This is a genomic window from Nocardia vermiculata NBRC 100427 (genome assembly GCF_001613265.1).
GTDB lineage: Bacteria > Actinomycetota > Actinomycetes > Mycobacteriales > Mycobacteriaceae > Nocardia > Nocardia vermiculata.
Genome location: NZ_BDCA01000011.1, coordinates 1 through 115,343 on the forward strand (window position 1 = coordinate 1; position 115,343 = coordinate 115,343).

At 65.3% G+C, this 115,343-nt stretch carries 62 protein-coding genes, 1 tRNA gene and 1 pseudogene (1 of these 64 running past the window's edge); 38 read left to right on the forward strand and 26 right to left on the reverse strand.

Features of this window, described 5'->3' with window-relative positions:
• Window positions 1-5,386: fatty acid synthase subunit beta domain-containing protein (locus tag NV2_RS13930; protein WP_157102898.1), on the reverse strand; the 5,386-nt coding region annotated here is incomplete at its 3' end.
• 388 nt (window positions 5,387-5,774) lie between these two features.
• Between NV2_RS13930 and NV2_RS13935 the strand changes: the two genes are divergently transcribed.
• Window positions 5,775-5,859 (forward strand) — tRNA-Leu (locus NV2_RS13935).
• A 441-nt stretch (window positions 5,860-6,300) separates the two neighbouring features.
• Window positions 6,301-7,128 (forward strand): FadR/GntR family transcriptional regulator, encoded by an 828-nt coding sequence (locus NV2_RS13940; RefSeq protein WP_245662595.1) that lies wholly within the window; start codon window positions 6,301-6,303, stop codon window positions 7,126-7,128.
• 37 nt (window positions 7,129-7,165) lie between these two features.
• Here NV2_RS13940 and NV2_RS13945 read toward each other — a convergent pair whose 3' ends face one another.
• The gene (locus NV2_RS13945; protein ID WP_067873143.1) at window positions 7,166-8,416 is read right to left on the reverse strand and encodes an amidohydrolase family protein; all 1,251 of its coding nucleotides are present in this window, start codon (window positions 8,414-8,416) and stop codon (window positions 7,166-7,168) included.
• 65 nt (window positions 8,417-8,481) lie between these two features.
• Window positions 8,482-9,267 (reverse strand): class II aldolase/adducin family protein, encoded by a 786-nt coding sequence (locus NV2_RS13950; protein ID WP_210749614.1) that lies wholly within the window; start codon window positions 9,265-9,267, stop codon window positions 8,482-8,484.
• 328 nt (window positions 9,268-9,595) lie between these two features.
• Between NV2_RS13950 and NV2_RS13955 the strand changes: the two genes are divergently transcribed.
• From NV2_RS13955 to NV2_RS13970, 4 genes are all read left to right on the forward strand, one after another.
• Window positions 9,596-10,981, forward strand: a complete 1,386-nt coding sequence (locus NV2_RS13955; protein WP_245662596.1) for an MFS transporter — start codon at window positions 9,596-9,598, stop codon at window positions 10,979-10,981.
• Between the two features lie 56 nt (window positions 10,982-11,037).
• Entirely contained in the window at window positions 11,038-11,640 is a 603-nt protein-coding gene (locus NV2_RS13960; protein ID WP_067873145.1) for an HD domain-containing protein, read from the forward strand.
• 78 nt (window positions 11,641-11,718) lie between these two features.
• On the forward strand, window positions 11,719-13,371 hold the full coding sequence (locus NV2_RS13965; RefSeq protein WP_067873148.1) for a class I adenylate-forming enzyme family protein: 1,653 nt from the start codon (window positions 11,719-11,721) through the stop codon (window positions 13,369-13,371).
• Window positions 13,372-13,405: 34 nt separating this feature from the next.
• The gene (locus tag NV2_RS13970; protein ID WP_067873151.1) at window positions 13,406-14,206 is read left to right on the forward strand and encodes a TetR/AcrR family transcriptional regulator; all 801 of its coding nucleotides are present in this window, start codon (window positions 13,406-13,408) and stop codon (window positions 14,204-14,206) included.
• Window positions 14,207-14,265: 59 nt separating this feature from the next.
• On the opposite strand, the gene NV2_RS13975 is transcribed toward NV2_RS13970, so the two are convergent.
• The 4 genes from NV2_RS13975 to NV2_RS13990 all read right to left on the reverse strand — a co-directional run bounded on the left by NV2_RS13975 (window position 14,266) and on the right by NV2_RS13990 (window position 18,674).
• Entirely contained in the window at window positions 14,266-15,657 is a 1,392-nt protein-coding gene (locus NV2_RS13975) for an MFS transporter (protein ID WP_067873154.1), read from the reverse strand.
• Window positions 15,658-15,743: 86 nt separating this feature from the next.
• The gene (locus NV2_RS13980; protein WP_067873157.1) at window positions 15,744-16,625 is read right to left on the reverse strand and encodes a VOC family protein; all 882 of its coding nucleotides are present in this window, start codon (window positions 16,623-16,625) and stop codon (window positions 15,744-15,746) included.
• Between the two features lie 15 nt (window positions 16,626-16,640).
• Window positions 16,641-17,753, reverse strand: coding sequence for an acyl-CoA dehydrogenase family protein (locus NV2_RS13985; protein ID WP_245662597.1), 1,113 nt, complete (start codon window positions 17,751-17,753; stop codon window positions 16,641-16,643).
• 81 nt (window positions 17,754-17,834) lie between these two features.
• Window positions 17,835-18,674: an alpha/beta fold hydrolase gene (locus NV2_RS13990; RefSeq protein ID WP_067873163.1), complete on the reverse strand. Its 840-nt coding sequence runs from the start codon at window positions 18,672-18,674 to the stop codon at window positions 17,835-17,837.
• A gap of 418 nt (window positions 18,675-19,092) precedes the next feature.
• Here NV2_RS13990 and NV2_RS13995 point away from each other — a divergent pair, with 418 nt between their 5' ends.
• Both NV2_RS13995 and NV2_RS30810 read left to right on the forward strand, forming a co-directional pair.
• On the forward strand, window positions 19,093-19,872 hold the full coding sequence (locus NV2_RS13995) for a TetR/AcrR family transcriptional regulator (protein ID WP_067873166.1): 780 nt from the start codon (window positions 19,093-19,095) through the stop codon (window positions 19,870-19,872).
• Between the two features lie 128 nt (window positions 19,873-20,000).
• On the forward strand, window positions 20,001-20,204 hold the full coding sequence (locus tag NV2_RS30810; protein WP_084474628.1) for a cold-shock protein: 204 nt from the start codon (window positions 20,001-20,003) through the stop codon (window positions 20,202-20,204).
• Here the strand turns inward: NV2_RS30810 and NV2_RS14000 are convergent.
• Complete coding sequence (locus NV2_RS14000) at window positions 20,116-21,438, reverse strand: PucR family transcriptional regulator (protein ID WP_084474631.1); 1,323 nt, start codon at window positions 21,436-21,438, stop codon at window positions 20,116-20,118. The two genes, NV2_RS30810 and NV2_RS14000, sit on opposite strands and share 89 nt — an antisense overlap.
• 166 nt (window positions 21,439-21,604) lie before the next feature.
• Here NV2_RS14000 and NV2_RS14005 point away from each other — a divergent pair, with 166 nt between their 5' ends.
• The 7 genes from NV2_RS14005 (at window position 21,605) to NV2_RS14035 (ending at window position 83,974) form a co-directional block, all read left to right on the forward strand.
• Window positions 21,605-23,320, forward strand: coding sequence for an aldehyde dehydrogenase family protein (locus NV2_RS14005; protein WP_067873169.1), 1,716 nt, complete (start codon window positions 21,605-21,607; stop codon window positions 23,318-23,320).
• 17 nt (window positions 23,321-23,337) lie between these two features.
• On the forward strand, window positions 23,338-24,936 hold the full coding sequence (locus NV2_RS14010; RefSeq protein ID WP_067873172.1) for a GMC family oxidoreductase: 1,599 nt from the start codon (window positions 23,338-23,340) through the stop codon (window positions 24,934-24,936).
• A gap of 210 nt (window positions 24,937-25,146) precedes the next feature.
• On the forward strand, window positions 25,147-26,844 hold the full coding sequence (locus tag NV2_RS14015; protein ID WP_067873175.1) for a WXG100 family type VII secretion target: 1,698 nt from the start codon (window positions 25,147-25,149) through the stop codon (window positions 26,842-26,844).
• A 22-nt stretch (window positions 26,845-26,866) separates the two neighbouring features.
• Window positions 26,867-27,298: a YbaB/EbfC family nucleoid-associated protein gene (locus NV2_RS14020; RefSeq protein ID WP_067873178.1), complete on the forward strand. Its 432-nt coding sequence runs from the start codon at window positions 26,867-26,869 to the stop codon at window positions 27,296-27,298.
• 145 nt (window positions 27,299-27,443) lie between these two features.
• Window positions 27,444-82,346, forward strand: a complete 54,903-nt coding sequence (add, locus tag NV2_RS14025; protein ID WP_067873181.1) for an adenosine deaminase — start codon at window positions 27,444-27,446, stop codon at window positions 82,344-82,346.
• 116 nt (window positions 82,347-82,462) lie between these two features.
• Complete coding sequence (locus tag NV2_RS14030) at window positions 82,463-82,999, forward strand: hypothetical protein (RefSeq protein ID WP_067873184.1); 537 nt, start codon at window positions 82,463-82,465, stop codon at window positions 82,997-82,999.
• Between the two features lie 183 nt (window positions 83,000-83,182).
• Window positions 83,183-83,974, forward strand: coding sequence for a thioesterase family protein (locus NV2_RS14035; RefSeq protein WP_067873187.1), 792 nt, complete (start codon window positions 83,183-83,185; stop codon window positions 83,972-83,974).
• A 37-nt stretch (window positions 83,975-84,011) separates the two neighbouring features.
• Here the strand turns inward: NV2_RS14035 and fabG are convergent, their stop codons facing one another.
• Window positions 84,012-84,740 carry a 3-oxoacyl-ACP reductase FabG gene (fabG, locus tag NV2_RS14040; RefSeq protein WP_067873190.1) on the reverse strand — a complete coding sequence of 243 codons (729 nt, stop codon included), beginning with the start codon at window positions 84,738-84,740 and terminating at the stop codon, window positions 84,012-84,014.
• Between the two features lie 27 nt (window positions 84,741-84,767).
• Entirely contained in the window at window positions 84,768-85,946 is a 1,179-nt protein-coding gene (locus NV2_RS14045) for an acyl-CoA dehydrogenase family protein (RefSeq protein WP_067873193.1), read from the reverse strand.
• An 87-nt stretch (window positions 85,947-86,033) separates the two neighbouring features.
• Between NV2_RS14045 and NV2_RS14050 the strand changes: the two genes are divergently transcribed.
• Window positions 86,034-86,933: a LysR substrate-binding domain-containing protein gene (locus NV2_RS14050; RefSeq protein WP_067873196.1), complete on the forward strand. Its 900-nt coding sequence runs from the start codon at window positions 86,034-86,036 to the stop codon at window positions 86,931-86,933.
• A gap of 165 nt (window positions 86,934-87,098) precedes the next feature.
• Complete coding sequence (locus tag NV2_RS32955; protein WP_369801531.1) at window positions 87,099-87,173, forward strand: 50S ribosomal protein bL37; 75 nt, start codon at window positions 87,099-87,101, stop codon at window positions 87,171-87,173.
• Between the two features lie 108 nt (window positions 87,174-87,281).
• Here NV2_RS32955 and rsrA read toward each other — a convergent pair whose 3' ends face one another.
• On the reverse strand, window positions 87,282-87,596 hold the full coding sequence (gene rsrA, locus NV2_RS14055; RefSeq protein WP_067873200.1) for a mycothiol system anti-sigma-R factor: 315 nt from the start codon (window positions 87,594-87,596) through the stop codon (window positions 87,282-87,284).
• Window positions 87,593-88,213: a sigma-70 family RNA polymerase sigma factor gene (locus NV2_RS14060; RefSeq protein WP_218018981.1), complete on the reverse strand. Its 621-nt coding sequence runs from the start codon at window positions 88,211-88,213 to the stop codon at window positions 87,593-87,595. The genes rsrA and NV2_RS14060 overlap by 4 nt, the downstream gene beginning before the upstream one ends.
• A gap of 430 nt (window positions 88,214-88,643) precedes the next feature.
• Here NV2_RS14060 and ybaK point away from each other — a divergent pair, with 430 nt between their 5' ends.
• From ybaK to NV2_RS14075, 3 genes are all read left to right on the forward strand, one after another.
• Complete coding sequence (gene ybaK, locus NV2_RS14065; protein ID WP_067873203.1) at window positions 88,644-89,132, forward strand: Cys-tRNA(Pro) deacylase; 489 nt, start codon at window positions 88,644-88,646, stop codon at window positions 89,130-89,132.
• Between the two features lie 121 nt (window positions 89,133-89,253).
• Window positions 89,254-89,760, forward strand: coding sequence for a MarR family winged helix-turn-helix transcriptional regulator (locus NV2_RS14070; RefSeq protein ID WP_067873205.1), 507 nt, complete (start codon window positions 89,254-89,256; stop codon window positions 89,758-89,760).
• Window positions 89,761-89,856: 96 nt separating this feature from the next.
• Window positions 89,857-90,192 (forward strand): hypothetical protein, encoded by a 336-nt coding sequence (locus NV2_RS14075; RefSeq protein ID WP_067873207.1) that lies wholly within the window; start codon window positions 89,857-89,859, stop codon window positions 90,190-90,192.
• A 21-nt stretch (window positions 90,193-90,213) separates the two neighbouring features.
• On the opposite strand, the gene NV2_RS14080 is transcribed toward NV2_RS14075, so the two are convergent.
• Window positions 90,214-91,038 (reverse strand): SOS response-associated peptidase, encoded by an 825-nt coding sequence (locus NV2_RS14080; RefSeq protein ID WP_067873210.1) that lies wholly within the window; start codon window positions 91,036-91,038, stop codon window positions 90,214-90,216.
• A 180-nt stretch (window positions 91,039-91,218) separates the two neighbouring features.
• On the opposite strand from NV2_RS14080, the gene NV2_RS14085 reads away from it, so the two are divergent.
• From NV2_RS14085 to NV2_RS14100, 4 genes are all read left to right on the forward strand, one after another.
• A complete protein-coding gene (locus NV2_RS14085) occupies window positions 91,219-92,751 on the forward strand; it encodes an aldehyde dehydrogenase family protein (RefSeq protein ID WP_067873213.1) in 1,533 nt (510 codons plus the stop codon).
• 290 nt (window positions 92,752-93,041) lie between these two features.
• On the forward strand, window positions 93,042-94,361 hold the full coding sequence (gene aroA / locus NV2_RS14090) for a 3-phosphoshikimate 1-carboxyvinyltransferase (protein WP_067873215.1): 1,320 nt from the start codon (window positions 93,042-93,044) through the stop codon (window positions 94,359-94,361).
• Window positions 94,358-95,359 carry a ribosome small subunit-dependent GTPase A gene (gene rsgA, locus NV2_RS14095; RefSeq protein WP_067873218.1) on the forward strand — a complete coding sequence of 334 codons (1,002 nt, stop codon included), beginning with the start codon at window positions 94,358-94,360 and terminating at the stop codon, window positions 95,357-95,359. Before aroA ends, rsgA begins: the two co-directional genes overlap by 4 nt.
• Window positions 95,360-95,423: 64 nt before the next feature.
• Window positions 95,424-96,002, forward strand: coding sequence for a Uma2 family endonuclease (locus tag NV2_RS14100; protein WP_067873221.1), 579 nt, complete (start codon window positions 95,424-95,426; stop codon window positions 96,000-96,002).
• 6 nt (window positions 96,003-96,008) lie between these two features.
• Here the strand turns inward: NV2_RS14100 and NV2_RS14105 are convergent, their stop codons facing one another.
• Window positions 96,009-96,581: a TetR/AcrR family transcriptional regulator gene (locus tag NV2_RS14105; RefSeq protein WP_067873224.1), complete on the reverse strand. Its 573-nt coding sequence runs from the start codon at window positions 96,579-96,581 to the stop codon at window positions 96,009-96,011.
• A gap of 84 nt (window positions 96,582-96,665) precedes the next feature.
• Between NV2_RS14105 and NV2_RS14110 the strand changes: the two genes are divergently transcribed.
• The 6 genes from NV2_RS14110 (at window position 96,666) to NV2_RS14135 (ending at window position 100,943) form a co-directional block, all read left to right on the forward strand.
• Complete coding sequence (locus tag NV2_RS14110) at window positions 96,666-97,547, forward strand: SDR family oxidoreductase (protein ID WP_067873227.1); 882 nt, start codon at window positions 96,666-96,668, stop codon at window positions 97,545-97,547.
• 106 nt (window positions 97,548-97,653) lie between these two features.
• A complete protein-coding gene (locus NV2_RS14115; protein ID WP_168436166.1) occupies window positions 97,654-98,406 on the forward strand; it encodes an ATP-binding protein in 753 nt (250 codons plus the stop codon).
• Window positions 98,407-98,488: 82 nt separating this feature from the next.
• A complete protein-coding gene (locus NV2_RS14120; protein WP_084474638.1) occupies window positions 98,489-99,391 on the forward strand; it encodes an alpha/beta fold hydrolase in 903 nt (300 codons plus the stop codon).
• A gap of 139 nt (window positions 99,392-99,530) precedes the next feature.
• Window positions 99,531-99,854: an ArsR/SmtB family transcription factor gene (locus tag NV2_RS14125; RefSeq protein ID WP_210749610.1), complete on the forward strand. Its 324-nt coding sequence runs from the start codon at window positions 99,531-99,533 to the stop codon at window positions 99,852-99,854.
• Window positions 99,844-100,320, forward strand: a complete 477-nt coding sequence (locus NV2_RS14130) for an SRPBCC domain-containing protein (protein ID WP_067873239.1) — start codon at window positions 99,844-99,846, stop codon at window positions 100,318-100,320. The genes NV2_RS14125 and NV2_RS14130 overlap by 11 nt, the downstream gene beginning before the upstream one ends.
• Window positions 100,317-100,943: a dihydrofolate reductase family protein gene (locus tag NV2_RS14135; RefSeq protein WP_067873242.1), complete on the forward strand. Its 627-nt coding sequence runs from the start codon at window positions 100,317-100,319 to the stop codon at window positions 100,941-100,943. The genes NV2_RS14130 and NV2_RS14135 overlap by 4 nt, the downstream gene beginning before the upstream one ends.
• A 9-nt stretch (window positions 100,944-100,952) precedes the next feature.
• On the opposite strand, the gene NV2_RS30815 is transcribed toward NV2_RS14135, so the two are convergent.
• Complete coding sequence (locus tag NV2_RS30815) at window positions 100,953-101,156, reverse strand: DUF4254 domain-containing protein (protein ID WP_281198540.1); 204 nt, start codon at window positions 101,154-101,156, stop codon at window positions 100,953-100,955.
• 119 nt (window positions 101,157-101,275) lie between these two features.
• Here NV2_RS30815 and NV2_RS14140 point away from each other — a divergent pair, with 119 nt between their 5' ends.
• Window positions 101,276-101,914 (forward strand): maleylpyruvate isomerase family mycothiol-dependent enzyme, encoded by a 639-nt coding sequence (locus NV2_RS14140; RefSeq protein ID WP_067873349.1) that lies wholly within the window; start codon window positions 101,276-101,278, stop codon window positions 101,912-101,914.
• A 31-nt stretch (window positions 101,915-101,945) separates the two neighbouring features.
• On the opposite strand, the gene NV2_RS14145 is transcribed toward NV2_RS14140, so the two are convergent.
• From NV2_RS14145 to NV2_RS14175, 7 genes are all read right to left on the reverse strand, one after another.
• Window positions 101,946-102,698: an ESX secretion-associated protein EspG gene (locus NV2_RS14145; protein WP_067873246.1), complete on the reverse strand. Its 753-nt coding sequence runs from the start codon at window positions 102,696-102,698 to the stop codon at window positions 101,946-101,948.
• 18 nt (window positions 102,699-102,716) lie between these two features.
• Entirely contained in the window at window positions 102,717-103,901 is a 1,185-nt protein-coding gene (locus NV2_RS14150) for a hypothetical protein (protein ID WP_067873248.1), read from the reverse strand.
• Window positions 103,898-104,404 carry a hypothetical protein gene (locus NV2_RS14155; protein WP_067873251.1) on the reverse strand — a complete coding sequence of 169 codons (507 nt, stop codon included), beginning with the start codon at window positions 104,402-104,404 and terminating at the stop codon, window positions 103,898-103,900. The genes NV2_RS14150 and NV2_RS14155 overlap by 4 nt, the downstream gene beginning before the upstream one ends.
• 53 nt (window positions 104,405-104,457) lie before the next feature.
• Window positions 104,458-105,042: a DUF3558 domain-containing protein gene (locus NV2_RS14160; protein ID WP_307613562.1), complete on the reverse strand. Its 585-nt coding sequence runs from the start codon at window positions 105,040-105,042 to the stop codon at window positions 104,458-104,460.
• A gap of 268 nt (window positions 105,043-105,310) precedes the next feature.
• Window positions 105,311-105,670: a DUF397 domain-containing protein gene (locus tag NV2_RS14165; protein ID WP_067873257.1), complete on the reverse strand. Its 360-nt coding sequence runs from the start codon at window positions 105,668-105,670 to the stop codon at window positions 105,311-105,313.
• Between the two features lie 40 nt (window positions 105,671-105,710).
• Window positions 105,711-106,046, reverse strand: a complete 336-nt coding sequence (locus NV2_RS14170; RefSeq protein WP_067873260.1) for a DUF397 domain-containing protein — start codon at window positions 106,044-106,046, stop codon at window positions 105,711-105,713.
• A gap of 4 nt (window positions 106,047-106,050) precedes the next feature.
• Complete coding sequence (locus NV2_RS14175) at window positions 106,051-106,917, reverse strand: DUF5753 domain-containing protein (protein ID WP_067873263.1); 867 nt, start codon at window positions 106,915-106,917, stop codon at window positions 106,051-106,053.
• Window positions 106,918-107,495: 578 nt separating this feature from the next.
• Here NV2_RS14175 and NV2_RS14180 point away from each other — a divergent pair.
• The 4 genes from NV2_RS14180 (at window position 107,496) to NV2_RS14195 (ending at window position 109,171) form a co-directional block, all read left to right on the forward strand.
• Entirely contained in the window at window positions 107,496-107,798 is a 303-nt protein-coding gene (locus NV2_RS14180; RefSeq protein ID WP_067873266.1) for a hypothetical protein, read from the forward strand.
• A 74-nt stretch (window positions 107,799-107,872) separates the two neighbouring features.
• Window positions 107,873-108,325 carry a DNA-directed RNA polymerase subunit beta gene (locus NV2_RS14185; RefSeq protein WP_157102900.1) on the forward strand — a complete coding sequence of 151 codons (453 nt, stop codon included), beginning with the start codon at window positions 107,873-107,875 and terminating at the stop codon, window positions 108,323-108,325.
• Between the two features lie 2 nt (window positions 108,326-108,327).
• Window positions 108,328-108,600 carry a hypothetical protein gene (locus NV2_RS14190; RefSeq protein WP_067873274.1) on the forward strand — a complete coding sequence of 91 codons (273 nt, stop codon included), beginning with the start codon at window positions 108,328-108,330 and terminating at the stop codon, window positions 108,598-108,600.
• Complete coding sequence (locus tag NV2_RS14195) at window positions 108,584-109,171, forward strand: RBBP9/YdeN family alpha/beta hydrolase (protein ID WP_067873277.1); 588 nt, start codon at window positions 108,584-108,586, stop codon at window positions 109,169-109,171. Before NV2_RS14190 ends, NV2_RS14195 begins: the two co-directional genes overlap by 17 nt.
• A 120-nt stretch (window positions 109,172-109,291) precedes the next feature.
• Here NV2_RS14195 and NV2_RS14200 read toward each other — a convergent pair whose 3' ends face one another.
• Complete coding sequence (locus NV2_RS14200) at window positions 109,292-109,582, reverse strand: barstar family protein (protein WP_067873280.1); 291 nt, start codon at window positions 109,580-109,582, stop codon at window positions 109,292-109,294.
• A gap of 156 nt (window positions 109,583-109,738) precedes the next feature.
• Between NV2_RS14200 and NV2_RS33030 the strand changes: the two are divergent.
• Window positions 109,739-109,879, forward strand: a pseudogene (locus NV2_RS33030) (IS982 family transposase); the annotation flags it as partial.
• 66 nt (window positions 109,880-109,945) lie between these two features.
• Here the strand turns inward: NV2_RS33030 and NV2_RS14205 are convergent.
• Window positions 109,946-110,842: a TIGR03621 family F420-dependent LLM class oxidoreductase gene (locus NV2_RS14205; RefSeq protein WP_245662598.1), complete on the reverse strand. Its 897-nt coding sequence runs from the start codon at window positions 110,840-110,842 to the stop codon at window positions 109,946-109,948.
• A gap of 334 nt (window positions 110,843-111,176) precedes the next feature.
• On the opposite strand from NV2_RS14205, the gene NV2_RS14210 reads away from it, so the two are divergent.
• The gene (locus NV2_RS14210; RefSeq protein WP_067873286.1) at window positions 111,177-111,797 is read left to right on the forward strand and encodes a DUF8020 domain-containing protein; all 621 of its coding nucleotides are present in this window, start codon (window positions 111,177-111,179) and stop codon (window positions 111,795-111,797) included.
• Between the two features lie 91 nt (window positions 111,798-111,888).
• On the opposite strand, the gene NV2_RS14215 is transcribed toward NV2_RS14210, so the two are convergent.
• Window positions 111,889-113,001: a cytochrome P450 family protein gene (locus NV2_RS14215; protein ID WP_373863565.1), complete on the reverse strand. Its 1,113-nt coding sequence runs from the start codon at window positions 112,999-113,001 to the stop codon at window positions 111,889-111,891.
• A 290-nt stretch (window positions 113,002-113,291) separates the two neighbouring features.
• Here NV2_RS14215 and NV2_RS14220 point away from each other — a divergent pair, with 290 nt between their 5' ends.
• The gene (locus NV2_RS14220; RefSeq protein ID WP_067873293.1) at window positions 113,292-113,930 is read left to right on the forward strand and encodes a TetR/AcrR family transcriptional regulator; all 639 of its coding nucleotides are present in this window, start codon (window positions 113,292-113,294) and stop codon (window positions 113,928-113,930) included.
• A 68-nt stretch (window positions 113,931-113,998) separates the two neighbouring features.
• Here NV2_RS14220 and NV2_RS14225 read toward each other — a convergent pair whose 3' ends face one another.
• Window positions 113,999-115,343, reverse strand: the 3' portion of a protein-coding gene (locus tag NV2_RS14225) for a PEP-utilizing enzyme (RefSeq protein ID WP_067873296.1). Its footprint extends 266 nt past the window's final position; the window shows 1,345 of its 1,611 coding nt (coding positions 267-1,611); its start codon lies off the right edge, out of view — the gene reads right to left on this strand; its stop codon occupies window positions 113,999-114,001.

Genomic DNA, 115,343 nt, shown 5'->3' on the forward strand with positions numbered 1-115,343 from the left:
GCTCGGCGGCCGGGGCCGCCTCTGCGACAGTCTCTTCCGGCTCGTCGATCGGCGCCGGATCGGTGTCGGTGGAGTACACCACGCCGGACTCGCGCTCGATATTGAGCACCTCGACCTTGGTGGTGGAGAACTGCGGCAGCTTGAGGGTGTTACCGGCCAGGTTCGCCACGGTCGGCGTTGCCGCCAGGCCGATCTCCACGAACCGCTCGACACCCAGGCCGCCCTGCGCGGCATCGGTGAACAGCAGATCCTGGGTTTCGATCCAGCGCACCGGACTGGCGAACTGCCAGGCCAGCAGCTCGATCAGGACGACCCGGCACAGTTCGGAGGGACGTGCGGACCAGGACTCGAAGTCGGCGAGAACCGCGTCCAGCGGCTCCGACGGCACGTAACCCGCGATCTCGGCGATGAAGTCACGCTCCAGCGAGAACGGCCGCGGCACCAGGTTCGGAATGTAGCGTCCGGCCAGAACTTCCGGACGCACATCCTCGGGCAGCAACTCCTCGAGCTTGTGCCGGAACTCCGGCACGCCCTTGCGCAGCACCGTCGAGTGGAACGGCACGTCGATACCGGGCACCAGGACGAATGCCGGCTTGCCGCCGAACTCGGCACGACGCCGGTCGATTTCGCGTTCCAGCTGCTCGAGACCGGCCACCGTGCCCGCGATGGCGTACTGCGACCCGCGCAGGTTGAGGTTGACCACCTCGAGAAATTCGCCGGCACGAGCACCGACCTCGGCGACGAAGTCGATCACCTCGGCATCGGGCAGCCCGATCTGCGAGGGCCGGATGGCGGCCATCCGGTAGTCGCTGCGGCCCTGCGCATCCCGGGGCACCAGCTCGTGCATTGCCGAGCCGCGCTGGAACACGACCTCCAGCACCGCTTCCAGCGGCAGCACACCGGCCACGGCGGCCAGGGCATTGTATTCACCGACGGAATGGCCCGCCAGCATCGCGCCCTCGACGAAGGCGCCGGCTTCACGCAACTCCGCGACCTGTGCGACACCGAGGGTCGCCATCGCGACCTGGGTGAACTGGGTCAGATGCAGGACGCCCTGCGGGTGGCGGTACTCCACACCGCGCGCCTTCAGGTAGGTCGGGTTGTCGCGCACCACGGCGAGAATCGAGAAACCCAATGCTTCGCGGGTGTGCTTGTCGGCACGGTCCCACACCTGTTTGGCCGCCTTCGACCGCGACCGGGCGTCCAGGCCCATCCCCTTGGCCTGGATACCTTGACCGGGGAAGGCGTACACGGTTTTCGGTGCCGCGAGCCGTGCGGTCGCGGTCATCACCAGGTCGCCACCGGTCCGGCAGGACACCTCCACGATCTCGCAGCCACGGTCGACGGCGATCCGCTCGACCCGCACATCGATCTGCGCACCGGGCCGGACCATGCCGAGGAATCGGGTGGTCCAGGCGGTGAGAGTGCGTGCGGGCAGCGGAGATTCGGGATCCACGGCCGAGACCGCGTGCTGCGCCGCGGCCGACAGCCACATGCCGTGCACGATCGGGCTGCCCAGTCCGGCCAGTTTCGCGGCGGCGGTGCTGGTGTGGATCGGGTTGTGGTCGCCGGAGACCTCGGCGAACGCCGCCATCGCCTGCGGTGCGGTGAGGGTGACGTCGCGCCGGCGGCGACGCGGGGTTTCCGGCGCGTCCTCGGCAACGGTTCCGGCCGCACGCGGCGGATCGGTGAGTTCCCCACTACCGGTGCGGCCGCGAATCGCGAAGCGCTCCACCAGGGTTGCCACGGTCGGGGTCTCGAGGCCGTGATCGCGCATGGCGCCCACGGTGACCCGCACCTCGACGACGCGGCCCAGATCGGTGTCGATCACCTCGCCGGATTCGGCGCGCACGCTGAGCACCGCGGGATCGGTGGGCAGTTCACGAACCAGATCCACCTGGTGATCCAGATGGACCAGGTCGAGCATGCCTTCGATCACGCTGCGGGAGCTGCCGTCCCGTCCCTGGGCCCGGGCCGCGCCCAGCACCGCGAAGACAGCGGGCCAGCACGCGCCGACCAGCACATCGGGTACCTGGCGTCCGATGGTGCTGAGGCCGGCAGGCAGACCGGAACCGGTGACACCGGCGTGATCGGCGATCATGTCCGGCGTCCAGGCGAGGTTCACGTGCGCCACCTGCGCGCGGTGGTCGATGCCGCCCGAGCTGTCGGCGGCCTTGACCTCCGGCAGCGCCTGACCGGCGGCCACACCGAGCAGTGCCGACATGGCCGCATCGGCGTCGGCCTCGGTGACCACGGGCGCGCCGCCGTTGTAGACCGAGGACGGCACGGTGATGCGGATCCGTACCTCGTTGGCCGGCGACAGCGGAACGGTCAGTTCCACATAGGCGTGGTCGGCGTCGGGGCCGTCGGCCGGTGCCAGGGTGGCGCCGGTCGCGCCGTGCACGGCGCCCTGGTTGTCGACGGTCCACTCGTGCCGGTCGCCGAGCCGGTGTACCGGGTTGGCGGTGGTCCGCCCGGCCCACTGCACATCCGGAGCCGCCAGTACGACATCCAATGCACCGGAGCCGATGTCGGCACGGCGACGGCCGTCGACGGCCGCGGGAGTGACTCCGCCGCGGATCAGCGTGTAGGCGGTGTCCTGCTCGAAGCGATCCAGCAGCTCACCCACCGGCTCGTCGACCCGGGTGATGCCCGCGACCGAAACGGTGCCCGGGATTACGCACACCTGGTCGGCGGTGTAACGCTCGTCGTGGGCCTGCCACAGCGAATCCGAACGCCACCACCGGCGCACGTCGCCGTCGACGACGGGCACGAAGTTCACCGGCTTGCCGGGGGTCTTGCACAGCGAGATGAAGAACGGCACATCGGCCGGATGCAGCACGGTCTGCGCCGACGCCGGGTAGTGCTCCTTCAGTGTGCAGATCACCTGGACCGGGTGTTCGAAGGCGCTGTCGTCCTCGAACAGGGTGGGGATGCGGCCGCGATCGACCGGGTTCAGCCGGGCCTCGGCGCGGCGCACCATCTCGGCGAACCGGTCGCGCCAAGTGATGTCGGCCCAGACCGAGCGGGTGGCGTCGGCGAGGACGTCGCCGAGGTCGCTGCCGCAGTCGAATCCGTCCCGCCCGGCACGCTGATTCTCCGGCAGCAGGGCCGCCAGTTCGACGTAGCGTTCCAGCCAGCGCAGGTAGGTCATGGTCTCGACATCGCCGAAGTACGGCTTGGCGGTGGCGTCGAGGGCTGTGATGATCTCGTCACGACGGGCGGCGACGGCGTCGGCGTCACCGGCGACGTCGTCCAGTAGCCGGCCGGTGCGCGATGCCGAGTTGTCGATCTCGTGGATGTCGGCGCCCAGTTGGCTTCGGCCCGAGGCCATTCCGCCGGTGGCGGTACCGGCGGCCACCCAGTCCGGGGTTCCCGGGGTGTCGACCAGCAGCTGCTTGACCTCGGGTGCGGTGGTCGCCTCCAGGGCAGCCATCGCGGCGGTGCCGACCAGGACGCCGTCCAGTGGCATCGTCGGGTAGCCGTGCGCGACGGACCATTCACCGGTCAGATATTCGGTGGCGCGCTCGGGGGTACCGATTCCGCCGCCGACACAGATCACCACATTGCCGCGGTTGCGCAGTTCGGCGTAGGTCTCCAGCAGCAGATCGTCGAGGTCTTCCCAGGAGTGGTGCCCGCCCGCGCGGCCGCCCTCGATATGCATGATCACCGGGTAGTCGGGCACCTCGTCGGCGATGCGCAGCACGGCGCGGATCTGCGCGACGGTACCGGGCTTGAAGGCCACATGGCTGATGCCGGCTTCGGTCAGCTCCTCGATGAGCGCCACGGCTTCTTCGAGTTCCGGGATACCCGCGGTGACGATCACACCGTCGAACGGTGCGCCCGCGGCGCGGGAGCGCTGCACCAGACGCCTACCTCCCAGCTGCAGCTTCCACAGATAGGGGTCCAGGAACAGCGAGTTGAACTGCACCGCCCGGCCGGGCTGCAGCAGGGTCTGCAACTCCGCGACGCGATCGGTGAAGATCTGCTCGGTGACCTGACCGCCACCGGCGAGTTCGGCCCAGTGGCCGGCATTCGCGGCGGCGGCGACGATCTTGGCATCGACGGTCGTAGGAGTCATACCCGCGAGCAGGATCGGCGAGCGACCGGTCAGGCGGGTGAAGCTGGTTTCCACCACGATCCGGCCGTTGGGCAGCCGAATCGGCTGCGGCGCAAAGGTGTCCCAGGCGGGGGCGACGCGCGGTGCGGCGCCGGGGGTGAACAGGCTGCGCTGGCCGGGGCGGGTCGCGGCGGCGACGATGCCGACACCGGTGCCCTTCAGCGAGCCCTGGGTCAGCCGGCTCAGCAGATCGCCGGGGCCGACGTCCAGAATCCAGTGTGCCCCTGCGGATACCGCGGTCTCGACCTCGTGCACCCAGTCGACGGGCTCGACCAGGATCAGGCGCGCGAGCCGTTCGGCGAGTTCGGTGTCGATCCCACACTGGCCGGCCCACGCGGTCACCAGGTCGACGGTGTCGGCCAGCGCCGGATGGTGGAATGCCACCTCGACGTCGACATCCTCGAAGACCGGGGCGAAGACCGAGCCGCCGCGCTTCTTGGCATCGCGGTCGCGGCTCTGTTCGGTGTTGATCTCGGCACAGCGTTGCTGCACTCGTTCCAATTGCGCGACGGTGCCCGAGAGCACCGCCCGGCGCCGACCGTTGCGGATCGACACCACCGCTGCCACAGCCGGATCCACATTCGCGGACACCTCGGCCACCACGGCCCGCAGTTCGTCGGGGTCGACATTGGATACCGCGACCATCGGCGATTTGCTGCCGATCGGAATCAGCCCGCGGCGGCGCGCCACCAGGGTGGCCGCCGCACCGATCAGCTGCGCGAGAGCGAGCAGTTCGCCGTCACGCTCACCGCGCGCGGCCGCGGCCTCGGCGGCCAGCAGTCCCTGCGAATGACCGACGATGGCGGCAGGTGCGTGTGCTGCCGGGTCGAGCCCCTGCAGGCGCAGCGCCCGCAACGCCGCGACCTGGGCGAGGAAGACACCCGGCATGGAGACGGCCGCGGCCCGCAGCGCCTGCGGCGCCGGCGCCGCCGACTCCTGCTCGTCCTCCTCGTCGGCGAGGTCGTCCTCCAGCATCCAGGCGATCGGGTCGAAGCCGACCGGCCGCACCACCAGCAGCTGCGCGGCGACGGGCTCCAGCCGGGCCGCGGCCTCGCGCACGAGCGCGGTCAGTTCCGGCTCCAGCGCGCTGTCGCGCCCGATCTCTTCCAGTTCGCGCAGCCACTGTGCGCCCTGACCACCGAAGGCCAGCGCGTAGGTCTCTCCATCGAGCAGGCGATCCAGCAGCGACGACTTGATCCCCGTATCCGAAGCTTCCCCGACGACCTTCGGGTTCGATCCGGTCCCGGTGTGTTCGTTGATCGTCAAGACGTATCGACTTCCTTCTCGTGGCGGCTCACCCCGGACAGGGCCCCGCTCCTGGCGTGCACAGGCGTCCCTCACCCCTGAAGGACCTGACGAATTCCCAGGTTCGCACAGAATCATGAGGAAAGCCTCACGTTTGCCGGGGCCCCCGACGCCTACCCTCGAGTATTTTCGTACGTCCGTACCAAAGTCACACTAAACATGACTCGCCCTCATGTTTGAACCGCCAGGTGACAGCGCTGTACGCCGTCACAAAACCCGAGGACCCCTCACATTGACCGTGACACAATCGTTATAATCCCAGGTCGTGTTACTCGTGGGTACGCCACACCACTACCGAGCTTCGCGATCCGGGCTCAGGCCGGTACAGTTTGGACGGTCGTACCATCACGCGCGAGTGGCGGAATTGGCAGACGCGCTGGATTTAGGTTCCAGTGTCCTCGGACGTGGGGGTTCAAGTCCCCCCTCGCGCACCAGGAACGTTGAGCGAACCGGCGAGTGATTCGGTCACCGTCGTCGCACCTCTTCATCGCGAACAACGCCGCCGCTACGACCAACACGAAGACCGCCACCGCGCCGGCGACCCGTGCGAAGAGGAAGCTTTCCCAGCGCGACAGGGTGTCGGCGTATCCGGCCGGCGGTCGCTCTCGCTGACCTCTCAGGTCATGCCCATCCGCGGCGCACGGCGTCACGTACCCGAACGCCGGCGCCCCTGCGACGCGAACACACACTGTCCGCGCAACCTACGAGCGCGACGGGTGAGCGCCGGCGACACGTGCGGAGCGGTGGTGGCGCGAGGGTGCGCGCGGCGCGAGGGCGAACAGTCGAGGCAGTGGCACGACCCGCAGCCCTCGCCCGAAATCAATCTTTACTAAGTTTGGTAATTTAACGCGGTTGACGATTCAGATCGAGAGGATGTGACCGCGGTGCCCTCACCGGGACACGACCGCAAGCCTTCGGTTCCCGACCCGGGCAATCTGCGCTGGCGACGGTTGGCCGAGATGGTGGCGGACCAGATCCGGGAACGGATCCTTCGGGGCGATCTCGCCGAGGGCGATGTCCTGCCGAAGGAAGCCGAGATGCGGGAGCAGTACCCGGTCAACGTCCAGTCCCTGCGTGAGGCGATGCGGATCCTCGAAGCCGAGGGGCTGCTGCGGGTCCGTCGGGGCAACCGTGGTGGGGCGGTGGTACACCGCCCCACTCCCGGCAATGTGGCCTACAGCTTGTCGATGGTGCTCGCGATGTCCGATACCGATATCACCGATGTGGGTCGTGCGCTCCACGAAGTCGAACCGATGTGTGCGGCCCTGTGCGCCGAACGTGACGACCGCGCCGAGACGGTTGTGCCCGTCTTGCGTGCCTTGCACGACCAATCGCTGCGCGAGCTGGACGATCTGGTGGCCGCCACCTCGCTGTCGCGACGGTTCCACGAATCCGTCGTACAGCTGTGTGGCAACCGCTCGTTGATAGTGCTGGCGGGTGCGCTCGAATCGCTGTGGTCGAGTCATGTCACGGATTGGGCCAGCGAACGAGCCGATCCCGCGAGTATTCCGCTCACCGAACGGGCGCAGGCGCTCGCCGTCCATGGACAGATCCTGCAGTGCATCGAGGACGGCGACGCCGCATCGGCGCGGGTAATCGCGGCTCGTCACCTGCGGGACGTGCAAACCTATCCGCAGGACCCGCAGCGTGCCCGCATTCCCCTGGATCCGGCAGTGGCCCGCGATCGTCTGTTCTTCGGCTGACCGGGCCCGTTCCGAAAGCCGGGCCCGGCGCGCTCGCTCAGAAGCTGTTCGGATCGTCGATCACGCTCTGCGGCACCGGATGCCGGTAGAGCCGCGACGCATTCTCCCAGGTGATCTTGCGCAGTTCGTCGGCGGAAAGTCCCTTCATGGACTCGTTGACTACCTCCATGGTGCGCGGCCACAGGCTGTCGCTGTGCGGGTAGTCCTCTTCGAGCAGGATGTGCTCGATACCGATCCGATCGCGCAGCACCATCGTGCTGGGATCCTCCACGGCACAGAACCAGAAGTTGCGCTGCAGCACATCCGCCGGCGAAATATCGATTCCGTCCCACGTGCCGTACATCGACGAGTACGTGGTCATATGGTCGAGTCGGTCGAGAAGTGCTGGGACCCAGCCGATTCCGCCCTCGGACATCACGATCTTGATATCCGGGAAGCGCACGGGAATCTTCGAGAACAGCCAGTCCACCGTGGCGAACATGGCGTAACCGAAGAACAGGGTGCCCGACACGTCCGGGGGCGCGTCGGCCGACGTACTCGGCGATGTACTCGACGAGCCGATATGCAGGTTGATCACGGTTCCGGTCTCCGCACACGCGCGCATGATGGGATCCCAGTGTCCCGAGTGCACGGACGGCAGCCCCAAAGCATGCGGGCCCTCCGAGAAGGTGACGGCCTTGAACCCGCGCTCCGCGTTGCGGTAGATCTCCTGGGCGCCGATCTCCGGATCGAGGAAATACGGGATCTGACAAGGGATTATGCGATCGGGGTAGGGGCCCGCCCACTCCTCGATGTGCCAGTCGTTGTAGGCCCGCGTCGCGGCCAGGGCCAGCTCCGAATCGTCGGTACTCAGCTGGAGGCGCTGGCCTGCGAAGCCCGGAAGGAACGACGGAAAGTTCAGGGACGCATACACACCCGAGAGGTTCATATCCTCGACCCGATGGTGGATATCCCAGGATCCACGACGCATGTCCTCGAAACGCTGGGGGTCGAAACCCCACTCGTCGACCGGGCGCCCGACCACCGCATTGAAACCGACGTTCGGGATTTCCTTACCGTCGTATACCCACAGGTCGGCGCCGTCCCGGTTGATCACATGCGGCGCCCTGTCGGCGAACTTCGCGGGCAGGCGCCCTTCGAAGGTGTTCTTCGGCTCGACGATGTGGTCGTCGACCGAAATGAACGGGAAGGGCCGGTGCGCCTTCTCCGGCTCGGGCAGGAAGGTCACCTTCCCCTTGACGTTCTGGGTGAAGTCGGTGTTGCGCATCAATTCGTCGAGATCGGCCATCGTTGAAATCCTTGGAGGTTCGGCGAACCCGGCCGCGCAGGACAGCCGGGACGGGTGGGGGTGTTTCAGTGGAGAACGTCGGGATCGGTCCGCAGCAGTTTGCGCACCGCACCGGCCCAGTAGACGCCGGCGGCGCGCTCGACGAGCGCTTTCTGCATCGCGACGCGGATGCTCTTCTCGATCGGCAACGGATCCTTGCCGAGCACGAGGATGTCGTAGGCGAGCCGGCAGAACCGGTCGATCGAGGCCGCACGGTAGACCGCGAGTTCGATGGTGTCGGCGGTGGTGATGATGCCGTGGCTGGCGAGGATCACGTTGTTGCACTCACCGATACGCTCGGCGAGATCACGTCCGAGTTCGGCGTCGCCGACCTCGCCGTCGTATTCGCTGACCAGGGACAGGTCGTCGTCGTACAGGCTGCCGGTCTGGTGGGCGATCATCGGCAGGACACCCACGGCGGCGAGCAAGGTCACGTAGTACGGGTGGTTGTGGATGACCACGCGAGCGTCCGGCCGCCGGCGGTGCAGCTCGGTGTGGATGTGGTACGCGGGCGTCACATCCCATTTGCCCTCGATCACCACGCCGTCGGCATCGACGCGGCAGACGTCCGAGGCCGAGACCTCCTCCCACCACAGCCCCCACGGGTTGATGAGGAGACTGCCGTCGTCACGATCCGACCACGTGATGTGACCGGCCATGTTCTCGCTGAATCCGTCGTGCGCCAGGGTGCGAAAAGCACAGGCGAGCGCCTGCTCGTTGGTGAGGTCGACACCGATCGGTGGTGTGGCTCGCGGCGTCCAGCCGCCCACGGAATCGCTCTCACCTCCGGCGACGGCCGGTTGGTCGTACATGGTCACGATGCCTCCACACATTGAGATCGGGATCACAGAACTGCCAGAGGACTCGAACTCTAACTTACAAAAGATAGCGATGTAAGCCTTTTCGAAGAAGAGCCACTCAAACGATTGATTGACTTCCTCGGCGACTCGGCCTACATTGTGATTCACGCCATATATACGTGCGACCCCTCTCTCTGCACCTCGTGTCGAACGGTGACCAACTCCCCTACCTCTCGAGCCGAAACCGTTGCACGCCGGTCGAATAGAGATTCCGCGCCGACAGCAGACCGATACGCCTCACCGACCGGCCCATCGACGCTGTCGCCCCAAGGAGAACGCGATGACCTCGTCACCACCCCGCAACGACACTCCGCACAACGATGGAGCAGCGTCCTCGGCCACACCGGGCACGGTCCGCGCGAAGACCCGGATGATTCTGGCCGTCAACATGGGCAATGCCCTGGAGTGGTTCGACTGGACCACCTTCGCGATCTTCGCGGTCTACTTCTCCAATCAGTTCTTCCACTCGGCCGACGCCGTATCGAATCTGCTGTCGACGATGGCTGTTTTCGCGGTCGGGTTCGTCATGCGCCCGATCGGCGGTTTGGTCTTCGGCCTGGTCGCCGACCGCCGGGGCCGGAAATTCGTCATGGCCGTGACCATGACACTCGTCGCCGCCTCGAGTGTCCTGATCGCGGTCGCACCCACCTACGAACAGATCGGTGCGTTCGCGTCGCTGTGGCTGCTGCTCGTACGTTGCCTGCAAGGCGTGGCGCACGGCGGTGAACAGGGCGGTTCGTACACCTACATCGCCGAGGTGGCGCGCCCGGGCAATCGTGCGTTGTGGGGCAGCACAGTCATCATGTCCACCGTCGCCGGAACCGTGCTCGCCACACTTCTCGGCGCCGTCATGCGTACCTGGATCGACGCCACCGCGATGGCCGACTGGGGTTGGCGCATACCGTTCCTGATCGGCGGTGCTCTCGGTTTCTTCGCGCTCTACCTACGCCGCGGGCTGCGCGAATCGACGACGTTCACCGAGCACGCGACCGCAACCACGAATCCTGCCCCACTGGCGGCGATGCGGACGGCGATCGGGGACATCTGGGCCCAACGCAATTCGATCCTGCGGGTCGTCATGCTGGTCGGCGGCACCTCGGTCTTCTCCTACACCTGGTCGGTGAGCGCCCCGGCGTACGCCATCAGCTTCCATGACGTGAACGACAAACTCGCGATGTGGGCCGGCGTCGTCGCCAACCTCGTCTTCATCGCGGCCCTGCCGCTCGCGGCTCTGCTCGCCGACCGGTTCGGACGCCGATGGAACAACATCGGGTGGGGAGTCGGGGTCGCGATCCTGGCCTTCCCGTTGTCGGGCATGCTCGACTCCTCGGCTGCGACGCTGACCCTGGCAATCTCTATCGCGCTCGTCGTCCAGGCCTTGGCCGCGAGTACCCAGGTTGCCTGGTTCGCCGAACTGTTCTCGACCGCGTCGCGCGCGGCCGGAACGGGTATCGCCGTCTCCCTCGCGGCCGCGATCTTCGGCGGCACCGCGCCGTATCTCAACTCGTGGCTGACCTCGCGCGGTACGCCCGACATATTCACCGGGTACGTCGTCGTGCTCGCGCTGGCCGTCGCCGTCGCCGCCTTCTTCACCCGGGAAACCAAGGGCATCGCCCTCACCCGAGAGCCCGCGGTCACACCCGAAAACGCAACGCACGTGCCATGACCTCGCGCTACGAATCATCCGCACAGCCGAAAAATCAGAGAACACAAGGAGTCGGCATGCCCGAAGAAACACGCACCGTTGATTTCACCAGGATGGACGACGCGACGGTCGCCGAAATGGAGCTGATCAAGTCCGAGGCCACGCAACACCGGCGGGACCACTGGCTCACCACGGTCCTGGGGCTGCTGGAATCGATGAAAGGTCACACCTTCGGCTACCGCGTCGATCGCTACGAACACTCTTTGCAGTCCGCGACCCGCGCCCATCGAGAAGGAGCTCGAACCGATCTGGTGATGGCCGCCCTGCTGCACGATATCGGTGACGATCTGTGCCCCGACAACCACAGCGAAGTCGCCGCCGCGATTCTGCAGCCGGTCCTCGACGACGAAGCCGTGTGGATCGTCAAGCACCACGGCGTTTTTCAGACCTATCACTACGGGGAGAAGCTGGGGATGCCGACCGACAGTCGTGAACGGTACCGGGACTCACCGTATTTCGATTCGTGTGCGCATTTCTGCGCGGCCTGGGATCAGGAATCGTTCGACCCGGATTACGACACCGAACCTCTCGAGTTCTTCCTGCCGATGCTCGAAGAAGTCTTCGCACGTCCGGCACGCCCCCGAGGTGACCAGGACCTGGCGTGGAACCGCGAGGCCTAGCTCGATCCGGAGCCCGGAGTCGGCGGACTGCACAGCTGCCACAGCGACACATCCCACCCGTACCGGAGGAGTAATCACATGAGCCTGATCGATGCCGCGACTGCACGACAGTATGTCGAGTCCGGCTGGTGGGGTACCGAACCGCTGCACGGGATCGTCCGCGCGCAGGCGGCCGCCACACCTGATCGGCCCGCGTTCATCCAACCGTCCGGACCCACCTCGTGGCACACCTACGACAGCGTGGCTGACGATCTCGCCGCCGCCCTGGTGGCATTGGGCGTACCCCCCGGAGCCCGAGTCGCCGTCCGCCTACCGGATTCGTTCCTGGTACACGCGGCCCTGGTCGCGGCGGCCCGCGCCGGTGTCGTCGCGGTCGGCATCGGCGCGCGATCGGGTCCTCAGGAGATCGCGCACCTCGTCGGGAAGACCGGGGCACGCGTATTCGTCAGCGTCGATGCACTCGGCGGCCGGTCGTCGGTGGAGCTGGTTCAGGAGCTGCGCGGCCGCGGCGCATCGATCGATTTCGCTGTCGTCGTGTCGGATCGAGGCGTGGACCGCATCGTGGATGTCCGCGGCGCTGTCCCGGCCCCGACAGCACCGGGACGAGCGAGCCGGGCGGAGGTGGCGGCACGCAGTATCGGTCCGAACGATCTGGCCATGCTCAACTCGACGTCCGGCACGACAGGCCTCCCGAAATGTGTGACACAGTTCGACAATCGGTGGGTCGCGTTCAGCCGCCTGGCAATCGAAGCGGGCGAGCTGGGCCCGGACGAGGTCTTCTTCGGTGCTGTTCCGGCACCGTTCGGGTTCGGCTTGTGGACCTCGCACTACGCGCCGGCCATCCTCGGCGCACCCACCGTGGTCCTGCCCAGATTCGATGCGGAAACCATGATCAGGATGATCGACCGGGAAAAGGTGACCGTCCTGTGCTGCGTGAGCACCCAGTTCCGGATGCTGCTGAACTCACCGGTGGCCGACCGGTTCGACTTGTCGTCGCTGCGGGTGATGTTCACCGGCGGCGAGGCCGTCCCACCGGAGCGGGCGGCGGAGTTCGAGAACCGCACCGGTGCCACAGTTCTCCAGTTCTTCGGATCGAACGAGAGCGGGGCGTTCAGCGTCACCCGGGTATCGGACACTCCCGACCGCCGACTCAACACCTCGGGGCGGCTCATTCCCGATATGAACGTGCGGTTGTTCGACGACTCGGGAACCGATGTCACCGCAGGCGGCGGTCCCGGCCGGCCGGGTGGACGCGGCCCGCTGACCTGCGCCGGTTACTACGAGGACGAGGAGGCCAACACGCAGCTGTACACCACGGACGGCTGGCTGCTGATGGGCGACATCGTCACCGTCGAAGACGGTTACCTCACGCCCGTGGGCCGCACCTCCGACATCATCATCCGCGGCGGCAAGAATATTTCCGCACCCCAGGTCGAGCAGGAGGTGGAAACCCACCCCGCAGTCGATTTGGCCAGTGTGGTCGCCGTACCGGACCCGGTATTCGGCGAACGGGTCTGCGCAGTCGTCAGCCTCCGGCCCGGCCGGGACCTCACCCTGCCCCAACTCGTCGGGCATCTCGCCGATCGTGGCGTATCGAAGGAACTCTTCCCCGAGCATCTGCTGGTCCTCGACCGCATGCCCCGCTCGTCCGGAGGAAAGATCGCGAAGGGCGAGATACGTGCGCTTGCAACAGAATCCGTTGCCGCGGCGTCGAATGTTCCCACACCATGAGCGGGGACGTGTACATACCTATGAGAGGTGAACAATGGCCGCCGGCCGGCGTCAGATGATCCTGGCAGAATCCGCTCGGCTGTTTGCCGAATGCGGTCTGTCCGCTACGACGATCCGTGAGATCGCGGACGCGGTCGACCTGAACTCCGGGACGCTGTACCACTACTTCAGCTCGAAGGACGCGATCTTCTCCGAGATCCTGACGTGCTTCTTGACGGATCTGGTGCAGCGCTACGACGACGTCACGACCGGGGCCGGAACGGCCCGTCACCGGTTGTCGCTGATGATCCGGGTTTCGCTCGAGGTCGCCGACCAGCACCCTTACGCCACCGAGATCTACCAGAACGAATACGAGAACCTGAGCGTGCTCCCCGGCTACGCCGAGATCGCGAAGGCGGTGGAATCTTCGCATCGCGCCTGGCTCGGCGTCACCGAGGAAGGCGTTCGCCGTGGCGAATTCAATTCGCGGATAGACCCGTTCGAGTTCCAGAGGATGGTGCGTGAATGCGTGTTCCAGTCCGTCAGATGGCACCGCGACACGCTCACCTCCGATATCGAAGCCATTACCGGCACCGTCACCTCGGTGTTCCTCGACGGGTTCGCACCGGCGCGCACCGTGCGAACCGAGCCGACTCCACCGCCGATCCCGACCCGTACACGAACTCCTGCCCCGCATCCCGCCTCCGAGCCAACCGGCGATCCGGTGGGCGAACTTCGTTGCGAGCTCGACGAACTGCGCTCCGGGGTGGATGCCATTCGGGAGCTCGTCCGGTCGCTGTCCGACCGGCCGCAGGCAGTCGACGACTCGGCAGCGTCCGCCGCCACCCCACGATGATCGGTCCGTAGCGACAGGACCGCCACTCAGCGGTCCTGTCGCAGCAAACGAAACCCGGGTTATGCAGTGCGCCCCTCTTTTTCGGCCGTCGGCGTTTCCGCCCCCAGCCGGCTGGGAAGCAGTGCCGCGCAGATACCTCCGACGAAGGCACACGCGGCGATTACGCCGAACGCCCACATGAACCCTGCGCCCGCATATACCGGCGCTCCCGCCACCAACGCCCGGACATTGGCGTTGAGCAGGACGAACACCACCGTCGTTCCGACGCCGGCCAGGAGAGTGCGGCTGACCTCGGCGATGCTCGAACTGACCACCTGCGAGTCGGCCGGCACGGCCGCGATGACGAGGTTCGGGATCGCAGCGCCGGCCAAACCCACACCGAGGTGCACCACTGCGGTGGCGACCAGCACGATCAGCTCTTCTCCCCTCCCCGCACCCATTGCCAGGACTCCGATCCCGATGATGACGGCGGCGACGACCATATGCAGCTTGGCGCCCGTCCGGCGGGCGGTCAGCCCGACGATCAATCCGCCCGCGACGATGCCGAGGCCGTTGATCACACCGAAGATCGCGTACTCACTGGCCGTCATCCCGAACCCGTAGTCGCCGCCCGCCTCGCGCGGCGTCATCGCCATCACCGCCAGAATCGAACTGGTGGTGGTCCCTACTCCGTATACGAAGCCCGAGGAGAGCACGGTGAACAATAGTGCCGGCCGACGGAGTTCTCGCACGTCGATGAGTGGCTCGGGGGTACGACCGGCCTGCACGAGCCAGGCGGCGAACATGAGGCACCCGAGTAGCAACAGCACCAGTGTTGCTGCGCCGGACCAGCCCCACTCCGGCGCCTTGCTCACCGCGAGCAGAACCGCCGCCACCGAGCCACCCAGCAGGACCGCACCCGCCAGGTCGGGGCGGGAGTCCGTGGAGCGTACCGGCGATTCCGGAACGACCAGGAACGCCGCCACGGCCAGTACCGCGGTGAGCACCGCCACGAACCAGAAAGCGCCCGTGACACCATGATTGTCGATCAGCCAGCCTGCGAGGAACGGCTGCAGGACAACCACGATGCCGGTGCCGGTGATGGTGACGCTGACCGCGAACGGAACGATCTTCGGCGGGAAGACATCGCGCACCAGCGAATAGCACAGGAATGCGACCGAGAAGATCGCGCCCTGCAACGCACGTCCGATCAAGAACACGGCGAAGTTCGGCGCCAGCGCCGACAACACCGCCCCGGCGACCGTCACCGTCAGCACGATCATGAGCAATCGCTTCTTGCCGTACATATCGGCGAGCTTGCCCACCAGCGGCATCCCGATACTGGCGGTCAGGAACGCGATCGTCATGGTCCACCCGGCCTGGGTGGTCGCGAACTCCGCGGTGATGGCCGGCAGGGCGGTACCCGCGAGCACCGACGAGACGGGAATGATCTCGGATATCAAGATCAGCACAACCAGTATGACGACCAGTCTCGGTGTCCACCAGTGTGTTTCGCTACCCGCGACTGTTTCCGGTCTTCGCCCCCCGAGTGTGCCGGTCATCGCGGAAGCCCCTTCGCACCGTCGGGCGCCGGCGTGAATCGGTGGCCCCACACGGCACCCTCGGTAATCCGGTAGGTCGGTTCCGGTCCCTCGATACGTTCTCCACCCCAGCCGATTTCGGTGGCGTGGCCTTCGGGAGAGTAGACATAGAACGACAGCATCCGGTCGTTGGTGTGCTTGCCGAGCGATTGCATCATCGGGATGCCGAGATCGACGGCACGATCGAGCGCCCTGCCGACATCGTCGATATCCGCTGTCTCCAGCATGAAGTGCATCAGGGCGGGCCCCTGCGCGGGACTGAGCCCGAACGTGTGCTGCCGTGGGTTGCAGCCCAGAAAGTAGCTGACACCGTCGGGCAGAGCCAGCGAGTTGCGTTCGACGAATCCCAGGACGCCCACGTAGAACTCGTACGCTTCCTCGGTGTCGAGCACGTTCACGATGACGTGCCCCATGCCCTGGTCGCCGGTGACGAAACCGGACACGCCGTTCAGTTCCACCGCACGGTGGCTGAGCACGGGGCCGTAGAACAACTCGATCCGGTTTCCGGAAGGATCGTCGAAGCCGGCGAACCCCGAAACCTGGCGTAGTTCACACTCCGCCGGGGTACCGATATGGGTCCGGACACCCGCGGCCTCGACTCGCTCGACCAACTCGTGCAGATCCGTCCGGTGCAGGACCTCGAGACCGATGGCCTCCAGCCCCGGGGTGGTGGACTCCGAGATCACCAGACGCGGCGGGTAATCGTCCATTCGGTAGTGCAGAGCCTCGGGCAGCGGGCCGTCGACTCGCATCATGCCCAGGAAGTCGCCGGCGAAAGTCCGCCACGACTCGGTGGACTCGACGCGCAGACGCAGATACCCCAGTGAGAGGACGGGCATAAGGAGCTCCTTGAATCAGTAGAGACCGTTGAGCGCACCGGTGAGCAGGTACTCGCCGTACTCGTGATCGACCTTGTCCGGCAGGTTGATCGCATGGTGTTGACCGGCGTGGACGTCACGCCAGACCGCCTGCAGTGCGCACGACGACGCGATGGAGCGTGGTCCGCCGACCTGGTATGCCTTGTCGGCCGCCGAGACGACCAGCCGCACGGCAGCGATGTGATCACGCTTACTGCGCTGCCGCATCGCCATCGTCACCTCGTCCCCCCGAGCCGCCGCCGTGTAGGCGTCGCCCAGGTTGGATTGCAGAATCCGGTAGGCGGCGTCGACCTCGAAATCCGCTTCGGTCAGGCGCGCCAGCGTCGCCGGATGCGGTAGCTTGGCCGGGTCGACCGCCAGCCGGGACCGGTGAATGCCGGCCGCCTCGTCGACAACACGCCTGGACATCCCGACCAACGGCACCACGACCGCGTTGATGAACACCGTGTACCAGGGCAGGCGGAACAGAGGCCCGGTGTTGACGGCATTGCCGGGATAGCGGCCGCCGTACAGATCCGCGACATCGTGGACGCGATACTCGGGCACGAACGCGGCGTCGACGACGATATCGTTACTGCCGGTTCCCGCCAGACCCGCAGTGAACCAGACATCGTCGATCGTGTAATCCGTTCGGGGCAGCAGGAGATGGACCTGCTGCCCGGTGCGGCGGCCGTCCCGGTCGGTCACCATCGCACCGACGAACACCCAGCCGCAGTGGTCGCTGCCGGACGAGAAGCCCCATCGGCCGGTCAACTCGTAACCGCCCGGCACAATTCTGGCGGTACCCGCCGGGCTGTAGGACGAACTGATCCACGTATCCGGATCCTCGCCCCAGACATCCTGTTGCGCCTGATCGGGGAAGAGCCCGAGATGCCACGAGTGCACACCGACGACGCCGGTCACCCACCCTGCCGAACTCGACAAGCGGGCGATCTCGTACATCGCAGCGTTGAACACGCAGGGATCGGCCTCGAACCCGCCGTAACGTTTCGGCTGGATGAGCCGCATGATGCCCGCGTCCCGAAGGATCTTGGCTGTGTCGTCGGTCAGCTTGCGCTGCTGGACGCATTCGGCTTCGAGCTCGGTCACACGATCGCGCTCTGCAAGGACCGCGTCGACGGCTTCGTGCTGACATTGCATGTTCTGGTTCCTTCGATCGTCGGGATCGCGCTAGCGGGTGAGGAATGCCGTTGCGAGCGTTTCGAAGTCGTGCTTGCGCTCGACCTGGGCCCAATGCCCGCACTCGCCGAGGATGTGCAGGTCGGCCTTCGGCATCCGCCGCAGTGCGAAGAACGCGCCGTCCGGCGGCAGCATCCGGTCATCGCGCCCCCAGGTGACCAGAGTTTCGTGCGGGATCTCGGCGGTGCGGGTCCACAGTGGTGCCTTACCGGGCAGACCCAGCGATGCCATCACCGCACGCATACGTTCGATGGCGCGGGGTGCGGTGGCGTTCTGCCAGCGCTCGTCGAGCAGTTGCGGTGTGATCGTCGCCCGGTCGTAGACCATCGAATCGACCCACGCTTCCAGGGCCTGACGACTCGGTTCGGCCAGGAACTCCTGCAGCCGGCGTGCCCCCTCGCTCGCCATCGGTCCGAACAGCGGTGCGTACAGGCCGCCCGGCCCCATCAGCACCATGCGGTCGACCCGTTCGGGAGCGAGGGCGGCCGTTTCGAGCGAGACCCATCCGCCCATCGAATTACCGAGCAGGTGAGCCTTTTCGATGCCGAGGTCGTCGAGCAGGGTGACGATCGCGCCCGCCGCTATCTCGGGGTAGGGCCGGTCGTACGTCCTATCGGGGCTCGCCCCGAAACCTGGCATATCGACCACGATCGTGCGGAAGGTGCGCGCGAAGACCGGCAGGTTCTTCGCGAAGTTCGACCAGCCGGATACGCCCGGGCCGGACCCGTGCAGCAGCACGAGGGGAGGCCCTTCTCCGGCCTCGTGGTAGTGCAGTCCGTCCGTGATGGACGGGCCACGAGTGGTGTTTGTGTAGTCGTCCGAGAGAGTCACAGGTCTCCGATGCTCGATGAAAGGCCCGCGAGTCGACCGGGCCCTTGCTGGGCAGCGCCGGGCTGGTGGTCGGGCCACTGGTGTCCCTGATCTGGACCGAGGATCGGCAGCGGGTCACGGGCTCAATGGTGACCCCGGTCACTCGCTTTGTCAACCATTCGATTGGGTTTCTCGATCAATTGATTGATTGGTATTGATCCGTTGCTCTATGGTGGGAGAAGCATTGCGACAGGAACACCGACCGCGCCCGCGACACCACACATCTCGGCGCTCGCGAAGTACTGCAGTAGTTCATCGCCGGGGGCCTGCCGAAGCCGCCTTGTCCGGCGGGCGTAGGCTCGATCAACCGGCCTTGACCTGCCGCTAGCCTCGGTACGGCATAGGCAGACACCGTCAGTCCGGACACGAGAGGTGCACAGTGGCAGCGAGTCGGCGGCAACTGATTCTGACCGAATCGGCTCGGCTATTTTCTGAGCGGGGACTGTCCGCAACGACGATCCGGGAGATCGCCGATGCGGTGGGCCTGAACTCCGGAACGCTGTACCACTACTTCAACTCCAAGGATGCGATCTTCTCCGAGATCCTGACGAGTTTCCTCACAGATTTGGTGCGGCGCTACGAGGCCGTCCTGGCCGGAACCGGTACGGCCCGGCACCGACTCACACTGCTGGTCCGTGTTTCGCTCGAAGTCGCAGACCAGCACCCCTATGCCACCGAGATCTATCAGAACGAACTGGAGAGTCTGAGCGCACTGCCCGGCTACACGCAGATCGCCGAGGCCGTCGAGTTCTCCCATCATGCGTGGCACGGAATCACCGAAGAAGGTGTGCGAAACAGCGAATTCAACTCCGGCATAGATACCTTCGAGTTCCAGCGGATGATGCGCGAGTGCGTGTTCCAGTCGGTCAGGTGGCATCGGAAAACGCTCACCGCCGATATCGAAACGATCACCGCCACGGTGACATCGCTCTTCCTGGACGGGTTCGCACCGGCCCGGGCCGACCAACCCGATGCAGTGCCGGATCCGGTGCGCGAACGGCGCCCGCAGCTGCCCTCCGAGCGCAGTGACGAACAGGCCGGTGACGCCGTGGATGCGCTACGTTCCGAGCTCGATGCGCTGCGTTCCGATATGCGCGCCATGCACAACCTGGTCGAATCGTTGTCCAAACCACCCGCGCGTGACACCGGCGGCGCTTGACCGAACCGGGGCGACCGAGCGTCGACGAGGGCGGGCGCGGCTGCTCAGCGCACACATGAGATGCTGTTACCCGAGCACGGGTCGTTGAAGTGATCACCCGGCTCGCAACAGGAAGTAAAACAAACAGTATGTCGCAAGGCAGTGTGAAGTGGTTCAACGGCGAAAAGGGCTTCGGCTTCATCGCCCAGGACGAGGGCGGCCCTGACGTCTTCGTGCACTACTCCGAGATTTCCGGCTCCGGCTTCAAGTCCCTGGATGAAGGGCAGCGTGTCGAGTTCGAGATCGGCCAGGGCCAGAAGGGCCCGCAGGCGCAGAACGTTCGCGCCATCTAGGAGCTGAAAAGCCTGCGAAACCCGCGCCATCGGCGCGGGTTTCGTGCTTTCCGGCACCGTCGCCCAGCAAAGCGAAAGCTTCCAGGGCCAGATACAGCTCGGCCGATTGCCGAGGGTCGGTGGTGTCGCGGCCCGTGAGGTCTCGCACCTTACGCAGCCGGTAGCGCACCGTATTGCGGTGGCAGTGCATCGTTTCGGCGACCGCGGCGGCCGAACCCCCGCAGCGGAACCAGACCTCGAGCACCTCGACGAGATCGTCACGTTCGGCCGCGGGAAGGCGCAATACCGGCCCGAGTATGTGGGCGGCGGCCGCACGCCCGGCCTCGGGTACGGCGACGAGCAGGTGCGCAACGGGTTCTTCGCCGAATCGAACCGTAGCCGCCGAGCCCGGCCGCGCGGAACGACACGACAGGCGCGCCTCGGCCATGGCGGCACTGATGCCGTGCGGGGCAGCGAAGGTCGTGCTCACGCCGACCCGGTCGCAGAGGTACGCCCCGAGCATCGCCGGGACGCGATCGATAGCCGCTGTCGTTGCCGCAGCAAGCAGACCGACATGGGCATCTATCTGCGCATCCCAGACCGATCGGATCCCGGCGTCCCGCAAGGCAGTGCTCAACTCGGCCGGGAGGGGCGCGGGTAGTTCGCTGTCGATCACGACGACGGTGAATGCGCCGCCCTCCGAAATTCCCAGGGTACGAAGGATATCCAGCACTCGGGCCGGGTTGGTGTGGTCGTCGAAGAGGGTCCGCACGAGTCTGCTCTGCGTTTGGGCGTCGGAGTGTGCGAGCAGCACCTCGGTCTCGCGGTAGGACTCGACCGCAGCATCGGAGAACAGGTCGACGAGTTCCCAGAGCCCGGTCGCCAGATCGTGCAGACGCGGGTCCCCGGGCCCGCCGGACCGGGACGTCAATTCCTCCCAGACGAGCCTGCCGCCGAGCCGATAAGCATGCAGCAGACTGGACACCGGTATGCCCTGTTCGGCTTTGAGCCGGCCCGCTTCGCGCGCCGACCGAAGCCGCAACGGCCCGTTACCGGACAACGCCTCGACCATGGCGGTGAGATTTTCCAGGCAGGTGTGGTGCAGCTGGTCCTCGGTGAGCAGGCCGGTCTGCGCGTAGGACGGGTCGGCGGTCGCGATGCGGTCGACCAGCTCGGCGGTCATGGCCTCGACAGAGTCCGTGAGGGAGGCCGCCAACGGTGACATCGGCCGGGTGGACAGCACGGGCGAACTCATAACGGCAGTCTAACCCCGCCGATGTGACCGAGACCACCACCCATTAGTGCCTGAGCACAAATCCAGCTCGCGAACACGCAACGAGAACACATTCCCTCTAGTCGTGAGCACAGTCACACTGAGGATAATCGGATTCAGCGCGATTCTCGTCCTTGGAGCGTGTCACGTGCAGACAGATCAGGCCGCCGCGGCCGAAACCGCTATCGACCTCGCCCTCACCGAACTCGCCGAGGGCGAGCGGAAATGGTCACGTCTGCCGTTGTCCGGCAGACGTGCACTGCTCGAACGGATGCGCACGCTCACCGGGCAGCACGCCCGGGAATGGGTCGACGCCGCGATCGAGATCAAGCAGCTCGCTCCGTCCTCCCCACTCGTGGGTGAGGAGTGGATGTCGGGTCCCTATGTCTTCGCTGCCGCACTGAGCGCGGTATCGCACACTCTCGAGTCGCTGGAACGAGGACAGAGTCCGCTCGCGAACGCCAAGTTCGGCACGGCCGGCGGACGGACGACCGTTCAGGCGCTGCCGACGAATCTGTACGACGAACTGCTGCTCAGCGGGTATCGCGCCGAGGTGTGGTTACAGCCGGGCGTCGATGCGGACGCAGCGAAGGCCCGAGCCGGGCTCGCGCAACGCGACCCGGGCCGCACCCACGGCATCGGCGCGGTGCTCGGCGCGGGCAACATCACCTCGATCGCGCCGTTGGACACGCTCTACGAACTCGTCGCGCACAACAGGGTGGTGGCACTGAAACTGAATCCGGTCACCGATCCGCTGCTCCCGGTGCTGGAGAAGATTTTCGCCCCGCTGATCGACCTCGGGGTGGTGCGAATGTTCACCGGCGGGGCCGAAACCGGCGGATATCTGGTCGCGCACGAACAGGTCGCACACGTGCACATGACCGGCAGTGCCGCAACACACGACGCCATCGTGTGGGGCACCGGCGCCCTCGCCGCGGAACGGAAACGGGCCGGAACCCCGTTGCTGGACAAACCCATCAGCAGCGAACTCGGCGGCGTCTCGCCGACGATTGTGCTTCCCGGCGAGTGGAGCACGGCCGACCTGAAATTCCACGCCGAGCACATCGCCACGCAGCGACTGCACAACGGCGGCTACAACTGCGTGGCGTCGCAGGCGGTGCTGGTGTCCGCGGACTGGCCCCAGAAGGACGCATTTCTGGCCGAACTCACCGCTGCCGTCGACCGTGCGCCGGCGCGCCCGGCCTACTATCCCGGCAGCGACGACCGGGTCGCGGGCGCCCGAGCCGTCTACCCCGGTGCCCGGCGGCTCGGCAGCGGAGGCGAACGACTGCTGGTGAGCGAACTGGATCCCGACACCGACGAAACGTTGTTCTCCACGGAATACTTCGCTCCGGTGCTCGGCGTCGCCGAACTACCCGGAAACGCCGCCGATTTCGCGCGCGCCGCGGTCGATACGGCCAACGAGAAGTTCACCGGCACACTGGGAGTGAACATCGTGGCCCATCCCGACACCATCGACGGGCTGGGTGAGCAATTCGAGACGATGATCGAGCGCTTGCGGTACGGCACGATAGCGGTGAACGCGTGGACCGCGGTCGGCTATTTGACCCCGACCGCGAGCTGGGGAGCCTATCCCGGGCATACGATCGACGATGTGCAGAGCGGAATCGGTGTCGTGCACAACGCCTGGATGATCGATCGGATCGAACGCACCGTGGTGCGCGGGCCGTTCCGGCCGGCACCACGATCGATCCTGCACGGTGAATGGTCACTCAGCCCCAAACCCCCGTGGTTCGTCGGTAACCGGACCGCGGCACGGACCGGGCGACTACTCACCACCTTCGCCGCCGATCCGCGCTGGTCCCGTCTTCCCGCCATCTTCGCGTCCGCCCTGCGCGGCTGAAACCCAGGGAGCACCCCATGAGCACCGATACCAGCAGCCCCTCGGTCGTCGACTACATCGTCGTCGGTACCGGATCGGCCGGCGCGGTCGTCGCCGCCCGGTTGAGTGAGAAGCCGGCGAACCATGTCGTCGCCCTGGAGGCCGGGCCCGAGGACAAGAACCGCTTCGCGCACATTCCAGCCGCCTTCTCGAAACTCTTTCAGGGCGAGTGTGATTGGGCGTATTACACCACCCCACAGCCGGCACTGGGCGACCGCCGGATCTTCTACCCGCGCGGCAAGATGCTCGGCGGTTCGTCGTCGATGAACGCGATGATGTGGGTGCGTGGATTCGCCGCTGATTACGACGCCTGGGCCCGATCGGCCGGCGACTCGTGGTCGTTCGACAGCGTCCTCCCCTACTTCAGGAGAATCGAAGCCGTGGAGGGGGCCCACGACCCCGACGAGGGCCGCGACGGCCCGCTGCGCATCTCCCGGCAGCGCAGCGCCAGCACCTGGACCCGCGACTTCCTGTCTGCCGCCGAGCTTGCCGGGTTCAAACAGGAACGTGCCAATTCCGCGCGACCCGAGGGCTTCTGCGAGACGATGGTCACCCAGCAGCGCGGCGCCCGGTGGAGTACCGCCGACGGCTATCTGAAGCCCGCGCGCCGGCGTTCGAATCTGACCGTGCTCACCGGCGCGCAGGCGACCCGCGTTCTTTTCGAGGGTAGCCGTGCGGTGGGTGTCGAATACCGCAGGGACAACCAGCTTCTCACTGTCCGTGCCCGTAAGGAGGTCGTCCTGTCGGGGGGCGCGATCAATACGCCGCAGCTACTCATGCTCTCCGGAATCGGCGATGAACAGCATTTGCGCGCCCACGACATCCCGGTGCGCCACCACCTGCCGGAGGTGGGCCGCAACCTCACCGACCATCTGGTATCGCTCATCGGATTCGCGGTCGACTCGGGCACTTTGTTCGACGCCGAGAAACCCCGCCAACTGCTCGACTACCTGATCCGGCGTCGCGGCATGCTCACCTCCAATGTCGGTGAGGCCTACGGATTCGTCCGCAGCAACGCCGATCTGGAGCTGCCCGACCTGGAAGTCATCTTCGGTCCCGCACCGTTCTTCGACGAGGGAATCGGTGTCGCCACCGAACATGCGGTGGCGATCGGCCCGATCCTGCTCACCCCGCGCAGCCGCGGCACGGTCACCCTCGACTCCGCCGATCCGGTCTCCGCCCCGCTCGTGGATCCGAACTACCTGTCCGACAGCGACGGTGCGGACCGAGCGGCGATGCTGGAGGGCTTGCGGATCGCACACCGCATCGCGGGCATGCGGCCTCTCGCCCCCGCCCTCGGCCGACTACTGCAGCCCAAGCGGGAACTGCCCACCCTGGAGGAAACCCTCGACGAGGCGCTGACCCAGTATTCGCACACGCTCTATCACCCGGTCAGCACCTGCCGGATGGGCACCGACGCCGGCAGTGTCGTCACACCGGAGCTGAAGGTCCGCGGCGTCGACGGGCTACGAGTGGCCGATGCCTCGGTGATGCCGAATATCATTCGCGGGCACACCCACGCACCGTCGGTGGTGATCGGTGAGAAGGCGGCCGATGTGATCGCCGCCGGCGCCTGACCTCGTTCGGGGCACATCCGGGCCCGATGGCGGGGCGCCGACTGGTCAGCGTCGGCGCCCCGGGAAGAATGTTCCCACCGGCGGGAATCTCCTGCGTGCACAGCGGCGGCGCAGCGAGCACAATCACCTTCCGAACAGCACCCGACTCTGCGGACAGTCATCGGCGCACAGGATAGCGCCGGTGCGGGCACAACGGGGTGAGGAGGTCGCGTGAATCAGTCGTTGTACGTCGATCCGGACGGGATGCGCGGCAGCGCCGGCGAGCTCGACAGCCTGGCTTCGGAGACCGCGCAACTGCTGGCGCAGCTGAAGGCCGACCTCGCCGAGGAGGGCGAGTGCTGGGGCGACGACAAACCAGGAAAGGTGTTCGCCGAATCGTATGTGCCGTCCATGGAACGGAGCATGCAGGGATTCGAGAACCTCGTCCAGAATGTCTCGACGTTGGGTACCAATCTCCGCACCACGGCCGAGAACTTCGAGAGTCGGGATCGAGAAGCGGCCGGCCAAGTGCAGAATACGTTCCCGGACTCGCCCTTTCCCGATCTCACGACACCGGAGATCGCTGATCCGTCCAGTGCGGTTCTGGGTAGCACCCCCTATCGCGACCAGCTATCCGCCTATCCGTCGGCGGCGGACCAACCGGGCAGCTCCGGTGAACCGGACCGGAGCTCGCCGACCGCACAGCAGCGCCCGGAAAGCTCGGATCCATCCGTCCCCGATTCGCCCCTAGCGGGCGAGGCCGGTTCACCGCCGACCGGCGAGCAGCGTTCCTCGGACGCTCCCGCAACAACAGCTCCGCCCGGCACGAGTCCCGCCACCACACTGGACGGCAACCAGCCGAACGACTCGAGCTCGCCGGAGCAGCAGGACATCGAACAACCGTCTCCCCAGGCCTCGCCCTCCAGCTCGGCCGCCTCCCCTGCCGCGGCACCATCTCGTTCCGCCGTTTCCTCATCGCCATCACAGGCGTCGCCTGCGGCTCGCCGCTCGGTCGAGCCCCGCGCAGACACTCCGAGTACCCGGGCCCCGTCCGGCCCTCGGGTTTCGGCTCCCGCGCAGCCCGGCGCACCGGGAAATCCCGCATCTCCGTGGTCGAAGCCCAGCAGTGCGACCGCACCGGAAGAGCAACATGCGCCGCCCCGGCCCGCATCACCGCGGCGGCCCGACCCGGCCAAAGCTCCCGAACCCGAGCAGCGCAAGAAACCGAAGCCGAAGCCGCCGCGACAGCCGGTCACGAGCGACGAGGCGATGCAGATCGTGATGGCGATGGCGGCCCGGCACAACCTGCAGATCGCCGGATTCGAGTCATCGGGGCTCGACATAGCCGCTGCCCGGGATATCGCCGACGCTGTCGACGCCGTGTTGCACAAATACCCACTACTGCCCCTGCACGGAATCGAGGTCGGAAGCGCCGGGGACGAGAAGTCGACCGTGGCGAACAGGCGGACGCCGGAAGCACCGGAGGCATGGATCGTGCTCGACCGCAGTGTCGTCGCGAAACCGCACGACCCACCCGGCCGGGTGCGGCCCTGGACGCAGCAGGCCGACACCGCGGATAGCGCTGTCCGTATTCGGATGCTGCAAGCCTTCGGCCAGGTGGTCGACCTCACCGGCGGGTTCCGCGCGAGACAGACCGTGCAGCGCGCCCTGATCACCGAGTACCTGCGTATCACCGGCACCGAGAACCGATCCATGTCCCATGTGGTCGACGGCTATCGACGCTGGCGAGATCAACTGGACGAGAACTGCTTCCGAGACGGCGGTGTGAATCCGGGCCGCGCCTTGGCGTGGGGGTTCGCCGAGGTCGAACACAGCGGTGCCCGGGCGTCCGATCCCGCCAAGGTGCTGCATCGCCTGCTGCTGGTGATGGCTCGGCTGGATATGCGGCAACGTGCGAGAACAACCTAGGTAATCCTGGAGGGACGCGGGAATGGACCAAGCGAAACGCGAGAGCCTGCTGTCGGCGAACCACGGAATGCGCAAGCAGATGGAGCGGCTGCTGGACTCCGTCGAAGGGCAGCACGGCCGCATGTCCGACATCCTCCGGGAGCTGGAAAACCTTCGCCCGCAGGCCGGTTCCTCCGACGGGGCGGTGACCGCAACCGTCGACGGATCCGGTGTTCTCACGAATCTGTCCCTGACCCCTGCCGCAATGCGGAGGCCGGCGGACGAACTCGCTCGACTGATCGTGCAGGCAACTCAGCAGGCCGCACGCCAAGCCCGGGAACACAGCGAGCAGGCAATGGCGCCGGTTGCCGAGGCCCTCGACGACGTACCGGAGGTGTTCGATGCTGCGGCAGAGGGGCCGAGTCTGCGCGATATTCGCGAATTCTTCAGGGACACCGACAATTTCACACGGTGAGCCGCAGGACCAATGGCGTACCCGAACCTTCCCACCGGCTGGAAATCGGGCGCCGCGCGGAAGAATCACACTGTGTTGGTTGAGCTGACGATGGCGGGGCCACGAACGCACCCGCAGATCGCAAGGTGAGCGGGCCGGCTCCAATATGCCGCTGTACCTTCCCTCCTGGATCCCACCGCAAGTCGTGGAGATCGTGGCCGGCCACATACCGGTCGGCAACGAAGACAAGATGCGCCGCTGCGGCGACCACTATTCGGCGTGCGCGAACGAGCTTCGTAAGAAGGCGGACGATTGCACGGCAGCCGCTGCCCGACACCGGACGACGATCCGCGGGCAGACCGCTGACGGAAGCGAGAAGCAGCTCGAGGAAACGGCGGACAGCTATCGCAGCCAGGCCGACGACCTCGACAAGCTCGCGGAACAGCAGTACGCGGGCGCCAACAGCCTCGAGTTGCAACGGTGGACCGTATACGGCTTCGCGATCATCCTGACCTGGACACTCCTGCATGCCGCCGTCACCTTCGCATGGGGTGGCGTGCTGGCGCAGTACATCCTCCGAAAGCAAGCCCAAGCCAGACTGAACTGGCTGACGCTACGATTCCTGCAGTACCTCTCCGGGGAAAGCATGCGGCTCGCCGCCGAACACGGTGCAATCCGGCTGGCGGGCAAGATGGCGCTGATCGGCGCCCTCCAAGGTGGCGGGATCAACGCCGGAGTACAACTGCATCAGCTGTCCGAAGGCCACCGCGACAAGATGGCGTGGAAGGAAGCCGCCGTCGCCGGCGGCGCGGGGGCCGCGGGCGGCGCGGTCGGCCTACTGGTCGGCCGGTCGCTCGGCAATCGTCTGGTGATCCCGGCGACGACCAGACTTGCCGGACGCACCACCCGCCCGGGCGTGCGCATTCTGGTTCAGGTGACCGGCACCGCTGTAATCGGCGGTGGCGGTGGCATCGGCGGTGGCCTGACCGGTGCCGGGGTCGCGTTGCTCGCGAACGACGAAGACATCACCTTCGACACACTGACAGAAGGGTTGCTGCCCGCTATCACCGGCGGGTTCATCGGTGCGGCTGCCTATGGGGCGGCGGGGATTCGAGGGGCATCGGCGGGCGGGGACGTCGATGCCGCGGGCACTCGGGAGCCGGTCTCTCTCAATCCCGATGCGGGCGCGCCGGTGGCGGGGGCGGAAGGCCCGCCCGCCCGCTCTCTTTCCGACGGCATCGACGCCCATATCGCAAGACCCGCCGAGACAGATCCGAGTGGCACGCCGACCGGCCCGAGGAAGCTGGGATTCGACGAGTTGCTGGCATTGGCAGGACTGAACGAGGGCGCAGATCGGTCCACACCGCCACCGGTTGCCGTCAACAGTAAGGACTGGAAGCCATCCGGTTTCGGGCGCCTGCGTCCCGGCACGGTCGATCCGTTCGAAAAGGACGGTTTCGCCGCGCTTGCCCGGCCCGATCGTGAGCAGGCAGCGCCGGAGCCACCCCGGCCGACCCCGCTCCAGGACGGCCTTGCCACCCATCTCGCCTCGAGGAGCCGGAATGAGGCCGAACCAGCGGTCGACAACACGGCGAATACGTCCGAGCCCCCCACAGCCGGTGGTACGGGAGAAATCCGGCCCCCGCAACAGGACCAGTCGCACGCGCAGCGTGAGGCCCGGGCAGCGGATCCTGCCGAGGCTCCAGCTCGTGTCGACGGTTCCGAACCTGTCCCCGCCACGGGCCGACCGCACGAGCAGGGCGAATCCAGCGGCGAGCGAAGCGTTGCCGACCCCGGCAGCACGCCGAAGGCCGGCGCCAGCCCAGCTCGGGCCGTGGACTCCGACAGTGATGTCCCCGCAGCTGCGCGGGGTCGCGATACGGCCGAAGGGACCGTTGCGAACGAACCTGAGCGATCGGCCAGGAACACCGAGAACGCCCGGACGGAAACCGAAACAACTCACGCCCGCGACTCCATTCAAACCGTGGCCCGAGAAGCCGACGGGGAAAGCCCCGTCGCGAAAACAGGGGAGGCGGAGGCGCCCGCGCCTGGGACGGTGGCAACGCAACCGGGCGCAGCGGCTGAACAGCCCGCTGCCGGTGCACGTGGTCGCCCCGCACCTACCGCCTCCGCACGACAACAAGACAGCGGGAAGGTCGCGGCCGGAGAAGGAGCCTCCGCTACACCGAATGAAGCGGGTACGGCCGCAGGCAAGCGGCCGCCAAGGGTATCGGCACCGAACCATGCCGCCGAAGAGAAGCCGCCGGCGGTCGATACGAGTGGGAAGCAGAGCGAAGCTACCGCTGTCGCGGGTAAGGCGGAGCCCGAATCCGCCAAAGGCGATCCTGAAACCACCATCGCCGAAACCGAATCCTCTTCCCCCAGTAGGAGGTTGGATCAGACAAGCCCGGATGAGGAAGGCGGCCCCCGACCGGCCGAGAGCGATTCCGATTCCGCCAAATCCCCGGACGAGGCCGAGCCGCAACAGGTGAGTTCGGACGAGGACACGCCGGGACGGGGCACGGCCGGTGACGAAGTAGATCCGGACAAGGCGCTGGCACTCGCATACAAGGCCGAAGCCGAGGACATCCTCTCCGAGTACACATCCACGGACTGGAACAAGGTATCGGAAGCGGACCTGCGGCTGATGCTGTTCGGCGCCGACGATCGCAAATCCGTTCTCGCGGTGATGAGAATCATCGAAGTGGAAGAGGGAAAGGTCCTGCGCGTCGAACAGTTGATGGGCGTGCAGGCCGTGCGCGACGGGCATATCGGCAAGATGCAGGCGGGGGAAGGCAAGACGCTGGTGTTCCAGGCGGCGGCAGCACTGAAAGCCATTCGCGGTGAGCCGGTACGAGTGCTGACCGTCCGCGACACTCTCGCGCTGGAAGCATTCGATATCAGCCGAAGACTGTTCGGCAAGTATGGATTCGACCTTCGCCTGATGAATCCTGACCATCCTTACGCGCCCGCGTCCGAGGGCCGTCCCACCGTGCTCTTCGGCACTATGAACTCCGACGGCTTCGGTGAACTACGTGGCAACAGCGCGCCGGGGAGAATCAAGATGGGTGATGAGATCGATGAGGCGATCGAAGGCCAGTTCGTTTTGTCCGAGGGGACGGGCGAGACGGCCGGCCCGGAAGTCACCGCCCGGGTCGAGGACGCGAAGCACTTCATCGACAAGGCGATCGAAGCAAATGCGCTGAGCGAAGCGGATTTCGTTCGTGCGGCTGGAACCAGTGAAGATCACACGAAGCTGACCGGAAGCGACCGCGCGGCAGTCGAACGCATCCTCGGCGCCGAGCTGACCGGCAAGATCGAGACGATTCTCGGCCACACTCCGAGCGAGGCCGAAGCTCATCGGATCTCCATGGCCGCCGCCGCCCGGTGGCGGTCCCGTGAAAACGACGACTACATCGTCTGGCATCACCCCGAACTAGGGTCGAAGTATCTGAACGATGAGCACGGGAACCCCGTCATCGTCGATGGCAAGAGGGCCCTCAACCCGAAATCCCACAAGATCTACATCATCGACCCGATCGGTCACAAGGTGATGTACGACCCGGAAACCGGGACCGAGAGCCGGTGGAACGGCGGGCTGGCACAAGCTATCGAAGCCAAGCACGGTATCCAGGTCCGCGCCGACCCTGCCGGAACCAAAACCATCACCGCGCGGGAGTTGTTCGCCCCGGAGCGGTGCGACGAGGCCAGTGGCCTGACCGCAACCCCCGACAACGCCGATACCAACCTGCGGCGCCTCGGCAGGGATCCCAACACCACCGACGAGGCCGGTCAGCCCGAGCGGCGGATCATCGATATACCCCGGCACAAACCGTCGCAATTGAAGGGAGCGGAGCCGGAGAACGACATCCACCTCGCGAACCAGGAGCAGAAGCACGAGGCGATGGCCGACGGTGTCGCCGAGGTACACGCCACCGGTCGGCCGATCGAAGTGATCTGTGACCGCAACAGCGAAGTCCGGGCAGTGTCGGAAAAGCTCACCGCGCGGGGTATCGAACACGAGGCCATCGACGCGAAATGGTTCCTGGAGCAGGGATCCGAAGCCGAGACGAAGCTGCTCCAAATATTCAAGAGGGCAGGCGAAGAAGGCGCGGTTATCGTCATCAACCGGCAAGGCGGTCGCGGCGTCGACATTCCACTCAGCAAGGTACTCGACGAACACGGCCGCACGATCGACGAGCGCGGCGGACTGCACGTCATCAAGTCCAGCCGTTCGGCCGAACACCGCGATGTCGACATTCAGGCGGAGAACCGTGCCGCCCGCAGTGGCAATCAGGGGAGCGTGCAGTACTACGTCGCCGCGGACGACGCACTCTTCTCCAACAGCCCTCGGGCACAGATCAGTTTCATCAAATACATTGCAGCCGAGAGCCAGTACAAATCGGCGGCCGCGGACCATCAAGCCGCCGCTGCCGAATACAACGCAGACCCCTCCGCGCGCAATCAGGCGAAACTCGCTGATGCCAAGAACGTGCTCGATACCAGTCTGAAGGATCTTCACACGGCTCAGGCCGATGTCAAGGGTCTCGTATCGAAACTTCAGCCGTCCGGAACAGCTCACCCCACCAGTGATGTGGGCTCGACGAAACTGCCCAACGCACCTCCTGCCGGCAACAACTCAGCCGAGACACCGACTTCGATACGGCCCGGCCATGAGCCGCCCGAGCCTCCCCCGGAGACCACTACCGGCCATAGTGCTGCGACGGGGGCAGCTTCCTCGAATACTTCGGTCGGTAAATCGGTTTCGACCGTCGCTGATACCGCGGATCCAGCAGTGCCCAGTACACCCGCGCCTGTCCGTGGCCGGGTCGATGCGCCGGCCGGTGCGCAGTCCGCAGCTGCGGCGGCGCGGACCGCACTCCCGGACTACACCGCGCCCGGCACGTCGGGAAACGACAGTGCTCATCACCTCGCGCCCGCAAGGGACGATAGTTACGAAGCGAGGACGTCCCCTGCCGAAAACACCGGCCCACAAGGTGTCTCCCGATCCGGGACCGGCGTCGCGCCGGCGGACGAACAGCAGGGTGCCCCGCCGGAACTCGGCACCGACTCCGAATCTTCGGTCGCCCGAACGACGAACGCATCGGATGATCAGCGCGAACGGCCATCGCCGAGAGCTGAGATGTCGAAGCCTCCGGACGATGCCGGTCTCCCGGGAAAGGTCGATCAGCGTCCCGACCGAGATGCTGCCGACTCCGCGGCGCCCCCGGACTCCACCACCGCCGCGGCTGCGCCCATGTCGGCCGAGAGCAACCGGCGAAACTTCCCGACCGATGCCGGCGTAAGGCGAGAGGGCAACGTCTTCCGGGACATCCTCATCGCTCTGCAAGACCAGGATAGGGCCGCCGCCCTGGCACCTCTGGCTCGGGCGATCGAGTCGGCTACGCAGACACAGCCGGAAGCTCGACTCGTCACCGAAGACGGCATCTCCGAACCGGCACGAACCGCGTTGCAGACCGGATGGGATCAGCTCACGCCCGGACAGCAACAGCTCGTCGGCGACGCCGTCCACCGGGAGTCGGACCAGGAACTCACCCCCGCCCATGCCGATGCCCTCACGCAACTGGGCGAACAGGTGCGAGCGAACAGCGAGCACGCCCGGCAGGCGATGCCGAATCCGACCGACATCGAAGCCGAGATCCTGACCCTGATCGCAAACGGCCTCGCGCACGTCGAGATCGGCGCCACCCTGGGGATGGCACCGCGCACCGTGCGCCGCCACATCGCCAGAGCGGGACTGAAGCTCGGTACCAGAGGTGACGTCGCCACCATGGCGACTGCACTCACCCTTGGACACCTCGATATCGGCATGCCCGACCGCAGCCGTCCACTGTCGAATGTGGTCGAGCACGGAACTCTGACTCCGCGTGAGATCGAGGTCTTGGAACTGGCGACCGTCGGCCTGTCCCCCGCCGCGATCGCCGAACAACTCGGGATCACCGAGAAGACCACGTCCGCTCATCTCGCTCGGGCGGGACGCAAACTCGGTGCGGCCGGATTGATTCCGACCGTGGTGCAGGCGGTGCTGCAGCGCGTTGTCGCCGGCACGCAGCCGCAGGTGTTCGCGCCACTGACGCAGCCGCGGGTCGCCGAGGACCGCGTACCCGCCGTGGCGAATCCGGTGCCGGCCACGGACTCTCGACAACTCGGCAAGCAGGCAATCGCAGCCGAGTTGTACGACACCTACGGCGTGGAGGTCCTCGGCCTGGACAAGGCGAGCATCTCGGTGGACACGGCGTTGTCGGTCCGGAACGCGATCGTTGACGCGTTCGAGGACAATCCGTCCATCCGTCTCGACCTCGTGATGATGGCGGATTTGACTGACACCGAGCAGGAGGATCAGGGAGCCTTCATCTGGGATGCCGACCAGACCACCAACCGTCCGGTGATAATGGTTCTCAACGAGAGATTCTTCGGTAATCCGGAGCAATTCGAGACTGCCATGCGGAAGGCGTCGCGGGGACCCCGACGCCACCGCAGATCCGGCGGCAGAAGCCGCGTGATGTCCCCCACTGGGAATCGGGGCTACGACATCGTCAGCCATGAGATGTCACACCTGATCGACACGGCTGCCCGAGCCGGGGAGTACACGACCTCCCTGGAAGCAAGGGCATTCGGATTCCTGTACACGCATTTCATGGGATTACGCGCAGCAGGCGCACTCCCCCGCGAGACCAGGTTCCGCAATTGGCTGAACAAGCTGGACAAGTACAGCAGCGGCAGAAAGACCGCACAACCCGAAGACCGCCTGTTTGCCGCGTTCGATGCGTGGGTCAGCGAATTCGACGGCCCAGAGGCGATCGCGTCCTGGGCCGAACAGGCCGGGCTGCCGACCCGGAACGGCATGGTGAGCCTCGAGCCGTTCTATCAGGCCTGGCTCGAACAACTCGACGACGAGGCCGTCGGCGAAATACTCGGCTCCGACACGGCGTCGACGTCGGATCTCGGCGCGGTGCCGGTCTTCGATCCGGCCGAGGCACTGGCCGAGGCGAACAACGCGTTCGGACGAAGCGCACCGAAGGATTTCACTCACCCGGTCTACGCATTGCAGGCTTTGCTGCGCGGTGTGCCCGTCGCGAAGATTTGGCAGGACGCGGAGCGGCGCAACGCTCTCGCCGCAACTCGGGCCGCGAGTCCCGGCCTCGCACCGGTGGCCACCGAATACCGTCCGAGTATTGCCGCGAACGGCACCGCGGCAACGTTCGCCGCGGCGTGGCGTGCCCTGTCGGCAGAAGACCGCGCCGCTATGGCCGACGATCCAGCAAACGGTGCGAATTCCTCTGTGCCACGCGGGCTTGTATACGCAGAGCTCGAGCGACTTACGAATGCCCAGCACGCGGCGACCGACCCCCGTCGCCGCGGCGGTACCGGCGGGCCCTTCGGCCGAGCTGCGGAGCAGACAGTACAGCTCCTCCCCCCTGAGATGGTGCCTCGAGTAGGCACATCTTCGAATCGGGGTAGCAACGTTGCCGCGATCGACCTCGGCGACCCCGACGATCGCGAACGGTCCGTCCCCGGCTTACCACCGCGCAGGCGCGGTATCGGTAAACCACTCACCCCCGCGGACCGGCTGTACGACGAAGCGCTGCGGCAACACCACCCGGTGGACTGGAACGAGCTGACCGGACGCGCTCAGATCCTGATGATCGGCGAGGACCATGGGCACGAGTCCGGACGCGCCTATCTCGCAACTCAGGCAGCGGCACTGCGCGCAGCCGGCGTGACCCATTACTGCATCGAAGCGCCGCCGAATCCCGCCTTCGACGCATTGAACGCCGGCCGCACCGCCGACTTGTCCGATGTCCGAGCGGGCCCCGGTTACCGGAACGGCTGGGCCGACGTGGTCGTTGCCATGGCCGCCGAAGGAATCACGATCGTCCCCATCGACGTGCTGCATCCCTCGTCGCAACACGGTTCGCCACTGCGCGACATTCGTGAAGCACACATGACGAAGAGCATCGCCGGAGTTATGCGCGATACTCCCGCAGCGAAGGTCGCCGTGCTGATCGGAGCCTGGCACCTCATCACTGATGAAGAGGCATGGAAGCGACAGACCGGATGCTTCGCCCCGTCGGTCAATGCGCGTCTCAGGGAGGCCGGCTACACGACAACCTCGGTCGAGCTGGAGGACTTCAACGAAGGCCACGACGGGGGAGTCGTGGGCAGTGCACGGCGGCTAGGGATTCGGGAAACCACTTTCTCCGCCGATATCGGACGCAGCGGTGCTTCGGCGGGCTTCTGGCAACCGGACACCGTGCTACATGTGGGGCCACGCCATTCCTGGCAGGCAGGGTCGGTTCCCGCCGATTCCCGCGACGGTCCCCAGCACGATCGCCACACGGCGCCGATGCAGGTACCGGAGCAGTCGTCGCCAGGAACCGTGGCCGAGCTGACACTGACGATGACACATCGCACCGAGCCCGGCGCCGACAACGCCCAGATCGCCGCTCTGCAGGAACGGCTGACCGCCCTGATGCAGAACTGGGCGAACCCCGAACAGTCACGAACCATCGTGCGCTCCGGCAGCGCGCTGGCGTCGATGTGCCTGCACCTCTGGCACGGTGCCGAATTCGCGCTGACCACAGAGGGCCCCGTAGGCGATCGCAAGCTGCGCGTCACGGTCTCCGACACCGGGCTCCCCCCACAACTCGCACTCGCCGATTCGCTCAGAGAGCAGGAACTGGAAAAACTCCATCTGCTGACGCACCGATCCGGGGTCGACGACACCCATGCATCGCCCACGATCTGGTTCGAATTCGACGAATCCGGACCAGATTTCGCACCAGCCGGGCTGGAAGCCGTTCATGGTACCGATTCGGCTGCGGTCGCAACGGAGCATCCCGACATCGCGCGACTGCAGTCCACGATCGACGCGGTCGCCGCGCGCAGGGCCGGCTCAGCCGATGATGCGGAGTTGGACCACGTCATCGGCCTGCTCGAAGAATTGCAGGCCGTTCGTCGCGGGACGACCGATCCGGTCGCCGAAGAACGAATGCGCTTGCTGGAACAGCTCGCGCACCAGGCGGCCCATTGGTCGGAAGCCTCGGACATCGCCGAAGCCGCGACCGCTGCATACGAGGAAGGCCTCCAGCAGGGAACGGCAACGGGTCTGCGCACTCGGCAGGCGGAAGCGGAGACCCGCCTGCAGACGGCACTCGCCGCGTTCTCAGCGGCCCGGGACAGCATTCACGCAGAGCCCGAGGACATCCCGGTCCAACCCGCCGAACACCTGGTTACCGGGGAGCTCGAACGGTTGCAGGATGTATCCGAAGCCGTGTTGGCATACATGGCGCGTGCGGCAGATGAAGCCGACGAGGTCGATCCGACGCGCGGTGAGGAGCTGGCTGCCGCCACCGCGCGATACGACATGTTGCGGGACATGTCGGAATACCTGGAGCAGCTGCTGGCCTTCGCGGAGCAGCCGGATCGGACGAAACTGAGCAGGGCTCGCCGGATTCTGCTGCTCGATCACTTCCGTGCCGTATCGGATCTGCTGGAAGCCAACGCGATTCGGAATGCAGCCGCAGCATCGGCCGCTGCGGCGTTCGAACGAGAACAGCATCTTGCACAGGCTGAAGAGAACCTCGGCATGGCCGAACGCTCGATTCGCAATATCGCTGCGATGTTGGATGAGCCCCATCCCCCGGTGCCGCGTGCAGACACCGACCCGGCCACCGCCCCTGTCGTATGGCCGGGTGCTGATGGACAACCTGCATACGTTTCAGCCCCCAGCTCGACCCAGCCGGAGGTAGCCGGAAAGCCTCCGATGCCGGAGGCAATCACGCCGTGGCAGCAGGCCGCCGATGTGGTCCGAGAGGTCTCACAGTCGGAACCGGATCCCGCCACGCCCACCTCCCCGTGGAAGCAGAACAGGACGCCCGGCCCCTGGTACGAACGTGTCGAGCGCGCGCCATCGGTAGCCGAGAACAATCCTTATCTGGATGCACACGCCTCCACACTCGCCACCGATGCCGGCGCAGAGGCGAGCGATATCAGGGGCACCGAGACCAGCCGTGCCTCAGGCCCGGACACGCCCACAGTTTCGGTGGACAACGGGCAACCAGGGGCGACGCCGGTGGAGAAATCGCGCGCTTCACTCGATCGTTTCGTCTCTCACATCTGGGCCGATCGGGACAACATCGAGACTCGCGACGACGTCTACGACAAGTTCACCACCTCGCCGAACTCTCGCCCCGCCACCGATCAATCCAGCTATGTCCGTGCCCTTTCCGATATCGCGAGCAACAGGCGCGGCGGTCGATCGATCGGCCGATCCGTACTGGGGCGCTTCGACTTCAACTCCGAGGATGCACGATCGCTGATCCGAGCTCCCCAGGCGCTCACAGAAGTTCGCTTCGCCAGGCACGCCCGCTCCGCCTCCATCGGCTATCGCGTCTATGTGAACCCGCCGGTTGACACCGGCCCGGAGCTGATGCGCGCCATCGTCGACGAGATCGTCGACCAACCGGAAGCATTCCCCGGAGTCGACAGCGCGAAGATCTTCGGGTCCAATCTTGCTCGTGACGACCGGATCCTGGTCTATGTCGATCGACTGTCGGATGCGGAGCGCGTGGTCGAGTGGCTGCGCGAGTATCAGCAGCGCCATCCCGATGCCGTCGGCACCACGACCCCGCCGATGACTCGGTCTGTCCTGCCCGGTGTCGCAATCGGTGCCGAGCCGACGGGCCGGCAGAGTTTCGGTGGCCTTCGGTCGACGATCATCTTCGATGCGTTGACTGCGACTCGTGCCGCAGGTGGCGAATACGACGAATTTGTCACCCGGGTTCGCGACGGACTGCGGGCCGCCGGGATAGATCCGGACCAGCCGTGGCGGATGATCGACAAAGCCTCCCGGAGCGACCCTCCGACGGTTGTCGTACCGGCACTTTCCGATCCCACGGAGCAACGCTCGACGCCATGGTGGCGCCGCAACCGGCGGGGACGGGGTTCCGACCCGGTAGCCATCGATCTGGGGGACGAGGGCAACCGCCATCAGCGCCGCCGCGGTACCAGGATGCCTTCCGGTCAGCAGCCGGCGCAGGATCAGGCGGCGTCGGCAGTGCTGCTACGCGCCCAGCGCAACGATTCCGGCGCTTTCGAGGAACTGCGCGAGCAGTACGGCCGCGAACTGTTCACGAAAGTACGCGCCGAACTGGGCATTCCGACGTCGGCTGTCCCGCAGGAGTTGCGACCACTGGTGCGTGTCGCTCAGGGGATCAACCTCCTCGCATTCCAGATCGCAGAGCAGCACCGTTGGCGCATCGATGATGCAGCTCCCTTCGAATGGCTGACCGACATCGCTCGCAATGTGGTGCGCGGCTGGTTCGAGATGAATGCGACTCAGCGTCGTCACGCCGCCGAGGCGATCACAGCAACGCAGCGCGCCGAGCAGGTGACCGTTGTGCAACGCGGAGCTCTCGACCGACTGCTCCAAGCGGGACGGCACGACCTGGAGACCGAGGGCAAGCATCCCAGCGGGGTCGTTGTGGAGGCGCCACCCGACAGTGGTCTGACCAACCGCCAGTTCATGGTTCTGCAACTGATCGCTGCTGATCTGAGCACCAGTGAAATAGCCGCAGAGCTGGGGATATCGCCCGGAACGGCCGGGGTGTACGCGACCCAGCTCCGTCATCTGTTCGGTGTGCGCAACCGGACCGAGCTGGTATACCTCGCCCTCAGCACGGGGGTTCTCGAGGCTTCCGACTCGACCGGTCGGTCACGAGCCACCGAGAGACCCGAGCCGACCAGCCACGAGCTCCAACTACTTACCCGGATGGCGAACGGCGACACCAGCAACGACATTGCCCAAGACCTCGAGATCGCCCCGGCCACCATCGATGACCAGATCACCCGGATCGGCCGGAAACTCGACGCCCGCAACCGCGCCGGGATGGTATACGCCGCCGTCCGCGCCGGCCACCTCGAACTCGCTGCGCCCGAGACCCTTTCCGGTACGGCCGCCCTCCATCTGGCCGACTACGAAATCGACGTGCTCACCCGAGTCGCCAACGGTGAGACCAGTAACGAGATCGGCGAGGCGCGACGCCTTTCTCCCGTGGTGGTGGACGACTATCTGGCGCGCATCGGCCGTAAGCTACGAGTACACAACCGGGCAGCGATGGTGGCCGTCGCGCTGCGCAACGGCCTACTTCCATCGATATCCGCTGCGGCCACGCCGGTTTCGGACCCGACAGCTGCCGAGCTCGATCTCCTCGAACGCGTTGCCGACGGTCAGACGAACTCCGAGATCGCGGATGACCTCGCAACGTCATACGGCAGTGTGGACGCGCACCTAGCCGGTCTGCGGCGCAAGCTCGGCGCGCGCAATCGTCCCGAGCTCGTCGCTATCGCCATCCGAACCGGCATCCTGCCGGGACTGCCGGAGGACACCTCGTCACCGGCGCGCGCCGCGGATCTTCAGGAGCAGTACGGGCTGGCTGTTTTTCGAGCGGTCCTGTCGCTGCTGGGCATGCCAGGAGGTGGACGCCGGAGTGCCCGGGCCGCACGCACTGTACGGCGCGCCGGCGAGATCACCGATGAGGTTTTTCGCTCGGCCGACCTGGGCCGTGACGGTGACGACGCCGGCCGGTTGCTCGAGATCGCGCGGACGATCACGGAGGAGCGGTGGCTGCTTCCGCTGCGCAACGAGATTCTGACGCTCCTGCGCGCAGCAGGGGTCTCCGAATCGGATCCCCGCTATTCACGCGTGACCGACCTGACGATCAGCACGCTCAGCGGCTACCTCGACCAGCTGGCACCCACCAGTCGAAAGGTCTTCCTCGATGCGGCTGACCAGCTGCATTCCGGGCAGAAGGCCGGAATGCTGTCGCGCCCGGCGAAAAACGCGCTGCTACGAGTTGCGGAAGCGCCACCTGCACCGGCCGAGTCGACGGTGCCCGCACCGCTACCGAGCACAAGCTCGGCCAGGGCGACGCATGACGAACTGTCCAGCCGCGAGATCGCAGTACTCGCACGGGTCGCCGACGGGCTCACCAACCACGAAATCGGTGCGGTGTTGTCGATACCGAGAAGCGAGGTCGAAACCGTCATCCGGGGAGTCGCCGAGAAACTCGGCACCTCGCTGTGGCCGGAGATGCTGGAGATCACCCGCCGCGCCGGGATCGACCTGGCCTCCGAGCCCCGGCATTCACCGACAGTCCACGAGCCTGCCGGCGGATTCGAGACCTTCCGTACTGTGCTGGCACGGGCGCTCACTGCAGGCAATACCGCTGTCGCCCCCTCGACTGTGCTGGCAGAGAGCACGCCGGCACAGTTCGCCGGAGTCTTCCGCCGGCTGTCTCCAGCCCACCGGCGCGCGCTCAGAAGTCTGCCCACCGACCGGCCGATCCCGCGGCACCCGGCGACTCGCCCCGCAGTTGCCGCCGCCCGACGCCTGCTGGCGATGCTCGTCGCCGAACAGCGAGCACAAGATATCCAGCTGGCGAGAGCAGTAACGGACGCTTCTCGACAGCAGCTCGAAGCAGCGCTCGCCGAACTCACACCGCAGCGGCGCGGAGTTCTTCGTGGTGTGTTCACCGGCAGGATGTCCGTCGAGTACATGGTGTCGCAACTCGGATACCAGGACCGGATCACAGCCGAAGAGTTCATCACCGTTTCCGTTCGACAACTCGGTCGTCGTCTACTCGGGATTCCGGTCGCAGGGTCGCCTGATGAACACGCTCCCATGCGGACTTCCTCGCAGACCGCTCGCGGACCGGATACCGAAACCGCGAACGAGCGTGGCCGACGCGAAGCAGAGGAGGAACGCCGCGCCGAGGCCTCCGGAGTCAGCGTCGCAGATATCGAACTACTCGACGCAGTCCTCGTCCGCCTGCGCGGCCTTACTCCCGGTCTCACCGCGAGCGCGGCAGCGAAGGACACGTCGGCGCATACAGGCTCCGAGGTCAGTGGTGCACCCTCGTTCGCCGCCAGAACTACCGAGACCTCGAGCCCGGGACGCAACCGAGCGATCGATGTTGTGCACGAATTGCTGGATGCCACACCGCTGGCACCTCAGGCCGCAGCGGCCGCCGAACTGCTCGAGGCATTGCTGCGCACCGCAGAGGGCGAGGTGTCCGTCCGTACCCGGCGAGACGGGCAAGGCGAGGAGCAGTGGGCTGTGATCGAGGTGGTCGACCACAGTCGCAGCGCGCCCGCCCGGGACAAGCCGGACAAGACGACAGGTCGCGTGACACCGACGGAAATGGGCCGCATCCTCGAACTACTGGACGACAAGGCCAAGTCCTGGGGCACCGAACTGCATCGGGACGGCAGTCGGATTCGCCGCTTCACGATTGCCACACCCGCGGTCGAGGATGCATCTCCCAGGCCCTCGTCCGCCCCGGTGGTGAGCTTGGACTTCACTCGCGAGAACGTCGGCCCAGGAGGGTCCCGGGTACGCCGCGCATTCCGTGATCTGCTGCGACACAATGCCTGGCCCGACACCCAGGTCGACGATATCGTCACCGCACTGTCCGAAGTGTTCGGAAACATCGAGATGTACGCACCGGACGGCGGCGCGCAGGTGCGCGCGTGGTTCACCAGCGACACCGACGACGAGCTACTCGTGGAGATTTCGGACACCTCGCGCGGCGTGCCGGGGTGGACGGTATCGGACGAGACGGGCGCAGCCGAGGCCGAGAACACGTCGGTCCTGGACGATTTCGACCCGGATGCGCTCGATTCGCTGCTCGGCTCCATCGACTTCGACGCACTCGAAGCCGGAGACTCCGACCCGACCGCCCTCGGTGCCGACCGCACCGAGGGCACCCACGGACGCGGCGGCACGATCGTGATGAATGCCGCGACATCCATGGGTTACGAACTGTCTCCCGACGGGGCTCCCGGGAAAAGGGTGCAGCTGAGCTTCCGAATGCGCAGCGAACTGCCGGGGCGGACCACGCCGGACGCCACGACAGGCACTCCTCGCCCGGTCGATACCGGTGACCAACCGGGCCCTAACCTCTCTGCCACACGCCCGGGTGATCGCCCGCCGAACGCAGGCGATCACGACGAACGGCCCGACGCGCCTCCACGGTCCGATGCCCGGTACGAGGATCCTCCCGGAATAAAACGCGCCATCGCTGCCGAACTTCTCGATGAGCACAATATCGAGGTATTGGGGCTGGACCAGCAGACGATATCCGTGGAGACCGCTCTCTCCATCCGTAATGCGATCGTCGACGCGCGAGTAGAGGACCCGGGCCTCGCGATCGACGGCGTGGCTCTGGTGAGCATGAGCGACGATGCGCTGGCCGCGGCGGGGTCCCTGCTGCAGGTGCAGGATCCTCACGAATCGATACTTCTGCTCAACGATCGGTACTTCGGTGATTCGGAGAGGCTCGAGTCGGTCGCCGATGCGGATCGACGCAGCAACTGGACGCTGAGTCCGACCGGGGACGCGGTCTACGACCGAGTTCGGCACGAACTCAGTCATCTGCAAGACCACAAAGCACATCAGGCCGACGATCAGGATGCCCTGGAGCGGCGCGTTTTCGGGTATTTGTACAACCACTTCGTCGGGCTGCGTGACGCGGGTGCGCTGCCTTTGGATGCACAATTCGACATCTGGCTGGACCAACTTCCCCGGTACGCACGTCACTTCGTCGCCCGCGGGCCCAGCGAACCGCTGCCCGACGACTTCATCGGGCCTCGTGAGCCGACTGTCGGGGACCTTGCCGTCCTCTTCCCGAAAGAAGCGCTGGCCGAAAGCAACAACGCATTCGGATTGCAGGCCCCGGCCGATTTCACCAGCCCGATGTATGCGCTGCAGGCCCTGTTGTCCGGCCGTACGCCGGCCGAAATCTGGCGGCGGGCCGCGGGACGGAACGCCCGCGCATATGCACGCGCGCACGACCGTGGCACCGTACCCGCACCGATCCCGGCGCGTCCCACCATCCGGCCGGACGGTGTCATGGTCGAACTCGCCCGGGTCTGGGAAGGTCTCGACGAAACCGCCCGCGCAGCGGTTCGCGCCGGGACACCACGGTTTCGCTATGAGGCCACCGACGGAACGACCAGTTTCGCACTCGACGAATTGGCCGATCTGGTGGCGCGGCAGTACCCACCCGATCGCGTGCCCGACGCCGACGCTCGGGATACGAGCACTCCAGCGGCGCCGAAGACACCGTGGTATCGAAGGCTGGGCTTCAGTTCGCCGGATCCGACGAACCGCGATTCGCCATGGAGCGACGGGCAGCGCCAGGAGCACACCAACTCGGACGAGGTGCGGCGCAGCCGGATTCAAGCCATTGCCAACGAGTTCTTCGACGTCTTCGGAATCGAGATGCTGGGACTGGATGAACCCGGCATTACGGTCGAGGCGGCGTTGTCGGTGCGGAACGGGATGGTCGACGAGATCGACGAAATGCTCGAGCTGTACAAGTACGGGATTTCGGTGAGTTCCTCGCTGATGGAACGCAAGGCAGTTATCGACAGCTTCGACACCCCGCCCGATCTCGGCGTCGACACGATCGCCGTGATCCCTATGGACGAGACGAGATACGCCACCGCGGGCACACTGCGATACGACGGAACCCACCGTCAGATTCTGCTGAACGACTCGCTGCTCCGCAATGTCGACAGCTATCGAGCCCGGCAGCAGGAACAGGCGAAGGACGCATCGTTCCTGGCGCCGACAGGAGATCCGGTATATGACTCGATCCGCCACGAAATGGTCCATCTACGGGACACCTCGGCCTCCGACTCCGGTCGGGCGCACCGCCTCGAGACGAGAGCCTTCGGGTACCTGTACACGCATTTCCGTATGCTCCGAGGCAACGGCGACCTACCGAGCGAGGCCCGCTTCGACGAGTGGCTCGATCAGCTGGTCAGCTATAGCCGTGATACCAAGCCGGACCGCGCCGAGGACACGTTGTACCGAGCGTTCAACCGATGGTTCGGTCGATTCGACGACCGCAACATGCTCGACACGTGGATGGCGCTCTCCGGTATCTCGAGAACTAACGGAAAAGTCACTGTCGCAAAGATATTCGAGGTCTGGAAGGCACAAGTATCGGATTCCGCCATTCGAGATCTTGCCGAAGAAGCCGAGCAGGATTCCGACCTTCCGATCCTCGGTGACCATGAGGTGTTCGATCCGGCCGAAGCTCTGGCGGAGGCGAATCTCGCGTTCGGCGACAGTGCACCGGCCGATTTCTCCCATCCCGCCTACGCGCTGCAGGCACTACTTCGAGGGCTGACTTTCGAGGAAGTCGTACACGATGCCGCGCGGCGTAACGCCGTCGCGGAGTACCGGAAGAGACATCGCGGAACGATCCCCACGGCTGTCTCCACGACTTCGGTACCGCGGAGCGCCATGGCCGCCGAAAGCCCTACTGCACAACTGGTCCGGTCGTGGCGCGCCATGAGCCCGCGAGACCAGGCGACATTCGTCGGCAAGTACCCGGCAGTGCAGACGCGGGACGGGGAGCCGCCTGTACTGGACGCGATCGCCCGTCTGGTGGATCGGCAACGTGGTCTGGGGCTCGGTGTCTCTGCACCGCCGGCCACCTTCGTCGAGCTCGATCTCCTCCCGACAGGTGAACTTGCACAACAGATCCAGTTGATGGGTGACATCGGGGAGGAGGCCGCACAGGCGCGCTATCGGCTCGGCGAAAGACTGCTGGCGGGTGGCGATCTCGTCGAAATACTGGGGCTCACCGAGTGGAGGGACGCCGGCGCGGCCGCGGCGGACCTGGAGCTGCCCACACTGCTCACCCGAATCACAGGAGCGTTGTCCGCCCCGGATGATCTCGGCACTGCGGACCGTCTACTCACGTTGGCCGCGATGGCGCACTCCGCAGCCGGTCTACAGGCCGAGATCGATGAGGCGCAGGCACGGGCGGCAGAACTGGCACTGCGCGAGATCAACGGGACATGGGACGGAGATCCGATATCCTCCGAACGGATCCGAGTCGATCTGGCGGGCAGGATTCTCGTCGAGACTCCCGCGGCCGGGGCATCGTTGCCCGCACGCTGGACCGAAGGCGGCGCGCAACGCGACGCTCGGCACTCGTCCGGTGGCGCGTCGGGACTCGGTGGGCCGCGACATGAACGACGAGACCGAGCATCGGAATCCGAAACTTCGCCTACGGCTTCCACCGCATCTGCGAACCCACACGCCGCGGAACCCATCGCGCCACTGGTCAGCGACCTGTCGTTGCTCCATCCGAACAGTGTCCACGTGCTCGTGCACCGGAACGCGGGACGATCCGTTGCCGAGATCGCCGCCCGGCTCGGCCTTCCGGCGGCGACCGTACGCAGCCGGATCATGGCAGCGCGACGAAAGGTCAACGCGTCCAACGAGACCGAGCTCATGGCGCGGACCGACGCTGCGGTCGGCGAGCTGATCCACCGACTGCAGCGGATCGTTGCCGGCGAATTCATCGGATCGGAAGGACTCTCCCGCACGGCCGCCGCCCTCGGCGTGGCCGACCGATCGGTGTTCATTGCGGCGGAGGCGTTGCGGCACAAGCTTGTCGAAGCGCCGAACAATGCCGTAACAGACCTCACCGAGGTCCTGACGACAACAGAGATCGCCGTGCTGGCCCACCGGTTGCACGGCCGCACCACCGGCGAGGTCGCCGAGTTACTGCGTGTCTCACTGTTCGCTGTGCACAGCTATGTCCGCAGCATCAAGTCGAAACTCGGGGTACGGACGGAGACCGAGGTGGTCGCGAGAACCGTCACGGCCCTGGACCGGTGGAGCGAAGATCCGGCTTCCGCTGCCGCACTGTTCCGGTCCGGTCCGACCAGGACCGACGGGTTCGGCCGGCGCTCCCCCGCAGACGATCCCGCCGAGGCACGCGACGGCCACAGCAGGAGGACAGGCCGAGCCGGCCATACGATGCCGACGATCGGGGGCGTCCCGGACGGGTCCATCACCTTCGATCACCGGGGCGACGGCACCCCGTGGTTCAAGAAGTTGCGGAGCAACACACCGCCGACCGAGCCGGAAGCAGTTGACACACCGAGTTTCCTGCAGAAGATCCGGGATTCGAATGTGCTCACCAGATTCTATTCTTCTGTGGGTGCCACCTTGGCTAATCAGGGTTTTCTGGCGAGCACCCCGTTCCTGATAGTTGCCAATGGTGGCTCGTGGGATCTCGTCGGCTATTCGACCTCGGCGGCTTTCGCCACTCAAGTGGGAGTCCAGTTCTTGGCCGGGCCGCTTGCGGATCGGGAGGATCCGCGCAAAACGCTGCGGGCGGTGACGATGGGTTCGGTCGTGGCGGGGCTTACCGGCGGCGCCTGGATCCTGTTCGACCTCCCCGGGACAGTGGGAGCGCTGATCGGCGCGAATATGGCCTTCACCGCTCTCGGTGCCATCGCCCGGACCACCAATCTCGTCTACGCAAAGCAGTTGGGTAAAACGAAGGCGGAGAAGAAGACCGCAGACAACCTCAGGCTGCTGGAGAACGCGTTCGGCAGCGCAGGCGGCCGGGCTACAGCCGGTAGCGCGACGGCTGTACCCCTGCTTCCGTTCGGACTGCTCACTGCGACCAACGCGCTGTACCACGTGGGACTGAACAAGCTTCCGCCGGCGGAGCCGAACCCACGGGACAAACCGAGAATGCGGGACGGGCTCGGCGCAATCAACCAGGACCGGTTCCTGCGAGGCTTCCTCGCAATGAATGTGTCGTCACTGTTCGCATCGACAACCTTGGGTTCACATATGGTTGCGGTCGCGACGGCCAACGACTACTCGGGGACGACCACGGGCATGCTCGCATCGGCCAATGCGGTCGGATTGCTGTTCGCCTATGCGATACCGCAGAAAATCATCGATCGCATTATCGACAGGAAGTCGAGTTCCCGAGAGTTCGACATCCTGTCGAAATTGTCCTGGACCGGGCCGGCGATCGCTTATGCGACCACCGACAACCCGTTGTTGATCGGAACCTCGCTGGGTGTCGTCGGCTTCATGAACGCGATGAACAACAAGGTTTTCAATGCTCATTTCGCACGCGTCATTCCCGACAAGATGGCCGGCAGCACGGTGGCGATCATCGACACCGTCGGCAGTGCGGGCGGGTTCCTGGGCGGCGCAGCCTTCGGCGCCATGATGACCAGCTTCGGATCTTCCACGACGGGGTGGGTGGAAGCAGGAATAATGGCCGGGTCCGCCATCGGAGGAATAGCAGTCGGGCGACTGAACTGGAAGCCGAAGAGCTTCATCACCCCGGCCGCGATGCCGCAACCGCAACTCCAGCCACACCGGAACGCCCCCTTCAGAGCCGTGGCTCGCCGAAACGGCGGCACACCCGAGATCGACTTGGTGAGCAGTACCCCCGACCTGAGCAACGGCGTTCACACCGTCAAGGTCTCGCGCCCCATCATCCGACCGGGATGGCTTGCACCGCAATCGATCCAGCCGGCATACCCCGACACGGACGAACACCTGCAGCGGACATTCGACAAGGGTCTCCGACGCAAGGTGATGCGGCCGGACGGGTGGCAGAACCAAGGGACGACCGCACCGGTGGACCCCAACGGGACCTCGTCGACCACGCAAGCCGTATTCGACGCCGGTACCGGTCTCGACGAAGTGGTGCGGCGGACCGGTGAGCTGATCGCAGCGCTGCCTCCCGAAATCTCACCGGAACTCCGCGCGGTGGCGCTCGCTCTGGCACACCGGATGCTCGCGGTGACCCACGGTGTCGCCGCGTTCGAATCGGGCCGGATCGTGGTGCCGCAATTCGAGGACACCACCGCCCTGCCGCTGGAAATCCAGTTGTTCGACGGCGACGAAATGGTGTCGTCGTGCTGTCTGAAAACCCCCACCGCCTGGGATCTCGACATCACCCGGTTGGCACCCACCAGTCCGGAACTGCCGGCGCTGGTCGAGCACCAGCTCTGGCCGTTCGGTGACAACACGGCTGCGGCCGGGCCGGCCCTGGCCGAGCTCGCGGCCCGGCTCGCCTCGACCGACGACGGCTGGCTACAGCTGCGCTGCGCTCCGGACGCCGAGGGCACACACCAATTGTCGGCATTGATCGGCGGGGTCGGGCAGTCCGCCGAACTCTCGTTGGCCGTACCGGCGGATGGACGCTCGAACGAACCCGCACTGCGTGTCACGCTGGCGGTCGACCCCGAAGCAGACCCGAATACCGCGATCAGCACCGCTCGCGGCGTCGTGCGCGCAGCAACCGGCTCATGGCCTGCGGAGGCGGCGGAACAGGTCGAGATCGCAGCGGAGGCAACGGTGCGAGCAGCCACCGATCAGGCGGATTCCGGCACGCCGTTCGGGCTGGTGATCGAAACGACCGGGGCCCCCGGCGTCCGTGTCGTCAAAACCGCGATGCAGGAACCCCGGACCGGCACCGAATGGTACGAGAACACGGTCTTCGAAGCAGTGGTCGACCCCGCGCCGACGCCATGGAGCACTGCGCAGACCACACCGGATCCGGCCGTCCAGCCTGTAGGAGCGACCGATACCGGCACCCCGACACCGACCCCCGCGAAAGCCCCGGGGGCATCGCGCCCACGCCCGGGCTGGATACCGAAACGGCCCGAATCGGACCCGTTCGACCGTGGCGCCCGCGGAGCCCGCGACGACCTGCATGTGGTCCCGCCCCGGCGAGGTCAGCGATTCGATCCCGGGATGGTGCACGCCATCGGCCCGGTCGGCCCGGACGCACACGCGGTCGGAGGGCGCCCCGCACATCCTGCGACACCACAGGATTCCGACGCCACGCTGCTTCGGGCCCAGCAGCAGGGCGATGCGGCGGCGTTCGAGGAGCTCCGCACGCGATACGGGCGCGAGGTTCTCGCACGAATTCGTACACAACTGGGAATTCCCGAGGGGGCCGTTCCGCCCGAGATGCAGCCCTTGACCCAGGTCGCCCAGGGCCTGACCCGGCTGGTGTTCGAGATCGCGGAGCGGCACCGCTGGCAGACCGGGGACACCGCACCGCTCGAATGGGTGCATGGAATCGCTCGCAACATGGTGGCCGGGTGGTTCGGAATGCACCGCACCTCGCGCCGCTACATCAGCGAGAGCCTCGCTGCTCTCCAGCGCGGCGATAATGTCAGCGTCGCACAACGCGGGGCGCTCGACAGACTGGTTCAGGCCGGGCAACTAGATCTGGCCCCGCTGCTCACTCCCGTCGATGCCGCCGAAATCTCGGAGCTTGTCGAGCGATTCCGGAACCTGCCTGCTACCGCGACCGCAGGTCCGGCACATCAGGCGAATGTCGCAGCGTTGGCCGGTGCGAACCAGGCCACCTTCAGTCGTCTGCTGCACAAGCAGTCCGTACCGAATCCCACCGCCGCGCAGCGGCGACTGCTCGTCGCGGCCAAGCTGCTCGGTTTCCACTTGCCGGCCCCTCTGCGGAATGCTGCAGACCAACTGCTACCGGACGGCTATGTCGACTCCGCCGTGCGGGCCGCTGCGGCGGACATCCGCCCGGAAACACCGTCACCCGGCCCTGTTGTTCGGCTCGATTCGGCGCCCGACACTGCCGGAGCGCTCGTCACGAACCGTGCGAAGCTGGCCGAACTGTTGTCCCTCGACACCGGTCGGGTGGTGCCGGGCGCGGCGCGAAACAGCCTGACGCAACTGAGAATGGCGGTCGCGGCGGCCACACCCGCGGCGGTGGCGGCGGTGAACGACGACGAGGTGCTCGGTTGGCTGGTCGCCGCGCTGGAGCTCAGCGCACGTATCGAAGAGGTGACCCGCGATTTCGCCGGTCGAGACCAGTCGCCGGAACAGGAACGGCCCGAGGTCGACGGCCTACAGGAATCGTTGCGACAACGGACATCGGAGTTGGCTCGACAGCTGGACCAGATGTTCGGCCTCGACGCCGACACCCCGCTCGTCGCCGCGAGCAGCACCGATCAGTCACATGAACTGCGGATACTCGCTCGGGCGACGGGATCGTCACGCTTGGCGAGGTTGGCCTACCTCGTCGACGACCGGCCGTTGCGCGCGGAGGTCGCAGAGATCGTCGAACGGTTCCGCAACCTCCCCGCCGCCGCAACAGAAGGGCCGGCGCAGCAGCGTGATGTCGCTGCACTGGCCGGTGCGAGCCAGCCATACTTCAACGAGATCCTGAACAGACGATCCCTGTCGAGACCCTCCGACGTGCAACGGCAACTCCTGGCAGCGGCACGACTGCTCGGCTTCGCCTTGCCGGAACATCTCCAACGTATCGCCGAGGAGCTCCTGCCGACCGGGCACGTCGAGGATGTGGTGGCATCCACGAACGGCAACGCGGATGATCCCGATGACACCACGCCCGTGGACACCGCCGAAGCGACCGAGTGGCTTCCCTCCACCAATGTTCCACGTACCGCCGTCTCACACATCCGGGCCCTGACCAAGCAAGGTATCGAACGGGTCCTCGCCGACCCGGCACGCGCGCGCGAAATCATCGAACAGGTCGGCCGCGAGTTCGCCGAAACCGATCTGCCGATCAAGGTCGGCGGCGACCGGAAACGCCTGTCGGAACTGTTCCCGCCAGAGGAAATCGCCTATCTCCGTTACTCACTGGAGCGATCGATCGCGTCGGGATGCCTGCAATACAGGCTGACGGAGGCAACGCTGCAGCAGGCAATGACGCGTCCCGAACTCGTGCATGCCGCCCTCAACACCGACTACACCACCACCGCCCCTCGGTACTTCGCATCGAACCTGACCGACGACTACATCATGGAAGCGGAAGACGGATTCCCACGAGGCGGCGGTAAGCACGCATTCATGCAGGCCGCTGCCGCTCAACTGACCGCCGCATCGGAGGCGATCGACGACCCGGTATGGCAGGAGCTCGCGGCGATCAAATCCGAACGCTCGGCTAGTCGCGCGCCGATCCTGGAATCCATTGCACCCGAACACCGGGCCACACTGGACCTTCCGGCGCATTCGGTAGGCGACTACTCGGTGCCGGGCGACAAGACAGTCCTCACTGCCATCACGAACATGGGCAGTGTCCAGATCGTGATGCGCGGATATCTGGAGAGCCTCGCCGAACACGCCGACACGATCGCCGGCTGGTCGTGGGCCGACATCCAGCACAGCGTGCTGAAATTCGCCAGCCGGTTCAGTGTCATGGCCGGAGTCACCTTCACCACGCTGGGCGAATTCACCGAGCCCCGAAAACCACCCCGATTCGAGATCGAGTTCGACACCGCGAACCGGACCGTCACCCGGGTAGCGATCACCGGCGCCGCCCATCAGGCCCGCAAAGCCGACCGTGGGGGCGTATGCCCCGGCTTCGTCACCGTCGACCCCCAGGGCGCCTCGCAAGAAACCGCACAGCAGCTACGCGACTCACTCCACAACGCCGGCATCGATTCTCACCGCAACACCTCCGGCTCGAACACCGCGATGATGATGGCGGGCTTCCTCCTCCCGCTACTGGGCCGCGACTTCCCACAACTGCAGCTCACCGGCCCGACCCTGCCTGAACACATGATCACCACACAAGGAGCCACCGAAACACCCACTGTCCAAAGCCCCGAACACAACAGCAGTACTGAAACCGGCACGCCGACAGCACTCCCGGAACAAGTACTCGAATGCCTGCCCTGGGCCGTCGAAATCCTCGAACAACACGGCCTACCCGTACACACCCCTACCGGACGACACGCCACCCACCTCGAACAAGCACTGTCCACCGGACTACAACGCCAACCACGCACCCCCGCCGCACAATCCGACGACCCCATGAAGACCGCCGTCGACACGCTCCACAACAACCCCGCCCTTCGCGCCGCGGTAATCGTCGTCGGCGAAGGCAACCGAGCACACGCCTACGTCATCACCCGTAGCACCAACCCACGGACCGGCCTCACCTCCACCCTCGTCCACGACCAACTCACCGGCGGCGCCCCCCGCTCCTACCTCGACTGGAAATCCACCTACAAGACCCCCGAACACACCTACGCCGCCTACTTCGAAACCACCACCGCCGGCACCCTCACCCCCCACACGACAATCGAATCATCCCAAGTCACAGCCACATTCGCGACCATCGACATCACCGGGCCCCCGCTAGACGGCGCCCAGGTGGTGCGCAAGGTGCTCGACAGTGCGTCGGTGCCGGCGCAATGGCACTCGATCGCGGAGCTTCCCGACGATGTGCTGCGCAACTCGGCCGCCGACCCGAATGTCGATCTCGCGCCTATACGTCGCAGGTGGCAAGCTCTCGAGGAGGAGTACCCGGCTTCCGGGTGGCGGACCGGCGGTGGGCTGTTGTTTCGAGGCGACACGCGGCCCAGCGCCGACGTGTGGGCGGAGGGGTTCGCCGCGCTGCCACAGCGACACGACGGTCGAGTCGTTTACACGACGGTCCGAGTGAACCGTGCGGGCGATTACGGCCGATCGGCCACGCTGAACAATAGGACCTCGGAGTGGACCGAAGTCCACCGCATCTACGTCATCGACGCGCCCGGCGGGTTCGGAGTGGTCGACGACGACGGCGTCGTATCTGTGCATTGGCCTGGAGGCTTGCGAAACGACCGCATCATGGGCTGTTTCGAGGTGCCGGCGGAAATCTGGCAACGCGATTTCACCGCCCTGGCCGGTGACATGCCGCAATACTGGCGCCCCAACCCGACGTTTCGGCCAAGTGATGCAGAGTCGACGGCAAGCGCGTCGCCGCCCGAGGGGACTGCCCCCTTGCCGGACGAGACAGGCGAAAGCCCCCTGGGCCGACTAACTCCCGACGAGCAGACCTTCAACGAGCTTCGGCCCGCATGCCTTGCCGAAGAGAACACGATGCACACGCTTTTCGGGCATGCGACGAGAATCGCGCGCTACGAAACCCCGAGCGGCGCCCGGATCTGGTACAGCGCGCAGGAGCACACGAAAATCCCGGATGCGGAACAGTATCCGCTGATCCGTGCCGCATTCGCGCTGTTCTCCGGCCGCCCGGCCGCGGGCGGCGGTGTCCTTCTCCACGAAGGCGGTCCGCTGGACGACAACGCCATTGCCGGAAAGACCCCCGATCAAGCTGTCGCGGCGGGAGACCACTGGCATTCGAAATGGCTTGCCGTGCAGTCCGGAATCCCTAGCCGAGCCCCCGACGTGAGCTGGACCGACTTCCCGGCAACCATCAATCCGGAGCAGGAGATCCCGCACCACCTGCGCGCATTCCTCAGCCAGGTGCGTCATGAACAGAACGCCTGGCTGGGTCGTGCCAAGGACACTCCGGAGGAGCCGGCGCTCTTGACGCAACTCCGGGACAACGAACAGTTCTCTGCGAAGTTGCGGACATGGGCCGTGAAACGCGAGCGTGCCCTGCGTGATACCGGAAACTGGCCACACACCGGCGGACCCCAGGGACTCACCCTCGAGGACCTGCTCCGCTGGTACGAACAGACCCTCGGCGTGCCGTTCGATCCCGCCGAGAAGGCCGTCGACATATTCGATCCCAACCGTATGGACGACCCGAATGCGGTACGTGACATCACCCGCTACGAGGTGAATTATCGCGAAACGCTCATCATGGACGAGATCGACCACTGGAACGAACGCGACACCGATATCTTCCTCGGATTCGGGTTCAGCCATTACACCCTGCAGAAGTACTTCCTCGATCAGAAATACGGCGAGCCGGTCATCTACCGGCACGGACAGTTGAGCGGCGACCTACTGACGGGCCGAACCGTCTCCGACGAACAGATCCGGCAGCGAGTCACCGAGATCGAACAGCATCTTGCTCAGCTCGACGACCCGATCGCGGAGAAACTCTGGCACGAGGAACTTCATGCACTGAAATACGAACTGGGCCAGCGCTTCACAGCAAGCGACGCGGCCGGGGGTGCGCACCTCACCGACGACGACATGGACCGGGGCGAGGCACAGACCGATCGGCAGAAATCGCAGCCGTTGCCCGCGGTGGACGAGACGAGCAGCGAGGGTGCCACCGACCGGCATCAGGCCTCGGCGGATTCAGGGGTCGCGGGGGCCGTGCCCAGTCATGCTGCCGCAGAACTGTTCGACACCTTCGGAATCGAAGTTCTCGGACTGGAAAAGCTGCCCGCCACCACCGCATTGGCAATTCGAAACGCGATCGTCGACCATTGCGACGAGGTCTTCCGACTCTACGAGCACGGCATCACCGTGGATTCGTCGATGGCCGACCGCAAAGCTGTGCTGGAACAACTGGGTCGCGGCATGAACTGCGGAACCGACCTGATCGCCGTGTCACCGATGCGGGAAAGGCTCTACGGCACCGCTATCCGAATCCCGGAAATGAACAATGCCGGCCTGGTTCTCATCAATCAGGAGATGTTCGCGAAGATCGCAGAAGCTCCGACGGGTGACGACGCCGAACATGCCTCACCGGTGGGGGATCTCGCGTACGAGATACTCAGACACGAGCTGACGCACAACTTCGAGACCGGCGCGGCACGAGTTGAGAACGATCTCGCCCGAGCGAGAGCCTTCGCCCACCTGCACAGTCACTTCGAGAATCTGAAGGAGCCGACCACCGCTGCTCGTGCGGGACACTTCGGCGGCTGGACAGAGCAAGATCGGCGGGAATTGGGCAACCCGCCGAGTCTGCCGGCAGATGCCCGGTTCGACGAGTGGCTGGAACAGCTGTCCGAATACAGCAGGGTGAAGAAGAAGAGGGCCGGACTCGACAGCACCCACGATGTATTCCGGCATTGGATGCAACAGCCGAAGACCAAGCCGGGGTTCGATGTGAACATCGCATCGCTCCGAGACCGGTATCCGAGTGGGAAATATTCTGTCGGTGAACTTTTCACGACATGGCGGCAGAACATCACAGCAGACCAATGGCGCGCCATCGTCGATGATCTGAGCGACAGCCGGCAGAGTTCACTCGCCTCGACCGGTGCGGTGCCGCCGGCCATCGGCGATGTTTCGGTTTTCAACCCGAACGAGGCGCTCGCCGACTCGGTGCTGGCCTTCGGGAGAAGTGCCCCCGCGGATTTCTCACATCCGGCGTACGCATTACAGGCATTGCTACGTGGCCTCAGCCCGGTCGAGATATGGCGCGATTCCGCCCGCCGCAACTACGTGGCGCAACGGCGGATGGCGGAGGCCGGGCCGGCTCCCACCCCCGTGGACCTGCCCGTCAGCATCGGGGTTCGCGGTGCCGCGGAGAACCTGCGCAAGTATTGGCGTGACCGCCGCCTGTCGGAAGACACTGTGGACATCTTCCGGAAGAAGGGCGGGAGAGACGGTTCGGCTTTGGTGTTGGACGAGCTGGCCCGCATGGTCGATCGCCAGTGGGGGTTGTTGTTCGGCATCGACCCCACTGCCGAGGAAACAGCCCGCAGCGACCATGAGCCGAGATTCGTCGAGCACGCTCACGTACCCACAGGTGGTCTGGCGCTGGAAATTCAGGCTATCCAAGACTTGGCTCGCCGGCGGATGGATGTCTTGTATCAAGTTCGCGATGCGCTGATAGGGCTGGGACAACAGGAACTACTCACTCGAGCCCAGTGGCCGCTCTCGGGTTCGCTTCCCGCCGACCAGAGCCGCCACGAAATACTGCGTGCGCATACGTCGGCGATGCTGGCTGCGGGCAGTGAAATCGACCCACGCTCCGCCTTGAAGTGGCAGGCGGTCGAGGCGGGTCTGAACGGCATCGAATGGGTCGACGAACGACTGCAGCAGAATCTGAGCCACGCCAGTGCACTGGCGGCCGATGTGGTTGCCGCAGCAGCGCAGCAGGCCGACGACAACGCCGGCCGCGCTATCGTTTTCGTCGGTAACGAGAACGGGCGCGCATTCGCAATGTCCACAGACGTGCGGAGAGTGCGCGTCGACTTGGCCGGACGGATCCTCGTCGAACAACCGCAGGCTGCCGAACCGTCGAGAGGCCGACCAGCGGTGGAGAGATCTGCCGCGCCGAGTGCACAGCAGACACCGGCCGCCGGAGTCATCAGTAACTGCGCTATCCACATCGCCCGCGTGCACAAAGCTCTCGGCGACGACCACGCGCCCCAACCCGTCGATACCGACCCGCGGTGGAACGCCGAAGGCAATTGGCGAATCACCGAAGAGACACTCGGCGCCCAGCTCCGCCCGATGAAGACCAGAGGTACCGATCCGATCGCCTTCGCAGTACGTCGGATCGAGGACCCCAGCAACAGCATCGACAGAGCTGCCGTCACGGTCGACGGGCACATCTATTACCTCGTCGACGTGGAAGGTGAAGTCCTCGTCTTCGACACCCTCATCCCTCTCACCGACAGGGAATCCGCCGCACCGACAGAGCAACGCGATCTACATGTTCGCAACTACCACGGTGACGAAAACGGCGAGCACGCATGGCAACCCGACTACACCGGTTACGAGAAGGCCTTTGCCGCCTACTTCACCACAACACCCGACGGCACCACCGTCCCGGCCGAAACACCCGTCCCGGCATGGAGACACCGCAAACACCCGGCCAAGCTGCTGGGACGCGACCGGGAGGATCCACAAGGCGCCCGCGCAGCCCATCGGCGCGAGGCAGCTGTCACGGGGTCGGCCGCCCGTGAACAAGGCACTAGCTCACAGGACCACAAGCAGTACTCCGACGAGGTCTACCGGCGTGCGTTGGCCGCGATCGCACAGGTGGTGGAGCAGGGCACGGTGAATCTCGACCGGCAGCAGCAACAACGGTGGGCCCGCGAACTAGCAGGTTTCAGCTATGTGGCCGTCGCTGAGGAGCCGGGCACCTCGGTACCCGCCGACGTCGAATCGCGTCTGAGGAAGCGTAGGCCGAAGACCGTCGGCGCCACGCTCACTGCCGAAAACCTTGTCACCATTCTCACCGGCGTCACTGCGGGAAGTAACCTCGAAGGCCTCGCCCGTCGACAGGGGTGGCGGCGCGCCGTCCAGAAAACGCTCCGAGCCGCGATACTCGCCGGAGAGCTCTCAGAAGGCGAACGACTGCCCCCAGTGGGGCAGCTTGCTCACCGATTGGGGGTTCACCCCAAAACGGTGGGCGACGCATACCGTCGAGTCTCCGCGGACGGCTACCTGCGTCCGGACGGCAACGGCCACTACACGGTGGCACCGAAGAACAGCCTGCCCACGCTCGCTGATCTCGACGACATCGAAGGCATCGACCGCGGCGTCTACACCCTCAGCTCTGAAGAACTTCTGGATAGGATCAACGGGACCGACGAAACGGGTGAGCTCTACGCGATCGCAGGCCACGCGGGCTGGATCGCGGGGCTGACCGACGCGCTACGGGTCGCAATGCACGACGGCAGGCTCGTCACGAATCAAACGCTGCCCTCGACGAGAGCCTTGGCCGGGCACCTGCCGGTCACACACGAAATAGTGGCGAGGGCATACGCCGCTCTGAAGAGTATGGGGTACCTGGTCGGCAGACGCGCCACCATCACCAGCGCGGAGCTGTGGCCGGAGCTCGCAATCGCCCGCCCGTATTTCGGTGAGAAAAGTCCTGGCACCCCGGCACGTCTACGAGATGAACGCCGAACCGCCGACTCTCCGGAACCAAGCAAACCCGAGCTGTCGGCTGCGAAGCAGTCATCCACGCCTCGGAAGCTCGAAAGCCCTTCCACAACAACGATCCTGACGCCGCAAGCCCTCCTTCTCGAGCTGACGGACGGCGCCACCACAGCTGCGTTGACCGACCGCGCACAGCAGCACGGCTGGTCCTCGACACTGTTCACCGCGCTCGAAAACGCGCTCCTGGCCGACAAGTTCGCTACAGGACAGGCGTTCCCGCCGGCGCACGCACTAGCCGAACACCTGCATGTGTCCACGGAAACTGTGCGTGGGGCCTACCGAAAATTGGTGGCGCAGCAGTATCTGGAGAGCGGCAGCGGCAAACCCACGACTGTCGCCGAGAGAACTCGATGGCTGCCGGCGCCCGAGTCACTTCGCACAATGCAAGCCATGGAGCCGGCGGACCTTCTGGCCGTGGTCACCGAAGTAACGCCGGACACCCTGCGCCGGCGTGGAATACGCGATGGATGGCAGGCCACCCTGTCGACCGTCATCTATCGCGCTGTGCAGGACGGCCGCTTGGTACCGGGGCTGAAAATCCCGCATGCCGAAGATCTGGCCAAGTATCTCGGGATATCGAGACCGACTGTGGCACTCGTGTATCGCGCGCTGGCCGACAACGGGATCCTCGCCACCCATCGCGGCAGGGGCACTACCGTGGTGGGGCCACGTAACCGAGGCGCTACCGGTTTCGAAGGAAGAACGAAGTCGCGCGGCGGCCGCGCGCCCGGTTCCGACACACCGAAGCGGACCGACCCCGACGTACTGGGCACGGAGGCCGATCGCCGTGCCAAGCAAGCGATCGCCGGACAGTTGTACGACCACTTCGGGATCGAGGTACTCGGTTTCGAAAAGTTGGCGCTCGATACGGTCCTCGGGATTCGAAACGGGATCATAGACAAGTTCGACGAAGTCCTCGAACTGTATAAATTCGGGATCACTATAGACTCGTCACTTACGGAAAGAAAGGAACTCATTGCTTCGTTGCCGACACGGCAGGACTTCGTTCCGCATATTATTTCCGCTGTCCCACTCGAGCCTGACGTATTCGGTTATTCAACCAATCTGGGCGTGGATGAGGACACCTGGATCGTACTCCTAAACAGCAACACGATCGACGGCAACTCCTCGTCCGGAACGCTGGATCCGATCGGTAATCTCGGTTATGCCACGATTCAGCACGAGATGGATCATCTTGCCGATCCCCTGGGGTTCAGCACCGACCGGGCTTCGGAGCTACAGTCGATCGAGGCACGGGCGTTCGGATATGCGCTGACCTACTTCGAACTCCTCAAGACTCCCTGGTCGCCGGAACACGAAGAATTCCTCGGCGCTCGGACCCAGCAAGATGAGAAAGATTTCGGCGAGTTCCCGTTGCTGGCGTCGGATATCAATTTTGAGGAATGGTTGAACCAACTTCCGGCATACGGGTTCGAGACCAAACAGCGAAGAGAATCCGATGACGAATTCGAACTGTTCGAGCACTGGCTAGCAAATAAAGACAAGCGAGGGTTTCACGTAGATCTGTCCGATCTGGAATCCAGATACCCCGCGGGCAAGTATCCCCTGAAGGAGTTCGTCGCCGAGTGGCGGAAGAATGTCGGCCGACAACAGCGGGAGACTATTTCGCATGACCTGGAGCTCTACAAGCGAGAGAACGTCGCCCCGAACGGCGAATCCGTGCCGGCCATGGGGGATCGTCACTCGTTTTCCCCATCCGAGTCACTGGCTGAGGCCGGTCTCGCCTTCGGACGAAACGCACCGGCAGATTTCACGCATCCCGCCTATGCGCTGCAGGCATTGCGGCGAGGGCTGACACCGGTCGAAGTCTGGCGCGACGCAGCCCGGCGCGATGAGGTGGCACGACGGCGCGCAACCGACCGCGAACCGATCCTCGAATCGTCCGGCCGCACCATCAGCATCGGGGCCGACGGGCCGGCTGTGCGCTTCCAGCGAGCGTGGCGTTCGCTACCGGCCGCCGAGCAGGAACGAGAGCGAGCCTCCAGGACGCACTGGCCTGCGGTCGAGAAGGCAGCGTTTCCGCTGGACGAAGTTGCACGTTCGGTCGATCGGCAGCGACGCCTGCTCATCGGCCTGGAACCGGATGCCGACGACGCAGTCGGGAACAGCGCAACGACGGTCGCCGAATCCGACATCGTCCCGACGGGTGAACTCGCACAACAGATCCAGACAATGCTCGACTTGGTCAGCGATATGGCGCCCAGATTGCGCTCGAGCCAGGGTGCTTCCCATCTCGCCGCTCAGGTATCCGCACTGGAACAGGCGCGCAGCCGGGCGGAGGACCTGGCAGTCCAGGCGCTCACCGAATCCGCCGCCGCTGTCGACACCGGCGGCGAGAGCGAGATCTTCGTACCGGAAGGCCGAGAAGCCGACACCATCGATGCTCTCGAGCGAACCGGCAGTTCGGCCACAGTCCGACGTGTGCGGGTCGACCTCACCGGCCGGATCTTGGTCGAACAATCGCCGGTAGCTGATGAGCAAGCGCTCCACTACCCGGTCGGTAACTCAGGTCCAGGCCGGGATACCCATCCCTCGTCCGAGGGCCACCGCCGCCCTGGTCCGAGGGCCCCCGGGGCCGATTCCACAACGGCCGCGGCAGGGCGCACTCGTCTCGACGAGAGTATTCGGCGCCACATCGCCGCCGATATCGACCGCGGGATCTCTCCGGTCAAGCTGAACTTCACCGCCGAGCAGAGACGTCTTCTCGTCGAAGAAATCGCGGCTCACACCATCGCCGTGGTAGAGCAGACCCTCACCGCTCAGGAACGAGAGAACGAGAATCTGGTTGCAGCAATAACCAGAGCCGGCGTTCACGAGCACCTTCGGTTCGCACGTTTCCGCCACGGTGTGTGGTCCGCCCTGCCCAGTGAGGTGCGCTCGGGACCGCACGGTCGGGAGCTGGCGACGCTCGACAGGTCTCGGTTCTCCGACCGAATCCAGCTACTCGCTCGGTCCGACCGCGAGCAAGCCCGCTGCCTCGTATTGCGACACCGTCGTGGACTGTCCTGGAAAGCGGTCGCTGGAGCCATGGGCATCACCGTCGACGCCGCCCAACAGCTGGCGCAACATGGCGTACTGGTGGTGGCCGGTGGTCCCACCGCTCAGACCACGAGCCCCACTGCCACAGAAGACAGTAACGAGCGCACGAATCGGCAGCGCGCATCCACCGACCCGCTCGCTCTGTTGAAGGTCACGGCGGCATTCCAGCAGGCACTCGCCGCTGCCGATAACGGCGATGCCGTGGCCCTCGATCTACTGGTCGCGACCATCGACCGACTGGATAATCCCAATCACCGGCATTTTCTGAAACTCCGCTTTCTGCAGCGCATGCCACTACCGCGGATCGCCGAGACGCTGGATCCTCCACGCAGTGTCGGCGCAACGAAACAACTAGGGTTCCGGGCGACACGGGTGCTGGCCCGACAACTCGACAACGCTGAGGCAACGCCGCGGCAGATGACACCCGCACGTCGTTCGGGCCTCCGCGCCCCCGAAGGGACACGGGAGATCCTCGGTCCGCTCGCGAGACGCTTCCGTTTCGGCAGGAACGGACACGTCACGTTCCTCGGCGGCAGCATGTTGCATGCGGAAATCAATGCATTCCTGCGGGATTTCACCGCACTACAGCGGCAATTCGAGATCTTGGGCGCCGAATCCTGGTACACCGCCACACTTCTGCGGATCCGGCAAACTCTGGCGAAAGCACCGCTCGCCCGGTACATCAACTCCTATGAGTCACCGGCAGTAACGGACCCCGCTGAAGTCGAGCGCCCACTCCCAGGTATCCGCGCGACAGTGGAAACCGACGGCACCCTGCGGTTCACAGTAAGCAGGACCGAACATACGCCGCCCGGTCGCCGGATGTTCGATGACATGTGGGCGGAGATCGGCCACAATGTGCGACGCATAGCCGGCCAGTGGGAACCGAAGGAGGGCCTTCGAGACAACCTCGACACCTTCGACAAGATGGTGCAACAAGGCTTTTCGGCACAGGAAGCCGCATCGAAGACCTGGACCGGGAAGGTCGCCCGCGAACTCGGCTTCGTCGACGTGACAGTGGAGGTCGACAACGACCACGGGTCCGTATGGGCCCTGTTCACTCCTACCGGAGCGCCGGTCACGACCCCCCGACAACTGCCTTACGAAGACCTCCATGCACTTCGATGGATACTCGCCCAGCATCTCGGCATCGATATCGACGGGGTGAACCACGAGGTCGTTCGAGCCGCGATGACCAGTAACGCAGCTGATACGTCATCGCCCAGCGCACAGCAATTCGTCGAGCTCGCCGGCCGATTCCTCGCACTGAGCCCCGCCGAACTCCGCCGCCGACCCGCCCGGGTAGCCGTAGCCCGATCAGCAAACGTGTCTCGCTCCACCGTGAATCGCGTTCTCGACCTTCGTTCACCGCTGCACGGTGAGGCAACGCAACGTGTGCTCGCCGCCGCGCATTGGCTCGGCTATCCGCTGCCTGCCGAGCTTGCCGGGGCATTCGACCCGCGATTCACCCGAGAGCGTTTCCGCCCACCGCGCTCCCTCGGCGGTGGTGAGTTCACCACGGGGTCCTTCGCCGAACCGCTTTCAGCCGAGCAGATCGATACGCTCCGCCGGCTTGCCGAGGGGAAGCGGAGTCTCGAAATCCAGCAGCTGCGACACCTCAGCCGCCGACAGGTCTCGACCCAAGTGGTTGAGCTCGCCACCATGCTCGGGGTGGCCGCCGAGCACTACCTCATGGTGATCGAAGGCGTTCGGAGGGGGTTGATCGAACCGCCGAACGGTCGCGTTTCCGACCTCACACGACAGTTGACCGAACGGCAGATAGAGGTGCTGCGACTCAGATCCCAGGGCAGGTCGCGGGCCGATGTAGCGAATGCACTGGGCCTCACACGCGGAGCAGTAGACACGGCACTGGTTCAAGTATTCAGTGTTCTCGCAGCAGAGACCGAGGCAGCCGCTATGGCGATGGTCATCGAGACTCTCGATGAGATGAACGCGGCACAGGGCGCCACCTACGCCAACCGATCGACGCAAGCCGCAGGTCCTGCCCCGGTACAGCCGATCGGGAAACGAAGGCGTCTCGCTCCGAACTTCGGCGATTCCGATGAGAGCACGAGGCCGGCAACAGCTTCCGGCCGCAACGCCACGGCAGACCAAATGGCGGCTGTCGCGACCGGCGCGACGTCCCCCGCCGCCGCGCCGCTCTCCGGCCACGCGATTCCGTTTGCCCCCGAATTCGATCCGGCAGTGCTCGATCGACCGGTCGGAGGCCACAACAGCCACCGGGACGGTCATATCCCCGCGGAGCCGGTATGGGCAATGGGGTTCCATCACGCCCCGAAGGACCAGGGCCCAGAGGAATTGCCTGCAGCAGAGCAGGCCATGGCTCGCTCCGGCAACCTGAACGCCCCTGGTCGGCAAGAACCTACCGAGGCTGTCGAGCTGGGGAGCATCGACCCGAATCTCTCCTCGAAGGAGCAACTCGGCTCGATACAGGCCGCCATGTCGGAACTGCTCGCGGACTGGCCGGTCCCGGAGCACCTTTCCGCAGCTCGAAATATGATCGCCGTATTCGCTCGTCCGCTGCGCGGGCCGGCCGTCGTGCACGGGATCCGTACCACGGGCGACAACAGCCCCACGGTTACCTTCACACTTACCGAGCACGGCCGGGCTTGGCATGCCGAATTGGCTGCACACGGCGCAATAACGGTGACCATGACATTCCGGGAAGGCGACCATGAAGACCAGATCGACCGCCTGATCGACGCACTCGTCGGCACCGACGACTCTCTCCTGGTGGGCATCCAATCCGCCCCGGCGTTGGATGCCTTGTCACACCAACGCGTGGAAGTTCCCGACCAGGTCGCCGGAGTGCCGGTCGAGATCCACACTGCACCCGGCGCGTTCGGACCCAAGGTCCGGGTAACGGCCAGATCGTCGAGGCTACTCAGCGAATACGCGCGCGATTACGACAAGCCCGCGCCCACGATCCATCAATCGCTCCCGGTGCCGACAGGTTCGTCCTCGTCATCGGTCGCGCGGGCCATCACACTGTTCACACCCCAGTTCTGGGCCGGCGCCGGACAACCAGCCGACGAGGCATTCGACTGGTTCGCTCGCGTAGCGGGTGAGTATCCCATTCGCAATGGAACTGCTATTGCGACATCGACGCAGTTGACGATCACCACTTCGGGCGAGCCGGGAGCACATACGGTCAACTACCGGGCAACCGACATGGCATCCGGCCGGTCGCGCGAACTCACCCTGCGTGAGACTTTCGCCTTGGCCGATCTGGCGGCGCAATCCGCGCGGCGCATCGAGACCGGCCTGCCCGGCCCCGGTGATACCGGAACTGCCATTCCGACCACGTACCGCGATGTTGAGGAGTTGCACGCCGCGCTCGGCCAGCTGCCGCCCGGGGGCTGGATCCGGTTGACCGAACAGGACGATGACTCCACCATCAGCTACGAGATCTATGCACACGACGGATCCCTGATCTTTGTCGATCCGCGACACGGCAGTGCCTGGGACTACTCGGACTATCGCCCCCCGCGTCACGCCACCTGGGAAGGAGTCCTTTTCGACGCGGCCGGCGAGCCGTTGTCACCATCGCTGGAATATGTGCAATCTCTGACCCGCCAACGGGCCGCCGAGTGGGAGCGCCTCGACCTCGACCTGCCCTCCGAAGACTCAACTTTCGAACGGCAGCGGTTGATACACGTGCACCGCCGCCTCTGTTATACGGAAATCGACAGGATCGACGCCTCGCTGGCGCGCTTGCACGCGGACCCGCCCGCCGACCGGTACGTACTGGCCGAACCACTGCTCGTGCAGCGAGCCGAGATACGCGACCGGCTGGACGCCTTGACCGATTTCGAGTCGCTGCTCTTGCGACACGACCGGGCAGTGACGCGGTTCATCGCACCCGCGACCGAATTGATGTTCGCCGAGGAGTTCGTGCGCCGCAACGGCGAACTGGTTACTCCGCAGGTAGCACGTTTTGCCACGCCACCGGGTCATCCGCCGGAGATCTGGGTTGCCGCCAGGCCCGGCGGACACATGCGCGCATTCGAGGATGCGGTCACAGTGGCGCCGGATATGGCTCCCGCGTTGTGGTCCGGCCGGCTCATCCGTTATGTCGAGATCGACGCGGGGCCTTTCGGAGTCGAATCCAGGACACTGACTCCGGAACAGGCCCGGGATATGGAGCAGCCGTATCGGTCGTCATTCCGCCGGGTGCTCGAAAAGCAGTTGCTGAAAGCTTATTTCGAGCACCGACGCCGCTTTTCCGATCCGGACAGCTTGCCGGATTGGCTGGCGCCGCTGGATCCGTCGTTGTCCAACGCTTCCCAAGAAGACAGTTCATCCTTTCCACCCGAGCCGTGCCGGATCGCACTACGTTTGATGCGCACAGGTATCTCCAGCGAGATAGCGGCGCTGTCCATGGAGCCGGCCCCGGAACAACAGCTGGTTCGGATCGAGACCGGATGGCTGGAGACAGTAGTCGTCCCGGTCGAACAGGAGCAGAGCGACGCCGCATCCGCTGCCGGGTGGGTGGTATCTCGCCCTCGAAACACTGGTGATGTCGCCGACCTGATGGCACAACACTTTGCGCAGCTGAAGCCGCGGGGGTTCAGGCGGCGCCCGACCTTCGGCAGTGTCGACCAGCTGCGCAGGGCTGTGGAAAAGATCCTCGACAGCGACCGGCCGCTACCGGAAGAAACCCGACCGGATCGACCGATCCGGGCTACAAGCGTCGACCGGGCCGAACTACCGCGCGCTACGGTCAGTGCCCGAATCGGCGATCTGCCGGACCCCGGCCAGTTCCTCCAACACGAATATCGCGCGATCTCCACGGTTCTGGCAGCGGTTTTCGACCCCGGCACGGCCACGACATTGCGGCGTCTGCTTACCGACTACATCCTGACACCACCGCACATGCCCATATCGGCGCCCAATGCCGACGGGGTCACCGAACTGGCCCGAACCCCCGTCTCCGACCTGCGAAAATGGCACCGCACCCTGCCCGACGCGAGAGCACGACTGTACGCGCTCGGCCTCGGACATCGGTATCGACAGCTGCTGCTCGGCCTCGAACAAGCGATTCGAGCCGGCGAGCAAGATCCCGCCAACGGAACCGGTGAGGCGGCCGATCCGGCGGCCATGCCCCCGGGGCGCCGGCCGAAGATCCGCGGGCCCTGGATCTTCGCCGAGGACCCACTCGACACCAGCGGTAATCCGCTGAACCGGCACGCCGGGAAAGCCGCCCGCGACGCCGCCCTGAAACGACTCGCCGAGCCCCACGCAACCGGCGGCGGTATGCCCCGCAACGACGGCCGCGGCGCGAACCGGACACCATGGAATGCACAACAAGACCCCTCCACCGAGTCAGGGGAAGTACACCTCGCCCGCTTCGCCGAGCAAGTTGCGCAGCGGGTGCGGTTCACCATCGAAAGAATGGTCGATCGTGGTGACATAGCACTGAGCACCGAACAACTCCGGCAGCTCGTCCGCGATATCAGCACCGGCACGCTGGAGACAGCGAACCGCGAGATCAGCTCCACCGCCACTGATATCGGGCAGCGACTCGCCGATGTCACCGCGGTGACGATCCGAAGGCACGTGACATCGGCACAGCTGCGACAGAAGATTCTGGAATCGCTTCCGGCCGACATCCGTACCGGGCCTTACGGTCGACAGTTGGCCCTGCTCCCACACGAACGGCTGCAAGAGCGGGTGCGGCGGCTGAAGGCCGACAGTCCCGTCCGACATCGAGTCCTGCTGCTTCTGTGCCAAGACCGGGCGACACTCGCGGAAGCGTCGCGGGTGACCGGTTTCGACACTCATGTTGTCGAGACCTTGGCCCACTATGCAGCTCACAACGTCGCTGATGTACCTGCTGCCCAGGTGATGGAACCGCTCCCGGAGCAAGAGAACCCGCCTTTGTCGGGCGAGAAGATGCTCGTCGCGCTGGCGGGTGAAGCTTCGTCGGCGGCACGCGAGAATATCGCGGACGAAGCAGGCAAGCTGCACATGCTGATACCACTGCTACGGCGCGCCATTCGGGCCGGCCGGATAAGAGTCGGGCAGCGACTGCCACCCTCCACGGCGCTGGCCGACCAGTGGGGAACCGTGTCTCACGCCACCATCGCCAAGGCATATCGCCGCCTGACGGAGGAGGGGTATCTGGTTGCACGACCGGGGTTGGGAACCAGGGTGGCCGAGCGGGCACAGTGGCGTACGCCGTCGGATTCCGAAGCTGCGGTAGCGCCCTTCGCGTCCGAAGTAGCCCGGCTCTTGCAGCGAGAGGCGGCAACGAGCAGCGGCTCCACCGCGGCAGTGGCGTCCGCGCTCCGTCGGCTGATCCGGCGAGGCACGCTTCCCGAGGGCACCCGGCTGCCACCAGCGGCAGCATTGGCCGAACATCTGGAGCAGGCATCGGCAAAGACGGTGAGTTCGGCCTATCACCGCTTGGCTCACTACGGCTGGGTACAAACCTTCAACGGCGGAGGCACCACAGTGGGCGGTGTCACCGTCGAACGGCTCCGACTGCTCGACGAACATGTCGCCGCGGGCCGCAACGAACAGGCCGAGCCCGTGATCCGAGAACTGTTCGACAGTGGCGTCTTCCGACTGCCGAGGCGAATCGGTGGACCGCGAACGCAGGACGCGATCGTCGCAGAGGTGAGTGCCGCGGCAGCCGGCCGACTGTCTCGGATCGGTGACCACAGCATCGAACAATGGGTGGATCTGGTCGCGTGGAATCTGGTCATCGAGCATCAGGCAATAGCGGAATTCTGGCGCAGAGCACAAGATTTCGTCGTCGAGGGTGCGCGGCTCGCAGCGGCCGATCCGCTGCTCGCAGTACTGGCCGACACCACGACGGTATCCGTCCGCGATCAACTATCCACACTGACAACCGGCCGGCAGAAGCAGTTGCGCCTGTTCTGGCCGATCCCCGGTACTCGGAATCCACCGCCCTCGAAACCACTCGCCGAGAGCCCCGCGCTGTGGGAGGCGGTCCGCGAACTCGTTCTCGCGATCGCCGCAACCCACGGCGTATCCGCGTCGATCCCGGACGAACCGGTCAGGCGCGGACGCCGCGGTCGCGTCGCGAGCAAGGTCGACACTCCCGCGCCTGCGGTGGATATCGAGAACCTGGCCCCTGTCACGGCGCGGCTCATCAGTCACGAGATCGGCGGGGAGATCTTCGATACTTACGGCTTCGAGGTACTCGGATTCGACAAACTGACGGTCCCGGTCGCATTGTCCATCCGAAACGCCATCATCGATCACTTCGACGAAGTCCTGCAGCTGTACACCATGGGGATCGGCGTGGACTCTTCGCTCGCCGAGCGGAAAGCGATACTCAATCGCATCCCCGGATGGCGCGACCGGGCGCCCGAAATCATTTGCGTTGTCCCGTCTCGGAAGTCGAGAGGCGCGGCGGCCGGACGGTCGAACGTCGGGAACGACGCCAGAATTCTGTACATCAGCGAGAGCAATTTCCGCGAGGACGAGGCATCGAGGAACGCGAAGATGCAGCAGGCGTGGACCGATTTCGCGTGGAATCCGACCGGAAGCGTCTCCTACGCGGTTATTCGTCACGAACTGGAACATTTCTTCGACAAGCGGGCGCTGGACTCCGGTGCGGAGGCGAAGCTGGAGTCGATCGAAGCCAAGGTGATGGGTGCGCTGTTCACCCACTACGACAATCTCAGGAATCCTGAGCGCGCGCTGGCGACGAACGCGTTCGGCGCGCTCACCGAGCAGGACATCCTGCGCTTGGGCGGCATACCGTCGATTTCACCCGATATCACCTTCCCACAGTGGGTTTCGAGCCTTCCGAAGAACACACGCTCTCAGAAACCGGAACATTCCGATGATGCCGAGTACCAGAACTTCCGGCACTGGCTGACCCAGCTGATGGACAAGCCCGGGTTCACCATCGACGAGAGCAGGCTGAAGGGCAACGACCGCACCGGCAAGTACTCGCTGCGGGAATGGTTCAACGCGTGGCGTGAACAGATGACCGTCGAGCAGTTGGCGGAGATCGAACGCGCCCGGGAGTTGTCGAGCCTGCAGCCGTCGGAGCGCGACGGCAGGCTGGTCGCCGTGCCGAAGCTCGGCGACCAGGAAATGGTGGACGTCGGCGAGATGCTGGCGGAGGCACCGCTCGCTTTCGGCCGCAGCGCTCCCCGTGACCTGTCCGATCCGGCCTATCTGCTGCAGGCGTTGGGGCGCGAGCTCACCGTCGCCGAGGTCTGGCGTGACATCGACCGGCGCAACGCCGTTGCAGCACGACGCGCCGCAGATCCGGGACCGATCCCCCCACCGGCACCGATGCGCGTCACTATCACCGCCAACGGTCGCGCCGCCACCGTCGCCGCCGCCTGGCGGGGCAAGAAATGGAAGGCCTCCGACGACTTCCGCAAGCGCTTCGACGAAATCGCACACATGGTGGACCGGCAGCAAGGCGTCATTCTCGGCGTCGGTCCGGAGTCGTTGCCCTCCGAGTACGCGTCGTTCACAGTGTTCGATCATGTGCCGACAGGCACCCTGGCTCGCGACATTCAACACATCGGGGAGGTGGCCCGCAGGCGATCGGTTCACCTGGAGCAACTGCGACTGTTGCTGTTGTCCTCATCTTCTGCAGTGGAACAACTCGGTCTCGCCGACTGGGCTCGGACCGGTGCCCCCACGGCGGAGCTGAATCCTCGGGCGTTGCTGGACCGCGTCCACGAAGCCGGGCGCACCGACGACGGACTCTCGGCCGAAACCGCAGACCGGTTGGACGCCATCGTGCGGCTCGGGAGCGAACTTTCATCGGCACGAGAGCAGGCTGAATCGTCGGCACGAGCCGACCTCACCGCACTGGGCCTGAACATGTCCGGCATTAAGCTGGCGGTCGATCTGTCCGGCCGGATACTGGTCGACCGCACGCCGGAGCGCAAGGCCGAGCCCAACGTTCACTCCCTCATCGTGAAGTCGCTGGAATACGGCGATACCGACAGCGCCGCAAGGGCATTCGACGCAGGCTACGGGAAGTTCCTGCGCGGGTGGCTGACGAAGGAGCGCTTCGGCAAGGAACCACGTTTCGTCGACGACCTCGCCGACCGAATCTTCGCCCATGCGGTGTCGGACTGGCACAACAACGCCGGACGCAACCTCGGCGAGCGTCTACGACGCAGCATGGACAGCGTTCTGTCCGAGGTATTCAACATCCGCGAGCTCGTCCGGTTCATCCGTACCCGAGCAGCCGAAGCATGCGGTGACATCACCGCACAGCGGCACGTCACCCGGATCCTCACCGATATCACGGCCACTGAATTCGACCGGGCTTTCGACGCACTGTCCGAGCAACAGCGTGCGCTGCTCGGCAGCTTCCGCCCGGATCGCACGCGCCCCGTCGATGCACCGACCAGACGAATCGTGCTGGACGCCATCGACGAGCTTCTCCGCGCCGCCGCTGCCATCCGTCAGCTCCCCTACCCACTCGCACTCGACGACAACGACAGACTTGCTGAGATGCTGGGTCAACTGCGCGACGTCACCAACTCTGTGCCCGAGCATGTCGTCGAGTGCCTGGTGCAGACCGTCCGCACCACGTGGGCTGTCGGCTACGACGATGCCATCGTGCCGGATGAGCGGGCCGTCACCTGGGGAGAGCTGAGGGACAGCCTCCGTAGCGGATTCACCAGGATTCCGGCTTCGGCGCTCACCGCCGAGACCGCCGACGACTCACCCATTGCGCAAGCGCTCAACCTGCTCGGAAGCCGGGTGGGCAAGGGCGACACGAAGATCGACACCCTGGTCTTCGTCGTAGACGAGGGCGACCGGGCACACAGCTTCATGGCAACGTCCGTGGGGGATGACGTGGTCGTCTTCGATACCGATCTCCCCGAGCCTGCTATCGATCCCGGAAGCATTCCCGGCCGACAAGGGACTGAGCAGCGAACGCCTCGGGTCCGCACCCGCGAGGTCTGGGAGCGAGAGATGTCGCGATCTGCTCGCGAGATCCTGGACGTTTTCGTGACCGGCTTCACCGCGGATGCCGAAAGCCGACTCCACCCCATCCTGCAAGAGGATGTCGACGGTCCAACCCCGGAACAGGAACTCCACGAAATCCATGGTCTTCTCGGCCGCCGGGCGAAACACCTGTGGCCGGGTTCTACCGCGGACCTACCGAAGCTCGAGTCGCTGGCCGATGCGATCGCGCGCAACAGGTGGCTCGTCAACAAGCTCAACAACGCCTTGGGGGTGGATATCCGGTGGGCAGAGGAGTATCGAGCACATCTCGATTCACTGCAGCCGTATGCGGAGAACATGGCACAGGCCGAGCGGTGGCTGGCGGACCTGACAGCGACCGAGGGACGAATCCGCGCGCTGGTGGGTGGTGTGGCACGACGGACCATCGACGGCGAGACGGTCGGATGGGACCACGGCCTGCAGCTGAGTGCTCTGTCCGGCAGAGACGCCGCAGCACGCATACGGTGTCTCGAGGGTGGACGCGACCTCCGCCTGGCGAGGTTCACACCACGAGTGATGCGCTGGCTCGAGAGCTACCGTGAACCAGGGCAGCATCCCAACCCGGCGCTGGCCTACGCGGGCGAATGGATGAGCGACGCAAATCTGAGCGGTATCACCGCGCCTTTCGGCACCATTACCAGGGCCCGGGCTTCATGGACGGAGCTGGCGCCGGTGGCAGAGCTGTGGCACGATCTCGACCGGTATGTAGAACCGGACCCGAATCGTGCATCGAATCCGGTGAAGGACACCGTATTCGCCTGGTCGTGGCTCTACAACCGAGTCTTTTGGACGTCGGGCCCGACGGTGCAGTTGCGTACGGCCCGCCTACCGGCCGGTGAGATCATCCGTGGTCGTTGGGTCCACCAGGAACAGTATGTTCTGGTCGTCGACGAACAGGCCGGCCGGGAACAGATCCGGGCCGAACTCGATACACATATGCGCTCGCTGATCGGTGAGGGGTATGTGCCGCGGCAAGCTCCACCGCGAAATATTGTGCGCGGAAAATTAGTTACCGCTGCTGCAGAGAATGCCGGATACCTCGCGGGCGCGGGGGTGACGGCCGCACTCGATATCGGATTCATGCCCTGGCCGCTGATCGGCATGATGGTGGGCGGCGCGGTGCGCCACGGCGGCGGGATGGTCACGGGATACGCGGCGGCAAACAGAAAAAAGCAGCGAGAAATGATCGCCGACCTCTACGATGCCTCGACAGCAGGTGGAATAGCGCCGCCCGCGCGAAAGATCATCGATAACCAATATCGCACTGCGGTAATGTTGGGAGAAGTCGGAAAAGTACTGGGCCGCAATACGTTACAGTACGCCGCCCCCGATGCGGCGGTGCAGCTCTCGGAGCCGCAGAGCGTCGAACTGCAGCATCGGGCCGAGAATGTGATGCGCATGCTAAGGCGCGGAATCGAAGAAGGTATGTGGCCACTTCTGGTGCCGAAATATGTAGCGCAGAACGATTGGTTGAATATCCACTTCCGGCCGCTACACGGAACCTCCCTGCCGGAAGCGAACGGCGCCTACGAATTCCCGCTGGTAGGAGGCCGATTCATGAAACGTTCGACGGCGTACTACAGTTTCGAGGTCGGCGATAAGACGCCGAGAACCTATATTGACTTCCGAAACACCGGTCGGCTCGACGAGTTCCACCTCACCATGGTTCTGTGGCCGAACCTGTACTACGCCACCGATGAGCAGTTGGCGTACGAATTCTTCGATCATTTCTCTCGTTCGCTGGCTACCGTCGGCTCTGCGTACGCCGATACGACCAGCATGAAAGAGCGGGTGAAGGAACCGGTAATCGTCAACGGCCTCTACGCGCCGGCGACCGTGGGGTTGGCGAGCGCACTCGGTGTCGAAGCACTGGTTGCCTCCATGATCGCCGGGCGAGCAGCTGGTGCGTTGGGCGCGATTTCCGCCGACGTGGGGATGGAAGTGTCGAGCCGGTATCACCAGAAGAACACCTATTACGACATGCAGAAGCGGATGGGCTTCGATACCTCGACCGGGCTGGACGCGGGTCTCGATCATCAGTCTCTGGAGCTGAACAGCGAGCAACGAGTCCAGCAACGAGAAATTTTGGCGCGCTTCGGGATAACGGGGGAGTCCCGCACGGCTAGCACGTTCGGCGCGGACGAAAATGTCCTCACCGTCGTGGGGCAGGTAGTCCAGGAATGGGCCGAACAACACGACGCGGTCGACAGTGTCCAGGTCGAGCTCCTTCGCCCAACAGCACGCACCAAGATCGCCGATGTTCCGGTGCGAAAGATTGCGAACGGCGCCGAGGAGATGCGGCTGGCAACCCTGCGGACCACTCTGCGTGACGGACGCCGGCTGGTTTTGTATGCGGTGATCTCTGTCAACACCAACAGGAGTTACGAAACGCCGCTGGTGTCCTTCCGGGGCGCCGGCTACCACCGCGGGTTCTCATCCGGCAGGGGTATTCGGTGGGAGCAGTACCGGGAACGCCTCATCGACATCAGGCTGCCCGTGCACTGGCGACAGCATTTTCCGGAAACCGATGAGGCGAAACTGCGCCGTACGCTGGACGATCTACTCGCCCGCGAGCGGATCATGCACGGGATGCCGGTGAAAGAGCTGATCAAGCGAGGCCTGGCGCGGGCCGCCGGAGGCGATGTGGTGCCCGGGCTGCTCGCCTTGTTCGCCAACGATCCCGCCGTGGTCGTTCGCGAACTCACGAATGCGGGCATCACCGTCACCCAGGACAGTCTCGGCGCGATCCTCAACGCGGCGGAGGAACAGCGAGTCATGAACAGCCGGGCGAGAGCCTATTCTGCGACGCCGACTGCCCGGACTCTCACCGACGATTGGGAACGCTCCCTCGTCCACACCTACGACAGCATCCGCGCAACCGCGGCACATGTGCGACGCGCCGCCGACGCTCACCCGGACCACGCACAACTTCGAGAACTTGCCACCAGGTGGGCCGGACGTGCCGCACTGGTGGACCGGCAACCCTGGGAACAGGTGGACGACGTCCTGGCAGTCATCGAACAAGCGGTGGCCGAGGACGATCATGCCGAAGCGGTGTTCCGGCTGGGCACCTCCACCGTCGTCCAGGTGAATACCGCTCGCACCGGCAATCTGCCGCCCCGTCGCGAGATCGTGGAGATTCTTCCGAATATCCCGGGCGGCGGAACCTATCTGCGACCGAACCCCGACCAGTACGCCGATGTGGGGAGCTACCTCGTCTACGACCCGGCCGACCTCGGATCGCTGCGTCCACTGCTCACCGGCTGGTTCGCACAATGGCACGGATCTCCACTCGGTGAGATGCTCTTCCGCTCACGCGGAATGGATGTGTCGGTATCGGAGGGCAGCGCGGCGGCGAGCCGGGCGGCGGCCAGCCGCAGCGACGGCGGTTCCAATGTCGGAGATATGGCGTACCTCGCAGTGGGGGGACTCAACGGTCTGGGACAGGCGTGGGTGGATCGCCAGTTCGCCGATAAGGAAACCCAGGCGGACCGGCTGTATCAGGCGTTGATGCACCGCGACATCGTGCGGCCCACCAAACCGCTCGAGTTGCTCATGCATCGATTCAGATGGGACAAGGAAGAGATATTCCGGCAGATCGTCGCGGACCTTGTCGCCGTTGCCGAGTGGACCGGCGCCACCATTTCCGACGATCTGACGCCGGTGCTCGATGTTCTCCGGCGGGATCCGGACGCCACCAGCGACGAGCACACCGAGCCGCAAGGACCGCGCTCGCCGCGCGGTATCCTGCGAGCCGGCACGGCGGATCTCTCCGTGCAGCCGCGGCCGGCCCTTTTTCCTGGTCGGGAATTCTGGCAGCAAGAAGTACTCGCCTTCGCAGGTCACAGCACGGAAAAGCTGGCCGAGGAACTCGGAATGTCAGCCGACGATGCCCGCATCATGCTCGACGACGCGATGGCACGTACTCACCTGCTCACCGAGCAGGAAGTAGCTGACGCCGAGACGCTGTTGCCCGAGAATCGGCAGGATCCGCGGCGGCAACACCTGGGGCGTCCTTTCATCGACTGGTCCACAGCAGCGATCTGGCTGGCACCACAGCGCACGGAAATTATGGCGACAGCGTGGCTGCGGCAAGTACTGCGCTTACAGCGTGGCTCGCCAGTGGACGAGGCCGCCCGGACCGAGACCACCCCCACGGCCGTCGCGCTCCGGCGTGAACAGGAAATCACCGAGCGGCTGCGGCCCTGTCTGGCCCACGTCATCGACCTGTTCGGTGACGAGGCGTCGCAAACGCTACATGCGGATCTGGATACGTCCTCCGGATCGGCTGTGCACGACCGACTCCGGGCTCAGCTGGAGGAACTGGAAGGGTATGCTGCCCAGTTCGAGCTGGATGTCATGGCGGGCCGCCCGCCGCTGGAAGTGGATCTGTGGACGACAGCACAGCCCCGAATCAATCCGACCGGTCCCCGTGGGGCACACAGCGATCCACGATCTCCATCCACCACGGACCTTCCGGCGGAGGTACTCACATGTTTACCATGGGTACTCGACCTCCTCGAGCGACACGGCCTGCCGGTGAACCGGCCTGGCCTGGAGGTGGATCCGACCGCCGGGCTCCGGGCCGCCGACCTCCAGAGCGGTGCGTCCGTCGGGCTGCAACAACAATCGCGCACTCCTTCCGAGCTATCCCGCGACCCGATGAAGGCAGTGGTCGACGAGCTTCTCACCCAAGGCAATGCCGGCGAGTTCGCCGTTGTCGTCGTCGGCAAGGACGAACGTGCGCACGCCTACCTGATCCGACGCCTGCCGGATCGGACCGGGCTCGGTGCCATCAGGATCTACGACCAGCTCACCGGTGGCGCGCCCCGCTCGTATCTGGATTGGAAAGCCTCCTACACCGATCCCGATGAGACCCATACCTACGTCGGCTACTTCGAGCGTGCAGACGACGGCAGCCTCCGGTCGCGTACCACCCCCGGACAATCCCAGATCGATGATGCCTTCGCCACGGTGAATATCACCGGGCCACCAGCCGAGGGGCCGGCGGACCCCGAGCGGGGAAAGCATCGGCCGAATCCGGAGAATCCGGCGGCCGACTCCCCCGTTGGGGCCCGTCCCACTCCGTGGACCGGCAAGGCGTCGCGAACGCGGAAGGATGATCCAGAGGGCTCTGCCGCCGCGCGGATCTCGACCCCCAGCGAAATCGGTGAACTTCCGAAACCACAAGTACTCGCTGCGGAAATGCTCAACTTGAATCGGAGTTACGCATATGTCGGCGACCTGATGCGAATCGCGGCGCGCGAGAAGCACGGCCCCGACTGGATCTACAGCGCTGATCACTGGGATTGGCAACTGAATTGGCTGGCCGAACGCGGCCCGAGGCTCAGTATGCTCCTCGCGGTCTTCATGGCCGCCCTCGAAGCGGAGACGATTCTGGGCCTGCCCAACACCAGCGCCGGGCCACTGATACTCGGGCAACAGCGTCCTCACACCCAGGACGACCTGCAGGTGATCTACAAGGCCCGCACGATGCGGTGGGGAACACCGGAGGTCCCCAGCGGCCCGCAGACCGCAGCCCAGGCGAGCGGGATCGGACAGATCGGGCGCGACCTGTCATTGGACGAGTTGCTGCAGTACCTCTACATCCTTCTGGTTGCTGCGCGCCCGGTGTTCCAACTCGATCTGGATTTGACCCGCCCACACGCCACTGCCACCGAATTCGCACACTTGATGCTGGTCCCCCGCGAAGGCGCGTACGGGCTGAATTACCCGGGCTGTCGCGCTCTGGACCGCGAATCGGACGCGTACTTCCGTGCGCGCATAACCGGAGACCTGCTGCTGCCGCAGATAGCGTGCCGGCCCGTGTACGACCGTTTCCTGAACCATTGGGTGGAGCCGTATCAGCTGGAGCACGCACGGCAGATACTTCGTGCGCTCAACGCTGCCGCGCCATCGCCGGAAAACCGGGTCGCCCGGTGGTTCGCCTCGGTCGTGGTCGAAGCGCTTGCCGCGCCACCTGATCGCGCTCCCGACATACTCGATCGGGCGTTGCGCGCACCCCGCGGCACAGGCGTGTCCTCCGGCGACAACGCCCCAGTCGAGCAATTCGTATCCACGGTGCGTGACCTGATGGGTGGCGAGTACGACTTCGGTCGCTATATGCAGCATCGCCAACTCCCGGAATTTCCCGACTTCGCACGACACGTTCGCGGCGTGCTGTCGAACCGCCACTCACCCGAAGCCCTCTCCCGAGTGCCGTTCATCGCCAACGTATTCGCGGCGGAGGCGGCATTCGACCGACATCGTGAGGCCGCACCGGACGGGGTCGTGCCCCACATTCGGGTGAGTAGTTCACTTCGGCGCGCAAGCCCCTCCGATGACAGCTCCGACCTCCATCGGCCGACCGCCGCCGCCGAGGCATCGGATCGACTTCTTCGACATGCCCGCGCGTACGACTCGGCCCGCCGGCACAGCATCAACGTCACCACCGCAACCGCCGACTACGTCGCGGACCTGCTCACCGTCGCCCACGGATCTCTTGTGAACGGCGAGGTGACCAATGCCCTCGACTACTTGACGACTGCGACTGATGCGCTGGAATACGCGGCCGGATATCGCTCGGACCGTACCGAAATCGCCGCAGCGGCAAGCGCTCTGCGAGACCTGCGCGAGCAGGTGAGCACCGCAGGCACCGAACGAATCGGTGAACTTGCCGAGGCGTTGAACGACCACGCAATGCTGCACGACGTGGTTGCTCTGCTGCGCGTCATCGCTTGTATTTCGCATGCCGCGACCACGCTGTGGGCTTACGGGAACGACGAGGCGACCATCCCCGCCGAGATTCTCACCGACCCCGGTACCTTGGAAATGGCGATCGCAGCCCGGCTTCGCCCGGTTTCCGGCGAGGATCCGATCGCAGCGCTGCGCACCGAACTCGGTGCCGAAGACGGAAATACGGCCGTCGTCGCCGACGAAAGCCACGTCTGGGTGGTCACGAATATCGCCGGGCACCTGTTCGTCACCGACCCCCTCATCGGATCGGATGCCGACGTCCCACGGACCCGGGACTTCGATACCTGGCGCGCCGAACATGGCGCCGCCTCGGGCCGATTGTTCGCCGCCCGCTTCACCGCGCCGACCGGTGCGTTGTCCCGGGAGCGCGGACATGAGCTGAACACGGTGCCGGAGGCCGACCTGCCGCCCAAGCTCCAGGGCCGACCAGGCGACGCCGATGCTTCGACCGGCTTTCCCCAACTCAGCGACGACCGGATCGAGTTGCTCCGGCAATTCGCCGACGATTCGACCAACAAGGAAATCGCGACATCTCGCGGCACAACCGTGGTGTGGGTCAAGCAGGAAACCAAGGTGGTAGCCGAAAAGCTCGGAACTGCCGACAAACTCGGTACGTCCGAAGAGAAGCTCGCCATGCTGACCAAAGCTGTTCGTGTGGGCCTCTTCGAGCCGGAGGATTCGCTGCGGCACTTCACCCAGTACACCGTGGAGGAGATCAGTGTCCTGGCTCACCGGATTCGAGGCGCCAAGTATCAGGACATCGCGAATCTGCTCGGCATCCGGGCGAGCACCGTCGGTGCCCGAATGCGGTCTATCCGCACCAAACTGCACGTAGCCAGTGACGCAGCGGCTGCGGCGCGGACCGTCACCGCCGTCGACGCCCTGATGGCGGCCCTGCGCACGCTCGCAGCGGGCCGGGCCGACTACTACGACGAGCAGGAACTGCATGCCTTCGCGAGCGCACTCAGGGTCCCGCCGGATCCGGAAAATATTGTCGCGGCAGCGATTCGCACCAAGATGATCGATCCCGATCCGGCGACCGTCGCGACGATGCAAGTCGACCGACTACTGTCTCGAACATCTTTCAGCGCCCCTCCCCCCGGCGTCGACCCCGTCGGGACGATAGAGCGCGCCGTCCAAGGCCGGGCAACGGTCGCCGGCATGGTGTACGACCTGCGCCGCTCGGTGCTGTCCGGACGTCTACCGGTGGACACTCGGTTGCCTTCGACGCAAGATCCCACCCGGACGGACGCTGTCCAGCAGGCATACGAGCGCCTAGGCAAGGAGGGTTACCTGCTGTTCGACCATGGCCGACCGGTCGTTGCCGAACACGACAGCTGGCCCGTCTCCCCCGACACCCTCCCGCACCATTTCGCGGACGACCCGGTTCCCTATCCGAAGATCGAAACCCACGTCCACCTCGAAGGTACGGTGCACCCGCACTCCTTGCTGAACATGGCGCGCCGCAACAACATCGAGCTGCCCGCCGACAGCGTCGAAGGTCTGCGCCGCCTGTACGCTTTCACCGACTTCAGCCAGTTCCTGTCGGTGTGGCGGATGACGAACAACGCGATCCAGACCGCAGACGACTACCGTCGGATGGTCGTCGATTACGCCGCGGAGGCAGCCGCCCATCATGCGGTGTACGTGGAGGCGAGCCTGTCCCCGATCGCGCGGGTGCAGTGGCACGGAAAGAACTTTCCGGAAATCTTCGCCGGGGCGACCGACGGAATCGCGGAGGCAGCCGAAAGATTCGGTGTCACAGTCCGTTTGACCCCGAGTCTGATCTGGGGCGGCGAACCGGAATGGGCCGAACAGCTGGCTCACGCGGCGGTGCGATACCGCGATCGGGGCGTCGTCGGTCTGGATGTGGGCGGTAACGAACAGGCCCGCGGCGACGTATCGCTGTTCGACCGTGCCATCGACATCGCCACCCATGGCGGTCTGGGCATCGCACCACACGCCGGGGAGACCGGCGGCATTGAGGCCATCCGAGAGGTGTTGCGCTGGAACCCGAAACGGATCCGGCACGGCATCGCGGCAGCCGACGATCCGGAGCTGATGGCGGAACTGGCCGAGCGCGGCATCGTCCTCGATGTGGCCCCGACTTCCAATCTGCGGACCGGCGTCGTGACCGAGGCCGAACAGCATCCGGTCGCACGGCTGCTGGCCGCCGGAGTGCCGTGCACCATCAGCACCGACGACCCACCGATGTTCAGCACCGATCTGAGCAGCGAGTACATACTTCTGGAGCAACTCGGCGGTACTGGTGCCGCCGCCTTCGAAGCCGGGATCACGGGCGCGTTCTGCGCGGATTCCGTCAAAGACCGGCTACGCGGAATTCACCGTGCTGCGTTCACGCCTTCCGACCGCGCCCAGGATGCGGACGAATCATGGGTCCTGACACCGTATTCCGCGGTTTTCGCAGAACCAACATTGCGAAACCTGCGCTCCCCGGACGACTACCGGCATCTGGGTGGCACCGACGGCACAGACATGACACGGGACGAGGCTCTGGCCCTGCACGCGCACAACAAGCGATACGGCGACGTACTCTCCGGATCCTATAAGAATGTCTACGTAACGGACCACACAGAGTTCGCGGTTCTGGAATACAGAGAATCGGCTGATTCGCTGAACTACACCCTGGGGACCGAAGAATCCGAAATTCTTCGAGCCGTCGCGGAGGCGACGCCGAGCGACGAGGAACTCACGCTCCCTCGTGTCCTGTTCGTGGAGCGGGATTCCGAAGGGAACGTCCTGTGGGAAATCCGGCCGAAGATCCATCCCGGGCACACGATGTCGATCTATTACCCTGAAGCGGCCGAGGCGATAGTAGCCGCGGCCCGGCAACTGGAACGAGTCGGATTACAGACCGATCCGGAGGATGGCGACCCGCCGCCGCGCCGCCGCGGCCATATTCGAGTACCCGCAGACTATCCGCACACGGCGTCGGGGTACTTCGCGATGCGAGTGAAACACCTACACGAGGTGTACCGCCGCCACGCACAACGGGAGCCCTACGCCACCATGTTCCGTCGTCTCGGTGTATCCGAGGCGATGATCACCGGCCTGGAGCATTTTTCCGGTCTGGTCAGGGATCAACCCCTGGCGCTGGGGCATGCCGATATCACCGTGGCGAATGTCCCGAAGATCGGCACCGATCAATACCGAGTCGTGGATCTCGGTATGGCCCATCCGTTACCGGTGGATTGCGAATCTGCCACCATCAACCACCGGGATCCGGGCGGCCTGCGCCCCGAGACCCGCCCGCACGAGGTTCATCTGACGCCGTGGCTCGCACTTCTGGACATGGAGCGTGCGGTGGGCGACACCATCCGCCTGCTGGAACTGCCGACCGATTCGAGTGCGGACTCCAGCCGAAGAATTGGCCTTGCCCAGTACATCGAATGGGCACTGATCAGTGCATATGTCGATGCCTACGGCTCGGTCGAATCGATGCCGACACTCACCGACATACTCGCAATCGCCGACGAACTTCACGACCCCGAGGCCACCGTTACCTCCACGACGCACTCAGACGAACAGATCGATCGAGGCGAGCACGGCGCGTCAGGTAAGGCGACCGGATTACCCGGAGCGGTGCCGTTCCGTCCTCTCGACGAGGCAATGTACGACGCTCGGCAAGAACTCATCGCTTATACCGCAACGAGAGTCGCACAGATTACGAACGCGGCGACCGAAGCCGAGATCAGGGCCGATCTCGACGAGCGCCACGAAGCCTTCTTCAGTCGGTACCCGCAAGCACAGGCCGGCCCGGTCAATTCTCAACTGGTTCTGTACACCGCCGTGCGCAGTTGCATCGCTTCCCTCGCCACAGAACTCGGCATGAGCATTCCTGCGCTGCGGATCGCGATGAAGAATGAACTGACCGAGTTGGTGAGCGGCAAGCCACTCGGGGTGCGCATCTCCGAGGAGAGCCTGCTCGGCCTTCTCGCCGACGGTCGCTACAAAACACAATTCGAGACCGGACGCGGCAACGGCGCAGTCGCCAACCATCCGGAAGCAGAGGATACGTGGTTCGGGCATCCCGAGAATATGGATCCGCGGCAGCGACCCGCATACGGATACGTACTGCTCGGGGACGAACGCCCCGCTGGCCTGTCCGACGAGAGCATCGATATCCGCACCGAACTGCTCGCCGCATACGGCCGGATCGAGATCGTCCTCAAAGACACCGTCCAGGAACGAACCACCGTCTGCGTCGGCGATTCACTGGCCTATGGCGGGGGCACGCCGGGCGGTAAGCCGAGTCGGACGGTGCCGTCTCCGCTTCTCGATCCTCAACCCGAATCCTTCGGCGTCGCACCGCTGTCCACCACCGACCCCGAAACTCTGCCCCTCCGCGGAATCAACCGCGACTACCACAGTCGCTCCTTCCGCCACCACCAATTCGTCGAAGCACAAATCCACGGCGGCTTCACACTCGCCGACATCGACCACATCAACCTCCCCGAAGCACCAACACCCGAACTAGGCGCCGCACTCGACCACGCCGGAATCCCATGGCGAGTCCTCAACAGTCGAACTGTTGCCGAAAGCGGCAACCCCGACACCATCACCGCAGAAAAACAACGACTCCACGAAGACCTCACCGTCATCGACGCAAAAATCGACACGATTCGAGCGCAACTCGAGCACGCTCTCGATCTGGCCGATCCGAAAACCGAGCTCGGCCGATATGCGCAAGAGCGATCGATCGAATATCGGACGAAGCTGCGCTCTGCCGAAACCATGCGTCGTCACGTCACCGAAGCTCTCGCCGCCTTGACCGGTTGATCAGACGGCGTGAGCCACCGAGACTCGTGATCACGATTCGACCTCGGGAGGTACGCCCGACGCGGAGCCGGCACCGGTAGCATCCCCACCACCGCGACGATCCGGACGGGAGACTCATGGTCGGCATCCGGCACACCCTGCTCCACGGTCCGCTGTTCTCGCGCCGAATCCCGCTCGACCAGGAGAATGCCGCCCGGCGGATCAGCGCCTACGTCTACGGCAACATCCTGATCCTCACCGCCCTGATCCCGGTGACCACCACCGACCAGCAGTTCGGAATCCTCGTGGTCGTCGGGACCGCGCTGTCCACGTTCGTCGCCCACGCATTCGCCGAGGGTGTCGGTCAAGCGGTGCGCGAGCAGAAGTCGCTGACGCGGGAGCAACGCTGGAGCGAACTGCGTGATTCGGTGCCGATTCTGAGTTCGGCCGTGCTGCCCGCGGTGATTCTGGGAATTGCCTGGCTCGGCTGGCTGGAACCGCGCACCGCGCAGCTCGCTGCCGAGGTGGCGATGCTGGTGCGCATCGGTGGCATCGTGTTCGTGATTCAGCGCTTGAAAGGGTCGCAGCCCAGCCGCTGGACCTTGCTCGGGGCGGTGGTGCTGACCGCGGTCGCTACCGCGATCGTCGTGCTGAAGGTGCTGCTCACCCACTGAACCCGTGGATACGCCGGGTCGCGTCCGCAAGCATCGGGGGACTCGTGCCGGCAGCACCGTCGAGGGGGCGTCGCTCCCGACTCGACGGCGACCGATAGCGTGCTATTTGCCCACTGACGTCCATCGTGGCCGTCGCGGGCAGGAGTACTGCGCGATATTTCATCGCCCGAAGAAGGAGCCACGTTGCCGACCGCACCCGACCCCACCGCCTACTTCGTGCGCATCGGCGACCACCGCTTCGCCCCCACCGCCCACACCGGCGGCGCCTGGAGTTCCGACGAACAGCATTTCAGCCCGCTGGGTGGGCTGATCGTGCACGAGATCGAGCGCTCGCGTGCCGAAGGTCCCTCGATGCTCGCCGGGCGGATCTGCTTCGACATTCTGGGCCGGATCGCGCTCGACGAGTTCGAGATTCACGTCGAGACGATCCGTCCGGGCCGAACCATCGAACTGGTGCAGGCGACCGTCACGATCCACGGGCGGGCCGCGGTGGTGGCTCGGACCTGGTATCTGACCTCCCTCGACACCGGCAGTGTCGCCGGCGGCTCGGGCACGCCCCTGCCCGCTCCCGACACGTTGAGCCCGTGGTCGATGACCTCGGTGTGGCCCGGCGGGTTCATCGCCTCGCTGGATGTCCGCACGGTGGGTGAGCCCGCGCCGGGCCGTACCACGGCATGGGTATCCACTGCGATCGATCTCGTCGACGGAGAGCCGACGGGCCCGGCGGCCTCGTTCGTGGCACTGGTGGATACCGCCAACGGCATCGCGGTGCGACAGAAACCCACCGAATGGATGTTCCCGAACGTCGACCTGTCGATCCACCTGTTCCGGCAGCCCGCCGGCGCGTGGACGGGGCTCGACACGTCGGTGTCCTTCGGTGCGACCGGGCAGGGGCTCACCAGTACCGTCCTGCACGATGTGCACGGTCCGGTGGGGCGGGCGGAGCAGATCCTCACGGTCCGGCCGCAGCCGTAAGAGACGGCGACCGGCCGGAGGGGACCGCTCCCGCGGCTCAGATGTGCCGCCCGCCGGTCACCTCGGCGACGGTGCCGGTCATGTACGACGACAGCGACGAGGCGTAGAACAACGCCACCGAGGCGACCTCCTCGGGTTCACCGGCGCGCTGCATCGGGATTTCGGCCATCTTCGACTCCCATGCCTTCTCCGGCATGGCCTCGGTCATCGCCGTGCGAATCAGGCCGGGCTGTATAGCGTTGACCCGGACTCCCAGGTGCGCAACCTCTTTCGCGGCGGCCTTGGTGAGGCCCACGATTCCCGCCTTGGCGGCGGAATAGTTGGTCTGGCCGACGAGCCCGACCTTGCCGGAGATCGAGGACAGGTTCACGATCGAGCCGCCGCCGTGGGCACGCATGATTCCCGCGGCCTGGCGGGTGCCGTTCCAGCAGCCTTTGAGGTGCACTCGGATCACGTCGTCGAACTGGTCCTCGGTCATCTTCCGCATGGTGGCGTCGCGGGTGATGCCGGCATTGTTGACCATGACGTCGAGGGATCCGAAGGTGTCGACGGCGGCGGTGAGCAGCGCGGCCATATCGTCGGCGGAGCTGACGTCGCAGCGCACCCCGATTGCCTCGGTGGGCAGTGACTGCGCGGCGGCCTTCGCCTTCGCCTCGTCGAGATCGCCGATGACGATCCGTGCGCCGTGCTCGGCGAAGGTGCGGGCGATGGCGAGGCCGATGCCCTGTGCTGCTCCGGTGACGACGGCGGTCCGGTCGGTGAGCATGGTGATGCGTCCTTTCCCAGGTGCGGTTTACGAGTTCTTACGTTGTTCGGCGCGTACCAGTCCGCCGCCGATGATGAGCCGCTGAATCTCACTGGTGCCCTCGTAGAGCCGCAGCAGCCGGACATCACGGTAGATCCGCTCGACGGTCACCTCACGCATATATCCGGAGCCACCGTGCACCTGGACCGCGAGGTCGGCCACCTTGCCGACCATTTCGGTGCAGAACAGCTTGGCCGCTGAGGGCACGATCCGCCGGTCGGTCTCGGTCACCCAGGCGTGGGCGGCGTCGCGCACCATGGCGCGCCCGGCCGCGACCCCGGTGTATTGGTCGGCGAGCATGGCCTGCACCAGCTGGAAGTCGCCGATCGGGGTGCCGCCCTGGGTGGCGGTCGCGGCATGCGCCACGGATTCGTCGAGCGCGCGCTGGGCCTGCCCGACCGCCAGTGCGGCGATATGCACCCGGCCGCGCGCCAGGGAGGTCATCGCAGCTCGGTAACCCGATTCCGCATCCCCGCCGACCAGTGCGTCCGCACCGACTCGGACACCGGCGAAGCGGACGTCGGCGGTGCCGGCACCCTGCTGCCCCATCTTGGCGTCCTTACTGCCGACGCTCACTCCGTCGGTCTCGGCGGGAACGAGGAACACCGCTATGCCGGAACCGGATTCGGGTGCGGGATGCACCCGCGCGAACACCACGAAAAGGTTCGCGGACGGCGCATTGGTGATGAAGCATTTGGCGCCGTCGATCACCCAGCCGGCACCGTCGGCGCGGGCGGTCGTGCGCAGCCCGGCCGGATTCGATCCGGCACCGGGTTCGGTGAGCGCGAACGACGCGACGACCTCCCCCGAGGCGAGTCCGGGCAGCCACCGCTGCTGCTGTTCCGGTGTGCCGAATCCGACGAGCACCTGCCCCGCGATTCCGTTGTTGGTACCGAACATCGAGCGGAAGGCCAAGCTGGTGTAGCCGAGTTCCATGGCCAGCTCGGCATCCTGAATCAGGTTGAGCCCCAGTCCACCCCACTGCTGCGGTAACGCGTAACCGAACAACCCCATCGCGGCCGCGCGGTCTCGGAGGTCCGCGGGGATCGCATCGGTCTCCATGATCTCGAGTTCACGCGGAACGACCGCGGTGCGAACGAAGTGGCGGACCTGTTCCAGCACGTCGGCGAAGACGTCGTCCGGGACATCGGGGTTCAGCGTGCGCATGGCCTCTACTATCGCCCGCTCGATTACCGCCGGTCCAATACTTGATCAGCCGACCTGTGATACCGAATATGCAATAATTGCCCGGTCATGGATATCGATCAGCTCCGCGCATTCCTCGCCGTCGCCGAGGAACTGCATTTCGGACGCGCCGCCGAACGACTGCATGTCGCGCAGCCGCCGCTGAGCCGCACGATCAAGCAACTCGAGCGCACCCTCGGCACTACCTTGTTCGACCGCAACACCCGCTCGGTGGCGCTCACCGACAGCGGCAAAGCACTGCTGGATCCGGCCCGGGAGGTGCTTTCCGCCGTCCGCCGGGCCCGTGCCGCGGTACGCGCGGCGGACAACGGTGACGTGGGAACCGTGCGCATCGTCTTCGCCGGGGTGTCCACGCACCGGCTGCTCGCACAACTGGCCCGCATGGTCCGGTCGCACCGGCCCGGAATCGCGTTGGAGCTGTCCAGTCAGAATTTCGCGCAGCCGGCCGTGAAGAAGGTTCTCGACAACGAGGCCGACCTGGCCTTCGGTCGGTGGGACGTGATCCCGGCCGGGATCTCCTCACAGGTGACCCTGCCCGACTCACTGGTAGTCGCGGTCCCCGACACTCATCGACTGGCCGGTACGACCGAACGAATCACCATGTCCGACTTGGCCTCCGACCGCTTCGTCTCCTTGGCCTCGCACGACGGGGCGGTGCTGCCGGATCGGCTGCGCCGCCTGGCCAAGGCGCACGGCTTCGTCGCGGAGGTCGTGCAGATCGCACCCGATACCCAGACCGCGCTGGCCTTGGTCGGCGCGGAGGTCGGCTGCCATCTCACGCTGGCATCGGTAGCGCGCAACGTCACCGATCCGCACATCACCTTCCTGCCCTTGACCGACACCGTGCCCGATGTGCATCTGCGGGCTGCCTGGCGCACGGCCGACACCAGCCCGGCCCTGCACGCGGTGCTCCGGGAAATGATGGCGCTGGCGGACATCCCGGGCTGACCACACCGGCCGCTCGGTGCCCTGCCTACCCGGATGGGCCTGTCACGGTCCCGCTTCACCAGCCGATTGCTGGGCACACCGGCCGCGCATGTACGCTTTTCTGCGATGAACTCGCACCTGGGGCGGGTTCTCCCCAGTCTTGTTTTCACCAGAAGGGAGCTAACGATGGGTAAGCGTGGGCGTAAGAAGCGCAGCCGCCGTAAGAATGCGGCCAACCACGGCAAGCGGCCCAACTCCTGAGCCGTTGTGTCGTGCGCGCCGGGACCGCAGTGGTCCGGCGCACAGCTGACAAGAATGCGGCCCGCCATCCAGTGGATGGCGGGCCGCATTCGCGTTTCCGGGGATCGGTCAGGATTCGGGTTCGATCCTGGTTTCGGTGATCGTGACCGAACGGCGGATTTCGAGGGTCAGACGCTCACGCAATGATTCCGGCGCTCGGTCGCCGCCGCATTTGCTGCTGAGCAGATGCTTGAGCTTCTCCTCCAGGCCGTAGGCCTCGATGCACGGGGAGCAATGGTCCATGTGGTGCTGCAGTCGCGCCCGGGTGGACTCGTCGCATTCGCCGTCGAGAATCAGCCAGACATCGGTGAGCACTGCCGAACAGTCCAGTTCGAGATCGTCTCCGGCGCTGCGTTCGTCGTGCTCGTGCTCACTGGTGCTCATTGCGAAACCTCCTGCCGGTTCCGGTCGAAGCCGCGTTCGTGCGCGACATCGGCCAGCAGCCCCTTGAGCTGTTTGCGACCGCGATGCAGCCGGGACATGACCGTGCCGATCGGAGTACCCATGATGTCGGCGATCTCCTTGTAGGGGAAGCCCTCCACATCGGCGTAGTACACCGCCATGCGGAATTCCTCCGGCAGTGATTGCAGCGCGGCCTTGATGTCGTCGTCCGGCAGCGCCTCGAGCGCCTCCATCTCCGCCGAGCGCAGGCCGGTGGAGGTGTGCTCGGCCGTGGCGGCGAGCTGCCAGTCGGTGATCTCGTCGGTCGGGTACTGCGCGGGCTGGCGCTGTTTCTTGCGATAGGAGTTGATGTAGGTGTTGGTGAGGATGCGGTACAGCCAAGCGCGCAGGTTGGTGCCCTCACGGAAGGACCGGAAGCCCTGGTAGGCCTTGGCGAAGGTTTCCTGCACCAGATCCTCGGCGTCGGCCGGGTTACGGGTCATCCGCAGGGCCGCCCCGTAGAGCTGATCCAGCAGCGGCAGGGCGTCACGCTCGAAACGTCGCGCCAGTTCGGCATCGTCGGCATTGCTGCGCACGGTGCTGTTGTCCTCGTCGTCCACCGGATCGTCGGGGATCTCGATATGTTCCGGGCCGGAAGCGCCCGCGGTGCCTTCACGGGGGCGATCGGCCGCCAATTCGTCGTCGCTCGTCACGGAAGTCCCTTCGGTTGCCGTAGCACTCGAATCTACCGCGCGGGCGTGATCTCGGCCGAACCCGGTGGTGGCCTGGGGGACGGTGTCGATCAGCGGATACGGCGGCGCCTGGCCGATCCGGCCGATCGTCACCGGACGTTCGTCGACAAGGACGGTCACCGCACTCTCCTTCGGACGTTTTTCGGGCTTCAGATCCCGGACGGGCTGCTGCTGGGCCGCTGTGCCGGGTAGCGAAACAGTGCAACATGCCGACACCCCGCTGTGTTCCCGCCGGGCGATCCCGGCAGGAGCCCGGGGTGGGCACCGGCGGTCGCGGCGCACCGCTACGCTGACCGGCATGGCCGCATCGACCCCGGCTGTCCGGGCGCTGAACCAGGCGAAGGTGGCACATGTCGTGCACTCCTATCCGCACGATGCGCGCAGCGATTCCTACGGCGACGAGGCGGTGGCCGCGCTGTCGCAGCGGGTCGGGGTGGTGGCCGAGCAGATCTTCAAAACGCTGGTCATCGAGTTGTCGACCGGCGCCGTGGCCGTGGCCGTGCTCCCGGTCCCGCATTCGTTGTCGCTGAAGGCCGCCGCGGCGGCGCTGGGCGCACCGAAGGCGGCGATGGCCGACAAGGCCAAGGCGCAGCGTATTACCGGGTACGTTCTGGGCGGTGTGTCCCCATTGGGCCAGAAGCGCGCACTGCCCACGGTGATCGACGAGTCGGCGCTGGTGTGGGACCGGGTGCTGTGCAGCGCCGGCAAGCGTGGCCTGGAGATCGAGGTGGCGCCGGCGGATCTGATTCGCACGACAGCGGCTGTCACCGCTATCATCACTGCCTGATATGTCCGATTAATCTGTTGGAAATAATTGCCTTTGACAACTAGTTGAGATATACAAGCAGTTGATTTCTTCAGGTAACTTGCCGCCCCGGCGCGGTCGGACGGCGCGGGAGGTCCGAGAGATGGACAACGAGCAGGTCTCCGATCGGATCGGGCAGCAACTGATACGCCTCGGGCGCATCCGGGAACGCACCAACGCCCAGGTGTCCGCCGCCTCGCACGGCGAGGTCGACATGTCGGCGTATCGCATCATCTTCCGCCTGCTGCTCGACGGCCCGATGCGCTCGGGCACCCTCGCCGAGGCCATGTACTCCGACGCGTCCACCATCAGCCGGCAGGTCGCCGGCCTGGTCAAGCGCGGTTTCATCCGCCGGGAAGCCGATCCCACCGACGGCCGCGCCAGCGTCCTGGTAGTCACGCCCGACGGCGAGGAGATGGCCACCCACCTGCGGGCTCGCCGCAACGAGATGCTGACTCACGTACTCGGCGACTGGGACGACAACGATCGCCACCTCTTCGCCGACCTCCTGGACCGCTTCGTCGACGACTACGAGGCCGCCCGGCAGTTCCTGCTCGACGTCGGTTCGGAAAGCCGGACACTCCGGACCGACACGCAGACACCCGGCTGACTTTCACCTCGAATCACTCGAATCACACCGGTATCTGTGCGTTACTGGTCGAGTCCGTTCGACCCCGATTCGTTCGAACCGAGGATGTGATACGAGATGACCCACCGTCCACGCCTGCGCAGCCTGATCGCCGTCGCCGGCGCCACCCTGCTCACCTTGGGCCCCGGCCTGTTGATCGCCGCCCCCGCCGAAGCCGCCCCCGCCGTGGTGACCCCGGTCCTGGACTCCGACTACCCCCTCGGTGGCGACAGCGAGAATCCCGGCGCCCCGGAGAAGGACCCGCAGGCCGAGCGGGCGGAGAAGTTCGGCGGCAATACCGTCACCGACCTCATCGAGCTCGGCGGCAAAACCGCCACCAATCTCATCGAAATGGGTACGGACGTGCTCAAATGCGGCCTCAACGTAGTAGCGCCCACCGTGCAGTGCGATTAGCACCGCACGGCGATGCCGGGCTCAGATCAGGCTGATCTGCCCGGCATCGCCGCTGCTGTCCACCGGTTCCAGCAGTTGCGGACCGTTGTTGCGCACCGAGTTCACCAAGGGATTGACCGGTCGCGCCACGATCGACGAAACCAGCTGCGGCGACGGAGTTTCCAGTAGTTCGCCCGGCGCGGGGTGGTCCGGGTCGAGCCAGGCGTCCCAGTGTTCGCGCGGCATCATCAGCGGCATCCGATGGTGGATGCGGGTCAGATCGCCCACCGCGTCGGTGGTCAGAATCGTGCAGGAAAGTAGTGGGTTCATCTCCCGCTGTGCCGGATCGCGCCAGACCGACCACAGCCCGGCCATATAGAGCCGGCCGCCGTCGGCGTCGGACATGTAGTACGGCTGTTTCACCGTCTTGCCCGCGGCGGTCGGATCAGGTTCGGCGAGCCATTCGTACCAGCCGTCCATCGGCACCAGGCAGCGCCGCTTCTTCGCCGAGTCCCGGAACGACGGCGCCGCGGTGGCACGATCGGCACGCGCGTTGAACAGCGGTTTGCCCTTCGCCGGGACTCCGGGCTCGGCAGCCTTGGTCCAGACCGGGATCAGCCCCCAGCGCATGCGCCGGATGCGGAGCGCCGGATCGTCGTCGGGGTGGTCGCGGTCGTGGCGGCGGACCACGGTGAGTACCCGGTTCGTGGGCGCCACGTTGTAATTCGCACCGGATTCGGCTCCCGCACCGGACGGCGCTTTCGCCGCGGTGCCGGATTCGGAGGCGCCGTCGGTCGTCTCGTCGAGCGCGTCGAGTTCGACCGCAAGTCGCGCCGGATTCGCGGTGGTCGCATATCTGCCGCACATACCTCCATGCTGCCATCGGGCACCGACAAATCCGCAGTTCCGACCCCTCCGCGTAGGCCACGGCGACCGTAGACTCGGATATAGCCGTGCGCGGACGCGAATACAACTGAAGGCGGTTGACATCACATCTTGGGTGTGAGAGTTTCTTGCCGTCACTCTCTCATTAGGGGTCGCCGAATCATGTCCACTACCGAGTCCACCGCCGCAGCAGCGGCGAAGGCATCCGAATCCACCTCCGATACCGAGCTCACCTCGGTCAATCCGGCCACCGGCGAGGTCATCGCCACCCATCCCGTCGCCGACGAAGAGGCGGTGCGCGCGGCCGTCGCCAAGGCCCGCTCGGCCGCCGCAACCTGGAGTGGACTGAGTTTCGCCGAGCGCAAGCAGGCGCTCTTACGCTGGGCGAGCCGCCTCGTCGCCCGTTCCGACGAATTCTGCGACCTCATCCACACCGAGAACGGAAAACCGCGCGACGACGCCTATCTGGAGATGATGCTCGCCCTCGAGCACATCGCCTGGGCCGCCAAGAACGCCGAGAAGGTACTCAAACCCAAGAAGGTGTCCTCCGGGGCGACGATGTCGAATTTCTCGGCCTCGATCGAACAGCGCCCGCTCGGTGTGATCGGCGTGATCGGCCCGTGGAACTACCCGGTCTACACCCCCAACGGTTCGCTGGCCTATGCGCTCGCCGCCGGTAATACCGTCGTATTCAAGCCGAGTGAATATTCCACCGGGATCGGCAATTTCGTCGGGAAGGCGTTCGCCGAGGCCAATCCCGAATTGCCCGACGGGGTTTTCACCGTCATCAACGGATACGGCGCTACCGGTGCGGCGCTGGTGCGTTCCGGGGTCGACAAGGTGGCCTTCACCGGTTCCACCGCGACCGGCAAGAAGATCATGGCCGCCGCGGCCGACACCCTCACCCCGGTGCTGCTGGAGTGTGGCGGTAAGGACCCGGTGATCGTCGCCGAGGATGCCGATATCGCCGCGGCCGCCGACGCCGTCGCCTACGGCGCCACCATGAACAGCGGCCAGACCTGCGCCGGTGTGGAGCGGGTGTACGTCCACAAGTCGATCCGCGAACCGTTCATCGCCGAGGTGACCAAGATCCTCTCCGGCGTGCATGCCGGATCGGATGACAAGGCCTCCTACGGCCCGATGACGATGCCTTCACAGGTCGACATCGTGCGGCGCCACATCGAATCCGCACTCGCCGACGGCGGCACCGCGGTCCTGGGCGGGGTGGAATCGGTCAAGGCCCCCTATATCGAGCCGGTCATCCTGGTCGACGTCGACGAGAATTCCGATGCGGTGGCGGAGGAAACCTTCGGCCCCACCGTCACCATCCGCACCGTAGACAGCGTCGACGAGGCCATCGAACTGGCCAACAACTCCAAGTACGGCCTGGGTTCGGCGGTGTTCTCCCGTAAGCGTGGGGTCGAGATCGCCCGCCGGCTGCGGGTCGGCGCCACTTCGGTCAACTCGGTGCTCGGCTTCGCCGCCATTGCCGCACTCCCCTTCGGTGGTGTGGGCGATTCCGGTATCGGCCGCATCCACGGCGCACCGGGCCTGCTGGAATTCTCCAGCCCGCATTCGATCGCGGTGCAACGCTTCGCCATTCCGGGCATGGCTCTGATGAGCTACAAGCGCACCGACGCCACCATGAAGATGCTCCGCAAGATGGTGCCGTTCCTGCACGGGCGCAATAAGTAGAACCGCATATCGCATCGGGCCCGCGCCGCACTCGGCGCGGGCCCGATCGCGCTTTCCGGTGACGCGGCTCCGGTGACATGGATGCCGTCCCCAGGCGTGAATATCGGAAACGCCTCAAATCACCCATAACGGCGCGGCGGCGTCCTCGCGTAGCGCGGCGCAGGATAGTCCACCGATGTGTGTTACATCGCGGTTGACGGCGGGTAACCAGCCCTGACCAGGCACGGACCGATTTCCATTACCCCTGTGGGATCACAAAACTATGCTCCGCGCATACGCGAAAGGCTCTCATGAGTGAAGATGTATCGGTGAGTTTCTGGCCCGCGCCCCACACCGACCATGCCGTGCACGCGACCGTCACCCTGCCCGGGTCCAAATCGATCACGAACCGGGCACTGATTCTGGCCGCGCTCGCCGACCGTCCCTCGACCATCACCGGCGCCCTGCGCAGCCGGGATACCGAGCTGATGATCGCGGCCCTGCGCGCGATGGGAACCGAGATCACCGGTGACGCCGACGTCCTCGTCGTCACCCCGCCCGAACATCTGCACAACGCGACCGTCGACTGCGGCCTGGCCGGCACCGTGATGCGGTTCCTGCCGCCGGTGGCCACGCTGGCGCACGGCAACGTCGCGTTCTTCGGGGACGAACAGGCCCGGCTGCGGCCGTTGGGCACGGTACTCGACGCGCTGCGCAATCTCGGCGTCGAGATCGACGGCGACACCCTGCCGTTCGTGGTGCACGGCTCCGGCTCGCTGCCCGGCGGCACCGTCACCATCGATGCGTCCGGGTCCTCGCAGTTCGTGTCGGGGCTGCTGCTGTCGGCGGCCCGTTTCGAGTCCGGCATCACCGTGCATCACGAGGGTGCGCCGCTGCCCTCCATGCCGCATATCGAGATGACCGTGAACATGCTGCGCCACGCCGGCGTGCGGGTGCAGGCACCCACCGATCCGCGCAAGGAGCAGGTCTGGGTCGTGGAACCCGGTCCGATCCATGCCGTGGACTGGGAGGTCGAACCCGACCTGTCCAATGCCACCCCGTTCCTGGCCGCCGCCGCGGTCACCGGCGGTGAGGTGACCATCCCGCACTGGCCGCAGCTCACCAGCCAGGCCGGCGACGTGATCCGCGAAATCCTGGTCCGCATGGGCGCCGAGGCACGCCGGTTCGACGGCACGCTCACCGTGCGCGGCCCGCAGACCCTCGCCGGAATCGATATCGACCTGCACGATGTGGGCGAACTGGCCCCCACCGTCGCGGCCCTGGCCGCCCTGGCCGATTCCCCGTCCCGGCTGCGCGGCATCGCGCATCTGCGCGGCCACGAAACCGACCGGCTGGCCGCGCTGACCGCCGAGATCAACCGTCTCGGCGGCAATGTCAGCGAAACCGAGGACGGCCTGAACATCGAGCCCGCACCGCTGCACGGCGGTGAATGGCATTCCTACGCCGACCACCGGATGGCCACCGCCGGAGCGATTCTCGGCCTGCGCGTGCCCGGGGTGAGCATCGAGGATATCGGCACCACCGCCAAGACCCTGCCGGAATTCGTCACCCTGTGGGAGTCGATGCTGGCGGGCGCGGACGTCTTGTCGAATGAAGGAGCGGCCCACTGAGGCGCCGCGAGTACGACGAATCCGATGTCCGGGTGCGCCCGGGCAGAGGGTCTCGTCCCCGGACCAAAACCCGGCCGGAACATCGAGATGCGGTGCCGGCCATGGTGGTTTCGGTCGACCGCGGCCGCTGGGGTTGTGTACTGCACAACGATCCGGAGCGCCGTGTGGTCGCGATGCGTGCCCGCGAACTGGGCCGCACCCCGATCGTGGTGGGCGATCAGGTGGATGTGGTCGGTGACCTGTCCGGCCGGCCCGATACGCTGGCCCGCATCGTCCGCGTCGCGGAACGCCGAACGGTGTTGCGCCGCACCGCCGACGACACCGACCCGTTCGAACGCATCGTCGTCTCCAACGCCGAACAACTGTTCATCGTGGTGGCACTGGCCGATCCCCCGCCCCGCACCGGATTCGTCGAACGAGCCATGGTCGCCGCGTATGCCGGTGGGCTGCAACCGGTTCTGTGCCTCACCAAATATGATCTGGCGGCCGAATCGGAGTTCGCCGCCGAGTTCGCGGATCTGGATCTCACCATCGTCTACGGCGGCCGCGAGGATCCACTCGAGCCGGTCCAGGAGTTGCTTCGGGACTCGCTCACCTGCATGCTCGGCCATTCCGGCGTGGGTAAGTCCACGCTGGTGAATCGTCTTGTCCCCGAAGCGGAACGGGCCGTCGGCACGGTCTCCGGCGTCGGCAAGGGCCGCCACACCTCCACCCAATCGGTGGCGTTGCCACTGGCCGAGGGCGGCTGGGTGATCGACACCCCCGGCATCCGCTCCTTCGGCCTGGCCCACATCACCCCCGACGACGTGATCGCCGCCTTCGCGGACCTGTCCGAGGCCATCGAGGACTGCCCACGCGGCTGCACCCACCTGGGCCCACCCGCCGATCCGGAATGCGCGCTGGACGAACTACCGGGCAAGGAACGCCGGGTAGCGGCGATCCGCTTACTGCTGACTGCGCTGAACTCGAACGATCCCTGGGTGGTCGGAGGTAGTTGACGGGTGCGCAGCGGTGCAATACTGAAAGCCGCTGCTCGTGACCACACCGACGGAAGGAGGGCCGATGACCGCGGAACCGCTGCCCGCATGGGCCGTCCCACCGCCGGATGGCTTCACCAGCGATGATCTGGACCGACTAACCGACCTGCCCCCGCACACCGAGCTGATCGATGGGAGTCTCGTCTTCGTGAGCCCGCAGATGAGGTTCCACGCTCTGGTGATCGACCTGCTGGTATCGGCACTGCGGGCCGCTGCGCCGGTGTCGTTGCGGGTGCGGCGCGAGATGACCGTAACTCTCGGACCCCGGCAGCGGCCCGAACCCGACCTGATCGTGGTGCACGAATCGGCCGATCGCGGACCCGAACAGACCACGTACCAACCCGATGACGTGGTGCTCGCAGTCGAGGTAGTTTCACCGGATTCGGTTGTGCGGGACCGTGAACGCAAGCCGCAGCTGTACGCCCGTGCGGGTATCACGCACTTCTGGCGGGTGGAGAACGTGGATGGGCGGGCCGTGGTCTACGTGTACGAACTGGACCCGTCGACCGGGTCGTACGCACTGACCAAAATTCACCACGAGAAGCTCGAGTTGTCGGTGCCGTTCACTGTGCGCATCGATCTCGACGAGTATCGCCGGATGTGAGCCTGCTCAGGTGAGGGTGCGGGTGGCTTCTTTCAGATCGTCGAGCGCGGCCAGGACGTAGGGGGCCAGGGCGGCGTCCCGATCGGCGTCCAGCCATTGCGCGAAGCCCTGCTTGAACGCGAGCACACCCAGTTCGGCGGCGAGGTGTGCGGTCGGTTGCGGGACGCCGCGTGCGACCAGGGCTTCGACCATGTCCGCGGCCAGCCCCACGCTTTTCAAGGCATCGCGTTGCTGAAGTTCGGCGTTGGCGGCGATCGCGGCCTGCACACGGGGAGCCATTTCGTGGTTGAGCGGGCCCATCTCCGCGGAAGCCGCCGCGAGCCCGTCCGCGACGGCCGCGAGCGGGCCGGCATCCTGCGGTGCCGCGGCAATACCTTCGGTCAGCAACCGGCTCAAGGCCTGCTGCCCGGCGACCAGCAAATCGCGCTTATCAGGGAAGTAGCGATGAAAGGTGCTTTTCGTGACACCGGCGCGCTCGGCAATCTGGGCCACCGTCGTAGCGTCGTAGCCTTGTTCGGTAAACAGATCGACCGCAGCCAGGACCAGCCGCTCACGTGCCCCAGGTTTCCATCGCGCCATACTGCCCATCCTATGCGATGGGACTGTTATCCCATCGCCTGCTACTGTGATGAGACAACCATCCCATCACTCGAAGGGGAAGTCATGCGCGTATTCGTCACCGGCGGCACCGGCCTGGTGGGCTCGGCCGTCGTCGCGGAACTGCTCGCGAACGGTCACACGGTCCTCGCCCTCGCCCGCTCCAACTCATCCGCCGCGGCCGTGTCCGCCGCCGGCGCGGAACCGATCCGCGGCGATCTCACCGATCTGGACACCATCCGTGCCGCGGCCGCCCGCAGCGAAGGCGTCATCCACCTGGCATTCAGCAACGACTTCAGCTCCGAGGACACCGTGCTGGCAGCAGTCGCCGAGGAGGGCGCCGCCATGGCCGCGCTGGGCGAGGAACTCACCGACAGCGATCGCCCGTACGTCACGGTCTCGGGCACGCCGATGGCAGCGGGCCGCGCGGCCACCGAATCGGATCCACTGACCTCCGCGGGCCCCGTTGCTGGACGCGTCCAGTCGGTCACCTCGGTCCTCGACCTGGCCACCCAGGGCGTCCGCAGTTCGGCGATCCGCCTGCCGCGCACCGTCTACAACAACGGCACCGGCGGATTCACCGGAATCCTCACCACCGCCGCCCGCCAGAGCGGAGTAGCGGGATACCCGGGCGACGGCACCCAGCGCTGGCCCGCCGTCCACGCCCTCGACGCAGCCGTCCTGTTCCGCCTCGCCCTGGAAAAGGCACCGGCCGGAACCGCCTGGCACGCCGTGGGCGACGAGGGCGTCGCAGTGCGCGATATGGCGTCGGTGATCGGCCGCCGGCTCGGCGTACCGGTGGAAAGCGTGCCCCCGGAGGCATTCGGGCCGCTCGCAGAGATCTTCGCGCTCGACCAGCCCGCTTCCAGCGTGCACACCCGCGAAGCGCTCGGGTGGGAGCCGGAACAGCCTGGGCTGCTTGCGGATCTGGAGAACATCCAGCCCTGAGCGCACTCGACCGGTCGCCTGGCACACCTCCTCGCGGTCCGAGCCGGACACCTCGACAGTTTGCCGACCATACAGTCGGCAGATTGCCGGTCAGAGACTCGGCAGATTGCCGACAACCCTGTCGGCAGATTGCCGATCAGGTGGTCGGCAGATTGCCGATAGCACCCAGGTAACACCAGGTCGTATCCGAGAATTCGCGGATATCCGTCAGGCAACGGTCCTGCCTCAACTCGCCACCCTCGTAGCGGACCGAGCAGGCCACCCTCTCGTGGTGGATGACATCGCCAAAGGCCTCGGACTGTCCCGCGATACCGTGCAGACCTACCTCGGTTACTTCGAAACTGTCTTCTTGATGGCGACCGTAAGGCCGTGGTCGACAAACCTGTCTTCACGGGAAACGAAGTCACCCAAGCTTTTTCTCACCGATTCGGGGTTGGCCGCACATCTACTCCGCACCGATGAGCGATCGCTCGGGCAGCCTGGGAACCAGTTCCTCGGCCGCTTGGTCGAGACCTTCGTCTTCACCGAACTCCTGAAGCTCAAGGGCCTCACCAACGATGCGTTCGACATTCTGCACTACCGGGATCGGGATGGTCGCGAGATCGACTTCATTCTCGAAGCAGCCGACGGTTCGATCTTCGCAATCGAGGTGAAGGCATCCGCTTCTCCGACGGTCAAGGATGCACGGCACCTGAGCTGGCTCCGCGACAAACTCGGCAACCGGTTCACGGCCGGAATCGTTTTGCATCTAGGCGACCAGGGCGTGTCCTACGGAGATCGCCTCATGGCGCTACCGGTGTCTGCTTTGTGGGGAAACACCGTAATACCAGGTATGTCAGGTGGACACGCAGTCGGCTGATTACCCGCAGTGTTCGGCGAGGTTCGGGTGCCGCGGCTCGGTGTCAGGGCACGGTCCGCGGCGCCGCAATCAGGCGGTAGTCATGCCCGCATCCGCCGCCGGTGCAGCGCGCACGCGAGGCCGGCCGGGGCGAACGATAAAACCATTTGCCCCGATTGAAAGGATTGCCGGAGTGGAACGACTGAGATCAGCAACAGTAAATGGCGTCGATATAGCGTTTATCGACTCCGCCGGAACCGGGCGTCCGATCGTCATGCTGCACGGCACTTTCGGACGTGGTTCCAATTTTGCCCGACTCGGCCGCGACCTCTCGCCGGGGGCGCGCGTCATCGCACCCGATCAGCGGGGTCACGGTAACAGCAGCCATTCCGACAGCTACTCCAACGCTGACTTCGTCACCGACGCTGCCGAGCTGATCCGGCATCTGGATCTCGGCCCGGTCGTGGTACTGGGTCATTCACGTGGCGGTATCACCGCTTACCACCTGGCCGCACAACATCCTGACCTCGTGGCGGCACTGATCATCGAGGATGTCGGACCAGTGATGCGCTCACCGGAGATCGAACACCCGGTACTGGACGTGCGTGACTGGCCCGCCACCGGCGCGACCGAAGAACAGCTGGCAGATGCACTCCGTGCCAAAGGTATCCCCGACCCGGGATTCTTCATGCAGAGTGCCGAGCCCACAGCGAACGGCCACTGGCGACTGCTGTTCGACTGGAACGAGATGATGGATGTGCAAGTCAGCGGAATCGGAGACTGGTGGGACAAGTGGCTCAGCTCGACCTGCCCGGCGCTGGTATTGCGCGGCGAACACAGCACGCTCCTCCCCGAACCACTGGCTCGTGAGATGGTGACCCGGCGCTCCAACGCCCGACTGGTGCAGTTCCCGGACGCCGCACACTGGATCCATGACGACGACCCCGAAGGCGTAGCCGAAGTGGTCGCCGGTTTCCTGCGCGAACTCGACAACGGGGCGGACTAGGCCGCGTTCGACAAGCCCGATGGAGGTCCTCGGTTCCGTTTCGAGGTGAGCTGGGGTGGCATCGTGTCGTGGGTCTGCGTATTGCGTTGCAGCGCGATGTCAGCTAATACTTAACCTTGTGGCTAAGTATTCCGTTGTGTTGGATGACGTATTCGCCGCCCTTGCGGATCCGTCGCGCCGCGCGGTAGTTCAGCAACTCGGGTCCGGTCCCGCCAGTGTCGGCGAGCTGGCTGAATCTGCACCGATCACGCTGCCGGCGTTTCTGAAACACATCCGTGTCCTGGAGTCCAGCGGGCTGATCCGGACGGTCAAAACTGGGCGGGTGCGCCGCTGCGAACTCGACCGGGAACGGTTCGGGCTGGTCGAGGACTGGCTGGCCGAACAGCGCCACATCTGGGAGCGCCGCACCGACCGGCTCGAGCAATTCCTCACCGAATCAAAGGAGTCTCGCGATGAACCCTGACCTCGATCTCACTCTCAACCGCGTAATCCGCGCGCCACGTGCCAGCGTATGGAAGGCCTGGACCGACCGGGAAAGCCTGGCGCAGTGGTGGCTCCCCGCACCGACCCTGTGCCGTGTCGAGAGACTCGAGATCCGACCCGCAGGTGCGTTCGTCACCACGATGAGCGACGACGGCGAGAAGTTCGTTCCGCACCTGAATGCCTGTTTCCTGCTGGCCGAGGAGTGTGAACGTCTCGTGTTCACCAATGCGGTCGACAGCGGCTGGCGTCCGGCCGCACCTGCTCCGGTGTCGATGACCGCCGAGATCACCCTGCGTGATCACCCCGACGGCACCGACTATCGGATTCTGGTCCGGCACGGTGACCCGGCAGCGCGGGCCCGTCACCAAGAACTGGGATTCGCGTACGGGTGGGGGACGGTCACCGATCAACTCACACAACTGGTCGAAGGCGAAGCGACGGCATGAAACTCGCGCTCACCGAGTTCGTCACACTCGACGGGGTCAGCCAGGGACCGGGCTCACCGACCGAGGACACCACCGACGGCTTTGATCGCGGCGGCTGGCTGGTGCCCTATCTGGACGAGGTGTTCATCCAGCGCACCTCCGAATGGCTCGATGCCGCCGACGGACTCCTGCTCGGGCGCCGCACCTACAAGGCGTTCGCACGGGACTGGCCCGCCATCACCGATCCTCGCGACCCGTTCACCGAGCGGATGAACAGCCTGCCGAAATACGTGGTGTCCAACACTCTGACAACAGGCAGCTGGAACCCGACGACGGTACTGCGTGGCGACGCGGCCACCGCTGTGGGCGAGCTGAAACACCGGCCTGGCCGTGAATTGCAGATCCACGGCAGCTCACGCCTCGGCAATTGTCTACTTGCCGCGGGCCTGGTCGACATCGTCCGACTCGCCGTCGCACCGACCGTGCTGGGCATGGGGCGGCGACTACTTACCGGCACTGGCCCGAGTACCGGCCTTCGGCTCACCCGCCATGAGGCCACCAGCCTTGGCCTGCTCCTACTCGAATACGAGGTCAGCGGACCGGCACCACTCGCCGAATTCGACGGCGTCGGCCAGTTCGTCTGAACGGCGCCGTCAGACTGTCCGCAGCATCGGTTGCAGATGTGCCGACCGGCCATACGCCGCAAGCCGATCGATCACCGAGCCGACCGTTTCGGTATGGATGGCGGCACTGTGCCGATGCTGCGGCACATTCGCTCCGACCCACCTGTCGATCATCCGCACAACCTCACGGCGCGACGCGTCTACCTCGCGAGTAACACCAGGTTGAGGCTCGATCGACGACTGGACTCACGTGGAGTCGGCCGGTGGCGGCAGAGCCGATGAATTCCGGGCAGCGCAGCCGTCCATACAACGGACGTGCACGGCATGGTGTCGTGTCGAGCAGGAGGCTTGTGGTGGCGAATAGTGTGGCCCGGCAGGAACTGTGGACGATGGCACACACTGAGCGTGCGGCCTTGGCGGAGGATCTCGCCGGTCTCGATGAAGAGCAATGGGCCGGGCGGTCGTTGTGCGAGCAATGGACGGTGGAGGAGGTTGTCGCGCACCTCACCGCGGCGGCGAGTATCGGGCCCTGGCGCTGGATGCGCAGTGTATTCGGCGCGCGCTTCGATTTCGATGAGCACAATGCGCGGCGGCTGGCCGAGCATCGGGGGGCGACTCCGGCGGAAACGCTGGACCGTTTCCGCGCCATCATCACCAGTTCCACCGCCCCGTTCGGGCATCCGGCAGCATGGCTCGGTGAGGTGATCGTGCACGCCCAGGACATCCGCCACCCACTGGGCTTGCCCAGCCTCCCTTCGGTCACTGCCGCCACCGAGGTCGCAGAGTTCTACGCGAGCCGGAACTTCACCGTGAACAGTCGCAGCACGATCGAGGGTCTGCGCGTGGAAGCCACCGATGGGCCGTTTGCCACAGGCGCCGGCCCACTGGTGAGTGGATCGACCATCGCACTGGTCATGGCGATGGCCGGCCGGGCCGAGTATTGCGCGGAGCTCGAGGGGGCCGGCTCGGCCATGCTGCGGAGCCGGCTGTGAATCCGATGCATGTCGGCCGCGGAGCGTCCGTTCAGCCGATCTGATATGCGTTGTCCTGCAGTTGTTTCCATGCCCGATCGATCCAGGCGTTGAACAGAGATGTAAGGGCGCCGGTGTCGGCGGGACGTATCGACAGGTGCTCGCGGGTTACCTGCTGCAGGTAGCGGCCGTCGCCGGCTACGTCCAACCACTGTGCGGTGAACCAGGGTTCGGTGGTCGTGTGCAGCGGTCCGGTGAGCAGTCCGGCTACACCGCCGACCCGGGTGCCGCGGATGCGGCGCTCGTATCGTTCGCGGGCCGATCTGCCGTACCCGGCCTGGGTTTGCTGGCGGAGTTCGTCGAGGTGGAAGGTTTCCTTCGGTGCGGTGCCGGGCGGGCAGGTGGGCAGGATGTGCGCCAGTCTCGGTGCCATCTGCTCGGTGCGGAACAGGCGGCAGCGGATTCGGCCGTGGATGCCGTCGGCGGCGGTCTGGGTGAGCATGACCGCGTGGTCGTCGTTGCGTGCCGACAGCACGCGGTACTCCCGCGGTTGCCCGTTGCCGAGTGTGGTGGATTCGCCGAGGACTTGAATCCGGAGTCGGCAGGTGTCGAGGGTGTGGAATGCGAGGCGGATTTGTTCGGCCTCTTCACCCTGGTATCGGGCGCGCACCGCGATGCGGTGGGCGCGGGCTTCGTTCGCGCCCGCGAACCGGCTGGTGTAGGACAGCGGTCGTGGCAGGCGGTCGCGGGCGTCGCCGAGCCATAACGCGGCGAAATCGTCTGGTTCCCAATTCCATTCGGCCATGCGTGGTCCTCGTCGGTGTTACTTCTGTGGATCGGGGTTGTCGCCGCCGATCACACCGCCGGGGATTGTGCGCGGCGCGGAACCGAGCAATTCTTCGGTGTTCTCCATGGTGCGAAGCCATTCCGGGATTTCGTGCTTCTTCTCGTCTTCCTCGGACTTGCCTCTACCCATGCCGCCCATACCGGGCATCCCCATGCCTGGCCTGCCGTTGGCGCCGGCCTGAGCCGCCGCGGCCGGAACACCACCGGCACCGGCCGCCGGTGCGCCGGGGACGCTACGACCGGGCCCTGCGGAACCACCGCCGAGACCGCTTCCCGGAAGGCCACCACCTGGTAGGCCACCGAGGCCACCGCCCGGATAGGAGCCGGGGCCGAGGCCGGCGGCGCGGGTCGGCGCGGAACTCGGGTCGACGCCCGCGTGGGCGGTCGGGGTTCCCGGACTGCTCGTGCCCGCGGGCGATGTGGCCGTGGGAGTCGTCGACGCCGGATCCGTGCCGGTCGGATCTGTGTCGGCCGGTTCCTCATCGGCAGGGGTTTTCGGCGTGCCCGGGTCTGTGCCACCATCGGTGCCCGGATCGACACTCCCAGGCTGGGGGCCACCGGAATTGCTGTTGTCGATACCCGGGGTGCCGCCCTTGTTCGGGTCCAGGGTGAAGAGAGGATCGGTCGGGCTCACCGGCCGAGGCAGCACCGGAATCGCCTTGTCCGCCGCCGTGAAGTCGGCGACGTAATATTTCTTCATCGCGTCGCGCGCGTCATCACGAGCCTGGTCGATTTTGTCCTTGGCTCGCGGTCCCTCCCAGATCCCGATATCCCAACTCTTCGGGTTGATAGCCCACGCCGACTCTTTCGGTTCCGCGACATTGGTTTTCGTGTTGATGATGCCGGTGACCGTCGTCGATACCTGCGCCGCCAGACCTTTCAACGCCGGAGCGAAGTCCAACGCCCGCTGCGCGTAGTTGTTGATGGCCTGCCGTGACGCTTCGGCCGCGGCACCATCCCAGGCCGACGCACTGGAACGGCGGATACGCGCGGCGAACTCCTGGACGTTCACCTCCCAGTCGGCGCCCATACGTACATACTTACCGGCAGCATTGAACGCGTCGGTGGTATCCTGCGGATGAAATGCCCGGTAGATGGCCCAATGCTCGAGCGAATCGGGATGTTCCGGATTGGCGATCCGCGGATCCTCTGTGCCACTCAATATGTTTTTCCGTTCGGGAGCATGTACGGGCCTGCGACGTGCGTGGTGGAGGAGATCCCGCTCGGAGGCGGATTGGCGGAGATCTCGTTGTAATGGGCGGCGAATTCTTGATCGGTATCGATCAGCTTCTGAGCGATCGTGTGGTGCAGGATTTGGATATCGTCGATGATTTGATAGTGCTCTTCGAGGATGTCGTGAACATTATTATCCGACCCTTTCCCGGAGTCGCCCTTCGCCGCCTTCGAGCGAAACCAGTCGACCATCACCTTCGCAGAGGGAAGAATGTCCTGGTCCTCGCCCAGTCCCCAATGCTTTTGAGCAGCAAGATCCTTCGCTATCCGCTGCTGGTCTTGAATGAAGTCTTTGAACGCTTGACAGTCGCGGTCGATGTAGAAGAACTCTTCGGCGTTGAGCCGCACATTGCTATTAAAGTTTACGGTTAGCCGACCTTCCTGCGCCTCGGAAATCAGAGACTCCAGTGGCCGAGGTGTATCGGGTGCCATGACCTCCCCCTACTTCTTCGGATCCAACGCTTCCTCCGAGTGACTCCTAGCTGTCAGGCCGAGGCCGGGATCACCGACACGACCTTGTCTGCCAGCCGTTTCGCTATCTCGCAGGAATCTGTATCACCGGTCTTCCGACGGGATGCGGGATTGTCGATCGAAAACTGCAGGCTGCCACCTTTGAGTTCAAGGTTGAGCAGGCAGTCGTGCTGGATATCAGTGGCCTCGCTGTCGTGATACGTCACTGCCGCCCGCCCACCGATGGTGAGCTCCTCAGCGATCTTCCATTCGGCATTCTCTCGGATCATCGGCAAGGTGATGTTCGTGGTTCGAATGGATGTCGCGTAGCCGTCGGACTGCACCCAACCGCAGCCACGCCACTGTGTCCCCGCATTCCCGTCGGAATCAGCTTTGTTCTGGCCATGCAGTTCTTCGGAGTCCAGAATCGGCTGCATCGCGCCGGAGCAGGGATCGAAGGCGGTCGGTGCTGGTGGAAGCATGGTCGATGTCGCGGTATCCGCACTCGCCGATGGATCCCCATCGGTATCGGACCCACACCCCGCCAGCACCAAACCCGCTGCCGCCGTGCCTGCCAGTACTCGGCTGATACGCCCCCAACGACTCACGCGGACCTCCACCCCCGGTCCGCCTCGGTCATCATGATCGGGGCCCGGACCGGTCCTCGCCCCCAATGAAACTCGAGATGACGATACCGACGTGGCGGCGCCGTCCGCAAGAACGTGACACGGCGCTCATCTCGCACAATGCCTTGTTCAACCCGACTGCCGGGGCCGCCGCACGGTCGGGTGACGGTTCCCACCCGTCGCACGAACGACCTGGTAGTCCCCCAGCGCCCGCTCTGGGAAGCGCTAGGGAGGCCGAACGCCGGAGGTTACCGAGTCACCGTCAGCACCGAGTGAACTGACCGTCCGCGACGCCCTTGGTGAACGCATCCCACTCGTCTGAGTCATAGGTCAGACGAGTCGTTCCGGAACTGACGACAGCGCCGCCGTCGCTATGCACTGTCACCGAGACGTCTACTCCGGCCGCACCGGTAGTACGCGACAACGCGAGATCCAGAAGTGTCGACCACTCGGTGGCAGGCATGGTGATGATCGGCTGTTCCGCCTCGGGGCCAAGGTACTTGCTGTCACGCACTTGGATCAGCTCGCCGACGGATCGGACCTCCACACAACTGTTGGCATCCTTGCTGAACGTGGACTTGAACCATGAAGTTTCGGACAAGTCAGTGCTGTTCACGCTCACACCCCTCCATCGCTAGGCGACCAACTGTACCGAGTCACCGTCAGCACCGAGTGAACTGACCGTCCGCCACGCCCTTGGTGAACGCATCCCACTCGTCCGAGTCATAACTCAGGCGAGTCGTCCCAGCGGCGATGACACCACCGCCGTCACCATTCACAGTCACCCAGACATCCGCCCCGGCTACACCCGACGTACGCGACAACACGAGATCCAGAAGTGTCGACCAATCGGCAGCAGGAACGGTGATGATCGGCTGTTCCGATTCAGGACCGGAGTACTTACTGTCGCGGATGAGCACTGCCTCATGCCGGTTGGCGACCTCTACGCACGTCTTGTCTGCGCCGCTGAAACTCGATTTGAACCAGGTGGTGCTCATGTTGTCAGAGTAATCGCCCCGCGATCCGGTCGATCAGCGCCGCTGAGGCGTCTCGATCCAAGGCGATCGACCACACTCGCGAGTACAGGTAGTCCAGGGCATCGACTTGCCGCTGGTCTGAGCTGAGTTGGCCATGGATCGCCGTTTCGAGCCACCCCACCGCAGGTAGTCGGGAATTGTCGAACTCCAGCAGGTGAAATGTCGCCGCGTTGAGGCCGGCCATCGATCCTTGGGCATCGAAAGGCACCACCCGTAGGTCCAGGTTCGCCGGGTGCCGCTCGATCATGTGAAGAAGATGTTGCAACTGCGCTTGTTGTACGGCCGGGCCACCGACTTCTTGCATCAGGGCTGCCTGGCCAACGATAACCGAGAACTCGAGCGCGTCAGCCCCCTCGAGGCGACGCTGACGCTGCAGGCGAGCACGAACACGCTGGTTGGCTTCGGTCGGACGACCGGTCGCGCCCACAGACGAAACCAGAGCTCGCACATAGTCTTCCGTCTGAAGCAAGCCCGGGACGACACCGTTGTCGACACTGCGGATACGGCAAGCACCATCTTCGAGCCCGTAGAACCTGCTCTGTTCGTCGTCGAACAACGCCGAGTACTCGTCCCACCACCCCTTCCCCTTCGCCAGCTCGCGGAGCGCCATCAGTTCGCGCTGTTCGTCGGGTTCGAACTCGAGCAGATCCAGCAACGGCCGCAACTTCTCCTCGGTCAACACCCCTTGGAAGTGCGTGACCTGGGACCAGTACGCGGCACTGATCCCAAGCGCCCTCTGAATCTTCGTTGCTGTCACGCCAAGAGTCTTGCTCTGCTCCCGAATGCGCAGCATGAGTTCCCATCCCGCCACCGTGGGCGATGTACGGCTCATCCCATCCCTTCCCGCCTCATCCGATACGTCAAAGATAACACCTACTTGCAGACTGAATTTAAGTAACGTACGGTTTCGGGTGTTCGGGGTCACAGTCTTCCAAGTTCGATCCATACCGGTGGGAGTGGGTTGCGGTGGCAGTGCAGATCATTTCGACCTCTTCGAAGTGGCGATGGAACACCTCAAGATGCGAGGCCGGCTTGCCGGGCCCGTGGGCTGCACCGCCCCTACCTGGGCACAGGTTATCCAAGCACCATCCGCCGCGTTGCTTTACACCGAAATAGCCAGCCACCCAACACGTTTGGCGCCATAAATGGGATCACGCCAGGCCAAACCCTTCGGGTTCGCGATGAGCCACTACTGGTCCGAAATACCCAATAGCCCAACCAGTCCGGACGACGGCCGACACCGAACCGACAGCTCGGCACGGATTCCCGCCAACGGTGCGGGAAACAAACAGAGGGGACTCTCATGACCAGTTGTGATTGGTGCCTGCTGCTTCTGATCTGCAATCTGACCGGGCTTACGTTGGCGCTGCTCCGGCTGCCGCTCAATGGCGAGCGGCGCCGGGACCGGCGATGAGGGGCGATCGCCCGATTGCGCTGGGCTTTACCCATCCGGATGCGGATGTGTCGGAGTGGGATCTCGCGCAACTGCGGCGACTGGCACGGCACCTCGGGTACAGGCTGGTGTGGCCGCCGGAGACGAGCCGGATACCGCTCGTCGACCAGGTCCGCGCGACCGGAGCCGAGGCCGTGATCGCACCGTCGACCGACCACATCGGGCCCGTCACCCTGCAAGCGGTGATGTGCGTTGCCGACGTCGAAACCGTCCGACCACGACTGTCCTTCGCTCGCTGGGCGAACGGAACTCGACCCTGAACTTTCCAGTACACCGACGGCCACATCGGCCGGTCGGAGCGAATTCGTTCTCGTCCACCATGAATCGAGGTTCGATGAGTGTGTCCCGTCCGGTCGACAGCGATATGAACGCTGTATTCAACTACTACCGAAAGCACCGTGGCCTGCCCGTATCAATCGATCCTTGCTCGGGTCAGTTGGTCGTGAAAACTGGTGCCATAGCGGCGATTACCATGCCCGACACGCTCGGCGAGCGGGTGTCGACTTCCCTGAGTGCGGTAGGTACCGAAGCCGGGCCGATCATTCTGCATATCCGCAGTCGGCGGTGGACGTTCCTGCTGGAGCCGGACATCGCGTTCGAGGACTATGCACTGTACGCCGAGATGTATTGCCGTTCAGTCACTGTCGCACCGCTCGGAGCCAGTGTGGCACTGCCCTTTCCGAATGATCCGGGCGACAGATATCGCCGCTGGAAGCAACTGCCGCTGGGGAGCTTCCGTCCATCCGCCGCACTGGTGCTCGAGCACGTCCGGAACGAGGTGGTCTGACCATGTTCGCGATCGTGACTGCACTGATGGGGGCCGTCTGCTGCGTATTCATCGGCATTGGATGCTGGTGGCCACCGCGTGAGCCGGGATTGACCGTTGCCGGTGTCCAACGCCGACTAGCATTCGAAAGTTACTGCCGCCGACTCGAATCCCAATGGCCCGCACGCACCGGCGCCGAATCCGACCACGACCTGGTCCTGACCCGGCTGCACACGATGGCCGCCACCGACGCTCAGCGGGCACAGGGATACCGGCACAATGCCATTCACCGCTGATCCCACCGTGGTGATCGTGCCCGGACTGCGCACCCACGCCCCGGACCACTGGCAGACCAGACTCGCCGCAGAGCTCCCCCGAGTACGCATCGTGCCGCCACCCGACCCGGACGCACTGAGCCTGGCGGCCCGAGTCGCGGCTCTCGACCGGGTGCTATCAGCGGTGGACAGTCCGGTGGTACTCGTCGCCCACAGCGCCGGAGTGATCATCACCGCGCACTGGGCTCGACAACCATCCAGAACGATCCACAGTGCACTGCTGGCAACCCCGCCCGATATCGAAACTCTGCTTCCCCCAGGCTATCCGACGACAGCCGAGTTGAACGGAACCGGTTGGATCCCGATTCCGCGCCGCCGCTTACCGTTCCCGAGCATCGTCGCCGCCAGCACCACCGACCCACTGGCCTCGCCGTCACGAGTCACCGAGTTCGCCGAGGGATGGGGAAGCCTACTGATCGAACTCGGCGACGTCGGCCACCTCAACCTAGCCTCCGGATTCGGACCCTGGGCTCGGGCACACGAGCTACTCGACGCCACAATCGAGCTCGGCAGTTCGTCGACCCACACGTGACATGCCACCACCCGCCGCTAGACGAGTAATTCCCAGGGGTGATCCTGGCTTGGTGCGGCCTGGTGCTTGTAAATATCAAGCCGGCCTGCGGCACGCCGCGCTCAGGGGCCTACTCACCCGTCAGGCGAAGCGCACCGTTAGCCTCTCGTCCACCGGGTTCGACGCATCCCGCTCGGCTGCTTCGGTCAGCACGGAGGCGATCGCTTCAAACGCTTCAACACCCATCAGCTCCCGGCTGACCCCGGAGCTTTCCCAGACGATCTCGACCGGGCGTTCGACGTCCGTGGTCAGGCGGTCCCACAGGGCGTCCAGGTTGTGCCCGTAGTACGGACCGAAGTCCAGGGGTCCCGACAGAGCGTTGTGCAGGTCCGCATGGGTTCGGATCTGTGTCCCGTCGATGGTGGCGCGCATGGTCTCGCTTCCAGTTCGACAGTGGGTAGAAGTAGAGGTAGTGGCTCGAAATAGGTTGGGCGGCAAGGTGTTGTGGCAAGAGGATTGAGCGAGGGTGTTCAAGATCGTGTTGTGACGAACGAAATCAACACCCTCGCAACAGCACTCTATGTCAAGATCAGACGCCACGGCGGCAAAACCCCAGCCGGAGTCACCGTCCGCGTCCTGCAACGACTCCTCGCCCTCACCGCTGCGATCTGGCACAACGACAGGACCGGCGCACCTATACACCGATCACTCACCGCCTATGGTCACTGACCCCTGGGAATTACTCGTGTAGATGATCAGCGCTACTCCAGGAGAAGTACCTCCGGCCCCGAGCATTCACCGGAGGTCTTCGATCACCTTCGCCAGGTCTGTCATCTGCTCCTCGTTGACCGAGTAATGGGTGATGGAGTATTCGTCGCGGTAACGCCGCAGGGTGTCGGCGATGCCGCGGGCCGACCCGTGGAGGAACCCGGGCAGGTGGCGCAGCTGCGCATCGGAGAAGTCGGGCTGGAACATGCGGGGCAGTGTCAGATCGACCTCGCCGTGCCCCTCGACCGCTACCGCCTGCACCGTCAACCCCAGTTCGATATCGGCGAAACGTGGTCCGGCAGCGTCACGAACGAATTGGGCGCGGCGGCCGAGCGCGGCGTCGCCGATCTCGTCGGAGTCGATATCGGCACCGACGGGTATCCCGGCCAGCGATATGGTGTCGGCATGTTCGGCGGCCACCCGCAGGAGGCGGTCGCCGCCGCCGGCCACCAGTAGCGGAATGTCGTGATGCACCGGCGGTTGGTGATCGCCCGCGACCAGAGCCTTGGTGTCGACGATCAGGTCGCGCAGGTGCTCGATGCGCTGCCGGGCGCTCGGGAACGGCAGCCCCAGTGCCTCGAACTCGGGTTTCGCGAAATCCGGTCCGGCACCGAGCCCGAGCTCGAACCGCCCGTCCGTCAGTTGCGCCACGCTCGCGACATCGCGGGCCAGCCAAGCGGACCGATAGAAGGCCCCGTCCAGCACCATGGTGCCGACGTGCACGCGATTCGTCGCCTCCGCCATCGTGATCAGCGCGGGGAACGGCGAAATCATGCCCAGATGATCGGGCACCGTGATCACGTCGTAGCCCAGGTCCTCGGCCTGTTGCGCCTTCTTCCGCCACTCGGCACGCGAATCAGCGCCGCCGAGTCCGACAGAGAACCGAAACGGGCGCGGTGCCATATTATTTCGATCTGCTTTCACTCCGTCGACGGTACGCACACCACTTGCACCGATCTTGCATGTTGCTTGCGCGCGTGACGAACGCAGCGTGTGGAACACCAGATTCGACACGACTCAGCCCATGCTGCTCAATCATCGCCTGCTCAGCGAGATAGGTTTGCGTCCATTCCAGCGCTTCCTGAGCAATAGGCACCGGCGATTGGCCCATTATACGTCGCGAATACCGCTGTGCAGCAGCAAGATTGGCTGTACATTCCGGTGTTGCATCAGACCCCACTGTGCGACAGTGGTTTTCACACGCTAGTGTGAGCGTGCGCCGTTCAAGGGGGACGGTTGAAGTGGAGGGAAATCAAGAATGAAGGTCGGAAAGATCACTGCTGCCGTTTTCATGGCTGTTGCCGCGGTGGGTGTCACCGCAGCTACCGCCAATGGTCAGCCCGCTGTGGCGACCGAGCAGCCGGCCGTAGTGGCTTCGGGGGACGCGACCTCGGGTGTTGTGAACGGAATCAACTACAACACCACGGTCTCTCCGGTGGAGAAGACCATCACCTGGGCAGTCGACAGCGGTCGGTTCGAGGTTGCCTCGGACGGCTCTGCGGTGCTGCTGCAGGGCGACAACGGTCAGACGGTGGATCAGGTGTCGCTGCGATCCGAGGTGGCCGGACTGCCGGTCGAGTTGACACCGGAGATCAGCCAGGACGGACGGAGCGTGCAGTTGGCGGCGTCGATGACTCCGCAGGACAGTGCGACGCTGCAGGATGTCGCTGACGCACAGGACATCAGCAGCTCCTACGACCGGCTCATGGTTCAGGTCAACAAGAACATGCCCGGAATCATCGTGGGCGCCGTGATCGGCGCGTTCGTTCCGTTCCTGTGGCTGGTGTCGATCCCGGCCGGTGCGCTCATCGGTGGATACGTGATGGGTGGCCAGCCGTTCCTGGACGCGGTGATCGCGTTCGCGACCGGTCAGCCCTGATCTGACGCCACAACCTCCTGTGGGCCCGCGAGCGATTGCGGGCCCACAGGGGCGTCATCCGGTCGGCAGTCACCACTCGAACGTCGGTCTGTCAGCGGATGTGCAACGGGGACGACGGCGGGAACTGCACGCGCAGTGACGACAACGAGCGATGGAAGGGGCCGGGCCGCCAGGTCAGGGCCTCGGCCAACCTGATTTCGGGGAGCGCGTCGAGAAGCTGGTCGATGGCATCCTGGGCGATCAGGTATGCCATCGACTGAGCCGGGCAGGTGCGCGGCCCGGCCCCCCATGCCAGATGGGAGCGGTTGCCGGTGCGATCACCACCGCGAACCTCCGGATCGTTGTTGCAGGCAGCGATACTGATGACGACGGGCTGATGAGCGGGCAGCCAGGTGTCGTCGATGAGGATCGGCTGGCGCGGGTAGGTCAGTAGATAATTCGCCAGCGGCGGGTCGTTGAAGAGAACATCGTCGAGTGCCTCCCGGGTGGACAGACTTCCACCGAGCACTCCCCCGCCCACGCGGTCGTCGGTGAGGATGAACAGCAGCGTATTGACGATGAAGTTCTGCTGGAATTCGATCCCGGCGCCGTACTGACTCGCCAGTTGATGAACCATCTCCGTATCGTCGAGTTCTGCCGGATGTCGCAGCAGCGCGGAGGTCAGGTCGGCACCGGGGGCGGCCCGTTTCAGGGCGACCAGTTCCAGCATCGCCGCACTGATCATCTGGTTGCCCTGATCGGCATGGACGCCCTCGACGATCGCCGCCATACCGGCGGCCATCTTCTGGCCGATCTCCGGCGGGCAGCCGAACAGCGAGTTGAGCACTCCGAAGATCAGTGGAAACGTGTACTGGCTGATGAGGTCGGCGCTGCCGTCCTCGCAGAAGGAGTTGATCAGCGACACGGCGATCTCCTCCACGGTGCTGTGCAGCGCGTAGAGATCGACCTTTCCGACGCTCTCGGTGGTCGCCCGGCGATAGCGCGCCGCCTCCGCCCCAGCGCTCCTGGTCGCCATCGGACGCCACTCCATCATCGGCAGCACCGGGCAGTCGGGCGGCATTTGCTGCTGCCAGGTGCGTGGATCGGCTGGAAAATGCTCGGGATCGTTGAGAATCCGCACCGCGGTCCGGTAATTGATGACCAAAGTGGCGGGCACACCGGGCGCCAACTCCACCGGAATCAGGGAGTGATCCCGCTTTCGCATTTCACGATAGTAATGATGCGGATCGGCGGCGAATTCCGTTGCAAACAACGGCATTCGCGGCTCATCGGAGTCGAACGGCAAGACGGCGTGCGTGGGGCACGACCGGTCGGACGTTCCGGACGGGACGGTACTCAACAGAAAACTCCAACGGAAGTTAGGACAGCTAGACTGTTCCCGGCTTGCTCATGCGGAAGATGTGCTCGCCGAATATTTTCGCGCCACGAGTTCCGCCGGGGCGGTGCGACGGCCGGCGGTCGAGCCTCGAGCGGCGACCGATAGGAGGGAGCGCAGTGACCACCGGGTCGGCGGCGCAACACCCCCGGCGAGGCCGCGGACGCCCGCCAGGATCCAACGGTGTACACACGCGCGACTCCATTCTGCTCGCGGCGCGCGAGCTGTTCAGCGAAGTCGGCTACGAACGTGCGACATTCACCGGCATCGCAATCCGGGCGGGGGTAACGCGCACCAATATCAACAACTACTTCCGGAGCAAGGACGAGCTCTACCGCACATTGTTCGACACGGACAAGGACAGTGTGATCACCGCCGGCATCGCCGAGGCCGGGGCGGCGGCCGACCTCGCCGATCGAATCGCCGCGTTCCTGCACATCATCATGCGAGCTGATTCCGAGAACCGCACCTACGTACGGTTTCTCGCATCCTCGCTGTTCGACGCCCTGCGCAATCCGGAGCTCGGTGAATGGGCAGCGGGGCAGATCGACAATGTGCGCGACTTCATCCGATCCATACTCGACGCCGCTGTCGCGGACGGGACGATCGGACCGGCAGTCGACCTCGCGACCACCACCGAGGTACTCATCGCGGTGGTCTGGGGGATGAGCATGTACGCGGGGTTCGTCGGAACCGAAGACCAGCTCGAGCCGATGATCGACTATCTCGCCGCCCTGCTGCGCGGCACCCTCTGGTAGCCGCGGCCGGTGCCCGCGGGGGCCGGCCCACCGTCCGGTGCGCCGGCCCCGATACCGCATTGTTCGAATCATCCGAGGATGGTGACCGTGCCCGCGTCACCATCGAGTCGAATGCGTTGCCCGTCACAGATCCGGTAACTGCCGTTTCCGGTGCCACACACACAGGGAATCCCGAGTTCACGGGCCACGATCGGACCGTGACTGAGCAGACCCCCGTAATCGGTCACCACGCCTGCCGCCACGAGAAACAACGACACCCAGCTCGGGTCCGTAGTCTCACAGACCAAGATGTCACCGTCGTCGAGTTCGGTGGTCGCCGGATCGCGAACCACCCGGGCGCGCCCCTCGACCACCCCACCGCTGGCGGCGACGCCGGTGACGACGCTGGAAACATCCGGGACGGGAGCGCCGGACTCACCGGCCTTGGTCAGTACCGGCACACCCGCCCATGCCTGCGGTAGCCGGAAGTCGCAGCGCTGTTCATATTCCGCTCGGCGAGCCTCGACCAGTTCCCGACGATCATCAGTGATCCCGGCGCGCACTTCGTCGTAGGACAGATGGAAGATGTCGTCGATACGGTCGATCACACCCGATTCGACCAGTAGGGCGCCCTGCCGCCGCGCGGCGGCCCGCGCGATGTCGAAGGTGAGCAGATATCCGGCTTTGCCCTGCTCGCGCAGGGCAATCCAGCGTGCAGCCCACCGTACGTACCGAGCGGCCCCACGACGCTTTCGCCGCGGCAGGGCTGCCTGGAGTTCGGCCAGCGCGCGTTGTCTGCTCGCGATCTGTTCCCGGCTCCTGTTGCGCGGCGCCCGTGGGCTGTCCACTGGAATCGCGCGGTAGTCGGCAAGGCGGTTGAGGATCGGGGCAGGGTCCTCTCGCCAGGTCACCCCGGACAACTGGCCCTCGTTGTTGCCGTGGTAACCGTGCCGATCGGTGAACTCTCGCAGTGAGATCTGCTCGTGCGCCAGCGCCCACAGATCGTGTGCGATCTCGCTCTCGTCGGATCCGACTCCGGACAGCAACGCAGGCGCCAGATGGACCAGGTCCAGCCCCGCCAGCATCTCGGTCACCCGGTCCGCAAGCCCGGAACTGACGAAGGCCACCAGCATATGTTTGGTCAGCATGCGCTGGAAACGCTCACGCGCGTCGTCGAGCAGCGCCACACATCCCGCATGGTCGAGCGTGTCGATACTGTCCAGATGGGCGAGCCGCCAGCGGCGCAGGTCCGCGAACTCGGTGTCGTGCTGCTTGGGCAGTCGCAGCACCGCCGCAGGCGCCTTCGCAACGATGACGGGATAGCGTCGAGCACTGTTCGCATCGACGGTCTCCGGTCGGACATAGCCGAAGAGCTGCTGTTCGACCGCTGATGCCGAGGTGCCAGGGGTGATGTTCGCGATCTCCCGGAAGTTA

Excerpts from the sequence above, each read along its gene's own strand:
- NV2_RS13945 (WP_067873143.1), bottom strand. The coding sequence starts at position 8,416 with ATGGCCGATCTCGACGAATTGATGCGCAACACCGACTTCACCCAGAAC.
- NV2_RS13950 (WP_210749614.1), bottom strand. The coding sequence starts at position 9,267 with ATGTACGACCAACCGGCCGTCGCCGGAGGTGAGAGCGATTCCGTGGGC.
- NV2_RS13955 (WP_245662596.1), top strand. The coding sequence starts at position 9,596 with ATGACCTCGTCACCACCCCGCAACGACACTCCGCACAACGATGGAGCA.
- NV2_RS13960 (WP_067873145.1), top strand. The coding sequence starts at position 11,038 with ATGCCCGAAGAAACACGCACCGTTGATTTCACCAGGATGGACGACGCG.
- NV2_RS13965 (WP_067873148.1), top strand. The coding sequence starts at position 11,719 with ATGAGCCTGATCGATGCCGCGACTGCACGACAGTATGTCGAGTCCGGC.
- NV2_RS13970 (WP_067873151.1), top strand. The coding sequence starts at position 13,406 with ATGGCCGCCGGCCGGCGTCAGATGATCCTGGCAGAATCCGCTCGGCTG.
- NV2_RS13980 (WP_067873157.1), bottom strand. The coding sequence starts at position 16,625 with ATGCCCGTCCTCTCACTGGGGTATCTGCGTCTGCGCGTCGAGTCCACC.
- NV2_RS30810 (WP_084474628.1), top strand. The coding sequence starts at position 20,001 with ATGTCGCAAGGCAGTGTGAAGTGGTTCAACGGCGAAAAGGGCTTCGGC.
- NV2_RS14000 (WP_084474631.1), bottom strand. The coding sequence starts at position 21,438 with ATGAGTTCGCCCGTGCTGTCCACCCGGCCGATGTCACCGTTGGCGGCC.
- NV2_RS14010 (WP_067873172.1), top strand. The coding sequence starts at position 23,338 with ATGAGCACCGATACCAGCAGCCCCTCGGTCGTCGACTACATCGTCGTC.
- NV2_RS14020 (WP_067873178.1), top strand. The coding sequence starts at position 26,867 with ATGGACCAAGCGAAACGCGAGAGCCTGCTGTCGGCGAACCACGGAATG.
- add (WP_067873181.1), top strand. The coding sequence starts at position 27,444 with ATGCCGCTGTACCTTCCCTCCTGGATCCCACCGCAAGTCGTGGAGATC.
- NV2_RS14030 (WP_067873184.1), top strand. The coding sequence starts at position 82,463 with ATGGTCGGCATCCGGCACACCCTGCTCCACGGTCCGCTGTTCTCGCGC.
- fabG (WP_067873190.1), bottom strand. The coding sequence starts at position 84,740 with ATGCTCACCGACCGGACCGCCGTCGTCACCGGAGCAGCACAGGGCATC.
- NV2_RS14045 (WP_067873193.1), bottom strand. The coding sequence starts at position 85,946 with ATGCGCACGCTGAACCCCGATGTCCCGGACGACGTCTTCGCCGACGTG.
- NV2_RS14050 (WP_067873196.1), top strand. The coding sequence starts at position 86,034 with ATGGATATCGATCAGCTCCGCGCATTCCTCGCCGTCGCCGAGGAACTG.
- rsrA (WP_067873200.1), bottom strand. The coding sequence starts at position 87,596 with ATGAGCACCAGTGAGCACGAGCACGACGAACGCAGCGCCGGAGACGAT.
- ybaK (WP_067873203.1), top strand. The coding sequence starts at position 88,644 with ATGGCCGCATCGACCCCGGCTGTCCGGGCGCTGAACCAGGCGAAGGTG.
- NV2_RS14070 (WP_067873205.1), top strand. The coding sequence starts at position 89,254 with ATGGACAACGAGCAGGTCTCCGATCGGATCGGGCAGCAACTGATACGC.
- NV2_RS14075 (WP_067873207.1), top strand. The coding sequence starts at position 89,857 with ATGACCCACCGTCCACGCCTGCGCAGCCTGATCGCCGTCGCCGGCGCC.
- NV2_RS14080 (WP_067873210.1), bottom strand. The coding sequence starts at position 91,038 with ATGTGCGGCAGATATGCGACCACCGCGAATCCGGCGCGACTTGCGGTC.
- NV2_RS14085 (WP_067873213.1), top strand. The coding sequence starts at position 91,219 with ATGTCCACTACCGAGTCCACCGCCGCAGCAGCGGCGAAGGCATCCGAA.
- aroA (WP_067873215.1), top strand. The coding sequence starts at position 93,042 with ATGAGTGAAGATGTATCGGTGAGTTTCTGGCCCGCGCCCCACACCGAC.
- NV2_RS14100 (WP_067873221.1), top strand. The coding sequence starts at position 95,424 with ATGACCGCGGAACCGCTGCCCGCATGGGCCGTCCCACCGCCGGATGGC.
- NV2_RS14105 (WP_067873224.1), bottom strand. The coding sequence starts at position 96,581 with ATGGCGCGATGGAAACCTGGGGCACGTGAGCGGCTGGTCCTGGCTGCG.
- NV2_RS14110 (WP_067873227.1), top strand. The coding sequence starts at position 96,666 with ATGCGCGTATTCGTCACCGGCGGCACCGGCCTGGTGGGCTCGGCCGTC.
- NV2_RS14120 (WP_084474638.1), top strand. The coding sequence starts at position 98,489 with ATGCCCGCATCCGCCGCCGGTGCAGCGCGCACGCGAGGCCGGCCGGGG.
- NV2_RS14130 (WP_067873239.1), top strand. The coding sequence starts at position 99,844 with ATGAACCCTGACCTCGATCTCACTCTCAACCGCGTAATCCGCGCGCCA.
- NV2_RS14135 (WP_067873242.1), top strand. The coding sequence starts at position 100,317 with ATGAAACTCGCGCTCACCGAGTTCGTCACACTCGACGGGGTCAGCCAG.
- NV2_RS14145 (WP_067873246.1), bottom strand. The coding sequence starts at position 102,698 with ATGGCCGAATGGAATTGGGAACCAGACGATTTCGCCGCGTTATGGCTC.
- NV2_RS14155 (WP_067873251.1), bottom strand. The coding sequence starts at position 104,404 with ATGGCACCCGATACACCTCGGCCACTGGAGTCTCTGATTTCCGAGGCG.
- NV2_RS14170 (WP_067873260.1), bottom strand. The coding sequence starts at position 106,046 with ATGAGCACCACCTGGTTCAAATCGAGTTTCAGCGGCGCAGACAAGACG.
- NV2_RS14175 (WP_067873263.1), bottom strand. The coding sequence starts at position 106,917 with ATGAGCCGTACATCGCCCACGGTGGCGGGATGGGAACTCATGCTGCGC.
- NV2_RS14180 (WP_067873266.1), top strand. The coding sequence starts at position 107,496 with ATGAGGGGCGATCGCCCGATTGCGCTGGGCTTTACCCATCCGGATGCG.
- NV2_RS14185 (WP_157102900.1), top strand. The coding sequence starts at position 107,873 with ATGAGTGTGTCCCGTCCGGTCGACAGCGATATGAACGCTGTATTCAAC.
- NV2_RS14190 (WP_067873274.1), top strand. The coding sequence starts at position 108,328 with ATGTTCGCGATCGTGACTGCACTGATGGGGGCCGTCTGCTGCGTATTC.
- NV2_RS14195 (WP_067873277.1), top strand. The coding sequence starts at position 108,584 with ATGCCATTCACCGCTGATCCCACCGTGGTGATCGTGCCCGGACTGCGC.
- NV2_RS14200 (WP_067873280.1), bottom strand. The coding sequence starts at position 109,582 with ATGCGCGCCACCATCGACGGGACACAGATCCGAACCCATGCGGACCTG.
- NV2_RS14210 (WP_067873286.1), top strand. The coding sequence starts at position 111,177 with ATGAAGGTCGGAAAGATCACTGCTGCCGTTTTCATGGCTGTTGCCGCG.
- NV2_RS14215 (WP_373863565.1), bottom strand. The coding sequence starts at position 113,001 with ATGCGAAAGCGGGATCACTCCCTGATTCCGGTGGAGTTGGCGCCCGGT.